Genomic DNA, 110861 nt, shown 5'->3' on the forward strand with positions numbered 1-110861 from the left:
AACACCGGGGCATCCTCGACGCCACCCTCGCCCGCGACGCCGGCCGCGCCTGCGACCTGCTCGCCAGCCACATCCGGCTCACCTACGACGCCGTCGCCAGGCTGCCGCCCGAGCTGTTCAAGCCTTCCGCCTGAAGCGCCCGCGAGTTGAAAAAAACCCACACCGCGCGTGCACCCGTTGATCCCGCTACACCATTTCTATAGAATCTTCAATTCGGGCCTTTGCCCATTCCTTTTCCCCATTCAATACACCACTGGGAGGCGAAAGATGATGTATCCGCAAACCGCCGTCCCGCGCGTGTCTCCGCGACGCCATTAAGTCGTCGCCCGCGCGGACCCATCGCTGGATGCCTATCTAGCGACTGGTCCTCCGCGCCCGCTCCAAATCCGTAAACGCAATGCCTGCGCAACTCGCGCGGGCCGTCCCTTCCTCTTTCCACACAAGGACTCCCGGCGTCCTGGTGACGCCGGGCCATTGCAATGGCTAGAAAAAAAATCGATCTTCGAGGACAGGCCTTCAAGGATGTCCTGGGCTTTACCTTCCGTTATTGGCGCGCGCAGCCCTGGCGCACGGCGCTGATCATCGTGCTGGCGCTGCTGTCGTCGGCGGCCGACGTGCTGACGCCGCTATATGCCGGCCGGCTGGTCGACGCCGTGGCGTCCGGCGCCGCGGGCGACGAACTGGTCTGGAGCGCCGCCCTCACGTCGTTCTGGCTGCTGATCGCACTGGGCATCGGCAGCACGCTGCTGCGCCAGGGCGTATTCCAGAACATCATCACCTTCACGCTGAAGATGATGAATGAAATCGTGTCCAACGCCTTCTACCGCGTGCAGCGCTTCTCCACCGACTGGCATGCCAACAGCTTCGCCGGTTCGACGGTGCGCAAGGTGACGCGCGGCATGTGGGCCGTGGACATCCTGAACGACACGCTGCTCGTCGCGCTGCTGCCTTCGATCGTCATGCTGGTCGGCGCCACCGCCCTGCTGGGCGCGCACTGGCCCATGATGGGTCTGGTGGTCGGCGCGGGCTCGGTGCTGTACATCGCCGTCACCGCCGCGCTGTCGCTCGGCTACGTGGCGCCGGCCGCGCGCCTGGGCAACGCCTGGGACACCCGCATGGGCGGCGCCCTGGCCGACGCCGTGAGCTGCAACGCCGTGGTCAAGGCCTTCGGCGCCGAGGAACGCGAAGAAGCCAGGCTGGAGCACGTCGTCGACAAATGGCGCCGGCGCACCCGCCGCACCTGGATCCGCGGCACGCTGAACGGCGGCATCCAGGGCGCGATGCTGGTGGCGATGCAGGCGGGCATCCTGGGCGTGTCGCTGCTGCTGTGGTCGCGCAACGAAGCCACCGTGGGCGACATCACCTTTGCCTTGACGATGTTCTTCATGCTGCAGGGCCACCTGCGCGACGTGGGCATGCACATCCGCAACCTGCAGCGCTCGGTCAACGACATGGAAGAACTGGTCGCGCTGGAAAAACAGCCCTTGGGCGTGGACGACCGTCCCGGCGCGGGCGAAATCCGCGTTACGGCCGGCGAGATCCGCTTCGAGGACGTGACCTTCCGCTACGGCACGCACGGCACGGCCCTGTACGACAAGTTCTCGGTGCGCATCGCGCCGGGCGAGCGCGTCGGGCTGGTCGGGCATTCGGGATCGGGCAAGACCACGTTCATCAAGCTGATCCAGCGCCTGTATGACGTGAGCGACGGCCGCATCACCATCGACGGGCAGGACATCGCCCAGGCGAAACAGGCCTCGCTGCGCAGCCAGATCGCGATCGTCCAGCAGGAACCGGTGCTGTTCCACCGCACGCTGGCGGAGAACATCGCCTATGCGCGCCCCGGCGCCATGCAGGCCCAGATCGAGCAGGCCGCGCGCCTGGCCAGCGCCCATGATTTCATCATGGCGCTGCCCAAGGGCTATGACACGCTGGTGGGCGAACGCGGCGTGAAGCTCTCCGGCGGCGAGCGCCAGCGCGTGGCGATCGCCCGGGCCTTCCTGGCCGATGCGCCCATCCTGATCCTGGACGAAGCCACATCCAGCCTGGACAGCGAAAGCGAAGTGCTGATCCAGCGTGCGATGGACCGCCTGATGGAAGGCCGCACGACGCTGGTGGTGGCCCACCGCCTGTCCACCGTACGCGCGCTTGACCGCCTGCTGGTGATGGACCATGGCCGCGTCATCGAGGAAGGCAGCCACGAAGCGCTGATCCGCCTGAAGAACGGCCTGTACCGGCGCCTGTTCGAACGCCAGGCCCTGGAGCTGACCAAGGGCCTCAGGCCGGAGGAACTGCTGGACGACGGCGCGGCGCCACCCGCGGCCGCGCCTGCGGACCCGGTCGAAGAGCCGGACGAATCGTCGTACGCCTTCGCCAAGTAAGGCCCTCGCGGCGCTCCCGGGATACCCGTCCCGGGAGCGCCGCGCTTCTTTATGCGGGACGCTGCGCGATCGTCAGGCGCAGGCCAAAGCCGATCAGGGCCACGCCGAAGATCCGGCTCTGGATCTTCTGGGCCCGCGGACTGGCCGACATCCAGCGCCCCACCGCCCCGCCCGCCAGCGCGCACATCACGTCGAACGCCAGCCCCAGGCCGACCAGGATCACGCCCAGCACGGCGAACTGCTGGCCGATCGGCCCGTGGGCCGGCGACACGAACTGCGGCAGCAGCACCGAGCAGAACAGCAACGCCTTGGGATTGAGCACGTTGGTCAGCACCCCGCTCAGGAGCGCCCCGCTCCAGCCCGCTTGGCGCGGCGCCGCCTGGCCGACGGCATCGTAGGACACCGGCCCGGCGCGCAACAGGCGCACGCCCAGCCAGACCAGGTAGCACCCGCCCACCGTGCGCGCGGCATCGAACGCCCACGGATGGGTCTTGAACAGAGCCGCCAGCCCCAGCGCGGCCAGGGTCACGTGGGCGGCCCGCGCGATCGCCAGCCCCACCGCCACCGCCAACGCCTGCCCGCGTCCGCGCAGCACGCCGGTTTCCAGCAGCAGGATCATGTCGGGCCCCGGCACCACATAGACGATCAGCAGCGCCCCCAGAAACATCGCCATATCCACCATCGCCCGCTCCTGCCTATCTTGTCGAAGAGGAGATCATTCTAGGAAAATCGGGCTGGCATGTGCTTGCTATTCCTGCCACCATATCGATCATGATTAGCACACTTCACCAACATCCACTCAAACAATCCATAATTCATGCCAAAACGCGAACTGGACGGCTATGATCGCCGCATCCTCGAGGCTCTGCAGCAGAACGGCCGGCTGACGAATGTCGAGCTGGCCGAACAGATCGGGCTGTCCCCGTCGCCCTGCCTGCGCCGCGTGCGCCTGCTGGAGGAAGCCGGGGTCATCCAGGGATACGAGGCCCGGCTGGCGCCGGACGAGGTCGGCCTGGGGCTGACCGTCTTCGTCGGCATCAAGGTCGAGCGGCACCACGAACGCGACGCCGCCGAATTCCGCAAGGAAGTCAGCGCCCTGCCGGAGGTTATCGCCGCGCACCTGGTCTCGGGCGAATCCGATTTCCTGCTGCAGGTGGTGGTGCCGGACCTGCGCGGGTACGAGCGCTTTCTGCTCGACACCCTGCTGAAGCTGCCGGGGGTGAAGGACATCCGCAGCAACTTCGCCATCCAGACCATCAAGCCCCAAAGTCCGCTGCCGCTAGACCACCTGGCCAAGTAACCCCCTTTTCAGGACGGCATCGCCGCCGCGGCGCGGTCCACCGCCTGCGAGCGGCGTTCGAAGCGGTCCTGCGACATCGCCAGATACCGTTCCACGACGGCCGGCTCGGACGTCTTGGGCGTGCCGCCGGGGAACGGCGGCTTGGGGTCGTACTCGATCTGCAGCTGGATCAGCTTGGCGACGTCCTCGCCGCACAGTTCCGCCACCACCTTCAACCCCATGTCGATGCCCGACGTGACGCCGCCCGCGGTGAACACCCGGCCGTCCACGCACATGCGCTCGTCGCTGGGTATGGCGCCGAAGCGCGACAGCAATTCGCGCGCGCGCCAGTGGCTGGATGCGCGCTTGCCGCGCAGCAGCCCCGCGGCGCCCAGCAGCAACGATCCCGTGCAGATGCCGAATACGTATTGCGCCTCGAGCCCCTGCTTGTGCGTAAACGCAACCCAATCGGGATCGACAATGGCATCATCCGTGCCCGGCCCGCCCGGCACCACAAGCAGATCGCAGGGCGGCGCGGACGCGATGGTCTGCGTGGGCACGAAGCACAACCCGCGATCCGACCGTACCGGATCGCGCGTTTTTGCGACAAAATCCACGGTGAAGCCCGGCGCGCCCGCCAACACCTCGTACGGCCCGGTCATATCCAGCTGGGTCAGTCCCTCGAACAAGAGAAAATTCACATGCATGACGATGCTCCCTTAGAAACGCCAGCCTCCAGGATAGGCGGACGCGCCCGGCCCGACGCGCCAATTGCGGCCCCGAATGCGCCATTGCGCATCCTGTTCGTCCTGTACGACGGATTCCAGCCGCTGGACCTGGCCGGGCCCTGGCAGGCTTTCAGCTCGGCGAACGAAGAGGCCGGGCGCAAGCTCTACCAACTGCAAACCATCGCCGCCACGCCCGTGGTCGCCACCTGGGAACAGGGCCTGCGCATGCAGATGGACGGCACCTTCGCGGATGACGCCGACGTGCCGATCGACACAATGCTGGTGCCTGGCGGGCCCGGCGCGGATCTGGCCAGCGTCCACGGCGAAACGCAGGCCTGGCTGCGCCGCCGCGACCCGGACACCCGGCGCACCTGTAGCGTGTGTACCGGCGCCTTCGTGCTGGCCGCCACCGGCCTGCTCGACGGCCGGGCCGTCACCACGCACTGGCGTTCGGCCACCCGCCTGCAAGCGCACTACCCGGCCCTGCGCGTGCAGGACGACCGCATCTTCATCGAAAGCGGCAAGTACTGGACCTCCGCCGGCGTCACCGCCGGCATCGACCTGGCGCTGGCGCTGATCGAGCGCGATTTCGGGCCCGACCTGTCGCAACAGGTCGCCCGCCGGCTGGTCGTCTTCATGCGGCGCAACGGCGATCAGCGCCAGTACAGCCAGACCCTGCGCCTGCAGGACCGCGTGGCCGCGCCCTTCCGCGAACTAGTCGAAAAAATGGAAGCGCAGTTGTCGGCCCGCTGGTCGGTGGACGACATGGCCGACGCCTGCCACATGTCGCGCCGGACCTTCCAGCGCAGATTCGCCGCGCATTTCGGCGTTGCCCCCACCGAAGTGCTGCGCCGCTTGCGCGAAGAGCGCGCGGCGGCGCTTGCCGCGAGCGGCAAGGTCTCCAGAAAGGAAATGGCGCGGCAGTACGCGGTCCGGCCGGCGGCCGGGCGGCCGCCGGCCGAATGACGCGCCCGTACCCCGTCTAGCCCGCCAGGCCCACCGATACACCGCCGCACACGTACAGCAGCTGCCCGGTCGTGAAGCCCGCGCGCGGATCCAGGAACATGGCAACCGCGTGGGCCACCTCTTCCGGCCGGCCCACGCGGCCCGCCGGGATCGAGGCTTCCAGGGCCACGGTCTTCGGCGCGCCGGGCGGATTGGACTGGTTGAAGAGCTCGGTGGCCACCGGCCCCGGCGCCACGGTGTTCACCGTGATGCCGTCGCCGGCCAGCTCCAGCGCCCAAGTGCGCGTCATGCCCGCCAGCCCCGCTTTGGAGGCCCCGTAGACGGTCCGGCCTCCTTTGCCCAGGCCCGCGCGGCTGCCGATGTTCACCACGCGTCCGTAGCGCGCCGCCCGCATGCCAGGCAGCAGCGCCTGCAACAGCAGCAGCGGCGCGGTGAGGTTCAGCGCCAACGTGCGGGCCATCTGCTCCTGCGTCACGTCTTCGAGGTTGGCGACCTGGATCATCCCCGCGTTGTTGACCAGATGCAGCACGGAACGCTCGGCCGCCAGTTCCCGCGCGGCGGCGATGGTCGCCGCCGCGTCGCCCAGGTCCACCGAACGGAAGGTTTCGCCGGGCAGCAGCGCCTCCGGCGCCCCGCGGCTGAAATTGACGACCTGGTAGCCGTCTTCGATCAGGCGCGCGACGATGGCGCGGCCGATGCCCCGGCTGCCGCCGGTGACCAGTGCGATGGGTGTTTTCATTGCGCGGTGATTCCCTTGTCCTTGATGAGTCCGCCCCATTTTTTGCGTTCCTGGCTTTCGAACGCCGCCAGGTCCGCGCCGAAGAGCGTGCCGGGCTTGGCGCCCATGCCGGCGAAGTTCTTCGCGATGGCCTGGCCTTGCAGGCCGCTGCGCGCGGCTTCGATCAACTGCTTGACCACGGACTCCGGCGTGTTGCGCGGGGCGTATAGCGCGAACCAGGCCGTGACGTCGAAGCCCGGCAGGCCCGACTCTGCGACGGTCGGAAGATCGGGCACCGACGGGTCGCGCGTGGACGAGGTCACGGCCACGCCGCGCACCAGGTTCCCGTCCTTGATCTGCGCAAGCGACCCGGGCAGGTTGTCGAACAGCAGGTCGACCTGGCCGCCGGCCACCGCCGGCAGCGAAGCGGAAGTGCCTTTGAACGGCACGTGCAGCATCGTCACGCCCGCCATAGCCTCGAAGTATGCGCCGGTCAGGTGCACCGAAGAACCGACGCCGGGCGAGGCGTAGGTCAGTTTCTTGTCCCTGGATTGCTTGGCCGCCTTGATCACGTCGGCCACTGTTTTGTAGGGCGACTTGGCGCTCACGGCGATGACGTTCGGCGTGGTCGACACCAGCGCGATGGGCACCAGATCGCGCTCGGGATCGAACGCCATGTTGTTGTACAGGAACTGGTTGATGGTCTGGGTGCCGATGGTGCCCAGGCCCAGCGTATAGCCGTCCGCCTTGGCGCGGGCCACGTAGGCCATGCCGATGTTGCCGCCCGCGCCGGGCTTGTTCTCGACCAGCACGGTCTGCTTCAGGCCCGGCTCCAGCGCGTGCGCGATGGCGCGGCCGAAGATGTCCGCCCCGCCCCCGGGCGGATACGGCACGACGACGGTGACGGGATGGTCGGGATAGCCGGCGGCGTGGGCCGCGGGCAGCGCCAGCACGGCCAGCGCGGCGACCGCGAAGCTGCGCCATGCGGCGCGCGGATACACGGATTGCGTCATGGTTTTGTCTCCGATCGAATCCGCTGATTGCGGATTTCTTTTGGGTTTCTTTTTAAAGTACGTAAATACGTACTATATTAATAAAAACATAGAAAACCGATAGGAGACAAGCAGATGAAACGCTGGACCCGACGCCCCGAAGGATCGACCTGGGGCGACTTCGGCGCGGACGACGAGCTCGGCCGCCTGAACCTGCTGACCGAAGAAAAAGTGCTGCAGGCCGTGCGCGAAGTCCGCGCGGGCAAGGTGTTCTGCCTGTCGCTGCCGCTGGACCTGCCCGGCGGCAACGTGCTGAACCCGCGCCGCCACGCGCCCACGCTCAAGCCCACGTTCCGCGAAGGCACGCCCTACCTGAACTTCGAGATGTCGCAGGTGCAGCCCGAGGCGGTGGACGTGCTGTCCGACGACCAGGTCACCCTGTCCATGCAGTACTCCACGCAATGGGACGGCCTGTGCCACGTGGGCGCGATGTTCGACATCCAGGGCGACGGCGAGGCCCGCCGCGTCTACTACAACGGCTATGCGGCCGGCGTGGACGTCTTCGGCGGCGCGGACGCCGACGCCTCGGCCGAGGCCTGCTGCCCGCCGGGCGGCTCGTATGCGCGCAAGCTCAGCGTCAGCCGCTATGCCGAAAAAGGCATGCAGGGCCGGGGCGTGCTGGTGGACCTGGAACGGGCATTCGGGCCCGGCCGCACGATCGTGGGGCACGCCCAGCTGCAAGCGGCCATGCAGGCGCAGAACGTATCGGTCGAGGCCGGCGACATGCTGGTGCTGCGCACTGGTTTCGCCGAGGCGGTCGTGGCCATGAACGGCCAGCCCGATCCGCACAAGCTGGAGCAGACCGGCGCCGTGCTGGACGGTTCCGATCCGGCGCTGCTGGACTGGATCACGCGTTCCGGCATCGCCGCCCTCTGCGCCGACAACTACGCGGTCGAGGCCTATCCGGCGCGCACCTCGGGGCCCGGCCATTCCATCCTGCCGTTGCATCACCACTGCCTCTTCAAGCTGGGTGTCCCGCTGGCCGAGCTCTGGTACCTGAAAGACCTGGCCGACTGGCTGCGCGGGCAGGCCCGCAACCGCTTCCTCCTGACCGCCCCGCCCCTGCGCATGCCCGGCGCGGTGGGCTCGCCCGTGACGCCGATCGCTACCGTGTAAGCCATGCAGCTCCCGTACTCGACCTTCTCCGAACACCTGGACGCGCTTGCCGCGCGCCAGCCGGACGCCCCTCTTCTCATCGACCAGGATCAACCCATCAGCGCCGCGGCGCTGCGGGCGCAAAGCCGCGCGCTGGCCGCCGGGCTCACGCGCATCGGCGTGCGGCCCGGGCAGCGCGTCGCGGTCTGGCTGCCCAATTGCGCGGCATGGGTGGAGTCCTTCCTTGCCTGCGCGTACCTCGGCGCGCTGGTGCTGGCGGTCAATACGCGCTTTCGCGCGCTGGAAGTCGCCGACATCCTGGGGCGCGGCCAGGCCGATTGGCTGGTGTTCTGGCCGGGGTTCAAGGGCATCGACTTCCAGGGCATTCTCGACGGCGTCGCGCCCGAGCACGTGGCGCGGTTGCAAGGCGTGATCGCACTGGCCGAGGCCCGCGAGTCCCCCGTGGTCCACGGCAAGCCGGCGCACCGCTACGCGGACCTGCTGGCCACGGAGGAGCCCGCGCCGCCGGCGCAGGGCAACGCCGGCGTGCTGTGCTTCACCACGTCGGGAACCACGTCCAAGCCCAAATTCGTGCTGCACGACCAGCGCACCCTGCTGCGCCACGGCGCGGCGGTGGCCGGGGCCTATGGCTACGACGCCCACAGCTGCGTACTGGCCAGCGCGCCCTTCTGCGGCGCCTTCGGCTTCGCCACGCTCGTGGGCGGCCTGGCCCAAGGCGCACCCGTCGTCTGCGCGCCCGTCTTCAACGCCGCGCAATCCGCCGCCGCCGCGCGCCGCTACGCGGTAACGCACACCTATGCCAACAATGAAGCGCTGGTCGGCATGATGCAGGCGGCCGCGCCGGGCGACTTCGCCTCCGCCCGGCTCTTCGGCTTCGCCAGCTTCACGCCGGCGCTGGATCACCTGCTCGACCTCGCCCAGGAGGCGGGCGTGCCACTTACCGGCCTGTACGGCTCCAGCGAACTGATTGCCCTGGCTGCCGGGCAGCCCCGCGACCCCGCCGAAGGCGAAGTCTCCGCCCGCCATCAGCCCGGCGGCGCCTTGATCTATCCCGACGCCCGCGTGCGGGCGCGCGACCCGGCCACGGGCGACATCCTGCCGCATGGCCAATCCGGCGAACTCGAAATCCTGTCGCCCAGCCTGATGCAGGGCTACCTGGACAACCCCGAGGCCACCCGCGGCGCCGTCACCGCCGACGGCTATTTCAAAACGGGCGACCTGGGCTACACGCTGACCCCGCGCCAGTTCGTGTTCCAGACTCGCATGGGCGATTCGCTGCGCCTGTCCGGCTTCCTGGTCAATCCCGTGGAAATCGAACAGGTCGTCGAGACCCTGCCCGGCGTAAGCGCCTGCCAGGTCGTGGGCGCTACCCAGGCCGGCAAGATCGTGCCCTATGCCTTCGTGCTGCTGGACGAAGGCGCCCAGGCCGATCCCGCCGGCTGGGCCGCCGCCTGCAAGGCGGCGATGGCCGGCTTCAAGGTGCCGGCAGGCTTCGCCGTTCTGGACGCCTTTCCCTCGGTGGAGAGCGCCAATTCGGTCAAGATCCAGAAACACCGGCTGCGCGAAATGGCGGACGCCCTGCTCGCGTCGGCCGCCACGCCGCCTTCGCCCTGACCATGTCCGCCCGCAAGCTCTTCTCGCACAGCCCCCAGCCGCTCTACCTGCAGGCGGCCGCGCTGTTTCGCAGCCACATCCAGAACCGCACGTGGCGGCCCGGCCAGCAGATTCCGCCGCTGGAATCCCTGATGGCAACCTACGGCATCTCGCGGGCCACGATCCGCCAGGCGTTCGGCCTGCTGGAGGAAGACGGGCTGATTCGGCGCGCGCGCGGCTCCGGCACCTTCGTCAACGCCGAACTGCCCGAAACGCCCACCCTGCTGATCCCCAAGACCTGGGCCGAGACCGTGGAGCTGAGCAATCAGCTGGGCACGGTTTCACTAGTGGAGTCCAGCGCCGACTCGCCGCTGCCCGACATGCTGGGCATGCCTTGCGGGGCCGACCGCGGCGGCAGTTTCCAATACCTGCGCCGGGTGCACACCACCGATGCCGGCCCGTTCTGCTACAGCGAGGTTTTCCTCGACAGCGGACTCTTCCGCAAGCATCGCGCCCGCATCCAGAAGAGCACCGTCGCGCCGGTGCTGGACCAGTTCTACGGCGCGCGCATCAGCGAGGCCCGCCAGGTGCTCAACGTGATCGAGGCCGGCCAGGAATCCGCCGAATCCCTGCAGATTCCCGTTTCTTCCCCCGTCGCCGAGCTGCGCCGCTATGCCTGCATCGACGGCCGCGTGGTGTATTTCGCGCGGCTGGAATTCCCCTTCCGCAAGGTCCGGATGGAATTCGACCTGCTGACCGGCCGCTGAGGCGTCCGGCCGCCCCGAGGAGTCCGTCCCGCCACGCCCCATTGCCCCACCTTCCCGCAGCATCCGAAAAGATCCGGCACAAAGGAGACCCCCATGACATGCCCCGGAACACCACGGATTTACTTGCAGTTGCGCAGCACCCTCACCTTGTTGGCCGCCACGGCCGCTTTCGCGGCGGGCGCCGCCCAGGCGCAGCCCGCGGCGGTCTCCGATGACGTGGTCCGCCTGGGGCTGATCCTGGATATGAGCGGCGTCTACGCCGACGTGACCGGCAAGGGCAGCGCCACCGCGGCAGAGATGGCCATCGCCGATTTCGGCGGCACGGTGCTGGGCAAGAAAATCGACCTGATGGTGGTGGACCACCAGAACAAGGCCGACATCGCCGCGGCCAAGGCGCGCGAGTGGTACGACGTCCAGAAAGTCGACGCCATCATGGACGTGGCCGGATCCGCGCCCGCGCTCGCCGTACTGGAAGTGGCCCGCGAAAAGAAAAAGATCGTGGTCTTCAGCGGGCCGGGCACCGAGCGCATCACCAACGACCTGTGCTCGCCCTATTCCGTGCACTACACCTACGACACCTGGTCGCTCGCGAACACCACGGCGCGCGCCACCGTCGAACAAGGCGGCAAGAGCTGGTATTTCCTAACGGCCGACTATGCCTTCGGCCATACGCTGCAGGCGTCCGCGACCGATGTCGTGAAAGCCAACGGCGGCACGGTGCTGGGCGCATCGCGCCACCCGCTGGGCTCCAGCGACTTCGCCTCCTACCTGCTGCAGGCCCAGGCCAGCCGCGCGCAAATCGTGGGCCTGGCCAACGCCGGCGGCGACACGGTCAACGCCATCAAGGCCGCCAGCGAATTCGGCCTGACCAAGGGCGGCCAGAAAATGGCCGGCCTGCTCCTGTACATCAACGACATCCACGCCATCGGCCTGGAAGCCGCCGCCGGCCTGACCCTGACCGAGGCGTTCTACTGGGACATGAACGACCAGACCCGCGCCTGGTCGCAACGCTATTACGACAAGCTCAAGAAAATGCCCAACATGAGCCAGGCGGGCACCTATTCGTCGGTGATGCACTACCTGAAAGCCGTACAGGCCGCGGGCACGGACGAACCCACCGCCGTGATGAAGCAAATGAAGGCCAGGCCGATCAACGACTTCTTCGCCTCCAACGGCCGCATCCGCGAGGACGGCCGCATGGTGCACGACATGTACCTGTTCGAGGTCAAGCAGCCGTCCGAGTCCAAGCGACCCTGGGACTACTACAAGTTGGTGGCCACCCTGCCCGGCGACCAGGCCTTCATGCCCTTGTCCAAGTCCACCTGCCCGCTGGTGAAGAAGCAGGAGCGCTAGCCGCGCAGCGCGCGGTCGAGCTCCATCACCGTTTGGTAGAGGACGCGCGAGCCGTCCAGCAGTTGCGCCGGTTCGATCCATTCCTCGGGGCAGTGGCTGCGCCCGTTCAGGCAGGGAATGAAGATCATGCCGATGGGTCCGGTGGGCGCCATGTAAACGGCGTCGTGGCCGGCGCCGCTGGGCAGGCGCATCGAGGCGTAGCCCAGCTGGCCGGCCGCAGCCTCGACCGCATCCATCACCAGCGGTGAGCAGTCCGTGGGCAGGGCGCGGCTGACCGGCGCCACGCTGGCGTTCAGCCGCAGCGCCTTCAGGCCTTCGGCCACGCCTTCCATCAGTGTTTCCGGAAAGCCGTCCAGCACGGCGTTGCTGTCGCTGCGCACTTCCAGCACCATCTCGACGCGGCCCGGCACGGCATTGGCCGCGTTGGGCGTGAGCGTCAAGCGGCCCACGGTGGCCACCACGTAGTGCGGATTGCCGCTGAGCGCGCTGGCTTGGCGGTTGGCCACATCGATAATACGGGCGGCGCCCACCAGCGCGTCGCGGCGGATGTCCATGGGCGTGGTGCCGGCGTGGTCGGGTTGCCCTTCCACAGTGATCTGCACGCGGCGGATGCCGACGATATTGGTCACCACGCCGACCGGCAGCTGGCGGCTTTCCAGCACGGGGCCTTGTTCGATATGCAGTTCGACGAAGGCGGCGGTCTCGCCGGCGCCGCGCAACGGCGCATTCAGCGCCGCCGGGTCGCCGCCGATGCGGGCAATGCCCTCGGCCAGGGTTTCGCCCTGCGGGTTGCGCGCCGCCAGCATGGAGGCGTCCAGCTTGCCGCTGAACGCGCGGCTGCCGACGCACGAAGGACCATAGTCGCTGGGCTCTTCGGACAGAAAGTCGATCACCTCGAATGGATGTTCAAGCTGAATGCCGTGTTCGCGCAGGCTGTGAGCGACTTCAATACCGGCCAGCACGCCGATGATGCCGTCAAAGCGGCCGCCGCTCATGACCGTATCGCAATGCGAGCCGGTGCTGATGGGCTTGCGGGCCGGGTCCCGCCCGGCCAGCGTGCCGATCAAGTTGCCGCCGGCGTCCAGGCGCGTGGCGAGGCCCGCGGCCTCGAACTCCTGGCGCAGCCAGGCACGGGCCTGGGCGAACTCGGGCGAAAAGGCGCGGCGTGTCCAGGGAACATCCGGCAGGGTAAAGCCGGCCAACGTTTCAACGCGCGCCCACAGGCGTTCCGCGTTCAAGGGCGGGAATTCAACGGCCATGGATCCGCTCCTCAAGCCTGGCGCGGGCGCAGGAAGCGGCCGTCGCCCTTTTGGTTGACGATGCGCTGGCCGTCGAACACCAACTGACCGCGGCACCACGTCGCCGCGACGCGCACGGTGAACTCGCGGCCCTCGAACGAGCTCCACTGCACGGCCGACAGGCTGTCCGAGGGGTCGAAAGCGTAGCGTTCCGGCTTGAGGATGACGATGTCCGCGTCCTTGCCCACGTCCAGCGTGCCCTTGCGGTCGTCCAGCAGGAAGTGCTGGGCGGGGTTGCGACTGAGCTGCCTCGCCACCATCGACGGCGCGATGCCGTGCTCTTCGCAGCCGGTCCAGAACGCCGGCAACAGTGTTTCCAGGCCAGGACCGCCAGACGCGTTCTTGAACACATTGGGGTTCTGTTTGCGCTCCAGGCCCCAGCTCACGTGGTCCGACGACACGAAGGTGCATTCGTCGTTGGCGATGTGGGTCCACAGCAGGTCCACTTCGGCTTTCGGCCGGATCGGCGGATAGTGCTTGGTCTTGGCGCCGAAGCGGCGCGTGTGCTCTTCGTGGTCCAGCATCAGGTACTGCACGCAGGTCTCGATGCTGGAACGATGGCCGTTGCGGCGGTACATGTTGCAGATCTCGAAGCCGCGCGAGGTCGACACATGCACCGCATGCGCGCGGGCGCCGGTTTCAGCGCCGATCTCGTAGATCAGCGCGGTGGCCAGGTTCTCGATCAGCGGCGTGTGGGCGCGCATGAACGCATCCCAGCCCGTGTCTTCGGCCGCGACCAGGCGCGCGATGTTCTTGCGCGTCATGTCCTGCATCTGGTTGTGCACGCCGCAGGCCAGTCCCGATGGCGCGATCAGCCGGAACGCCTCGTACAGATCGTCTTCCTCGATGCGCGGGAAACGGCCCGGCGTGGCTTCGAAGGTCGAGAATTTGAACGCGCAGACGCCGCCCTCGATCAGGCCGGCGGCGGCCCCCAGGCCGTGCTGGGTATTCAAGGTGCCGAACAGCGCCACGTCCACATGGCAGTCGCGCTCCACTTCGGCGATCTTGGCATCCAACTGCGGGCGCGAGGCCACGGGCTCCGGATCGTCGTAGGGCATGTCCACCATCACGGTGACGCCGCCCGCCGCCGCGGCGCGCGAGGCCCAGCCCAGCCCTTCCTGGTTCAACTGGCTGCCCGAGTGCACCTGGCCGTCGACCACGCCGGGCACGATCCACTGGCCGCGCGCGTCCACGCTTTCCCGCGCAGCGGGCGGCGCGCCGACGCCACGCGCCGCGATCTTGCCGTCTCTCACCGCCAGCCAGCCGTCCGTCGCCACGGTGTCCGGATCGACGATATTGCCCCGCACCACCCAATCGAAATCGCTCATGACCGCTTCCATCCTTTAAATGAGTGGATGCAGTGTAGTTAGCGCCCTACCAAAACGTCTTATGCTTATATGTATGTAGGAATTAACATCAGGTTAATCATATGAAATTGAATCTGCGGCAGATCGAGGTCTTCCGGGCCATCATGCTCAGCGGCTCCATCAGCGGCGCGTCCAAGCTGCTATTCGTGTCCCAACCTGCGGTTAGCCGGCTGATCGCCTATACCGAGCAGCGCCTGGGCCTGATGCTGTTCCAGCGCATCAAGGGCCGGCTCTATCCCACCCCGGAAGCCCGCCGGCTGTTCGTGGAAGTCACGGCGCTCTACCAGAACGTGCAGCGCGTGAACGAAGTGGCCGACAACCTTGCCGAGAACCGCGAAGGCCAGTTGCGCCTGTCGTGCAGCCCCAGCCTGGGGCAATCCCTGTTGCCGCGCGCCATTGCGCAGTTCCGGCGGCAATTCCCGGAAGTCCGCATCGTGCTGCAGACGCTGATCCCCGCGGTGATGCTGCAGTCGCTGCTGACGCAGCAGGTGGAGCTTGGCGTCGCCTACATGCCCGTGGACCATCCCAGCCTGGCGTGGCAACCCCTGTATGAAAACAAGATTGTGGCGGTGTTGCCCGCAGGCCATCCCTTGGCGGCGCGCGGCCAGGTCACGGTACGCGACCTGGTCAACGAACCCTTGATCGGCTACAGCGCCGACATCCCCTTCGGCATGCTGATCAACAAGCTCTTCGGCGGGGAGGACGCGCAACCCGAGCCGCGCATCGAGGTACAGCAGGCCCATGTAGCCTGCGCTCTCGTGCAGGCGGGCGCGGGGGTCGCGCTGGTGGACGAGATCACGGTGGCCGGCCCTATTTGGTCCGAGGTCGTGACCGTACCCATCAGCGGCACGGTGAATGCGCCGGTGAACGTGTTCCATCTACAGTTGCAGCCACTGTCCCGGCTCGCGCTGGCTTTCATCAACGTGCTGCACAACCTCGATTAGCGCGGCCGCGCCGCGCAACGCTCTTGGGGATATCCCTTAGGCCGGTTTGGGGGCCGCGCCGCCTTCACTGGGGTGGCGGCCGGTTATTAACATGATGTTATGCATAAGACATAAAAGGTAATACGACATTATCAAAATTGGTTCCTATGATGCCCTCGTCTGTCCTGCGCTTGCACCGCGGGAATCGTTCAAACAGCAATCGGGAAGGAAGGCACCATGGGTAGGATTTTGACTATGCGCGACGTCGAGGCGGCGGTCCGGGGCGGCTCGGTGTTCGCCTGCGGCGGCGGCGGCTGGGCGGAGCACGGCCGGGAACTCGGTTCGATGGCCGTCACGATCGGACGGCCTGAACTGGTTTCCATGGACGAAGTGCCGGACGACGCCTGGATCGCCACGGCGGCCGCCATCGGCGCGCCGGGCGGGCTGACCGACTGGCAAATGCTTGGCATCGACTACGTCAAGGCCGCCCAGCGGCTGCAGGACGCGCTGGGCGCGCCGGTGTATGGCCTGATCATCGGCCAGAACGGCATGTCCAGCACCCTGAACGGCTGGCTGCCTTCGGCAGTGCTTGGCACCAAGGTGGTGGACGCCGTGGGCGATATCCGCGCCCATCCCACCGGCGACATGGGATCTCTCGGCCTGGCCGGCAGCCCCGAGCCGATGATCCAATGCGCCGTCGGCGGCAACCGCGCCAGCAACTCCTATATGGAGCTGACCATCCATGGCGCCACCGGCAAGGTGTCGCCCGTGCTTCGCAAGGCCGCGGACATGGCCGGCGGCTTCATCGCCAGCTGCCGCAACCCGATACGCGCCGCTTATGTGCGCCGGCACGCGGCGCTCGGCGGCATCAGCAAGGCCCTGGCGCTGGGCGAGGCCATCATCGCGGCGCAAGCGCGCGGCGGCAGTGCCGTGATCGACGCGATCTGCAAGGCCACGCAGGGGGAGATCATCGGCTCCGGCAAGGTCGTGCGCAACACGCTCCAGTACACCGAAGAAGCCTTCGACATCGGCACGGTGGAAATCGGCGAAGGCGCCGGCAAGCGCGTGATCCACGTGATGAACGAACACATGGCCGTGACCGATGCCCAGGGCGCGCGGATCGCCTGCTATCCCGACGTCATCACCACGCTGGACGCCGACGGCAACCCCGTGAGCGCCGGCAAGCTGCGCGAGGGGCTGCAGGTAAGCATCCTGCACGTGAGCAAACAGCACATCCCGCTGTCCTCCAGCGTCACCGATCCATCGGTTTACCCCATCGTGGAAAAGGCGCTGGGCATGAACTTCACCGACTACGCACTGGCATCCTGAGGTCAACCCACGTGAAACGCGAATTCAATATCCCCGGCGGCAACGTGCTGCGCTGCAAGGGCTGGCGCCAGGAGGCCTTGCTGCGCCTGCTGGAAAACGTGCTCGCCGTGGGCGAAGACCCCGCCAACCTGGTGGTCTACGCGGCGCTGGGCCGCGCCGCGCGCGATTGGCCGTCGCATGACGCCATCGTCAAGGCCCTGCTCGAACTGGAAGAAGACCAGACCCTGATCGTGCAGTCGGGCAAGCCCATCGGCGTGCTGCGCACGCATCCGCAGGCGCCCATCGTGATCATGGCCAACTGCAATATGGTCGGCCAATGGGCCAAGGCGGAAAACTTCTACCAATGGGAGCGGGACAACCTGATCTGCTGGGGCGGGCTGACCGCGGGCGATTGGCAGTACATCGGCTCGCAGGGCGTCATCCAGGGCACCTATGAGATCTTCTCCCGCATTGCCGAACGCCATTTCGGCAATGACCTCCGGGGACGCTTCATCCTGACCGCGGGCATGGGCGGCATGGGCGGCGCGCAGCCGCTGGCCGGCCGCATGGCGAACGCCGCCATCCTGACCGTGGAGATCAATCCCGAGCGCATCGAGAAGCGCATCAAGGCCGGCTTCCTGGAGCGGCGCGCGGACTCTCTGGACGAAGCCCTGGCGCTGATCCGCCAGGCGCAGGAGCGCCGCGAACCGATCTCGGTGGGCCTGCTTGGCAACGCGGCCGACGTCTACCCGGAGATCCTGGCCCGCGGCATCGTGCCGGACATCGTGACCGACCAGACCTCGGCGCACGACCTGGTCTATGGCTACATCCCGGCCGGCCATACGCTCGAACAGGTGGCGGCATTGCGCCGCACAGACATTCCCCGGCTGATGGACGCCAGCCGCGCGTCGATCGTGCGCCACGTCACCGCGATGCTGGGCTTCAAAGACCGCGGCGCCGTCGTATTCGACAACGGCAACCTCATCCGCACCCACGCCAAGCAAGGCGGCGTGGAACGCGCCTTCGAGATCCCGGTCTTCACCGAAGCCTTCCTGCGGCCGCTGTTCGCCCGCGCCATCGGTCCGTTCCGCTGGATCGCGCTGTCGAACGATCCGGACGACATCCGCAAGATCGACGATTTCCTGCTGCGGCGCTTTCCCGACAACTTCATCGTGTCCAACTGGATCCGGCTGGCGCGCGAGGAAGTGCCGTTCGAAGGGCTGCCCGCGCGCATCGCCTGGCTCGGCCACGGCGAGCGTACCGAACTTGCGCTGGAAGTCAACCGCATGGTCCGCGAGGGCACGCTCAGCGCGCCGGTCGCCTTTACCCGCGACCACCTGGACGCCGGTGCAATGGCCCATCCCAACATCATGACCGAGAACATGCGCGACGGCTCCGACGCCATCGCCGACTGGCCGCTGCTCAACGCGATGATCAATTGTTCATCCAGCGCCGACCTGGTGGCGATCCATTCCGGAGGCGGCGGGTACAGCGGCTACATGACCAGCGCGGGCGTGACCGTCGTGGCCGATGGCTCCAGCGCGGCTGAGGAACGCCTGCGCCTGTCGCTGACCAACGACACGGCCAGCGGCGTGCTGCGCTATGCGGACGCCGGCTACGAAGAGGCCCTGGACGAGGTGCGCCGGAAAGGCATCGCGCGCATCGACACCGCTACGAGCGGCGGCTGACCCCGGACGCTCTCCAGGCACACACGATTTCAATGGGGAAAAAATGAAAGACATCACGATCAATCCGGGAGTCGGGGCCCCGCCGGGCCGCGGCGCCTCCCAAACGGCTAAAGCCCACAGCGGGCGCAAGGCGGTCATCGCCGCTTCCGCCGGCAATGCGCTCGAATGGTACGACTTCACCGTCTACGCTCTGTTCGCGGTGTACATCGGGCAGAACTTCTTCCATAACGCCGATCCCACCGTCCAGTTGATGGCATCCTTCCTGGCCTTCGGCCTGGGCTTCGTCGTACGGCCGCTCGGCGCGCTGATACTGGGATCCTACGGAGACCGCGCCGGACGCAAGGCGGCGCTGACGCTGACCATCATGCTGATGGCCCTGGGCACGCTCCTGATCGCGGCCGCCCCGCCCTACGCCGCGATCGGCGTGGGCGCCCCGCTGCTCATCGTGTGCGGCCGCGTGCTGCAGGGGTTCTCCGCCGGCGGCGAAGTGGGCGGCGCCACCGCCTTCCTGGTCGAGCATGCGCCGGAAGGCAAGCGCGGCCAGTACGCCTCGTGGCTACAGGCCAGCATGGGCATCTCCAACCTTCTGGGCGCGCTGGTCGCGACCCTGGTCACCACGCTGCTGACCGAACAGCAGGTCGGGGAATGGGGATGGCGCGTGCCGTTCATCATCGGCCTGGCGATCGCGCCGGTCGGCTTGTGGATGCGCCGCGCGCTGGACGAAACGCCCCACTTCCGCGAAGAGCAGGCGCGCCAGGCGCTCCAGGGCGACCGCGTCAAGGAGCCCCTGCTGTCGGTCCTCCGGGACTATCCCAGGGAGCTGCTGACCGGCCTGTGCATCTCCGTGCTCTGGGCCGTCGGCCCCTATGCGCTGATCATCTTCATGCCCATCTATGTGCAGAAGTCGATGGGCTTCTCCAGTTCGCAGGCTTTCCTGGCCGCCCTGGTGGGCAATCTGTTCCTGATCGGCGGCTGCGTCTTCTCCGGCACGCTGTCCGACCGCTACGGCCGACGCAACGTGCTGCGTGCAGCGGCGCTGTTGCTGCTGCTTGCGTCCTATCCGCTCATGATGTGGCTGAAGGCTTCGCACACGCAGGGCGCGCTCATCGTGGTGCAGTCGCTGTTCTGCCTGATGGTGGCCATGTACGTGGGCGTGGCCCCGGCCGCGCTGTCCGAAGTGTTTCCCACCTCCGTGCGCTCCTCCGGCATGTCCTTGTCGTACAACACGGCGGTCACGGTCCTGGGAGGCTTCGCGCCGGCCATTCTTACCTGGATCACCTACACCACGGGGGTGGCGTTCGCGCCCGCGCTGTATGTGATGGGCGCCTGCGTGGTCGCGCTGGTGGCGCTGACGCTACTTCCGCAGGGCCGCCATGTTTAACGCACATAAAACACTGATCGCAGCCGCGACGCTCACGCTCGCCGGCTTTTGCGCGACGCCGCTCGCGGCCGAATCGCCCGCCGCGGCCGAGCTCGTGCTGCTGGGCGTCGCGGGCGGACCGACCTGGTACGGCGATGCCTCGCCCCACGGAATTTCGTCCGCCGTGCTGGTGAACGGACGGGCCTACATCGTAGACCTGGGTTCGGGCGCATACCGGCAACTGCGCCGCGCCGGCGTCAAACCCGGCACGGAGCAGGCGGTGTTCCTCACTCACCTGCACACCGACCACATCATCGACCTGGCGAATCTCCTGATGTACGACCCGAGCGCGCGGCGCCGCGCCAAGGCCTCCATGCAGATATACGGCCCCGGGCGGCGCGGCGTGCTGCCGCCGCTCGCGCCGGGCATGAAGGACGACGTGGTGGTCCATGCCGAGAACCCTTCCGCCGGAACCCGCGACCTGGTCGAATCCGTCGTCGCCGGCATGTCGGCCGACCTCAACATACGCGTGCGCAGCGAAGGCGTGCCGGACATCCGGCAGTTCTTCAAGGCACACGATATTGCGGTGCCTGCCGGCGTGGTCAAGGATCCGAACACCGATCCCGCGCCGCCGATGGAACCGTTCCCCGTCTGGCAGGACGAACGCGTCAAGGTCAGCGCCATCTTGGTACCGCACGGGCTGGTCTACCCCAATTTCGCGTATCGCTTCGACACCGCGGCAGGCTCGGTCGTGTTCTCGGGCGATACCGCGGTCAGCGAAAACCTGATCAAGCTGGCGCGTGGCGCGGACGTTCTGGTGCATGAGGCGATCGACCCGGCCTGGGTCGACCACATTGTTGGCGCCAAGCCTTGGGATGCCCGCCAACAGGCGCTGGCCCATCAGCTGCTGGAGGCGCACACCACGCCCCAGGAGGTGGGCGAGGTGGCCACGCGCGCCGGAGTCGGGACGCTCGTGCTGTCGCACTTGGTGCCGGGGGACGCTCCCGCGGAGCATTGGCTGCAGGCGCGCCGCACCTTCCAGGGGCCGGTCGTGCTGGGCCAGGATCTGCTCCGCCTGCCGCTCCGCGGCCAGCCCAAACCCTAAGCCTCCGCTGTTCCACCGCGACGTTGCGGGCCGCTGCGCGGCCCGCTGCGCAGCCGCACCCTCTTCCCCCTTACGCCAGGAGTCGCAATGCCTATGCAGAGCCCGCTGTTCGCGTCCGGCCGCTCCCTCCGGACCGCAACCCCGATCATCCGCCGGTCCCGTTCCATCGCCGCGCTGCTGGCGGCGTTCCTCGCCCCCGCAGCCCTCGCTTCGGCCGCCTGCGCCCCCGTCGCGCTGGACGGCCGCTCCCTGACCCTGGCGCAGGTGGACTCCGTCGCCAGGCAGGGCTGCGCGATTACGGTGACCGGCGAGGCCATGCAGCGCGCGGAACGCGCCTACGACCTGCTGCTGGCGTATGCCCGCCTGGACCGCCCCGTGTACGGACTGAACCGGGGCGTAGGGCTGAACAAGGACCAGACCATTTTCAAGGGCGGCGAAATTTCGCCCGAAGTCCGCAAGCTGTCGGAGCAATTCAATCGCAATCTTTTGCGCTCGCACAGTGCCGCCTACGGCGCGGAGGCGCCCCGGGAAGTGACGCGGGCGGCAATGCTCATCCGGCTGAATACCGCCCTGTTCGGCGGCTCGGGCCTGCAGCCCGCCGTGCTGCGCCAGTATGCCGAATTCCTCAACCGCGGCATCACCCCCGTGATGTTCGGGGAAGGCTCCGTAGGCGAGGCCGACATCACCATTCTTCCGCAAATCGGGCTGGCGATGATGGGCGAAGGCGAGGCCTATTACCGCGGCCAACGCCTGCCCGCGGCACAGGCCTTGCGCCAGGCCGGCCTAGAACCGGTGCAGCCCTTCGGCAAGGATGCCCTGGCCATCGTCAGCTCGAATGCCTATGGCGCCGCTGTCGCCTCGCTGGCGGCGCTGGACGCGGCCAGGCTGCTCTCGCAGGCCGATGCGATCGCCTCGCTCTCGCTCGAAGGGCTGGGCGGAAACCTGGCTCCGATCCTGTCGGCGGCGCAGGCCCAACGGCCCTACGGCGGGCAGCTACGCACGGCCGAACACATGACGGCATTGCTGCAGGGCAGTTCCCTGTGGAAACAGGACGCCCGGCGGGCCCTGCAGGATCCGTTGAGTTTCCGCACCGTGAGCCAGGCCCACGGCGCGGCACGCGACATGCTGGAACTGCTGCAACGACAGTTGCAGCTGCAGATCAACAGCTCCGACGATAACCCCACCGTGGCGCTGGATGCCCGCCCCCCGGACGACGCCCAATCCTACGAGCTGCAGTTCTACGTCACGGACGGCCCGGTCCGCGGCGCCGTGCTGCCCAGCGCCGGCTTCGATCCCAGCGCCTGGGTGCTGCCGCTCCAGAGCATGGGCGTGGCCTTGTCCCAGGTGGCGCAATTGTCGGCCCAGCGCACGCTCAGGCTGACCGATACCGGATTCACCGGCCTTGCGCGGTTTCTCAGCCCGGGAAATGGCGCGATCGGCTACGGGCCGATCCAGAAGACGGTGTCGTCACTTGCCTCGGAGATCAGGATGCTGTCATTGCCGGTATCGACCGATGTCCAGCCCCAGGCCGGGAACATCGAAGACGTCGGGACCAATGCACCGGCGGCGGGCCGCAGGCTGGCTTCCCAGGTCGACCGCTTGACGATGCTGCTGGCGGTAGAACTGATGCACGCCGCGCAGGCGGTGGACCTGCACGCCGCCCAACACCCCGATTTCCGGGCCGGGACGGGCACCGGCGCGCTGTGGCGCGCATTCCGCAATCAGGTTCCCTACATGGCCGAAGACCGCCGCAACGACACCGACATCGTCCTGGCCGCCGGATTCCTGACGCAGGGCCGGCATCGGCCCGAATGGGCCGGCCTGGCCCCCTGAACGGAAGCGGCCGGCCCCGCGCGCCTACGCCGCGACCGCCTCCTCCAGCATGTCCAGCCGGTCCTGGCCCCAGAACACTTCCCCCCGATAGACATAGGCGGGCGAGCCGAATACGCCCGCCTTGACCGCCTCGGCCGTGTTCCGCCGATAGCGGGCCTCGACACCGGGTTCGGCCGCGGCGGCCAGCAGCGCCGGGGCGTCCAGCCCCTGGCGCTGCAAAATGGCGCGCAGCGTGGCCTCGTCGGAGATGTCCTGCTCGTCGCACCACTCCGCTTTCAGGATGGCCTTGTACAGCGCCGCCACCGGCAGGCCGGCGAGATCGGCCGCGATGACGAGGCGCGATGCAAGGCCGGCGTCCGGGCACATATGCGCCGGCTGCGGATTGACGTGGATGCCCAGCTTGCGGCACCAGCGCGCCAGTTCCGCCACCCGGTAGGCCTGGCGCTCGGGCGAACGCCGGCCCAGCAGAATCCCTCCAGTGCGGGCGTAGACGTCTGGCAGGTCCACCGGCAGATAACGGATCGCCGCGCCCTGGCGCTCGGCCAGCGCTTCCAGGCGGTCGGCGCCCAGGTACGCCCAATCAGAGTTCATCCAAAAGTAATAGTCGATGGTCTTCATGGCGTCCTCAGGCCGGAGGCCGACGGCACGCGTATCGCGGGCGAGGCCGCTTCCTCGCTACGCATGCGCCAGGCGCTGTACAAAGCCACGACGCCCAGGATGCTCAGGTACCAGACTACGTACTTCGGATCGCCGCCGCCCTTGGCCAGGAGCCAGGTCGCGACGATGGGCGCCAGCCCGCCGCCGATGGCGCCGGAGACCTGCACCGCCAGCGAAATGCCCGTGTACCGCACGTGCGCCGGGAACTGGCTGGAGAACAGCGTGCCTTCCGGTCCGTACAGGCAGGCGTAGACCAGGCCGACCGCAAGGCAGACCGCCGCGATGATCCAGGTTTTGTCGCCCGTGCCCAGCCACTGGAAAAAGAGCGGCGCGCACGCCAGGATGCCCACCGCGCCGGCCATGAATACCCACTTGTGGCCGATCCGGTCGCCCAGCATGCCGAACAACGGCATGGTGAAGAGCGCGAGCGCGGCGCCCCAGATCGTGGCGTCCAGCATGACCGAACGTGGGATGCCCAGCGTGCCCGTCGCATAGGCCAGCGAAAAGGTCACCACGGTATAGAACCACGTCACCTCCGCCAGCCGCGCGCCCACCACGACCAGCAGGGCGCGCCGGTGCTTCTTCAGCACCTCGGCCACCGGCACCTCGACCTTGGCGCCCTTCTCCCGCATCTGCTCGAAGTCCGGCGATTCGGCCACTTTCACGCGGATGAACCAGCCCACCAGGAGCAACACCACGCTGGCCAGGAACGGCAGGCGCCAGCCCCAGGCCAGCATGTCGGCTTCCGGCAAGGAGGCGACGGCGCCCATCGCCAGGGACGACAGGATCAGGCCCGGCGCCACGCCGGCCTGCGGCAGGCTGCCGAAGAAGCCCTTCTTGCCGTCCGGCGCGTGCTCCACCGCCATCAGCACCGCTCCGCCCCATTCGCCGCCGACCGCGATGCCTTGCAGGAAACGCATCAGCACCAGCAGCACCGCCGCCCAGTAGCCGATCTGCTCGTAGGAAGGAATCAGCCCGATCAGGATGGTGGGCACGCCCATCAGCAGCAGCGTGATCAGCAGCATGGATTTGCGGCCGATCTTGTCGCCGTAGTGGCCGAATATCACGCCGCCCAGCGGCCGCGCGAAAAAGCCCACCGAATAGGTCGCGAACGCTGCCAGCGTGCCCGTCAACGGATCGAAGGATGGAAAGAAGATCTTGTTGAAGATCAGCGCGGCGGCGGTGCCGTAAAGGAAAAAGTCATACCACTCGATCGTGGTGCCCATCATGCTGGCCAGTCCAGCCGTCACGTATTCGCGGCGCGAGCGCGCAGCCGCAGGCTTGGTCGTCATCATCATGACTCCCCAAAAAAAAAGTCTGGAGGAAGGCCGCGGCGCGGCGTCAGGCGGCAGGCAGCGGCAAGGGCGCAACGCCATGCGTCTGCCGGGCCCAGTAGTTGAACGTCGCGTTGACGATCGAGGGCTTGAGCAGATAGTCGTGCGCCTCGCGCGCCAGCGCGTCGTCCACGGGCGTCAGCGGCCCGAACGCCTGCGCGCGGATCTGCATGCGCGCCGCGCGTTCCAGGTACACCGATAGGTAGGTCGCCTCTTCGCAGGACCTGCCCGCCGTCAGGTAGCCGTGATGGGCCAGGATGATGGCGCGCTTGCCGCCGAGCGCCTCGGAAATGATCAGGCCTTCCTGGTCCGCGATCGGCACGCCCGGCCATTCGCCCAGGAAGGCGCAGTCGTCATGCAGCGGCGTCATGTCCATCTGGGAGATCACCAGCGGCTGGCGGGCCGCGGCCAGCGCGGACGCCCATGGCGAATGGGTGTGGATGATGGCGTGCACGTCCGGCCGCGCCTCATAGACCCACAGGTGAAAGCGCGTGGCCGGATTGGCCATGCCCTCTCCCGTCAGCGTATGCAGGTCGCGGTCCACTTCGATGAAGTCCGCCGGCGTGGCCTCGTCGAAGCCCAGGCCGAACCGCAGCGTCCAGTAGGCGCCTGGCCGCTGCGAACGCATGCTGATCTGTCCGGCCAGGCCGGCCTCCTGCTCGGTCATGGCCAGAATGCGGCAGGCGTAGGCCATGGTGTCCTGGATGCTGCGCGGCACGGCGTGCAGATGGCGCGCCATTTCCTGCGTGGCGCGTGTATCGAAGTAGGATTTCTCTCGTAATGCGGTGCTCATATCTTCCCCTGTTTATCCCTTCGCCATCGACGCCGGCGGGCGCCGCGCGAAGTTCGGACAGTATGGAAAGCGCGGCGCGATCAAGCCATGCAGCCAGGCTCATAGCTGCTATTCAGCAGGCGGCGCCAAGGGGGAAGTAAGGGTTATTGCCGAGCGATGCGGTGCGCGCTGGCCAGCAATTCGCCCACCAGCGGCAAGGGCTGGCGGTGGGCCAGAGTAATCGCGACCACGCGCCGCCGCAGGATCGGGCTGTGGACGCGGATCTTGCGCAGGCCGTAGTCGTTGAGCAGCTTGTCGGGAATGCGGGACGGCAGGATACAGGCCCCCACCCCCGAGGACACCAGCTTCAGCATGGCGTCGATGGTTTCGGCCTCGGCCACGAATTCCGGCTCCAGGCCCGCGCTGTGGATCATCTTGCGCAGCGCGTAGTGCGGCGGAAAACCCACCAGCCGCAGGTTCATGCCGGCCAGGTCCACGTTGTCCATCAGCGGCTGGCCTGCCAACACGATGAGGCACATATCGTCGTCGAACAGCGTGGTCGACGCGAGGTTGTCGGAGGCGACCGCCGAATCGTAGACGAAGCCCACGTCCGCCTTGCCGCTTTCCACCAGCGCCACCACTTCCGGCGAGCTGCGGCCCATGACCGACAGGTTCACGTGTTCGTGGCTGCTGACGAAACTGGCCACCACCTCCGCCATGAAGTAGTAGCTAAGCGTGTGCACGGTGGCCAGCCTGACGGTTCCCTGCGTCACGCCTTCGCGCTGGCGCACGGACTCCAGCACGCGGTCGATGTTGCCATAGGCCGGCTGGATGCCGTCCAGCAGGCGCGCGCCGGCCTCGGTCAGCTCCACGCCCCGGCCCGTGCGGATGAAGAGCGGCTTGCCCACATAGGTTTCCAGCGCCGCCAACTGCCGGCTCAGCCCGGATTGCGTCTGGTCCAGGTCCTCGGCCGCCCGCGACAGCGATTTCAGTTCCGCGATGCGCAGGAAATAGCGCAACTGCCGGTCCGGTGTGTCCATACTGCCCCCGCCCCTTTTTATCTGATGCGCGCGTGTCGGCGCGGCTGACAGTGTGCACCAGGGACGGGGCCGGACACTACGGGGATTTGCGCTAAGGCGGGCATGGCGTACGCTAGGGCTTGCCCCACCCGGAGACACGCATGACCGCCCCCTCGCCCCAGCGCCCCATCCCCGCCACGATTGCCGCCGTGGTCCGCGACGGCCATGTGCTGCTGGTGCGCCGCGCCAATCCACCGGATGCGGGCTGCTGGGCGTTTCCCGGCGGCAAGATCGACGCGGGCGAGCGCCTTGAAACCGCCGTGGCGCGCGAACTGCTGGAAGAAACCGGCGTGCGCGCCGAACCGCTGCAGGTGTTCGACGCCGTGGACGTCTTCGACCGCGACGAGGCGGGCGCCCTGCGCCGCCATTTCATCCTGGTCGCGGTGCTGTGCCGCTGGCAGTCCGGCGAACCCGTCGCGGGCGACGACGCCAGCGATGCGCGCTGGGTGCCGCTGGCGGACCTGGGCAACCACGCGCTGGCGACGAGCTTCGGCGTGGCGGAATTGGCGCACAAGGCGGCGGCGCTGTCCGCCGCGCCTTAACCTCCGGCGCCCGCGCCGGACGCGCTCAACCAGTCCCGGAATGCGCGCGCCTTTTCCGGCATCGCGGCCCTGCCGGGCCATACGAGGTAGTACGCGAACTCCTCCAGCCTGGCGTCGTCCGCCAGGCGCACGAGCCGGCCTGCCGCCAGCTCGTCGGCGACCATGGCGGCAGGCAACAGGCCCGCGCCCTGCCCCGCGGCAACCGCCTTCAACAGCAGGCCGCCATCGTCGAACGCCGGCCCTCTCGGCAGACCCGCGTCTTCGATGCCCTGCGCCGCGAACCAGAGCTGCCAGCCATTGCGCGTTTCGTCGTGCACGCGCGGCCAGTCCAGCAAGTCCCGGGCGCTCCGCGGCGCGCCCATCCGGGCCGCGAGCTCAGCCGAAGCGACCGGCACGACTTCCACCGTCAACAGATGTTCGCTCCGCAATCCTGGATACCGGCCCAGCCCATGGCGAATCGCGATGTCCGCGCCGTCGCGGCCGAACGCCGTCAGGGCATTGCTGGTGACGATCTGCAGGTCGATCCCGGGATGGCGGGCGTGGAAATCGGCCAGCCGGGGGATCAGCCAGGCCGATGCGAAGAACGCGGTCGTGCTGACGACGAGCACCCGGCTTTCCGGGGGCTGGGCCACGCGCGCGGAGGCGGCAAGGATCTGCCGGAACGCGTTGCGCACGGGCGGCAGATAGCCGTGGCCCGCATCCGTCAGCTGAATGCCGCGGTTCACGCGCAGGAAGAGCGCCACGCCCAAGTGCTGTTCCAGCGTCTTGATCATCTGGCTGACCGCGCCAGGCGTCACGCACAGTTCCTGCGCGGCGGCCTTCACCGACAAGTGGCGGGCCGCGGCTTCGAAAGCGCGCAAGGCATTGAGCGGCGGTAGTCTGGGCGCAGGCATTCAGATTAGTTTTTCTAACGTAAATTGCATAGAAACAATGGCTTGTCCAGGCCATTTCGGCGATTTAACTTGTATTCCTTCCAGCCGATACAAGATCGATAAAGAATAGATTAACTACATGGAAAACATCAAGCAGAACCCCGCAGCGACCGCCCCATTCCATCACCTGGACCTGACCGCGCTGGCCGCCTTGATCCGGGCCGGCGACGTCTCGCCCGTCGAGATCGCGCAAGCCCAGTTGCAGCGGATCGACGAACTGGATGGCGCCTTGCGCAGCTATGCCTGCGTGACGGCGGCGTCGGCGCTGCGCGAGGCCGAAACCGCCGCGGCCGAGATCCGCGGCGGCCGCTACCGGGGCCCGCTGCATGGCGTGCCCCTCGCACTGAAAGACCTGTTCCGGCGCAAGGGCGTGCCGACGGCGGCGGGCACCGCCCTCCACCGCGGCGTGCCGGCAGACCATGACGCCACCGTCGTCCGCCGCCTGCGCAAGGCGGGCGCCGTGTTGCTGGGGCAATTGCAGATGAGCGAGGGCGCCTATTCGGATCACCACCCCGATATCGACGCGCCGCGCAACCCCTGGAACGCCGGCTACTGGACCGGCATTTCATCCAGCGGATCAGCGGTAGCCACCGCGGCGGGCCTCTGCTTCGGCGCAACGGCCTCGGACACCGGCGGCTCCATCCGGTGGCCCTGCGCCGCGACCGGGCTGACCGGCATCAAGCCGACCTGGGGCCGCGTCAGCCGCCACGGCACGTTCGAACTGGCCGCCTCGCTGGACCACATGGGCGTCATTGCCCGCAGCGCGCGGGATGCCGCCATCCTGCTCGAAGCGATCGCCGGCCCAGATCCTCTGGACCCCACCGCGCTGCAGGCGCCGGTGCCGGACTACACGCGGCTGGCCGCCGCGCCGGTAGCGGGGCTGCGGATCGGCGTGGACGCGGACTGGAACGGCGACGGCGCCGATCCCTGCACGCAAGCGATGCTCGCCGCCGCGGCGCACGTGTTCCAGGATCTGGGCGCAACGCTGGTGCCGCTGCGGTTTCCGGCGGCGGATGGCGAGCAGGCCGTCCGCGACTGGGCGCCGCACTGCGCGGTGGAGGCGGCCGTGGCGCACGCCGGCACCTACCCCTCGCGCGGCAACGCGTACGGCCCGGTCCTTGCGGCAGTACTCGAATCGGGACGCGCGCTATCCGGCCCGGACTATCAGCGCATCCTGTTGCGCCGCATGGCCTTGCGCGGCAAGGTGGACGCCCTCTTCACCGGGATCGATGCCCTGCTCACGCCGGTGCAGCCGATGGCCCCGCTCACGCTGCACGCCATCAGCACCCTGGGCACGCAACCCGGGCTGGTCGCCGCGCTGCAACGCTACACCTGCCTGTTCGACATGACGGGCCACCCCTGCCTGACGCTGCCCGCCGGCCAATGCGGCGCAGGCATGCCGATGGGCATTCAGCTGGTGGCCGCCAGGCTGGACGAGGCGACGCTATTGCAGCTTGGCGCCGCCTTCCAGACGGCGACGCAATGGCACCTGCGCCGCCCCCTTCCTTGAGGAGCACGGCATGACGATACCCTCCCACCCCCTCCGTGCCGGCGTCTGCGCAGACGGCATCTTCCATGGATGGCTGGTCGTGGCCGCCGCCTTCCTCATTACCTTGCTGGGGTTCGGCAGCGCGTACGCCTTCAGCACCTTCGTCGAAGCCCTGCAGCGCGACTTCTCCGCCACGCGCGGCGCGGTATCGCTGGTGTTCTCGCTGGCAGGGTTTCTCTACTTCGGTTTCGGCGCGGTCAGCGGACCCTTGGCGGACCGCTACGGGTCCCGCCGGCTGGCGTTGACGGGGATGCTGCTGCTGACGTCCGGCCTGGCGCTGGCGAGCGCAGCGCAGAACATGACGCAGATCTATCTGGCGTACGGCCTGGGTGTGGGGCTGGGCATCGGATGCTCCTATGTGCCGGTGGTCGGCGCGGTGCAGCGCTGGTTCGACCGCCGGCGCGCAATGGCTTCCGGGCTGGCGGTCAGCGGCATCGGGGTGGGCACGCTGCTCGTGCCTCCGCTGGCGTCCGCGCTCATCGACGCCTGGGGATGGCGCGCCGCCTATCTGATCCTGGCCGCCGGCGTGGCCGTCATCGGCAGCGCGGCGGCGCGGTGGGTAGAAAACGCGCCCCAGGATCGCGGCCTGCTTCCCGATGGCGCGCGCGGGGCAGCGCCCGCCTCGGCCGAGTCCCGCCCCCAACCGGCGGACCTGCCTGCGTCCGCGGCGATCCGCAGCAGGGCTTTTGCGCTGCTGTACCTGGGCTGCCTGGCCAGCGCATTCGGCGTCTTCGTGCCCTTCGTGCACCTGGTCCCTTATGCCCTGGACCATGGCATCAGGCCCGGACTGGCCGCGCTGCTCCTTGGCGCGATCGGCGTAGGCAGCACGGCGGGCCGCTATCTGGTCGGCGCGCTGGCCGACCGCCTGGGCCGGCGCGCATCCCTGGCCGCCATGTACGTTGGCATGGCGGCGGCGCTGGCGCTGTGGGGCGCCTGCGGCCAGTTCTGGACGCTTGCGTTATTCGCCCTCGCGTTTGGCGTCTGTTACGGCGGCTGGGTCGCGCTGCTGCCCGCCGTCGTCATGGACCGCTTCGGCGGCCGCCATATCAGCAGCATCATCGGCGTGCTCTACACCAGCGTGGCGTTCGGCACCCTGATCGGCCCGGTCGCGGCCGGCTACGCCTATGACTTGCGCGGCACCTATGCGCTGCCCATTGCCGCCAGCGCCGCGGCCAACCTGCTGGCGGCGGCAATCACCGGCCTGCTACCGCGCCAGCGCAACCGCTAGCGCTCCGCCCTCGCGCATTGGCCCTACTATAGACATCCCTTCCGGACTCCAACCAATGCCATGTTCGACGCCTATCTCTCCCGCTGGGAACTCGTGCCCGACGGCGCGCCCATCGTCACGCACGCGGCGCGGCTGCTGCCGGTACGCCACGCGGGCCTGCCCGCCATGCTCAAGGTTTCGCACGAAGAAGACGAAAGGCAAGGCGGCGTGCTGATGCGCTGGTGGGGCGGCCACGGCGCCGCGCGGGTGCTGGCCCACGACAGCGACGCCATCCTGCTGGAACGGGCCACCGGCACGCGGTCGCTGGCCGGATACGCCCGCAACGGCCGCGACGACGAAGCCACCCGCATCCTCTGCGGCGTGCTGAAGGATCTGCACGCCCCGCGCGCCAAGCCTTTGCCCGAGCTGCGCCCGCTGGAAAGCTGGTTTACGGATTTGTGGCCCGCCGTCCAGACCCACGGCGGCATCCTGGCGCACAGCGCCCGCCATGCCCGCGCCTTGCTCGACAACCAGCAGGACCAGGTGGTGCTGCATGGTGACATGCACCACGACAATGTCCTGGACTTCGGCGAGCGCGGCTGGCTGGTCATCGATCCCAAGCGCCTCTACGGCGAACGCGCCTTCGACTACGCCAACCTCTTCTGCAACCCCGACCTGTCGGATCCCGTTCCGCCCGTATCCATCGTGCCCGGGCGCTTCGAAAGGCGGCTGGACATCGTCGTCGCGCAATCGGGCCTGGACCGCCGCCGGCTGCTGCAATGGGTGGTCGCCTGGTGCGGACTGTCGGCCGCATGGTTCCTGGACGACGGCGACGACGCTTCGATCGACCTGAACATCGCCGCCCAGGCCCAGGCGCTGCTCGACCATTGACGCGCTCCGGCACCCGGCCTCGCGCGACGAAGGCGCCGGCTTGATGCGGTAAGGTGGAGCCCCTCACCCCTTATCGCTTCATTCCCGGAGTACCGAATGACCGGATTGTTCATCGTGGTGGCGGCGCTGGCGTTTCTGATGCTGGCGGCGTATCGAGGCTATAGCGTGATTCTGTGCGCGCCCATCGCGGCCATGGGCGCGGTGTTATTGACGGACCCATCGGCGCTGGCGCCCGTGTTCTCGGGCATCTTCATGGAACGCATGGCGGGTTTCGCCAAGCTCTACTTCCCCGTCTTCCTGCTGGGCGCGGTGTTCGGCAAGCTCATCGAGCTGTCGGGTTTTTCGCGCGCCATCGTGCAGGCGGTGCTGCGCCTGATCGGCGCCGAACGCGCCATCATGGCCATCGTGCTGGTCTGCGCGGTGCTGACCTACGGCGGCGTATCGCTCTTCGTCGTCGTGTTCGCGGTCTATCCCTTCGCCGCCGAGATGTTCCGCCAGGGCGGCATTCCGAAGCGGTTGATGCCCGGCGCGATCGCCCTGGGCGCGTTCACCTTCACGATGACGGCCTTGCCCGGCACCCCGCAGATCCAGAACATCATCCCCACCACATTCTTCGAGACCACCACCTGGGCCGCGCCATGGCTGGGCCTGATCGGCGCCGCGTTCACGCTGACGGCCGGCGTCTCTTACCTCGAATGGCGGCGCAAGCGGGCGGCGGCTGGCGAGACCTATGGCACCGACCTGCGCAACGAACCCGCGACGCCGCCGGGCGAACGCAACCATCACCCGCTGATCGCGCTGCTGCCGCTGGTCGTGGTGGGCGTGGCCAACTACCTGCTGACGCGCTGGATTCCGGGCTGGTATCCGGCCGGTTCCGAAGTGGCGCTGCCCGGCCTGCCCAAGCCCATGCCCGTCAACGCCGAGGACCAGGTGGCCTTGTGGGCGGTCATGGGCGCGCTGATCGCAGGCATCGTCACCATCCTGCTGTTCTCCTTCCGGGCCATCAAGGCGCACTTCGCCGAAGGCAGCAAGAGCGCGGTGTCGGGCGCCCTGCTGGCCTCCATGAACACCGCCGCCGAGTATGGCTTCGGCGGCGTGATCGCCGCGCTGCCGGGCTTCCTGCTGGTGGCCGATGCGCTCAAGGCCATTCCCGACCCGCTGGTGGGCGAGGCGGTGGCCGTGACCTCGCTGGCCGGCATCACCGGTTCGGCCTCGGGCGGCATGAGCATTGCGCTGGCCGCCATGGCGCAGACCTTCATCGACAGCGCCAACGCGGCGGGCATCCCGATGGAAGTGCTGCACCGGATCGCCGCCATGGCCAGCGGCGGCATGGACACGCTGCCCCACAACGGCGCGGTGATCACCTTGCTGGCGGTGACCGGCCTTACGCACCGCCAGTCCTACGGCGATATCTTCGCCATCACCATGATCTCCACCTTGTCGGTCTTCCTGGCGATCGCCGTGTACTACCTCACGGGGATCGTTTGAGCGAAGGCGGGGGCAATCACCTCCGCCAGCCACTGCGTGAAGACCCGCACCCTGGCGGACACCTGGCGGTTCTGCGGGTACAGCACCGACACGGGCATGGGCGCGGGCGGCGTGGCGGGCAGCACGATCTTGAGTTCGCCTGCCGCCAGTTCGCGTTCGATGCGGTAGCGCGGCACCTGGACCAGCCCCAACCCCGCCAGCGCCGCGCCCGTATAGAGTTCGGCCCCCGTGACGCTGACCACGGCTCGCGGCCGGACCTGCACATTGCGCCCCTCCACCATGAAATCCAGGGGCAGGCTGCGCCCCGTCGCGCTGGACAGGTAGTCCACCGCGCAATGTTCCTCCAGGTCTTCCAGGCGCCTGGGCTCGCCACGGCGCGCCAGGTAGGCCGGGCTTGCGACAGTCACCTGCGGCATCAGCGCGATCTGCCGCCCCACCAGCGATGAGTCCTGCAGAGACCCCGTGCGCAGCACGCAATCCACGCCTTCGCGCACCAGGTCCACCAGGCGGTCGTCCTCGCCCAGGTGCAGCACGATGTCGGGATAGCGCTCGAGGAAACCGGGCAGGCCCGGCATCACGAAGAACCTGGCCAGGGTGCCCTGCGCATTGACGCGCAACAACCCCTTGGGCGCCGTGTCCAGGAATGCGCCGTCGGCCTCTTCCAGGTCCGCCAGCAGCCGGACGCAACGGCGATAGTGGGCCTCGCCGTCATGCGTCAGCCGCACCTGGCGAGTGGTGCGCTCGAGCAGCCTGGCGCCCAGCCGCGCCTCCATCCGCTTGATCAGGTTGGTCACCGTGGGACGGGGAATCTGCAGATCCTCGGCGGCCTTGGAAAAGCTGCCCCGCTCGGCGATGCGCACGAACACCCGCATTTCCTGGAAACGGTCCATGGTGTGTCGTCCATTATTAATTCAAATGAAATTATGTTAGCGAATATAGAGTAATTATCTTCTGTCTGGAATAGTTCATGATGCGGCTCATCCCCTCACACACTGGAGAAACGCCATGAGCACCCAAGCCCAGCAACGTATTGCCCTGGTCACCGGCGGATCGCGCGGCATCGGCGCCGCCATCGCGCGCCGGCTGGCCCGCGACGGTTTCGCCGTCGCCATCAACTATGCCTCCAGCGCGGCGGAAGCCGACGCGCTGGTGCGCGACATCCAACAGGCAGGCGGCCGCGCGGCCGCGGTGCGCGCCGACGTGTCGCGGGCCGAGGACGTGCGCGCCATGTTCGGCCAGGTGGAATCGGAGCTGGGCCGCATCGACGTGCTGGTCAATAGCGCCGGCATTCTCGAAATCAAGCCGCTGGCTGAGACCAGCGACGAACTGTTCGAGCGGACATTCGCCATCAACACGCGCGGCACTTTCAACACGCTGCGCGAGGCGGCCGCCCGCCTGGCCGACGGCGGCGCCATCGTCAACGTGTCCAGCACCACGGTGGTGCTCAACCTGCCCGGCTATTCCGTCTACATCGCCAGCAAGGCCGCGGTGGAAAGCCTGACCCAGGTGTTCGCCAAGGAATTGCGCGGGCGCCGAATCACCGTCAACGCGGTGGCTCCCGGCCCCGTCGCCACGGAACTGTTCATGAAGGGCAAAAGCGCCGAGCTGATCGAGCACTACGCCAAGATGCCACCCCTGGAGCGCCTGGGCCAGCCCGACGATATCTCAGGCGTGGTGTCGTTCCTGGCGGGCCCCGACGCCGGCTGGGTCAACGGCCAGGTTCTGCGCGCCAACGGCGGCATCGCCTGAGCGCGCTCTCTCCTCCCTACGCATGAGTCCGTCCGCTTCGGCGGACGCGCGGCGCATCGCCCGGATAGCCGCGAATTTGCTTGTCCACTCATCCGTTCTACCCATGCGCGCCTCGGCTGATGGGTTGAGCGGATTCTGGCGCTGGGCGTTTTTCTCCAACGATCACTCGGGCCTTTGACTTACGGACAAGTCTGGCCAGTCGCATGAGGTTTGCATGAGACGGAGGGCGGAAAGTCTGTATTAGGCTGACTTCCGCAGTACTCCGACTCACCTTGATCGATTGGACGAAAGCAAATGAATCAACTCATTCATCCGGACTGCCACCCCTTCACCGCAGCGGGCAATCTGAAGCAGATTTCCGCGTTTTACGAGGAGGGACGTCGAGTCATGTGGATGATGCTCCGGGCGCAGCCTCGCCCATGCTTTAACCATGAACTGATAGACGAAATCATGAACCTGGCGCGCGCCGCCAAGGACTCCGGCCTGCCCATCGACTTCTGGGTCACGGGCTCGCTGGTTCCGCAGATCTACAACGTCGGCGGCGATCTCAACTTCTTCGCCGAAGCCATCCGCACCGGCAAGCGCGAGGCCTTGCGGGCCTATGCGAGGGCCTGCGTGGATTGCGTGCATGCCGCCACGCGCGGTTTCGACACCGGCGCGATCTCGCTCGCGATGATCGAAGGCTCGGCGCTGGGCGGCGGCTTCGAAGCCGCGCTGGCCCATCACTTCGTGCTGGCTCAGAACACTGCCCGCATGGGCTTCCCGGAAATTGCGTTCAACCTGTTCCCGGGCATGGGCGGCTATTCGCTGGTGGCCCGGCGTTCGGGCATGAAGCTGGCGGAAGAACTGATCGGCACGGGCGAATCCCATACCGCCGAATGGTTCCACGCCAGGGGCCTAGTGGACGTGCTGTTCGAACCGGGCGAGGCCTACAAGGCCACGCGCACCTTCATCGACGTGATGCGGCCCAAGCTCAACGGCATGCGCGCCATGCTGCGCGCCCGCCAGCGCGTGCTGACTCTGCCGCGCTCCGAGCTGATGGACATCACCGAGGATTGGGTGGAGGCCGCGTTCTCGATCGACCCCAAGGACCGCGCCTACATGGAGCGCCTGGTGCTCGCGCAGAACCGCCGTAGCGCCGTCACGGCCGACGCCGCGCTGGACGCCACCATGCACTGATCCCCCGGTGCGATGCCGGCTGCTTCAGGCGATCAGATGCAGCCGGCGGCGCTGGGTCAGCCAGGCGGTGAACTCCGCCGCCGGCATGGGCTTGGCGTAGAGGTAACCCTGCTTGGCGTCCACGCCCAGCGTATCCACGAACACGGCTTCTTCCGTCGTTTCCACGCCTTCGGCGATCACCTTCAGTTCCAGCGTGCGCGCCACCGCGACGATGGCGCGCGCCAGCGCCTGCGACACCGGGTTTTCATTCACGCCGCGCACGAAGCTGGCGTCCAGCTTGATCGCGTCCAACGGAATGCGCGCAAGCTGCGATAGCGAGGAATACCCCGTGCCGAAGTCGTCCAGGTGCACGCGCGCGCCCAGCTGCCGGAACTGCTTGATCAGTTCGATGGCCGCGCCTTCGTCGTCGATCAGGCAGCTTTCGGTAAGTTCGATGTCCAGCAGGCAGGGATCCAGGTTGGCGTCGCTGATCGCGCGCATGAATTCGCTGACCACGCCCTTGTCGTTCAACTGGCGGGCCGACATATTGATGGCGATCCGGATGTTCAGGCCGTCCCGCTTCCAGGCGGCCGCCTGCCGGGCGGCTTCGCGCATGACCCATATGCCCAGCGGCGAGATCAGGCCCGATTCCTCGGCATACGGGATGAAGGCGTCCGGGCCGACCATGCCGCGCTCGGGCGAGCGCCAGCGCACCAGCGCTTCCACGCCGTCCACCTCGCCGGTGCGGCCGGCCAGCTTGGGCTGGTAATACAGCATCAGGTGGTCTTCGGCCAGGGCCTTGCGCAGATTGGTGTCCAGCCAGACGTAGTCCGCGTTGCGCCGGTCCATCTCGGGCTGGAAGACGCGATACGTGTGCCGCCCGGCTTCCTTGGCCACGTACATGGCAATATCGGCGCTGCGCACCACGCTGTCCAGGTCCGCGCCGTGGTCGGGGTACATGGCGATGCCGATGGAGCAGCTGGTGTAGACCTCGATCAGCCCCTGGCGGAAAGGTTCGCGCAGGCGCTCGATGATGCGCTGGGCGGTGGCTTCGAGCTCCCAGGGCTGCGCCGACTCCTGCAGGACGATGAATTCGTCGCCGCCCAGCCGCGCCAGCGTCTGGCCTTCGGACAGGCAGGCGGATATGGCCACCGCCACCGCCTTGAGCAGGTGGTCGCCGAAACCGTGGCCGTAGTGGTCGTTGATGCGCTTGAAATTGTCCAGGTCCAGGAACAGCACGCCGCCCCGCCCGTCCTGGCCCGCCGCCAGCGCCGCCTTCAGCCGCGTCGTAATCGCGTGGCGGTTGGGCAGATTGGTGAGCATGTCGGTATTGGCCAGCACGCGCAGGCGTTCCTGCGCCTGGCGTTCTTCCGTGATGTCGGTGCCCGAGCAGATCAGGTAGACGCGTTTTTCACCGCTGCCGCTGGTGACGAACTTGTTGCGGAACAGGAACAGCCGGGGGCCCTTGACCGTATTGATCACCCGCTCGGCCTCGTAGGACTGGCCGCGCTTGTAGAACTCGGCGATATTGCGGCGCGACGCGACGGCCTCTTCGCGCGTCATGAACATCTCGAAGACGCTGCGCCCGACGATGTCCTGTTCGCGCTTGCCGGTGTATTCCTCGCTTAGCTTGTTGAAGCGCTGTACGCGGCCGTTCTGGTCGACGATGACGATGACCGAGTTGGCCTCGGACACCACCGTCTCGGCGAAGGACAGGCCCTCGACCAGATCCTTGGCCACGGATTCGGTATCGGAATGCGCGGATGCGGTGCCCGCCCACTCGTTGGGATTGATCTTGCGGCCCACCAGGTGGAGGCGCAACAGGTCGCCGTACAGCGTGATGTCGATGCGCACGCTGGAAGTAATGCCCGTCAGCGCGCGTATCGCCCCGGCCTGTTCCGGCCGCAGCGCCGTCGCGATGTTGGCGGCGCCTTTTACGGCAGCCAATTCGAATGCATCGCTATCGGCGGCCAGACGCCAATACGGGCTATTCGTACCGAAATGCGCGTACAGGATCGATCTTTCGTCCTGGTTCTCTGTCATTGTGGTATCCCCCTGCCGTCCTAGGATGGCCCGCAAAATACATTACGGCCTACTTAATTCGGGGTCAACCTCCCTGTATGGGGCCGCCATGCGTTTATTGCGGAATATTGCACCTGCCTGGCGGAGCGGCGCAGCAAACCCTCGGGGCCGTGATCGATTTGATGCGCACTCCCGGACTTTCACGCAAGCCTTGTTGCGCGCGCGCCTCGGCCGCCCTTAAGCGACATCGCCGGAAATTCCTGGCGGAACTTCCGGCGAATGACGCAACGGCGCAACCTTGAAGCGGGCGGACGATCAATCGCCCTTGACGCCGGCCTCGTCGATCACCTTGGTCCAGCGGGCCACCTCGGCCGACACGCGGGCGCCGGCATCGGCGGGCGTGGTCCAGGTGGCGATCGCGCCCTGGTTCAGCAACGACGCCTTGACTTCCGGCTTGGCCAGGATCTTCTTCAGTTCGCCGTTCAGGCGGTCCACGACCGGAGCGGGCGTATTGGCCGGCGCCACGATGCCGAACATCGAACTCACCTCGAAGTCCTTCAGCCCGGCCTCGGCGGCGGTGGGCACGTCCGGCAGCGCGTCCACGCGCTGCGGCGAGGTCACCGCCAGCGCCCGCAGCTTGCCCGCCTTGATGTTGGCCTGGGCCGCCGGCACGGTTTCGATCATGCTGAGCACCTGGCCGCCCATCAGGTCGGTCATGGCGGGGCCGCTGCCCTTGTAAGGCACGTGCAGCACATCCACGCCCGCCGTGCGCTTGAACATTTCACCGGCCAGATGCTGGGGCGAACCGTTGCCGGCCGACGCCATGGTGATGAAGCCGGGCTTGGACTTGGCCAGCGCGATGAACTCCGGCAGCGTCTTCGCCTGCACCGACGGGTTCACCACGAACACCAGCGGCACCGTGCCCACGATGGACACCGGCGCGAAGCTCTTCTCCACGTCATAGGTGACGCGGCCCCGGTACAGCGCGGCGTTGATGGAATGGCTGGTCAGCGCGCCCATCAACAGCGTATAGCCGTCGGCCGGCGCCTTCGCGACCTGGTCCGCGCCGATATTGCCGGCGGCGCCCGCGCGGTTCTCCACGACCACCGACTGGCCCAGCGCGCCCGTCAACTCCTGCGCCAGCACGCGGCCGATCACGTCGGTCGCGCCGCCCGGCGGATAGGGAACGATCAGGCGGATGGGCTTGTCGGGGTAGGCATCGGCGGCCAGCGCCGGGGCGGAAACGCCGGCGCACAGCGCCAGCAGGGAAAACAGCACAGCGCGGCGCGGCCGCAGACGCAGGTCTGACATGTAGGTCTCCTGCCGGGATGAGTATAGGAATGCGGGGACGCCCGGCTCGTCAACGGCGCCAGTGTAGGATCACTCACTTGATTGAAGAAGCAGAATTTTTCTATCGACTGATCGATAATAAAGATCAATAAATAGTCGAATATAAAGCGCTTGCCGCCGCTTTCAAAGGGTGGCTATGATGCTGCCATCAAATTATCAATAATATTATCGAGAGCGAAAATGACGGACGAGACCAAGCACGGCAAGCCGGCCCCGGGGCCTTTCGACAGCGCGGGCACGGCCTCGCGCGGCGTGGCCCGCGGGCTCACCAACTACGGCGACACCGGCTTTTCGCTCTTCCTGCGCAAGGCGTTCATCAAGGGCGCGGGCTACACCGACGACGCGCTGTCCCGCCCCATCATCGGCATCGTCAACACGGGCAGCAGCTACAACCCCTGCCACGGCAATGCTCCCCAGTTGATCGAGGCCGTCAAGCGCGGCGTGATGCTGGCCGGCGGCCTGCCGATGGACTTCCCCACCATCTCGGTGCATGAGAGTTTCTCGCAGCCCACCAGCATGTACCTGCGCAACCTCATGTCCATGGACACCGAGGAAATGATCCGCGCGCAGCCCATGGATGCCGTGGTGCTCATCGGCGGCTGCGACAAGACCGTGCCCGCCCAGTTAATGGGCGCCGCGTCTGCCGGCGTGCCCGCCATCCAGCTCGTCACGGGTTCCATGCTCACCGGTTCGCACCGCGGCGAGCGCGTGGGCGCCTGCACCGACTGCCGCCGCTACTGGGGCCGCTACCGCGCCGAAGAGATCGACGCGCAAGAGATCGCGGACGTCAACAACCAGCTGGTGGCCAGCGTCGGCACCTGTTCCGTGATGGGCACCGCCAGCACCATGGCCTGCATCACCGAAGCCCTCGGCATGATGGTGGCGGGCGGCGCCTCCGCGCCCGCCGTCACCGCCGACCGGGTGCGCGTCGCCGAAAAGACCGGCGCCACGGCGGTGGCCATGGCCGCCTCGCGGCTGACGCCGGACCGTATCCTGACCGGCAAGTCCATCGAGAACGCGCTGCGCGTGCTGCTTGCCATCGGCGGGTCGACCAACGGCATCGTCCACCTGACCGCCATCGCCGGCCGCCTGGGCATCGACATCGACCTGGCCGGCCTGGACCGCATCAGCCGCGAGACCCCGGTGCTGGTGGACCTCAAGCCCTCCGGCCAGCACTATATGGAAGACTTCCACGACGCGGGTGGCATGCCGGCGCTGCTGCGCGAACTGCGCCCCTACCTGCACCTGGACGTGCTGACGGTATCCGGACGCACGCTCGGCGAAGAACTCGACGGCGCGCCTCCCGCCTTCCCGCAGGAGGTCATCCGCAAGCCGGCGTCGCCCATATACCCCGTGGGCGGCCTGGCCGTGCTGCGCGGCAACCTGGCGCCCGGCGGCGCCATCATCAAGCAGTCCGCCGCCAACGCCGCGCTGATGGAACACGAAGGCCGCGCCGTGGTCTTCGAAGACGCCGAGGACATGGCGCGCCGCATCGACGACGACGCGCTCGACGTCGCCGCCGACGACATCCTGGTGCTCAAGCGCATCGGCCCGACCGGCGCCCCCGGCATGCCCGAGGCCGGCTACATGCCGATTCCCAAGAAGCTGGCGCGCGCCGGCGTGAAGGACATGGTGCGCATCTCCGACGGCCGCATGAGCGGCACCGCGGCCGGCACCATCGTGCTGCACGTCACGCCCGAAGCCGCCATCGGCGGCCCGCTGGCCTACGTGCAAAATGGCGACCGGATCCGCCTGTCGGTGGCCGGCCGCGAAATCTCGCTGCTGGTGGACGAGGCCGAACTGGCCCGTCGCGCCGCGGCCCAGCCCGTCAGCCGCCCGGCCGCCGACCGCGGCTACCGCAAGCTGTTCCTGCAATCGGTGACCCAGGCCGACCAGGGCGTCGATTTCGACTTCCTGCGCGCCGGCGTCACGCGCGACACCGTCCCGAAGAAATAGGCCTGCGCCCCATGAACGCCATCACGTCCGACGCCCTGCAGGCCCAGGCTCCCGACGCCGTGCAAGCCGCGGTGGCGGCCCTGGAGGAAGACATCGTCTTCGGCCGGCTGCATCCGCGCGAACGGCTGACCGAAGACGACCTGATGGCGCGCTTCTCCATGAAGCGCCACGTCGTGCGGCAGGTCCTGGCCGACCTGGAACTGCTGGGCGCGGTCGAGAAAAAGCGCAACGTGGGCGCCGTCGTGCGCGCCTTCTCGGCGCGCGAGGTGATGGAGCTGTATGCCCTGCGCGAGGTGCTGGAAGTCCACGCTGCCAGCCTGATTCCCCTGCCCGTGCCGCAGGCGCGGCTGACGGCGCTGGTAGCCGTGCAGCGCGAACACGACGCGGCGGTGGCCGACGGCGACGCCCGCCGCGTATTCCGCAGCAACCAGCGCTTCCACCACGAGTTCTTCAGCCTGCTGGATAACGCGGTGCTGGGCCAGGCCATCGAGGAATACGCGCGCCGCACGCACCCCATCCGCTTCGGATCGCTGACCTCCGCCGCCTACCGCGAGCGGTCCCGGCAGGAGCACTGGGCCCTGATCCACGCGCTGCGCGACGGCGACCGCGACGCGCTGATGGCCGTCTGCCGCAACCACCTGGTGCCCTCGCGCGACGCCTACCTGGCGTCCGAACGGGCCCGGCCGGGCATATGACGGCCGGCGACCTGGGCGGCAGCCTGGCGACAGGCTTATCGCCAGGCCGCTAGGCTGACGCCAGCAACGACAGCGCTTCGTCCAGCGACAACACCGTCGTGCGCGATTCGAACGCCGTCGCGAAGAGGCGTTCATGCACCACCTCGTCCGGGTCGTAGCAGCAATCCTTCACCGTAAACAAGCGGAAATCCGCATCGCTGGCATAAGCGATCGACGACAACATCACCCCCGTCGACGCAATCCCCACCATCAACAGCGTATCCACCCCCGCTGCCGACAAGCGCAGCTCCAGCTCCGTTCCGAAGAACACGCTGGCCCGCCGCGCCAGGATCAAAGGCTCGTCCTTCCGTCGCCCCAACTCCGGCGCGACCCTGTCGCCCACAAACAAACCCAGCTGCTTGATCCCCTGCCCGTTCTTGTTCAACGGACTTACCTCCGGATACCCCGCGCTGAACCCGATCTGCGCGAAGTAAACCCCCACGCCCTTGTCCCGCGCCGCATCGCAGAGCTTGCGGGTGTTCGCAAGCAGTGTTGGAGCGACGGAAGGAAACAGCTCCATGATGTCCGTCTGGTAATGCATCACCAGCAGCGCGGTCTTGGAGGGAGTGAGCGTCGTGAGAGACATGGAAGGGATCCGTTGTTGAGTGGATATAGAGCGCTATGCCCCCTGCTGCGCCCGATAAAACGCCACAAGCGCATTGGCATGGCCGTGGCCAAACTCGTGCTGCTCCTTCAAGAACGCGACTTGCTCCATATGCTTCTTGTCCTTTACGGAGTCCAGGACTTGAAGCCAATCATTTGGAATCCAGATGCGAGGAAGCCACGCCAACGAGCCCGCGTGGTTGTCGCAGCATACTGCAACGAAAATCATAGTTGGTGATTGGGGAAAACCGCCGTGCACAGCCCAGGCAGCGCAAGGCGATTACTCGGCCACTTTCAACGGAGAGTGGCGATGCGTTTCGTTCTGCTGCTGGTGGCAGCGCCATTTATGGCAACGGCCCATGCCACGAACTATCCCTGTTCCGGCAAGAAAGGCGGCGTGGAACGTTTTGCTATGCCGAAAATGGGAAGAAGTCTTGTCTTAGAAAATGAATGATGCCGATGGCATGCCTTAAGGCGGATTCGAGCCATCGCCCTTCGTCTCACCACATTTTCCAAAACATCGAACACCTATCTTTATCTTCACTTGCTGGCTCATAGTTTAAGAAGCGATCCCATTCTGACTTAGAAATGCAGGCGCCTCAAAGTTGTGAGGCAATTAGGTACTTCGGAATCCCGGACGGTTCAGACTGACGCGCGCAAGATCTAGCCTCGTTTCATTTTCCTTTCGCGATGCGTCTCAAGAATCAACCGCGTCAAACAGCTGGGGAAAATATCGTAATATACGTAACTTTATGTGATATTTATTACCAAGTGCTGAATTTCATGTCGACGGGAACGCGCAAGCGAGTCCTGGCATGCTCAAACACACGCGGCTGAAGCTGATGCTGGTGCATCCCTTCAATCGTTCGCCGGAGCGCCGCCCGACATCAAAGGAACAAATGTCTAGGACCACTTTTTCCGATCCAGCGAAGCTGGTTGAGCTTGAGACGCTGCTGACCGAGGCTGCTTTTCCCAATCTGGTGCGTCAGCCAATGCCTCTGGCCTCCCGCACAGCCAAACAACAGGCACAGAAAGACGAACGCCTCCAGGCGTTGATGGACAGTTGCCGCACAGAGGTGATCCAGCAAATCATCGGGCCATTCGGGCTTACGCCGGCCATGTTCGACGATATCGACGGCGGAAATGTCACCACTCAGCACAATGCTGACCAGGACATCTACGCGAAGAAGTCGGAGGAGTATGCGCGCACGGATTACGACTACGCCACGGCCAAAAGTAAGAAACTTAAAAGTGCAGTCGAAAGTGGAGAAATGAACTCGCAAGAGTTCACTGATGCCTATACCGGACAAAAGGCTCCCACCAAGCGCACCACCGCAAACGGCAAAATGGTAATGAATGCCGAGTTGGACCACAGCATTCCGCTGAAACAGGCTCATAAGGAAGGCGGGTGGATGCTCGATAAAGAGCATCGCAAGGCTTTGGCTTCCGAGAAGGACAACCTCAACTACACCACCTTCGAGAACAATCGTGCCAAGAGTGACATTGCGGCAGAAGAGGCGCTCTCAGAGCAGAATGGCTACGACAAAGCCCGCACCCAGCCGATCATCGACAAGGCACGCGAAGCGGTGGACAACCACCTGCCCAACACGGGCGATCGCATCGTGTATCACGGACGTGAGTTGGGCGCCACGGGCGCGCGCGAGTTTGGCAAGGCGGGTTTGCGCCGTGCATTTGGCGTGTTGCTGCACGAGTTCGTCAACGGAAGCTTCCAGGAAACGCAGTTAGCCTTCAACCAGCGCCACAGCGAAGAAACCTTACTCAATCGCTTTTTGGCCGCCATCGAACGCGTCCTCAAGCGCGTACAGGGCAAGTTCAAGCAAGCTCTGGACGAGTTTTTCAAGGGAGGCCTACAGGGCTTCATCAGCAATCTGCTCACCTTCTTGATCAATAACCTGGTCACGACCTCGGCCAAGGTGGTTACCATCATCCGCGAAGGCATGCACAAACTGTGGGACGCGCTGAAGATGCTGCTGTGGCCTCCCCAAGACTTACCTGCCTCGGAAATGATGCGCGCAGTCACGAAGAGCATCGCCGGCTTGTTCACGCTGGGCGCTGGCATGCTCTGGGAGCAGTCGATCAACGCTTTTTTGCTTAGTATTCCAGTGCTGGCTCCAGTGGCCGGGTTGATTGCCCCGGTGCTGACCGGCCTGTTGACCGGTCTTGGCACGGCGCTGTTGATGTACGGCATCGACTCGATCATCGATTGGATGCTGGACAAAGGCACTGCCATGCTCGACGCCCAGATCGACACTCTGCAGGCCCAGAGCGAGCTGATTGCCAGCCTTGCCGCGCAAATGGATGTCCAGTGCCAACTCAATGCCGGCTATCGTCAGCTAATTGGCAACCATCAGCAAGTGGCCTCCCACTTTCACACTGCCGAGCGGCACGTCGTTGCTGCTCAATTGCATGCCGAGAGCGCCGTTACCGATCAGCGGGACACGGTCGCCACTCTTAATCGTGCCATCGATGCACGCCTGCGTCTCAACCAACGCCTTAACACTTTGCTCAAGCGGTAACAGGATCTTCTACATGACCAACGTCATTGCTCAACTCGCCAGCGTAAAGCTGCCGACTGGCCTGCTCGACCAAGTGGATATCAACGAAGTATACGAGCGGTTCCGCACCACATTCAACCGCCTCGACGACTTGAAGAAGGCGCGCGATCGCCATGAACAACGCGGGTTCCTGGGACGGCTGTTCAACGGCAGTGAGTTGAAAAGCGCACAACTGGACGCCCAGGAAGTACAAGCGGAATTCTCAAAAACGCTTGCACAGCTAATGATGATCACGACGCTACAGTCCCAGCAGTTGGTGGACCAACAGCAACTGCTTCACCGTCAGCAGGAGGATCTCAAGAGCAAGGCTCGCTCTCTAGCTGAACACAATGCGCGTTTGGAGCAGCACCAGGCAGAAATCAAGGAACAATCCACCGAAGTGAAGCGCCTGGTTGAAGGATTGCTCACCGTCAATGGCCTTACTGAAGAGCATGCGGAACAGCTCATCCAAGTAGCGGAAGACGTTTTCAACACCAAGCAGTCAATGCTCGAGCAAGTCGACCAACAACGGAGTGAGATCGAGAACGCTCTGGCGCAGACAAACGAACGGCTTTCCGCAAATCTACAAGCCTTGCGTGCCGAAGGACAGGCGCGCCATGGCGAACTACAAACCCGCCTCGACACGCACCAACAACTATCCGACAGAAAACAGCAACAGATACAGCAGGAATGGGCTGAACGCCATCAGGCGATGCAACATGCCGCTAGTACCCTACGCACAAGCGTCGACCAGCGTCTTGCCCAGGCAGAGACTCACACCACACAACGTTTAGACAAGGAAACTGGCCATCGTACCGAGGGTGCCGCTGCCCTGAATGCCGCACTGAACAGCCTCCAGGCACAACATGTGGAAAGCGAAATCCGACATCGCCACCAACTACGTCGTTTGAAGTTGGCACTCGGTGTAATCACTCTGTGCGCCGCAGGCCTGTTTACCTATGGCCATCAACGCCTAAATGCCATGAATGCAGCCCAGCCTATGTCCACAACGCCGAGTCACCAGCCAAGTCACTCTCAAACACCCGCTCCCTTTGAGGGTAGCCGCCCCTAGCCCGCCGCCACGATCACGTGCGCCTGGATCTTGCCCGCCACCGGGTCGGCACCATGACGGGCGGTGATGGCCTGGGCCGCGCGCTCGATGGCGAGCGGCAGCAGGCTGGCGTCGCGCGCCTCGATGTCGTTGCGCAGCGGTGTCCCGTGGCAATAGGCCAGCGCCGCCAGGCGGGCAGTAGGCGCCCGGCTTGATTTTTCCTGCGTCTGGATCTGGATGTCGGTGAACCCCGCCCGGCCCAGGTCCGCGCGAATCCTCGCAACATCGTGGTAGCCGTGAGGCGTGCGGGCGAGGAACCGCGGCGGGTCCTGCGGGAAGAGCTCGGCCACCGCATTCGTGATCTCGTCGGCGAAGGCGTTCTCCTCGATCCTGTCCCAGACGCTCAGCACATAGCGCCCGCCGGGCCGTAGCACTCGGCGTGCCTCGGCATAGCCGGCGGGGCGGTCGGGAAAGAACATGGCGCCGAACTGGCACAGCACCAGATCGAAGGACGCATCTTCGAAAGGCAGGGCCAGCGCGTCTGCCTCACGCCATTCGATGCGCTCGTCCGGCTCCTGCCGCATGGCGGCGTAGTCGAGCATGGACGGGTTGAGGTCAGTCACGACGTAGCGGGCGTCGGCGGCCAGCCTGGGCGCCAGCGCCCGGGTGACGGCGCCGCTGCCGGCGGCGGTTTCCAGCACTGAAGCGGGCGCATAGGCCGCGGCCAGCGTCGCCGTGTCGGCGGCATAGGCCTCGAAGATCAGCGGGACCATCAGCTTGTCGTAGCACTCCGGGATCGAACCCGAAAAGATCTTGTCGCCTGCGTCCATGATGGCGCCTCCACCGATCCGCCGCCCGGCGCGGCGCCGGCGGCGATGGAATATCGTCGCGCCGCCCGCGGACCTCGTCAAGGCAATGTCACACCTGCAACACAAACCCGCGCTAGAGTGTGTGTTTTGACTGGTTTTCCTGCCCTATGCGCCTGCGCCCCGCCATCCTGGAAGACAGCCCCGCCCTTGCCGACCTGCTCGCCCAGCTCGGCTACCCTGGCACGGAATCCTTTCTGCTCGAGAGAATGGCGCAGCTGCTGACGCATCCCGATGTCTGGCTGCGCGTGGCCGTGGACGACGAGGGACGGCTGCTGGGATTCATCGGCCTGCATTTCATGGCGCAGCTCGCGTTGCCGGGCGATTTCTGCCGCATCACGTATTTCTGCGTCGGCGACGCGGCGCGCAGCGCCGGCGTCGGACGGGAGCTGGAGGCGGCGGCCGAGGCCGAAGCGCGGGCCCGCGGCTGCGACCGCATCGAGGTGCATTGCCACGAGCGCCGCGCGGACGCCCATCGCTTCTATTACCGGCAAGGCTACGAGGAATCGCCGAAATATCTGATGAAGCGGCTGTAGCTTTCGGGGCCGCGCCCCTGGGCCGCTCAATGCACGACCTGCTCCAGGAACCGCCGCGTGCGTTCGTGCATCGGCGCGTCGAAGACCTGCGCGGGGCAGCCATGCTCGATCACCTGGCCCTGATCCATGAACACCACCCGGTCGGCCACCTGCCGGGCAAAACCCATTTCGTGGGTGACGCAGATCATGGTCATGCCATCGGCCGCCAGGGCCAGCATGGTGTCCAGAACCTCCTTGACCATTTCAGGGTCCAACGCCGAGGTCGGCTCGTCGAACAGCATGACCTGAGGCTGCATGCACAGCGCCCGCGCGATGGCGACGCGCTGCTGCTGGCCGCCGGATAGCTGGCCCGGATACTTGCCGGCCTGATCGGCAATATGCACGCGGTGCAGATAGTGCGAGGCGCGCTCGCGCGCTTCGGCCCGCGGCACGCCCTGGCAATGGACCGGCGCCAACATGCAATTCTCCAGCACGGTCAGGTGGGGAAACAGATTAAAGCTCTGGAACACCATCCCCACCTCCTGCCGCGCGCGCGACAGCGCCGCGCCGTCGTGGGCCAAGGCATGGCCCAACACCAGGACCTCTCCATCGGTGTAACTTTCCAGTCCGTTGACGCAGCGAATCATGGTGGACTTACCCGACCCCGAGGGTCCGCAGACGATGACGCGCTCGCCCTGCGCCACCTCCAGGTCGATGTCTTTGAGGACATGGAATTCGCCATAGTGCTTGTTCAGCCGGCGCAACTGGACGGCGGGCGTAGAAGTCGTCTGGGTCATGGTCGTTCTCCATTGGGAGCCGGGGCGCTCAAGCATGGACGGCCGGCGCATTACGTTTGCGAAGATAGGCGACGGCCTGCGAGGCCACCACGCAAATCAATAGATAGGTCGCCGCGATGGTCAGATACATTTCGACCAGGCTGGCGTCGCGCTGCGCGATCTTCGAGGCGGCGCCCAGCATGTCGGTAATCGAGAGCACGTAGACCAGCGACGTATCCTGGAACAGGATGATGGTCTGCGTCAGCAGGATGGGGCTGACCGAACGCAGCACCTGCGGCAGGATCACCAGCCAATACGTCTTGGCCGTGGACATGGAAAGCGCCCGGCAGGCCTCGTACTGTCCCTTGGGGACGGCATTCAGGCCCGCTCGGATGATCTCGGCATAGTAAGCGGCCTCGAACATCGCGAAAGTGATGAAGGCGGTGTACACAGGCCCCACCGGCACCGGCCGCGGCGCGCCGGTGGCCCACATGAGCAGCATGGGCACCAGGAAGAAAAACCAGAAGAGCACCATGATGAGCGGGATGGCGCGCATCAGCGTGATGTAGGCGGTGGCCAGCGGAGCCAGCAGCGGCACGCGCAGGTGGCGTGCCAAGGCCAACGCCACACCCAGCACCAGCCCGCCGGCAAAGCTGCTGACGGTCAGTTGCAGCGAAAATCCCAGTCCGTCCAGCAGGTAAGGCGCCGCGCGCTCGATGGCGCCGAAATCGAAACTGTTCATGGCGTTCATACCTCCTTGAGCGATTTGCGCCAGCGCAAGCGGCTGCGGGCATGGCCCTGCGGGGCGGGATCGGCCTGCTCGCCGGGAATGCGCAACCGGCGTTCGATCAGGCGCATGCAGATGTACACCAGGCAGGCAAGCAGCAGATAAAGCAGCGTCGCCGCGCCGAAGGCCTGGAACGTCTGGAACGTGAACTCATTGATCTGACGCGCCTGAGCCGTCAGTTCCAGCACGCCGATGGTCAGCGCCACCGAACTGTTCTTGAATATGCCCATGACCTCGCTGGTCAGGGTGGGCATGATGATGCGCAACGCCTGCGGCAGCAACACCAGTCGGTACACCTGCAGGTTGCGCATGCCCAGCGCCTCGGCAGCCTTGCGCTGCCCCGGCGGCAGCGCTTCGATCCCGGCCTTGACCTGCTCGGCGACGCGGGCGGCCGTATACAACGCCAGCCCCAGCAACGCGGGGATGACGCTGCCCCAGGGCGGCGGGATGGCCTTGATCGCGTCGCCCCAGGCGCGAGGCAGCATCTCCGGCATGACGAAGTACCAGATGAACATCTGCACGATCACCGGAATGTTGCGGAACACCTCGACATATAGCCGCGCCAACGCTGCAACGAGCGGCTTGCGCGCGGTGCGCGCGCAACCCACCGCCACGCCCAGCGCAAAGGCGATAGCCCATCCCGCCAAGGCCAGGAACAACGTCCAGCCCAGCCCGGTCATCAGCCAATCCAGATAGCGTTCGCCGCCTTCCGGAACTTCCTCGAGTAGCACGCTGAACATGGCCGCCCCGCCGTTCTCAAAAATCGACTTTGTCGCTGGGAGAGGCGATGCGTTCGCGCAGCCGCTCCGGCACCGGAAAGTTCAGGTTGACGTTGCGCGGCGGAATGGGCGACTCGAACCACTTGCGGTACGCCTGCTCGAACGAGCCGTCTTTCATCATCCCCATCAGCACGCCGTCCACCAGGGCCTTGAACGGCGCATCGTCCTTCTTGAACATCAGGCCGTAGTAGCCGGGATCGTACCCGCCCTCGAGAAAGGCAAAGGCCGCCGGATCGCGGGAATTCGCGCGTTCACCGGCCAGCAGGATGTCGTCCTCCAGGAAGGCGACCGCCCGGCCATTGCTCAGGGTCAGCATGGATTCGCCGTGATCCTTGGCCTGGATGACGTTCATGCCCAACTTTTCCTTGTCATTGGCGGCCCGCACGAAGCCCACGGCATTGGATCCCTGCGTCACCACCACGGTCTTGCCCTTGAGATCGGCCGGCTGCTTCAGGCCCGAATCGACGCGTACCAGCCAGCGCGGCTGGCTTGCGAACGTGGCGACCGAGAACGACACCTGTTTCTGCCGTGCCAGATTGTTGGCCGTTCCGCCACACTCGATGTCCACGGTGCCGTTGACGACCAGCGGAATGCGGTTGGAGGAGTTCACCGCCACCTGCTTGACCGCCAGGTCGGGCAGACTCAGCTGCTGCTTGATGCGGTTGACGATGACGGCGCACAGATCCAGCGAAAAACCCACCGGCTTCTGCTGGCCGTCCAGGAAGGAGAACGGCACGGAGGACTCGCGATAACCCAGCGTCACCGAACCGGTTTCCTTGATTTTCTGCAAGGTCGGCCCCTGGTCCTGGGCCCAGGCGGAGGACAAGGCCAACGCCAGCGTACCGGCAGCGGCGTAGCGGGAGAACGTGCTTGTTTTCATGTCATACCCCTTGATTCAAACCCGGCATCGAGGCCAGGCGATTAACGCCGCAGGCTGCGCGTCTGCCTCACGCCGATACCGGCGCCTGCAATCCAGCGGCAATGATCCCGGCGACGCGGTCGACATCGTCCGGGGTATTGAACAAACCGAAAGACACTCGCACGCCATCACGCTCAGGCGAGACGCGCACGCCCTGCTGCGCCAGAAAGCCGATCCAGGTCTCGACCGGCAGGTCCAGCACATAGATATGGGCGCGCCGGGCACGTTCACGGGGACCCACCAGGCCCACGCCCAGCGCGTCCATGCGTTCAATCAACCGATCCCCCAGCGCCAGCACGTGGCGCTCGATATTGGCGATCCCCACGCTGACGATGAGATCCAGCGCGGCGTCCAGCGCGTGGATGTCCGCCAGGTTGTAGTTGCCAATTTCAAAACGGCCCGCATCCTCGCGCAACGCCATATCGTTGGGATTGGCGATCAGGTCGGCCGGCGGCCGCGCCAGCCCCGCCGTGGCCAGATAAACGGGCTGCAGTTCCGTCAACGCTGCGTCGACGTACAGCAGGCCCAGGCCTTGCGGCACCAGCAGGCCCTTGTGGCAGCCGGCGGCAAGTATGGAAACGCCCATGGCCTTGACATCGACCGGCAACACGCCGACCGATTGCATGGCGTCCACCACCAGATAGATTCCCCGCTCCCGGCACAGCCGGCCCACGCTGGCGACGTCATGGCGATGACCGGCGTGGAAGGTTACGTGCGACAGCGAGATGGCACGCGTGCGCGCGTCCATATGCGGCGCGAACAGGGAAGCATCGGCGACTCCCTGCCCCAGCTTGACGAAGCGCACCTCGACGCCGCGCCGTCTCAGGTTCAGCCAGGCGTAGGCATTGTTGGGATGGTCGCCTTCGATCAGCAGCACGTTGTCGCCCGGTGCGAAATCGATGGCGTTGGCTGCGATGTTCAGGCCCTCCGAGGTGTTCTTCGTGAAGGCGAGCTCGCCGGCTGCCGCGCCCAGGAAGGCCGCGGCGCGCGCGCGCACCCGCTCGACGCGTTCGAGCCAGACCGGCTTGGGGCCGCCGAAGGCATTGGCCTCCTGATAGAAGGACTCCAGCGCCTGGCGCACACTGGTGGCCAGGGGCGATTGATGGGCAGTGTCGAGGTACAGCATCCGGGCGCTGGCGGGAAAATTCTGACGTACGGCGGTGGAAGCATGAAAATCAGACATGGCAGGTCTACCAAGAAGAGAGGCGCCTCAGACCAGGCGGAAGGCCGCGATCTTCTGGCCCGGCCCGTGTTCGACGAACGCGGCCAGGACGGGCTGGCCAATCAGGGACGCGCCTTCGGTCGGCGCGCCTGGCACCTGGCCGTAAAGGCAGGGCCCTTCCTCCAGCTCGATAGCCGCGAATACATAGGGCGCCTCCGCGTTGAACCCGTCATGATGGGTGCGGCGCACGGTGGTATGCGACAGCACTTTCCCGCGCCCGCTGGCGGCCACCCACTGCAGGCCGTCCTCGCGGCAAAAGGGGCAACACACGCGGGGATAGAAAACATGGCGCCGGCAGGCGCCGCAATACTGGATCATCAGCCGGCCCTCGTTGCACCCCTGCCAGAAGGGCAGGTTCAAGGCATTGATCCGTGGTTGGGGCTTGAGCATTTCGATTCCTCAATGGACGCGTTCGAGAATGGCGGCACTGGAGCACAGGCCACGGCCATAGGCCACCATGCCGTAGCCGGATACCAGGCCCAGGTGGCAATCCAGCTGCCGGCCCGGGGCGCGGCCCAGCAACTGAGCGGCGGCCTCGTAGACGCCGATCATTCCGCCGCTGGCTCCAGCCTGGCCGGCCGACAGCTGGCCGCCGCCGGTATTGATGGGCAGCGCGCCGCGCCAGCTCACATCGTTGTGGCGCACATACTCATGAGCGCGGCCTGGCTCGCACAGCCCCAGCCCCTCCATCTGCACAAAGGCCATCACCGGATAATCGTCGTATAGCTGGGCGAACTGCATCTGCGCCGGTTCGACGCCCGCACGCTGATAGAGGCGGCCCGCCACGCCCGCCCAGCCGCCCGGCACCGCATAGGGGTCGTTGGCCGGATAGTTGTGGATTTCCTCGGCCGCCCGGATTCGCAGCGACGGCCCTTGCAGCCCGGCGGCCACGCGCTCCGAGGCCAGGACGATGGCGTCGCCCCCGACGCACGGCATCACGCAGTCGTACAGGCGCAAGGGGTCGGCGATAGGCTTGGCGTTGAGATAGTCGTCCAGCGTCAGCGGCGTCTTGAACAGAGCATTGGGATTGCGCAACGCGTTCTCGCGCAGCCCGACGCAAAACCGGCCGAAGTCCTCGCGCGTCGCGCCGTGCCGTTCCATATAAAGACGCGTGTGCAGCGCGAACATGCCGTTGGCCCCGCCGAACCCCTGCGGCGACATATATTCTTTGATGGAACCGTTGAAATGGTCCAGGGTTTCGTTGTGCGCCGCCACGTCGAACGCGTCGGCGGCAAGCACCAGGGCCACATCGCAGGCGCCGTCGCGGATGGCGCGCGCGGCATGGGCCATACCAATGATGCCCGAGGCGCCGCCGTACAGCCCCTGAAACAGAAAGCGCGCCTCGATGCCCAGATGCTCGGCCACCGTCGGCGCATTGTCGGGCGGCAGCAGGAAGCAGGTTACCGCCAGCCCGTCCACGGCGCTCCACGGCAGCCCGGCGTCAGCCAACGCGGCGGCCCCCGCCTCATACATCAGGCGCTGCACGCTGCGGTCCGACCGCTTGGCGTAAGGCGCCTGCCCCGCGCCCACGATCCGTACCCCCTCGAACATTCCGGCCATCAGATCACTCCCTGCGCGGTCAGCGCGTCGAACTCCTGCGGCGACATACCCAGCAGGCCCTGGTAGATTTCGCGGTTGTCGGCGCCCAGCGCGCGGCCGGCGTGACGCACCTCTCCCGGGGTGTCCAGGAAACGCGGCACCACCCCCTGCATGCGGACCTCGCCGAAATCGTCATCACTCACCGACACGATGTTCTCGCGGGCCTGGTAGTGCGGATCGCGCACGATGTCGCTGATATCCAGCACCGGCCCGGCGACTACCTCGGCCTCTTCGAACAGCGCCATGACGGCTGCGCAGTCGCGCTCGCGGAACCAGCCGGCGATGATCTCGTCCAGCGCCGTGTCGTGGTCGCAACGTGACGCGTTATCGACGAATCGCGGGTCCGTGATAAGCTCAGGCATGCCGAGCGCCTGGGCCAGGCGCTCGAACGTGCGCTGTGAACTGGCCGAGATGCCCACCCAGCGCCCGTCGCGCGTTTGATAGGTATTGCGCGGCGAATCTTCCGCCAGGCGATTGCCCAAGCGCTGCTTGACGATGCCCAACTGGTCGAAACCGATCACCTGGGACTCGACCAAGCGGAACAACGGCTCATACAGGCTGACGTCGATCTCCTGGCCGCTTCCATTGCCGTGATCGCGGTTATAGACGGCGAACATTGCAGACATCGCCGCGAAGGTCGATGCTACCGAATCGGCCATGGGAAAACCCGGCAGCGTGGGCGGCCGGTCCGGCGCACCGGTGAACGACGGGATGCCCGAGAATGCCTCCGCTATCGTGCCGTAGCCGCCTCGCTTGGCGTAGGGGCCCGTCTGGCCGAACCCCGAGACGCGCACCATGACTAGACGCGGATTGATGCGGGCGAGCGCTTCATAGCCGAGCCCCCAGCGTTCGAACGTGCCGGGACGGTAATTCTCGATCAGCACATCGGCCTCGCGGATCAGCTCCCGAAACAGCTCCTGGCCGCGCGGATTGGACAAGGTCAGCGTGATCAGCCGCTTGTTGCGGGCGATGACCTTCCACCACAGCGACAACCCCTCCTTCATCGGCGTCCAGTGGCGCATCGAATCGCCGGAACCCGGCAGCTCCAGCTTGATGACGTCGGCGCCGAAGTCGGCCATCTGGGTGGCCGCAAGCGGCCCGGCGATCATGTTGCCGGCATCGATCACGCGCAGCCCCGCAAGCGGGCCCTTGCGAGTTGTTTCCGCCACGGGTTCGGCGCTACTACTTACGGTCTCGGGGAAAGTGGACATCATGGTAGGTTCCGATCTCACTTGGAAAGACAATCCGCCTTGTGATAAACTTCCGAATATTGGAAGTTTTTCTTTCACTAATTGGATTAATTATGATCAGCGGCTCACAGGCTGTCCCTAGGGATCAACCCCTAGACCGGTTGCTGCACGTCCTCGACGTGGTGGCGCATGCCGACCGTCCCATCACCATGACGGACGTGGCCGCCGCTTGCGGCTTGCCGGTACCTACCGTTCACCGGCTCGTCGCGCAACTGGAAGAAAGGCGCCTGCTCAAGCGCGTGCTGGGCAGCAAGAAGCTCGCGGTCGGTGCCGCGCTGGTCAACCTGGGCATGGCTGCGGTCTCGGCCGCCATGCGCGGCGACCAGAGCCACCAGATCCTGGTCGCGCTGTCCAACCGCATCGGCGAGCATTGCCAGCTCGGCCAGCGGGTGGACGACGAAGTGTTCTACGTGGATTCGGCGAGCGCCACGCGCTCGCAGGGCCTGTACTTCGATCACGGACACCGTTCGCCGCTGTACTGCACGTCGATGGGCAAGCTGTTCTTATCCGAAATGCCCGTGGAGCAATTCGAATGGTGGCTCGACCACGCCGTGCTCGAGCCGCTCGCACCCAACACCATTGTTTCCACTGACACTCTGCGCAACGTGGTGCGCAAGGTTCGCAAGGACCAATGGGCGGCAAGCAACGAAGAGGTGATCGCCGGCGTGGTCGGTTGCGCCGTGCCCATCCGGGATGCGCAAGGCAAACTCATCGCCGGCCTGGGAATCTCCGTGCCCAGCGCGCGCGTGGCTTTCGATGCGCTGGCCGAGTTCCGCCAGCCGATGGAAGCGGCGGCAGCCGAAATCGCCGCAGCCATCGCCGCGGCGGACTGAGCCCGCCGCCCTAGCCTTCCCCCAGTCCGGCCTCCACGCACTCGAGATACGCGTCCACCGCGCTGCCCACCGTGGGATGGAAGCGGTCGTCGCGGAATATCTCGGTGAGTTCAAAGCGCTTGAGCTTGTCGCGGACCGGGTCCTTCATTTCGGCGAAATGGAGCGCGACGCCCTCCTTGGCCAGTCCGCGGCTCAGTTCACGCAGCATGTCCGCCGACGTCACGTCGACGCTGGTGACGGGCTCCGCCGCCACCACTACCCGCCGCACGGGCGTGGGCGATGCCTCCACGGCTTCCATCAGCCGCTGCTGGAACAACTCGGCGTTGGCGAAGAACAGGGGCGCGTCCCAGCGGAACAGCACCAGCCCGTCGATCAGCGCCGCGTGCGGGTAGCGCTTCAGGTCGTGGTAGCCGCGCAGGTTCGGCACGCGGCCAAGCACCGCGAAGTGCGGCCGCCAGCCGTCCCACAGGAACTCGATCACGGCGATGACCACGGCCAGGCAGATGCCGGGAATCGCGCCGAACACCGCCACCCCGGCGAAGCACGCCATCGACAGCCAGAACTCCCATTGCTGGATGCGGAAGATGCGCCGCAGGTCCTTGAACTCGAACAGGCCGATGGCCGCGGCAATCACCACAGCGGCCAGCGCGCTGTTCGGCAGATAGCGCAGCAGGCTCGGCGCCACCATCAGCAAGGCCGCCACGGCGATCGCGCCCACGACGCCCGTGAGCTGCGTGCGCGAGCCGGCCGCCTCGGCCACCGGCGTGCGCGACGCGCTGCTGCTGACCGGGAACCCCTGGAAGAAGCCGGCAGCGAGGTTCGCCACGCCCAACCCCACCATTTCCTGGTTCGGATCGACCCGCGTATGCGTGCGCGCGGCATAGGTGCGCGACAGGACGCTGGTATCGGCGAACGCGATCATCGCCACGGCGACGCCGCCAAGCAGGATCTTCACCAGGTCCGCGTTGCTGAGCCAGGGCAGCGCAAACGTCGGCAGCCCTTGCGGAATCTCGCCCAGCACGTTCACGCCCAGGGCATCCAGATGGAACACACTGACCGCCAGCGTCGCCAGAATCACGGCAATCAGGATGCCGGGCACGCGGTCAAAGCGCTTGAGCAGCAGGATCACCGCCAACGTCGCCGCCCCCACCGAAAAGCTGTACCAGTTGGTCTTGCCGCCGGACACGGCCTGCCCCAGTTGCCATAGTTCGCGCAGCGGACCGGCATCGTCGATCGGGATCGCGAACATCTTCGGCAATTGACTCACCAGCACCGTCAGCGCGATGCCGTTCATGTAGCCGTAGCGGATCGGCTTGGACAGCAACTCGGTAATGAAGCCCAGCCGCAGCAGGCCAAACACGATGCAGAAGAGCCCTGAGACGAGCGCCATCAGGCTGGCCGCGGCGACCGCGCGCATGGGATCGCCGCCGGAAACGCTGAGCACCACCGCGAGGATCGGCGCCGCAAGCGCCGAATCCGGACCCAGCACCAGGATCCGGCTCGGGCCGAACAGCGCATAGGCCAGCAGCGGGATGATCGTGGCATAAAGACCGTAGACGCCCGGCACACCCGACGCTTCGGCATACGCAATGCCGACCGGCACCAGCATCGTCGTCAGCACCAGGCCGGCGGCCAGGTCTCTCGGCAGCCAGGCGGCTTGATAGGACTTCAGCAACGCCAGTCCGGGCAGCCAGCGCAGCCAGTTGCGGGCGGGCGTATCGACGGACGCGGGCGCATTGGAAGCCATGGAATCTCTTGTGAGAAGGGAACGCCGTGCGGTGATTCTACTGGACGCCGGAACAGGCGGCGCTGGCTGCCGAGGCCGCGCGCGGCGCAGCTAGCCCAACGCCACCGCAACGCTTCCCGGCCGCGGTCCTGTTGTTCTAAATCAACCGCAGCGCATCTGCGCACGCCTTCGGACTGGCAAGAAACGCAATTCGCGGATTAGAATTATTAGATATCATTCTCATTTGCGTTTGTTTTCCGGAGTGAACTTTGTCTAACGAACGGCGTCATTTCCCTGATTCGCGCGCGCGGCGGCTCGCGCCCGGCCTCGCATTGAGCGTGCTTTTGCCGCTGCCGAATGCCTGGGCGCAAACTACGCCGCCGCCCGCCACGCTGCAGCCGGTCACCGTCACCGCAGGTGCGTTGAGCGACGAGGAACTGCCCCCGCCCTATGCGGGCGGCCAGGTTGCCGAAGGCGCGCGGCTGGGCCTGATGGGCAACCAGAGCGTGATGGATACGCCCTTCAACGTGACGAGCTATACGTCCGAACTCATCCAGAACCAGCAGGCGCGCACGCTAGCCGACGTGATGGCGAACGACCCGTCCGTCCGGTTCACCACGTCCAGCGGGCACGCGTACGAAAACTTCCGCATCCGCGGTTTCGACGTCAACCAGAACGACGTGGCCATCAACGGCATGTTCGGCCTGGCGCCGATGGGCCGCACCCCGCTTGAGTTCGTCGAGCGGGTGGAGGTGCTCAAGGGTCCGAATGCCTTGTTCAGCGGCATGGCGCCCAGCGGCGCGGTGGGAGGCACCGTCAACCTGGTGCCCAAGCGCGCGGGCGATACGCCGAACGCCACCTATGGGGTGAACTGGCAATCCGACGGACAGCTGGGCACCACCATCGACGCCGGCCGGCGCTTTGGCGCGGGCAACGAATGGGGCGCGCGCGTCAACGGCTCGTTCAGCGACGGCGCCACCACGCTGGACGGCCAATCCAGGAAGCGCGAGTTCTTCTCCGCGGGCCTGGATTACCGCAGCAGCGCGCTGACGGCATCGATAGACGCTTACCACAGCCAGGAATCGTTCAGCGGCGGCACGCCGGCGATGTTCTGGTTCGGCGGATCGGTCGTGCCCGACGCCCCCGATCCCCGCATCAATCAGTTCAGCACCGGTTACGGCAACATCCAGAGCAACGCCGTGGTCGGCCGGGCCGAGTACCGCTTCAATGACCACGTGTCGGCCTTCGCGGGCGTGGGCAAGCGCGACAGCCACCAATCGGGGCTGATCAACGGCACCCACGCGCGGCAGATCGACGCCAACGGCAATTTCACCGGATCCATGGTCGGCCAGCGGGCCTACACCGATGCCACGTCGGCCGAGGCGGGCCTGCGCTCGCGCTTCAAGACGGGCAGCATCGGGCACGAACTGGTGCTGCAGGCCTCCCTGCTGGACACGGAAGACGGGTCGGCCACCGGCACGCCGTCGACCTTCAAGTCCAACATCTACGATCCGATCACGCCGATCATGCCGTCGGTGCCGGACAGCGCGCCGAAGACGGCGAAGAACAAGTTGTCCAGCCTCGCGCTGGTCGACACGATGTCCTTCTTCGATGAAAAGCTGCTCGTGACCGCCGGCTTACGCAACCAGCGCGTGAAGACCACGAATTTCGACAAGACGGGAAAAACCACATCCCGCTACGACGAGGACGCCGTGACGCCCGCGGTCGCCGTCGTCATCAAGCCCTGGGGGCCGGACGTCTCGCTCTATGCCAACTATGTGCAGGGCCTCAGCAAGGGCGATAGCGTCACCGACACCACCGCCAGCAACTATGGGCAGGTTTTCGCGCCCTACAAAACCGAACAGAAGGAGCTGGGCGTCAAATGGAACGCGGGCACCTTCACCAATACGCTTGCCCTCTTCCAGATCGACAAGCCCATGCTGGTCACCGAGGGGCCGACGGCCAGCCCGACGTATGCCGATGGCGGCGAAAAGCGCGTCCGCGGCGTGGAGTGGAATACGTTTGGCGAGCTGGCCCCGGGCTTGCGCGTGCTGGGCGGCGTGACCTACACCCAAGGCACGCAGGTCAAGACCTCGTTTGGCCGCTACGACGGCAATACCGCGGTCGGCGCGCCGCGCTGGCAGGCCAATACCGGGCTGGAATGGGACACGCCCTGGGTGCCCGGCCTGACCTTGAGCGGCCGCGTGCAGGCAACGTCGAGCCAATACGCGGACGCCGCCAACAAGCTGCGGATCCCGGGCTGGGGCCAACTGGATCTGGGCGCGCGCTATGCCACACAGATCAATGGCCGAGACGTGGTGCTGCGCCTGAACGTCAACAATGTGTTCGACAAGCACTACTACGCCGGCAGCTTCAGCGACACGACCCCGATCGCAACGCTGGGCCCGGCGCGCACCGTCACCGCCTCCGCCAGCATCAGCTTCTGACCGCCCGCGGATCGTGCCGCCGCTTCCGGCCCTGAATCGCCCCAGGGCCGGAAGCGCGGGCGCATCGATCCCGCGTCCACCACACTTGGATGACTATGCAAGCCGTAATCCCCGCCAGCCTGATCGCCATGTTCCTGGGCTGCTTCTGCATTTACCGCGCCTCGCCGAACCAGCGCTGGCGGCCCGCACCCTGGCCCGCGCGGCCCGCGCGCACCGCCGGTGCCGCCCTGCTGGCGCTCGGGGCGTGGGGCTGCCTGCACGCCTTCTCGGCCGTCGCCGCGGTATTCGTGTTCTGTACAGCCCTGATGCTGTTCTTCAGCCTCATCCCATACCTGGGCGCGCTTGCCGGAACGCGCGGGAGCGATACGCATGAAAGCCGCTAAGCCCGCCCCGATCCGGCGCGACTGGATATCCAAGAGCCTGGCGGGCGCGTTGCTGGGCTTCGCGCTCGCCATGGGAGCCAGCGCCGTGCTTGCCGCCCTGACCGCCGACATCCCGCTGGTGACGCGCTCGCAGCTTGTCATGTGGCTGGTGCCGCCCGTCTGGCTGGGGGTCTTGAGCACCGTCTATTTTTTCGCCAGCGGCATGCGCGCCTGGCTCTGGCTGGGCGGCGCCTGCCTGCTGCTCTACGGCGCCTTGTTCCTATCCGGCGCGCTTTGAAGGAGAGACAGCCAACATGAGGGCCGACTTCATCCGCATCTACAAATCCGTCCACACCTGGACGGGCATTCTGACGGGCATGGCGCTCTTCATCGCCTTCTACGCGGGCGCGCTGACGATTTTCAAGGAGCCGATCGTCCGCTGGGCCACGCCGCAGTCGACGATCCCGTACGTGCCGCTGGAGGAAACGCCGGACCTGATCGCCAGAACCCTGGCCGCGCGGCCGGATGCGGCCAAGGGTTTCAACATCCATTTGCGGGATGCCGAGCACGTGCCGGCCCGCCTGGGCTGGGAGGTCCGCGACGGGCCGGCCGACGATCATGACGAATCATCGTTGCGCCATTACGTCGCTCACCTGGAGGCCGGCGGCGGCCTGCAAGTGGAGCAGTCCTCGCCCAGCGGGCTGGCGGCGTTCATCGACGTGCTGCATCGCGTGGTGGGCCTGCCTGTCGACAGCGATCCCAACCGGTGGGTCATGGGCGTCGTCGCTTCGCTCTACGCCATCGCGCTGGTCTCCGGGGTCATTGTGCTGTTGCCGTCGCTGGTGAAGGATTTCTTCGCCTTGCGGACCGGCAAGAACCTGAAGCGCATGTGGCTGGATGCCCATAACGTGGTGGGGATCGTTTCCCTGCCCTTCCATATCGTCATGGCGCTCAGCTCGGTCGTGTTCGCGTTTCACGATGGCATCTATGATCTGCAGGACAAACTGATGTACGAGGGAAAACTGGCATCGGTTTTCCAGCGCTCGGGCGCAAACGAAGCCCTCGCAAGCGCCCGGGATCCTGCGGCCCTGCTGACGCCCCGGCAACTGGTGGCGCAGGTGCGCAGCCTGGCGCCCGGCTTCGAGCCCGACACGCTGCAATACCAGCAGGTCACCAGCTCCCGCGCCATCGTGCGCGTGTGGGGCAAGGACGCCAGCGCGGTGTCGCCCCGGGCGCGGGGCGGCTTCGTGGCGATCGACCCATATTCGGGGAAGGTGCTCAATACCGACTACCTGCCGGGCGGGCAGAACGCCCCCAATCTCTGGATCAGCAGCTTCTTCGCCCTGCACATGGCGTCCTTTGGCGGAGTCGCGGTGCAATGGCTGTACTTCCTCCTCGGGCTGGCGGGCGCCTGGCTGTTCTATAGCGGCAACCTGCTCTGGATCGAAACCCGCCGCAAGCGCGCCGACCGGCGGACCGGTGCGATTCCGGCGCAACGGCTGGACACGCGCTTGATGGCCTCGGCCACCGTCGGCGTCTGCCTGGGGTGCATCTGCGGCATTTCACTGATGATGGTTGCGTCCAAATGGCTGAACGGCCGCGTCGGCGACTTGAATACCTGGCTTCAAGGGCTGTATTACGTGGCCTTCTTCGCATCCATCGCGTGGGCCTTCCTGCGCGGCGGCGCGGCGGCGGGCGTGCATCTGCTGTGGACCGCCGCCGCGTTGACCCTGGCGATTCCGGCGACATCCCTGCTGGGCGGCCTGTTTCCCGCCTCGGGCCTTTGGGCGCACTCCTCTGCCGCGACCCTCGCCGTGGATGCCACGGCGCTGGTGTCAGCCCTGGGATTTGCCTGGATGGCGAAAGCGAGCGCCCGCCGGATCGCGCGGGGCGATCTCGACAGCGCGTGGGCGCCGACACCGCTGGCGCCTCGCACCGAATAGCCGGCCCGGCAACCGGGATCTCTTTTTCTTGAACACAGCGGGTAATGAAACGGATGACTATGCATAAACAGAAAGGCCTGGCGTGGCGGGCACGTATTTCGGCGGCGGCCTTGGCCGTCGCGTTGGCCGGCATGGCGCCAGCCATGGCGGCGGCGCAATCCAGGCAGGGCACGGTCACGCCGCAGGCTCATTCCGACGAACGGCTCGCTTTGCAAAAGGGCGAATTCCTGGCGGGAACCTGGGCCGCCGATAGCGGCGTAACGCTGGATCTGCTGGATGCCGCCGGCCGCCACGTGCGGCGGCTGAGCGATCGCGAGAAACCGGCCGGCGCGCTGATGCTGGTGGCGCCGGCGGACGGTATCTTCACGCTGCGGGCCCAGGGACAGGGCGCGTACCAGTGGGCGGTAACCGAACGCGTGCCGCTGTCGGCGCAGCACGCGCCCGCCACGGCGATCGACAGCCCTCGCCTGGCCGCCCTGGCGGCAACGCTGGCGCAAGGCGGCACCACGGCGTCCTTCTGGGACGAGGTGGCCCGGGAAGGCGCCCCGCTGATCGAGCCGGTGGACGCCGCGCGCGACCGCGTCACGTTCCTGTGGCGCGGCGCCGAACGCAATGTGCGCCTGTTTGGCGGGCCGTCCTCGGACCATGCGCAACTGGCGCGGCTGGGCGGCTCCGACGTCTGGTATGCCAGCTTCGTCGTGCCCCGGTCCGCGCGGCTGTCGTACCGCCTGGCGCCCGATGTGCCGGAACTGCCCGGATCCGGCATGGCGCGTCGCCGCGCGATCCTGGCCACGGCGCAAGCCGACCCCTACAACGCCAAGGCCTACCCCGAGCGGGGCATCGACGCGTTCCAGACCTATTCCGTGCTGGAGCTGGCGGAGGCCCCGGCGCAACCCTGGGTGCAAGCGCGCGCGGAGGTGCCGGCGGGAACGGTGGAAGCGCGCGAATTGCGCAGCGATCTCCTGGGCAACACGCGCAAGATTCACCTGTACCGTCCGGCGGGCTGGCGTCCTGGCGCCGCGGACAACCACGTGCTGGTGCTGTTCGACGCCGGCGCCTACCTGGGCCGGGTGCCAACGCCGGCCATCCTCGACAACATGATCGCCGCGGGCGTCATTCCCCCGACCGCAGCCTTGCTCATCGACAATCCCACAGCGGACTCCCGCAGCCAGGAATTGCCGCCCAATCCGGTGTTTGCCGACTTCCTGGCGCGGGAACTCATGCCGTGGGCGCGCAAGCAAGGCATCGCGGCGCCGGCGGCGCGCACCGTAATCGGGGGCTCCAGCTACGGCGGCCTGGCGTCGGCCTACGCTGCCCTGCGCCATCCGGACGTATTCGGCAACGTGCTCAGCCAATCGGGCTCATATTGGTGGGCGCCCGCCGGCGAAGAAGACCAGTGGCTGACGCGGCAGTTCGTGGCCGTGCGCAAACTGCCCGTGCGCTTCTTCCTCGGGGCCGGCCTGTTCGAATCGGGGCGCGGCGGCCAACCGGGCATTCTTGAAACCAACCGCCATCTCCGGGATGTGCTGCGCGCCAAGGGCTACTGGGTCACGCACCGCGAAGTTGCGGGCGGCCACGACTACCTGGTCTGGCGCGGCACCTTGTCCGATGGGCTGCTGGCGCTGATCGGGACGGGCAAACAGGCCGGAAAGTCGCCTTCCCTGCCAGCCGCCGGCCGGTGAGCGAATCGCCCCCGCATCCCGCGGGCGCTTCCTAGCTGCGCACCGCATTGGGGGACGACAAGGACGGGCCGGATGCGTCGTCCCCCGAAGTGACCAGCGCATAGTTGTACCCCTGCCCTGACCAATAGCGGGCCAGCAGATCGCCATCGCGCCGGCTGCCCTGCGCCAGGAACTGATTGCCCGGTCCGGGCGGGCGGATGTAGAACGTGGCGCGCTGCCCGGCATTTTCGTAGATCACGATGGCGGCCGGCCCCTGGTCGGTGGCCAGCAGGCGCCCGGCAACGGGCTGGAAGCCGCTGGCGCTCAAGTCGGGCAGGCGCTGGGCGCTGGAGAAATAGTCGTCCAGCCAGCCTTGCAGGTCGCCGGCATCGGCGCGCACATCCGGCCGCGGCGCGTCCGCCGAAGCGAACATGCGGTAGGCCTGCATCGCATCCTGCATGGGCAGAACCCGGTTGGCCGCGGCCATATCGCGTGCACTCCAGCCCGTAACGCCCCCAATCGCGACCGCCACGGCCAGGCTGGCAGCCATCGCCAGGCGGCGCCGCGCGCGGCTGCGCAACCGCGCACGCACCACAACGGGATCCAGTTCGGGATTGGGCGGCAGGCTGTCCTGGCCGGCCATCGCGCGCAGCCGCTGCGCATCGCGCTGCCAGGCGGACAGCTCCTTTGCCTGCTCCGGATGCGCATGCAGGTACGCCTGCATCGCTTGCTGCTGCACCGGGTCGAGCTGCCCGTCCACAAACGCGTTGCGGGCCAGATCGTCGATAGATGGCTTGTTCATTTCAGTATCCTCAGATGGGCCTCGCCGGCCTGGCCCTCATGCAGTTCGCGCAAGGCGCTGCGCGCGCGCGACAGGCGCGACATCACGGTGCCCAGCGGAACCTCGAACAGATCGGCCACGGCCTTGTAGCTCAGGCCTTCCACGCAAACCAGCCACAGCAAGGTGCGCTGGGCCTCGGGCAGGCGTTCGAAAACATCCAGCGAAGACCGCGCGATCGCCTCGCGCTCGGCCGAGGGCGCGGCCGCGTCGGCCCCGGTGAACCAGTCGAGCAATCGCGCGTAACGCCGCGTCCGGCGTTGGGAATCGAGAAACTGCCGGTACAGGATCGTGAAGAGCCAGGCCCGCACATCGCCCTGCGGGCGGCGGCTGGACCAGCGCGTCAAAGCTCTTTCCAGAGTGGATTGCACCAGATCGTCGGCGGAAACCGGATCGCGCGTCAGGCGCAGCGCAAACCGCCGCAGGCGCGGCAATAGCTGACGCAGCAAGGCGTCGGACAACTCGTCCGCCGGTATGGCGTCATCGTCGATGGATACCGGGCCGTGTGTAGGCAAGCGTACCGGTCGAATCATGTCGGGGTTCCTGTCCAGGCCAGCGCCCGTGGCGCCACAAGCTTACAGGCCAATACGGTAAGACGCCGCCCGGGCGGGTTTATTCCCTGGCGGAATAAATTCTTTTGCCCTCCGTCTTACAGGGGTATTCAGCGCCCTATGGGCAAGGAGTCTCATGCAACAAGGACCTAAACGCGAAGCCCGGCCGCTAGACGCCCGGCAAACCTGCCTGCGGCTGGGCGCGATCGGCGCCATCGTGCTGTTCTCGGGCGCCGCCTTTGCGTACGTGGGCGGCTGGCTGGACCCGCAGCGCCTGACCCCGGCCCGGGTGGTGGACGCCCTGGAAGCCAACAGCGGCGTCCATGCGGGCTTTCGCCGCAACCACGCCAAAGGCGTCTGTGTCGTCGGCCATTTCGAAAGCAACGGCGCGGCGCATGCCCTGTCCACGGCAGCTGTTTTCGCGGCCGGCAATACACCGGTGGTGGGCCGGCTGGCCTTGCCCGGCGGCAATCCTTTTGCGCCGGACTCCAGCGTTCCCATCCGCAGTTTTGCATTGCAGTTCACGTCCCCCAATGGCGAACAGTGGCGCACCGGCATGAACAGCATGCCGGTGTTCCCGCTGAACACGCCGCGGGCGTTCTACGACCAGCAACTTGCCGGCCGCCCCGATCCCAAGACGGGCAAGCCCGATCCGCAGCGCATGCAGGCCTTTTTCGCGGCGCACCCCGAAACGGCGGCATTCCGGGCATGGGCCAAGACCGCCAAGCCATCGGCCAGCTACGCCACCGAAAGCTATTACGGCCTGAACGCCTTTTATTTTGTCGATGCGCAAGGCAAGCAGCAGCCCGTGCGCTGGCGCCTGGCGCCGTTGGACGTCCCGGCCGCCCCCGCGGCCCAGCCGCAGCATGATGCCGACTATTTACAGGCCGACCTGCAGCAGCGCCTGGCGCAAGGCCCCTTGCGCTGGCGCCTGCTGGTAACGCTGGGGGAGGCAGGCGACGCGACCAACGATGCGACCAGGCAATGGCCGGCGGACCGCCCCACCGTCGACGCGGGCACCGTCGTGATCACGCGCAGCGTCTCGCAAGACGAAGGCCCCTGCCGCGACGTGAATTACGACCCGACCGTATTGCCCGGCGGCATTGCCATTTCCGACGATCCGCTATTGCCGGCTCGTTCGGCCGCCTATGCCACGTCTTATGAACGCCGCACCGGCGAAGGGCCTCCCCAGGGGGCCAAGGTTTCCTCCCATTCGACCCAACCGGAGCGCGCGCAATGAGTTTGCCGACCTATCCAATTTATCCGTCTCCGGCCAAATTCAACCTGCTGGCACGCTTGCTGCACTGGATGATGGCGATCGGCATTATCGCGATGCTGTTTATCGGCGTGGGCATGGTCGCCTCGGTTTCCGAGCGGCATCAATGGCTGCTGCAGATCCATAAACCGTTGGGCGCCGCGCTGCTGGTGCTGGTCTGCATACGCCTGGGCACGCGGCTGTATAAGGGAACTCCCGCCTTGCCCGCCGACATGCCGGCCTGGCAGCGCAGCGCAGCGCTGGCCTCGCACATCTTGTTGTATGCGCTGATGTTCGCGATGCCGCTGATCGGCTGGGCCATGGTATCCGCCGGCGGTTATCCGGTTACGGTGGGCAGCTGGCAATTGCCGCCCATTGCGCCCGCCAATGCCGCCTTGTTCGCCTGGCTGCGCGCGGCGCACCGCTATCTGGCTTTTCTGCTGTTTGCCACGGTACTGCTGCACCTTGCCGCGGCGTTGTTCCATGGATGGATACGGCGCGACGGCGTGCTGGAATCGATGACGCGCGGCCGCTGAGGGGATCCTCCGCGATCGAAACCGAGTCCGGCAGGCTTTTGGCCTGCCGGTTTTCTTCGCTCCGGAGGAAATGGAGCGACCGACTGCGGGGCGGAAACCGATTATTGCGATTTGCGGTAATTATTGGCTTCGCGTTCGCCCGCCCATTTACGCAGCGCGGCGATGAATTCAGGGCATACGTTGCCGTCTACCGCGCTGTCGATAATGATGCTGTTCTGCATCCGCATGATCACGCTGCATTCATACACCTTCACGCGGTTACCGTAATAGCCATGATTGGTTTGCTGGAACACGGGCGTGGCGGCGCTGGTCGAGGTGGCCGGAATCATGCCCACCACCTGCTGCGAGGAGCCGGTCGAAACCCATTCGGTATAGGGCGCGGTCTGATAATCAGACCATACCAGCTCCATCGTATTGCCCACCCCGCGCTTCTTCGAAGGCTCGCCCAGCGCCGTAATCGCATCGGCCACCGAACGGCCCTTCATGTTCTTGGCGACGTTCACGCTGGGCGACAACGACAGCCCCGACGAGAAAATATTGCTGAACGACGGCAGCGTCGAACTGCCGCCCGTGGGCATCGGCGCGCAGCCCGTCAGGGCGGCCGCCGTCAGCAACACCGGCAAGGCTTGCGTTAACCGCCAGGCCGAACGACGTCGCGATGTCTTCATGATGCGCTACCTGCTCCCTCAAATGTCTGATATCTGGTGCGCGGAAAATAATCCGGCAACCGCAAGATTTATTATTATTCAGTTTCTTTTAGTGACGAACCACTATATTGACTGAGCAATGACAAGCCGATGCCCGTATAACGCCTGGCCGCACGGGCAGGCGCCTGGGGTGCGCCATGTTACCGGAAAAAAAAGTGGCGTATTGCTTTCCGATGCCTGCGGAATTCGTTACTTAATACTCAAAAACGCGATGGCGGACGGGGATAGAACACAAACTGTAACGTGCTAACATCCGCGCGGCCCAAGCCCCCCGCAATGCAACGATGAGGTCTTGCGAGGCCGGCTTCGATTATCAGAACGCTGCGACATACCCACTGGATACTGCACAACCATGATGCCTGCGCGACTGCTTGATTTGTTCCGTACCACTGGCGCCGCACTCGCCGCCGCAGGTGCGCTCGCCCTTGGCCTGCTGGCCTCACCGGCCGTTCACGCCGACACGCTATACGGCGCGGTGGCCACCGACGAAGCCCACAAACAGCTTTATTGGGTTATGCCCGAAACCTCGACCAAGGAAGCGCAGCAGGCGGCACTGGCAAAATGCAAAAAAGCCGGCGGCAAGGGATGCAAGGACGTCACCGCATTCTCCGACAGCTGCGTGGCATTCTCGCGCAACTCCCGCGATGACTTGTTCTGGGGCGCCAGCGTATCGTCCGAGGTCGCGGCCAAGAAAGCCATCCGCACCTGCACCAACGACAGCGCCGATGGCAAATGCAGGCTTGCCGCCATGCCGCTATGCGTCGGCCCCGGCTATAGCGAAGCGGACCTGAAAGCGCCCGACACCGCTACGCCCGCCCAGCTCGAAGCGCTGTCCGCCAAACTGGATTCGCGCGGCTACTGGGGCTCCATTGCCGAGAAGGAGTCGGGCGACCTTACCTACGCCGACGGTTATCCGACAGAGAAGGAAGCCGTCGACGCGTTGCTCGGATGGGAAGATTGCAAGGGCTGCCGCACGGTCCTCACCTATACCGATAGCTGCGCAGGCATGGCCTGGGCCAAAGGCAGCAAGGGCCGCGGCACCGGCTTCACGGCGCTCAACCCCGATCCCGTGACCGCGCGCAACGAAGCGCGCGCCACCTGCGACGCCAAGAGCGGCGGCCAGACCTGCGTGGCCATGGTGCGTTGCTCGGGCCGCGCCTATATCAGCGGCTACAAGGGCGAAGACGAAAAACCCAACTGAACGCCTTTTACCGGCGCTCTGCGGCGCGCGGATTGAACAGGGCGCCAGCCTGCCGTTTTCGTGCAGTGTCGTTTCCAAGCGGCGCCCGGCTGCGCTTTTCGGCTAGCGGCCGACGCAGGGACTAGAGACGGTCGAGTTTCAGCCGCGTCGCCAGATAATCGACGAAAGCGCGCACCTTGGCGGGCGGCAGCCGATTCTCCTGCCAGAGTACGTGAATGGGCACCGGCTCGGACTCGAAATCCTCGAGTATGGTTTCCACCTGCCCGGCATCCAGGAGGTGCCTGATCTGCCACAGCGGCGAATAACCGATACCGAGCCCGGCGCTGACGGCGCAATAGATCGCCGCCATCGTATTGGTTCGGAACGTGCCGCGAACCCCCACCATGCGCCGCTTTCCGGCAATCTGAAAGGCCCATTGCCCCGGACGCTGATCGACGGTCCTGACGATGCAGGCGTGCTGGCGCAACGCCGAAGGGTGCGCGGGACGGCCATGCCGCTCGAAATAGGAGCGCGCGCCGAAAACGACCCTGCGCAGCGTTCCCAGCCGTTTCCCCTGCAAACCGGAATCCGGCAGGTCGCCGATGCGCACCACCAGATCGAGGCCGTCGCCGGACAGGTCGGCAAAGGAATCCGACAGTTGCAGATCGACCTCGACCTGCGGATACGCGCTCATATATTCCGCGATGATCGGCACCAGGAAGTCGGGGCCGAACAGTATCGGGGCGCCCACGCGCAAGGTGCCCGACGGCGCCGTCCGGCGATCGGCGACCTCCAGCCGGGCCTCGCCGATTTCCGCCACCGCCGGCTTCACCCGCCGAAAGAAGGTTTCGCCCGCTTCGCTGAGCGCGGAATGCCGCGTCGTGCGGTGGACAAGCTGCACGCCCACATCCTCTTCCAGCGCCGCAAGCGAACGGCTGACGGCCTGCAGCGAACGATTGAGCCGCCGGGCCGCCTTCGTCAGGCTCCCCTCCTCGGCAATATGAATGAAGGCTTCAAGGTCTTCGAGGCGGCTCATTTTTATCTCGAATATCGTGATTTAGTTTCAATTCTGGCGAATATTGTTCCATCAATCGTGAGAATTTACACTGCCTTCATTCCCACATCTCAACCAAGGAGCAGCCAGTGAGCGGCACTCAATCCATCGTTCTGGTCGTCGGGGCCACCGGCAAATTCGCCGGCCTGGTGGTTCCTGAACTACGGCGACGCAAGGTTGCGGTGCGGGCGCTGGTGCGTGACGAGGCACGCGCTGCCGCCGCCCGCGCGCTGGGCGCGGCAGAGGCCACCATCGGGGACCTCCGCGATATCGACAGCCTTGCCGCGGCGACGCGGGGCGTGGACGGCGTCTTTCATATCGGCCCCGCGTTCGCTGCCGACGAAGCGGCAATGGGCGTCGCGCTCGTCGACGCGGCACAGCGCAGCGGCGTCAGGAAATTCGTCTTCTCGTCGGTCATCCAGCCGACGAACGTACGCCTGGCGAATCACGCCAGCAAAATTCCGGTAGAGGACGCCCTGTACTCGTCCCGGCTGGAATACACGATCCTGCACCCTGCCAACTTCATGCAGAACATCGGTCTGGCCTGGCCGTCGATCCGCGACCATTCCTGCTTCGGCGAACCCTTCCCGAAGCACACCAGGGTCGCTCGCGTGGACTACCGGGATGTTGCCGAGACCGCCGCCATCGCATTAACGCAAGACAAGCTGGCCTTCGCCACCCTGGAATTGTGCGCCGGCATGTTCAGCCGCATGGACATCGTGGCGGCCTTGTCGGAGGAACTGGGATCGCCGATCGCGGCCCGCGAGCCTGGTTTCGGGGAATGGGCAGCGACTGCGCGCCTTCCCTATGGCGACGACCAGCTGCGACTGCTGTCCAAAGTCCTCGACCACTATCGGGCGTACGGGCTTGGCGGCAACAGTCTTGCGCTAAGGGCCGCGCTCGGCCGGGAACCGCGCTCGCTCCGCGACTACATCAAAGACCTGATCGCCGAAAAGTCGGCGCCCAACCGCAGGGAACATCGAAATGCCTGAAAACCCGCCAAAACCGATCTTGAGGAAACTTCCGCAGGGCTATACCCGCTTCCTGATGCCGCTGGTGCTTTCGATTTTCATGTCGGCCATCGTTTCGGCGGTCGCGACGGCCACGAGCGTCGGCCTGGGCCCCGATTTCGTCATCAGCTGGCCGAACGCCTGGGGCGCTTCCTGGATCGTCGCGTTTCCCAGCCTCTTGCTCCTGCTGCCCGTCGTGCGCCGGATCGTCGCCTGGATGGTCGTCCAGCCCTAGGCCGTCAACCCGCCGGCCAAGCAAGCATTGCGGCATCGATGATCATGTTGAGCTTTGCCGCTGAGGCGCCGTCTCGGGCCTGGATGGAGAGCCCCTCGAGAACGGTGGTGTAGAAGGCGGCAAGCTGGTCGACGTCTGCGAAAGCCGGAAGGTCGCCTTCTGCGATACCTTGTGCAAGGCGGTTCCTCAGCGTCGTTTCGCCGTCCGACCGGTTGTCGGCGAGAAACGCGCGCACGCTCTCATTTTCGGGCGCGCCGAGCAAGGACGACAACACGATCATGCAACCGCGCGGCCCCTCGTCGACGACATAGGCGCGCGCATTGGACCGCAGCATGGTTTCGACGGCCTCGCGGGCCGTGCTGGCTACGCCGAGGCTCTGTGACGTCGCTCGCCCCTCGACGCGGTCATAAAGGTCGACCGCCTCCCGAAAAATCTCCTCTTTGCAACCGAAGGTCGCATAGAGGCTTGGCTTGTTGACGCCCATGGCGTCGACAAGATCCTGGATCGACGTGCCCTCATAGCCCTGCGCCCAGAAGGTGCGCATGGCCGCCAGCAACGCCGTGTCTCTATCGAATTCCCGAGGGCGCCCGATTTTCGCAACAGGGCCCGGCTTTGGTTTGCTACCAGCACTCACGATTCAATCATCCGCAGACCCGCTACCCCGACCCCGATCAGCCCCAGGAACACCAGCTTGGCTGGCGACATGTGCTCGCCCAGCACCAGCGTTCCAAAAACCGCCACGCCGAAGGCGCCGATACCCACCCAGATTGCATAAGCCGTGCCCACCGGCAGATGCTTCAGGGCCAAGGCGAGCAGAACAAGGCTCAGCATGGCAACACTGACGCCGATCAGGCTCGGCCAGAATTTCGTCAAGCCGTCTGCCTGCTTGAGCGCCAATGCCCAGACGATTTCAAGCGCGCCGGCCAGCACCAATAATACCCAAGCCATCCGCATCCTCACTGGTTCCGGATTGAGATTGCACCGATTCCGCCCGGCGGCGCCGGCTTGCTCGATGCCTCGCTACGCCGTGAAGCCGCCATCGATCGCGAGCGATGCGCCGGTGATGAATCCGCTCTCGGCCCCCGCGAGATAACCGACGGCGGCTGCGATCTCCTCCGGCTGGGCATAGCGCTTGACCGCCATGAGCTCCAATTCGGCGGCAACCGCCGGGCCGTCGGCAGGATTCATATCGGTGTCGGTCGATCCCGGATCGACGATATTGACCGTGATGCCGCGCGCGCCCACCTCGCGCGCGAGCCCCTTGGTGAACCCGATAAGCGCGGATTTGCTCATCGCATAGAGCGTCACGCCGCCGTAAGGCACCCGTTGGGCGAAGCAGGAGCCGATGGAGATGATGCGCCCGCCGGAACCCATATGGGCAAGCGCGGCTTGCGAGGCCACGAAGACCGCCCCTGCGTGGATCGCCAGCGTGTCGTTGATCTCTTCGAGCGTGGCGCCCTCGATCGGCCCCGCGGGGAATACCCCGGCACTGTTGACGAGTATGTCCAGCCTGCCCAACTCCTTGGCCGTCCGCGCCACCGCCGCCCGGACGGCGGCCAGATCGCGGCTATCCGCCTTGATGGCCAGGACCCTGACCCCGGTTGCGCCAAGCTCATCGGCAAGGTCTTTTGCCCTCTGATCCGACCTGGCGTAGGTAAAGGCGACGTCGGCCCCTCGTTGCGCAAGCCGCCGGACGATGGCGGCGCCGATGCCACGCGTACCCCCTGTGACGAGGGCGACCCTGCCTTGGAATTCCATGTCGATAGCTCCTTTTATACCGATCGGTTCAAAAAGACTACGCGAACGAGGATGGCGCGTCAAGGCGCGTTAATCGAATGGGTTGGAGCGGCTCTCCCCTATCGATCGGGCGTCGGCGCCTGGAGCCCGTGCAGCTGCCGTCAGACGATGCCGTGCTGCTTCAGGACTGCCTGCTCATCGCCTGAGATCCAGCCGAAGACCTTCGCCTCGTCGCCCAGCTGCTGGACCAGATAGTGGACATCGAAATCGATAGTTGTGTCCGGTTGGCCCTTGCGAACGTAGGTCGCTGTCCAGGCAACATGGGCCACACAATGGAACGCGTCTATCGGAGAGATGCGAACGTCGCGGATCCGCATCTGCTTGGTCCCTATCGTCCGGTAGTACGCGTAGCCTTGCGCCATGACCTGCTTGAGCCGTTCGTCGTTCTGCCCGACCATCACGCCCGCGGGAGAGGCCGCGATGAAATCCGAGGCATACAGCGACGCGATCTCGGCCAGATCCGACTCTCCATGGAGGGATCGGTTGAAAAAGCGCTCGTATCGCGTGAATAGCTTTCTGACGGCGGTCTCCATCCATTCACCCCTTTGATCGAACGTGGCCCACAGTCAGTTTAGCGGCACAAGAATATTCATTGATTCCCGTTTTCCTTATACCGGGCAGCCCGCTTTCCCGAGCCGCTTATCACAACCGACGCCCCAACAGCTGGCCTGGGCACGCCACACGGGAATCCTGTACCTGCTTGGCCTATTGTTGAAGGGTCCGGTCCTTCAGCCGCGAGAGCGGCATCGCGGCAAGGTTGCAGTCTGACATCTCTATTGCAGCGCCGCCTGCGCGAGCAGCCATTGCGCCACGGCTTCGACGGACGCCGAGGCTGGCCGGCCGGCATACATAGCCAGGTGATATGTGTGCCCGTCGATCGCCGGCCCGAAGGGCTGCACGAGGTGGCCGGCTTCGAGTTCGTCGGCAATCAACGCCAGGCTGACCAGGGCCACGCCATGGCCGGCGACGGCCGCCTGTATCGCATGCCCTTCATCGGAGAAGCGCAGTTGGCTCGCCTGGCGCGGCTGGGACCGCTGCGCGAGGGTGAACCAGCGTTCCCAGGTCGGGTTCTCGGGCTGCGCCCGCTTCCAGTCGAAACGGATCAATGGCACATGCGCCAGATCGTCCGGCGTTTTTACGCCGAGCCGCGGATTGGCCACGGGCGCGAACCGGTCGGTGAACAGGGGCTGGGTGATCAGGCCGGGATACGGCCCGCGGCCATACCGAATCGCGATATCGACCGCTGTCGATCGCAGGTCGACGAGGTCGTCGCTGGCCTGCAACTGCAGGTCGATGCCGGGATGCCGGCTCCGGAAATCGGCCATGCGCGGCACCAGCCACTTCACAGTGAATGCATTGGTGGCCGAGATGGTCACTTGAATCCGCGTCCGCTGATGCGTCAACCGCGCCAGCGTCGCCTCGAACGCATCGAACCCATCGCGCAATACCGGATAGAGCTGCGCGCCGCCATCGGTGAGCGACACCTTGCGCACGTGGCGATCGAACAGCACCAGCCCTGTCTGCGCCTCCAGCGCGCGAATCTGGTGACTGACGGCGGTCGGTGTGACGGCCAGTTCCTTGGCCGCGGCCTTGAAGCTGCCCAGGCGCGCGGCGGCTTCGAATGCGCGCAGCGCGGAGAGAGGAAGGAATCGGCGTTGCATGATCGGCATTTGCCTATAGATGAATTTATCTCTTCTTATAGCTGACAAATGAACCTTTGTCACAAGGGCCGTGCATCCCTACATTAGAGGCACGGATCAGCGTCTATCCCGCAGGTCCTCCGACCAACCATAAGTGAAGGAATTCGCACCATGCTGCAACGTGTCATCACCCAGCCCGACAACTACGCCCCCTTTCTGCTCTCGCAGGGCATCCGGTTCGGCGATTTGCTGTTCATCTCCGGCCAGGCCGGCGCCGGCGACGACGGAAAGATCGTCGCCGGCGGCTTCCGCGCCCAAGGCGAGCAGGCTTTCCTGAATTTGCAGCGCGCGCTGGAAGCCGGCGGTTCCAGCCTGAAGGACGTGATCAAGGTCACCATCTTCGTCACCGATATGGGGCATTTCGAGGACGTGGTGGCGCTGCGTCGGCGCTTCTTTTCGGCCCCCTACCCGGCCGACACGATCGCGGAGATCAAGGCGCTTTACGACCCCGCCGCCATGATCGAGATCGAGGCGATCGCGGCCGTGCGCCAGGAAGAGGATCGCTGACATGGGCACGCTCATCGATCGTCCCGCAAGCGATGCGCACACCGCGCACGCCAGGCTGTTCGCGCCGCTACGGCTGGGAAGCAGGCTGAACCTGCCCAACCGCCTTGCCGTGGCGCCGATGACCCGGGTCAGCGCCACGGCGGAGGGCCTTGCCACACCGCAGATGGCCGGCTACTACGAAGCCTTCGCGGCAGGCGGCTTCGGCCTGGTGATCACCGAAGGCATCTATACGGACAAGGCCCATGCGCAGGGCTACCTCTTCCAGCCGGGCCTGGCCGATGACGCACAGCGCGACGCCTGGCGCAGCGTAGTGGATCGTGTGCATGCGCACGGCGGCCGCATTGTGGCGCAACTCATGCATGCGGGCGCGCTGTCGCAGGGGAACCCCCATCGCATCCCCTCGAAAGGCCCCTCGGCCGTATTGCCAAAGGGGCAGCAAATGACGTTCTATCGGGGCGACGGGCCGTACCGGATGCCCGAGGCGATGTCGGACGAGGACATCGCCGAAGCGATCGACGGCTTCGCGCAAGCGGCACGCAGGGCCCAGCAGGCCGGGTTCGACGGCGTCGAAGTGCACGGCGCCAACGGATACCTGCTGGATCAGTTCCTCACGACCCATACCAACCTGCGCGAGGACCGCTACGGCGGCAGCCTGGACAATCGCCTGCGCTTGACCGTGGACGTCATTCAAGCCGTCCGCCGCTCCACCACAGCGGGCTTCACTGTCGGTGTGCGCAGTTCGCAAGGCAAGGTCAATGACTTCACGCACAAATGGGCGGGCGGCGAGGCGGATGCGGCGCAGATCTTCCGCACGCTGGGCGCGCTGCCCATCGATTACCTTCACACGACCGAGTTCGAGGCGTGGCGCCCCGCCTTTGGCGAACAGGGCCCCAGCCTTGCGGCGCTGGCGCGGAGGCACGTGCCGGTTCCGGTGTTGGCCAACGGCTCGCTGCATGATGCGATGCAAGCCGACGGCGTGTTGGCAAGAGACGAGGCGGACTTCGTTTCGCTCGGCCGCGGCGCGCTCACGCATCCCGACTGGCCCGCAAGACTGCGTGCGGGCGAGCTGCTCGAGACATTCGATCGAGGGTTGCTGGCGCCGATCGCGGACCTTGCCAATGCGGCGCGCCATCGCGAGGAACGGCGTGGGCAGCGGCCGGGCGGCCTGTCTTGAGGCTGCTGCCGACGCGTTTGAAGCGTGGCGTATCGCCGAATCCAGGACCAGGTCAGTTGCTGTTGACCCAGTCCTGGGTATCCCGGATGAACCAGGGCAGATTCAGTCTTTCCCCCTCGCCGGACTGTATGGTCAAACGCCGATCCGAAGCACCCGGGGTGCTTGCCCCCTGCGTCGAGGACGATGGCCGGCTCCGATAGTCCATATCGGTTTGCCGGGGCGGACTGTCCGCGCAGGCGGCAATCGACGCGCACGCAGCCGCGACAAGAACTGGCCGCAGTGCTGAACGAAGGGTCTTCATGATGTTCTGGTTCCTGCTGGCGGCACGGGCCGAAGTGCCGGGCAATCAAGGCCTCTACCCCGTACCTTACTCGCAATGCGGGGCCGCCGTCGGCCCCGCCCCCGACGCAACGCATTACGCAGCGGCATCTCGCGGGTTGCGGGCGCGGGCGCGGGCGGCGGGATCGGAGCCGAATGCGTCGTCGGTGGCGCCGCGCGGCGTCGCGGCCGGCGCAACGGGGCTCACCACGGCGTGCGCGGCGCCTGCCGCGGGGGCCGCGTGCTGCGGCAGGATCAGCGCAATCCCCACTGCAAAGCGATAGGTTTGCAAGGGCAGCAGGCCTTGGATCGTGCCCAGGTCATTGGCCGCTTCGGCGCGAGCCTGCAGCGCGGCCAGTTCGTCCTGCTGGGCCCGATCGGCCGCCGCGGCAAGCGCGTCGAGCCTGGCTTGCTGGTCGTGGAAGGCCTGGATGGCGTTCTTCAGGCAATGCGCCGCGTACTGATCGCGCAGCGGGTTGACGGAATCGCCAGGCCCGTTCTGCCTGGCACGGACCGCCCTTGCAGTCGGCGCCGCCGTTGCCGCGGGCGGCTGGTGCGCAGCCGCCGGAATCAGCGCGAACGGCGGCACCTGCGGGCGCGCCACACGATCGGCGCGCGTCTGTGCGCGTACGGGCTCGGCGCGGTAGCAGTCTCGGATATCGTCGATCTGGCCGACCTCAATGGAAGACATGGCAGCTCCTTGGCTGGGCGTTAGCAATCACGCGGCATCTCGGCTGTGGCTGGCAGGATGGCTGCAATCAGCCGACCGGGCCTTTCAGGCTGCGCCGCCGTGAACGGAGCCAGAGCAGCTGCGCCATGGAGCCCACCACGAAAAACGCAAACCACGCCGCCAGCGCGCCGCGCACCAAGGGGGATTGCGGACCGTCGGCCAGCGGATGGGTGACGGGCAGCCGCGTCAGCGTTTCCGCGATCCCGGGCACCCACATCAGGAAAAAACTGAACGAGAACCCAAGCTGGGACAGATAGGGCCGCGCCCGCGATAGCCACGGCAGCCGCGCGGCGAGCAGCGCGCCCGATACCGAGAGCAACGCCAGAATGCCCAGCACATGCCCGGCATTGATGCCCCCGGAGCTGGATAGGCCGAACGAGGTAAGCACGGCCAGCAGCAGCCCGCCCAGATAGATCTTGCCGGCGCGCGTTGCGCTGTCGATCCCGCGATACCGTGCAAAGCTGTACAGGCCCACGGTGGCGGGCACGAGGCTGATGAGGGTGTGCGCTGCCCCCAAGGTAGAAATAGGATGCGGCATGGACGATGGCTCCTTGAAAGCGTCTGCGCGGGTCACGGGACTGGACGCGGCGCGGGTTGATCGGGCAGGTACGGCGGATAAGCCCGGAGTCTGCTCTATAACAAACCAACTAGTTGGTCGATTTGTGGTGAAAAAAAAGAGCGCACCGCTTGGCGCGCTTCTCGTCGTGCTTAGCCCGGAACCGCCAACTGGCCGATAGCCGCGCGCGAAATCGATGCGAATACGTTGGGATCGCCGAGCGCCCGCGCGGTCAGCATCGCGCCATGGATGGTCGACATGAAAGCCTGCGCTTCCACCTGGACGCTATCGCGCAGATGGAATTGCCCCTTGGCGGCCCCGCTTTCGAGTACCGATGCGATCCAGGCCGTCAGTTCGCCGAAATAGGCACGCACCTCGTCCGCGATCGCCGGGGGAATCATGGGCAATTCCGCCGCCAGCATCGCGCAAATACACATGGGCATCGTGCCCTCGCGTATGCACTTGGCCCAGTAATCCGCGTAGGCCGTCAACCGCCCCTGCGGGTCCTGGACGTGCTGATCGAGCGCCGCCAACCCCTCCCGGGCCTGCTGGCGATGCTGCGCGACCACAGTAAGGACCAGGTCCGCCTTGGTCGGGAAATGATGATGGATGCTGGGCTTGCCGATATGGACCCGTTCGGACACATCGGCATAGCTGAACCCGTGATAGCCCCCGGCGGCAAGCAGTTGCCGGGTCTGCTCGACGATCTCGATTGCCCTGGGGGAAAGCTCCAAACTCATAGGAATCCACTCTCGTTCACGGAAAAGGCGAGGCGCACGGCCAACGCAAGCGGCAGGAAGTTTCTTCAGTGCGGTCGCCAGAAGCCAATCTACTAGTTGGTCGGTACAATGTCAAGGCGCGGCCGCCCGTCGCCGGCGCTCAGGCCAGCGTCAACGGCAGCCGCGAAGATCAAAGCTTGCAGCGGCCTCAGTGCGAGGACACATAGGTTGCGCCCGGAAATGGCGCGGGAATGGCGAAGCTCTCTCGCATGCGTTTCGTCTCCGCCGCCGGCGTCAGGCCGAAAAGCCGCTTGAACTCCCGGTTGAATTGCGAGGCGCTCGTGTACCCCGCGGCGTGGCTGGCCGCCTCGGCCGTCATGTCCTGGCGCACCATCAGCAGCCTCGCCTGATGCAGCCGCGTCGATTTCACGTACTGCATCGGCGACGCGTGGGTAATTGCCTTGAAATGACTGTGAAAGCTCGGGACGCTCATCCCTGCCACCTCGGCAAGCCGCGCCACGTCGAGCGGCTCGGCATACGCGGCATGAATATGCCGCAGCGACCTGCCAATCCGACCGAACTGCCCCCTCATTGCCAGCGCCTCCCGCATGGCTCCGCCTTGCGCCCCGGTAAGCACGCGGAAATACAGTTCGCGCAACAGTCCCTGCCCAAGCACGGCTGCCTCCAGCGGCCGGGACATCGCTTCCAGAAAGCGCAGCACCGAGGTTTGCATCCCCGCGTCCATAGGCGTGGACATCATGCTCTGAGGGGCATCCGCGCGGTCGGCCATGCCTTCGCCGTCGATCTGCGCGGCCAGCTCGGCCGCCATTGAAAAATCAAGGTGCAGATAAAGCGCAAGCAGCGGCCGTTCCCGCGTCGCGTCGGTTTCCATGCTGAAGGGCACCGGCACCGAAACGGCAAGATAGTGACCTTCGTCGTATTGATACAGCCGCCCGCCGAAATATCCCCGTTTGCAGCCCTGGCAGACGATGACGATGCCGGGGTCATACAACACGGGCGTGCGAGACATTGCCCGGTCGGAGCGCAGGATACGCACGCTTGGCAGCGCCGTCAGGTTGTAGCCCTCCATGGGCGCCAGTGCGCACAACAGCCCGATCGTGTGCGCCCGCGCGTCGGCGGACGAGGGGGCAGCTGGATATTGCTTAAGAATAGTCTTGGCGTTCATAGCTTTAGGCAATAAATACAGCGATATACAGCTTATACGCCTTGTTTTGTCAGACTAACCTGCATTCTCCACACAACGTTTTGGAGAAGCAAGCATGGCTTCCAGCAAGATTCTGCTCATCACGGGCGTCAGCAGCGGGTTCGGCCGGGCGCTGGCCGAGGAAGCGCTAGCCGCGGGCCACAAGGTGGCGGGAACGGTAAGAAGCGCACAGGCCAAGCGAGATTTCGAGTCCCTTTCGGCATCGTCCGCTTTTGGACGCATACTGGACGTTACCGACTTCGACCGCATTGACGGCGTGGTCGCGGAGATCGAGGCGAACATCGGCCCCATCGACGTCCTGGTCAACAATGCGGGCTACGGGCACGAAGGCGTGCTGGAGGAATCGCCGCTATCCGAGATGCGCCGGCAGTTCGATGTGAATGTGTTTGGTGCCGTCGCCATGATAAAGGCCGCCCTGCCCTTCATGCGCACGCGTCGGCGCGGCCGCATCCTCAATATCACGTCGATGGGTGGGCTCATCACGATGCCCGGGATTGCCTATTACTGCGGTAGCAAATTCGCGCTGGAAGGGATTTCGGAGAGCCTGGGCAAGGAAGTCGCCCCCTTCGGCATCTCCGTAACCGCCGTGGCGCCGGGCTCTTTCCGCACGGACTGGGCGGGACGCTCGATGACGCGGACTCCTCGCTCGATCCCGGACTACAACGCCACCTTCGACCCCGTCCGGCGGGCGCGGGAAGAAAAGAGCGGCAAGCAACTCGGCGATCCCGTGAAGGCGGCGCGCGCGATGCTTGCCCTGATCGCGGCGGATCGCGCGCCGGCGCATCTATTGCTCGGCAGCGATGCATTGGCTCTTGTACGCGCCAACCAGGCCGCATTGGAAGACGAGCGCCACGCTTGGGAGACGCTCACCGTATCGACGGACGGCTGAGTTCCTTGGCGCAGTTGCCGGCGAACCGAGGCCCGCCCGGTACAATTTCATCGTTCCCGTTCTCGACACCGGAGTCGCCCATGGCGCTGAAACATGCGAGTCCCTTGGAAGTCATCGACCTGTTTCATCGACAGCCACAGCCGTCCTTGGAACCGGAACCGCCCGTCAGCATCAGCCTGCTGCGCACAACCGAGTTGCAGCTGATCCGGCTGGTCTTGCCCGCCGGGCACCGAATGCCCTCGCATCACGTGCCGGGCGTGCTCACGCTCCAGTGCCTCGCCGGACGTGTCGATGTCGAAACCCCGGAACGCCAATGCACCCTCGCCGAAGGGCAGCTCGTCATGCTGCAGGGCGAAGAACCCCACAGCCTTCATGCACATGTGCCGGCCGTCGTGCTCCTGACCCTGGTGCACAATCCTCCGGGCGCCTGGCGCCCCAGGGACGCCGGCGACGAGGGCGCCTCCTGCGGCTAGATCATCCGCCGCGCCATCATCGCGCGGATCCTGCCGATGGCCCCGGACGGGTCCAGCCCTTTCGGGCAGATATCGGTGCAGTTCATGATCGTGTGGCAGCGGTAAAGACGATACGGGTCGTTCAGATTGTCCAGGCGTTCCGAGGTGGCCTGATCACGGGAATCGACGAGGAAGCGGTAGGCCTGCAACAGGCCCGCCGGCCCCACGTATTTGTCCGGATTCCACCAGAACGAAGGACAGGCAGTGGAACAGCACGCGCACAGAATGCATTCGTACAAGCCATTGAGCTCCTCGCGCTGCTCGGGGGACTGCAAGCGCTCGCGCTCGGGCGGCGGATCGCTATTGATGAGATAGGGCTTGATGGACTGGTACTGCGTGAAGAACTCCGACATATCGACGATCAGGTCGCGGATGACGGGCAGGCCGGGAAGAGGCCTCAAGACAATCCGCCCGGGCAGCTCGTTCAGATTCGTAACGCACGCCAGCCCGTTCCTGCCGTTGATGTTCATCGCATCCGAGCCGCAGACTCCCTCGCGGCAGGAACGGCGAAAACCGATGGAGTCATCGATGCCCTTGAGGTGCACGAGCAGATCGAGCAGCATCTTGTCGCCCGGGGCGACGTCGACCTCGAATGCCTGCATGTATGGAGCGGCGTCCTTGTCGGGGTCGTACCGGTAGATTTCGATTTTTCGGCGACTGGTCACGAAGCACTCCTTTGTTGGGAGCCCTGGCAGCCGAATCATCGTAGCAGAGAGGTCTGCAGACAAGCGCCTACCGTGGCAGCACGTCGCTCATAGTTTGCACGAATCGGTCGACGATATGGCCGATGTCCGCCTCGCTCGCAATGAACGGCGGCGCTATCAGGACGTGATCGCCCCGCACGCCATCGACGGTCCCGCCCATCGGGTACACCAACAGGCCGTTGTCCTTTGCCTGCGCCTTGAACTTCGCATGCGTTTTTCGCGCAGGATCCAGCGTCTCCTTGGTGGCGCGTTCCGCGACCAGCTCCACGCCAACGAACAGGCCTCGTCCGCGTATATCGCCAACGTTGGGATGATCCCGTAGAGCCGCATGCAATTCATTGCGCAGCTGCTCTCCTCGAGCGCGCACGTTTTCCAGCAGGCCGTCTTCGACGATCGTGCGCTGTACAGCCAAGGCCGCGGCGCAAGCCGTTGCGTGGCCGATATAGGTATGCCCATGTTGAAAGAAGCCGCTGCCGCCCACAATCGCGTCATAAATACGGTCGGTGCACAATGTGGCGCCTATGGGCTGGTAGCCTCCGCCCAGCCCCTTGGCGATCGTGACGAGGTCAGGCACTACACCATCTTCCTCGCAAGCGAACAAATAGCCGGTGCGTCCCATTCCCGACATCACCTCGTCCAGAATCAGCAGGACGCCATACTTGTCGCAAACGGCTCGGATCCTCTTGAAGTAATCCGCGACCGGCGGGACCGCGCCTGCGGTTGCCCCCACCACGGTCTCCGCGACGAAGGCCGCAACGGTGTCCGGCCCCAGTTCCACGACCTTTGCTTCCAACTCGTCCGCGAGACGCTGAGCGTAGGCCGCGTCCGTTTCTCCATCCAGGCGCTCGCGATACGCAAAACACGGCGACACATGATGTGCCGGCACCAGCAACGGCAGGAAAGGTTCCCGGCGCCAGGCGTTGCCGCCGATCGCCAATGCGCCCAGCGTATTGCCGTGGTAGCTCTGCCGACGCGCAATCATATGCCTGCGCTGGGGCTGTCCAATTTCGACAAAGTACTGCCGCGCCAGCTTCAGTGCAGCCTCGACCGCCTCGGAGCCGCCCGAGACGAAATACACATGATTCAGGTCGCCAGGCGCAGCGGCGGCAAGCAAGCTCGCCAGATCCTCCGACGTCTGCGTCGTAAAAAAAGAAGTGTGCGCGTAGGCCAGCTGCCCTACCTGTTCCTGGATCGCCCTGATCACCCGGGGGTGCCCATGCCCCAGGCTCGAAACCGCGGCGCCGCCGGAAGCATCAATGTAGCGCTTGCCGTTGCTGTCTATCAGTTCCATGCCTTGACCGGCCACCGCGGTGGGCAGGTCAATTTTTGGATTGCGATGAAAAACATGTGACATCTGGGGCTCCTGGACCGGCAACGGGTGGGGCCGGATAGGCCTAAATGAGCGGCGGCCGCGGCGCCTTTGTACGCTCGCGGCGCTACCGCACGAATGAAACGAGTATAGGCACGCTGGCACCCCAACGCAACAAATGAATCATTAAATTCTCACAAGAAACATTCGAATCTTTTTAAATCGAAATCCGGCGGGCATACGGGCGCACGCACACCCATATCCCTGCCAGGATCGTCTCGCTCTTTGTCGAATCTGCCTTCCGTGCCGACGCAGTCATGCCGGCGGCCATCGCCCGAATCAGGCTTCGGAACTCCCATGCCGTTGCGGCGGGATATAGGCGCCTGTCTGATGCAACTGGTCTTCACTCTGCTCAAGGGCCTTGATGGCGCCCTTGCCCTTCTTTGCCAGCAGCTGTTCTACCAATGCCTCGGAAAGCGCGACGGCAGCCGTGATGGAAGGAAAGAACGATGGGCTGTCCACGGGGAAAAGAAGCGTGCAATCGGCACGCAGTGCAATAGGCGCCACCGTGCTGTCGGTCAGAGCCACCACCCGGCAACCCGCCTCATGGGCGGCATCCGCCACGCGCAGGATCTCCATCGAGTACGGCGCAAAGCTCACCACGACGACCGCATCTTTTTTCGTCAATGAGCGCAAGTCCATCTCGAGAGTGCCAGCCTCTCCCCGTATCAGATGCACCGTTGGACGGAACAGGCGATACACATAATGGAACGAGAAGGCGACGGGAAAGCACGACCGGAAGCCCGCGACGTAAACATTGGCCGCCGAGCTGATCAAATCAACCGCGACGGAGATGGAATCCCCATTATTTCCGCCTGTTACGTCCAGATTGCGATGCTGCACTTCAAGCATCTCGGAAAGCATCTTTCGCGAACCGCTGACGCGTATGAGCGCCTTGGCGCGCTTTGTGTAGGGCTGCGGGCCGCCACGCACCGATTCGACGAAGAGCTCGCGCAGGCTCTGCCATCCGTCGAAACCGAGGAACTGGGCCAGGCGCACCAGGGTGGCAGGCTTGACCCCGGCCCCTGCCGCAATCTTGCGCATGGACAAGAGCGGGATCTCGCGCGGATGGTCGAGGAGATACCGGACCCCGGCCTGAAACTGCGAACTGTAACTGGCAAAGTTCTTTCGCAGATGGGTCAGCAGTTCGTCGAGGCTTTCAGGTGGCGTGGCGGATTCCGTCGTCTGCATGGTTTTGGCTGGTAGCACGGTAATGGTTGTTGGACAGCGAGGAAATTGTTGCACACCCTGACGTCAGCCAACCGCCGCCTGTTTCCGCATGGCCCTGCCCGCGAACATTCGCTCGTCAGCCTGCCGAACCACTCTCGGGCGGCGCGTTGAACGGATAAGTTGTATCGAGCGGCACCCGCCGATAGGGCAACAGCGTCAGGTCGGCCGGCCCCCAATCCGGGGTGTCTACGATGAGGATGTCCGCCGACACCGGCTCAAAATATGCGCGAAAATGGGTCTTCGAGCGTAAGACAACATAATCGAACTCGTTCAAGGACCGGCCAAACTGCGTCAGGCAATCATCGTCCACCGCAGTGCTAGGCAAGGACGTGAGGGACACCATTGCTTTGCCCGTGTCGATAACCACCGTATTTCCCAGTTCGACGACCCGCCCCGTGGAATATGGCCCAGTCGCCCGATACGTGACCCTCCCTGCTTGCACGACTTTCCCAGACAGGGTGACCGGGCCTCCTGCGCGCTCGTTGCTGTGGCTGCCCACCTGCAATTTCACATCCGCCCCCACCCCCGCCTTCATGGCTTCGGCCACTGCGGCTGGATCCCAGAGATATGGCACTGCCACCTTCGGCAATTCTTGGTCCAGCACGGCGCGCAGGACATACGTGGAGTCGTGCATCCGATCGGCGTGTTCGAGCAGGACGACAGGACGACGTCCCGAAGCGACCAGCTCTCTGGCCCTGTTGATGCCATTCTCGATGGAATAAACCAATTCGCGATGACTGAGCGCCTCGCGGTTTTTCAGAATCTGCGCCGAGAAATCCTCCGCAATAGCCAAAGCCCGGGCTTCATCGCGGTCGGTCACCACCACGACGGAAAAGCCACAGTTTGGTACGTCGGCATAGGAGAAGCCCGCGAAGACCGAGATATCCAGGTAGCTGTCGGAATTCTCCGCCTGGCGAATCGACTCCAGCACGATGGATTTAAGCGGCTCCAGCCCGGTAGCGCTGAAGATGCTTGGAACCATGACACCGGGCTTGATCAGAACCATCACCGGATCGATCTCGCCGCGCAATGTCCGGAACAAGCACTCGGCCGCGCGTTTGCCGGTCTGCCCCATATCGGTATGGGGGGAAAAATGGTATCCGAATACCGCCGAAGCCTGGGCAATCGTATCGGCATCCAGATTGGCGTGGTAATCGAGCGCGACCATGACGGGCACGTCAGGCCCGACGACCGCCCGAACGCGTTCAAGCGTTTCGCAATCCGCATCCAGCCGCGTCGGCGTGACCATTGCGCCGTGAAGGTCCAGAAGCACGCCATCGAGCGGCCCAGCCTGTTTCAGGCCCTCGATCAGGCTGTCGACGTAATGATCATAGACCTCGTCGCTTATCGGACCTGCGGCGCCGCCGTTAACCGCGAAAAAGGGCACGATTTCTGCATTCTCACGCTCGCAAACGTCGATGATCCCGCCTAGGCCGGTATTGGCTCCCCGCAGCGTCTCGACCAGCCCTGAAGCCGCGATCTCTACGGCCTTGCATTGCGCGAGCGTGGTGAGTTCGTCGATGAAGGTAACCGACTCCTGTAAAAACCCGGCAATGGCGATACGGTATTGCTTGGCTGCATTATGCGTGTTCATGCCTTGGATTCCTTAATCCTGGGATATAAATCGATCACGAATTGCCACCGCTGCCGATCAACGGCTCGCGGTGAGATAGCGCGCGTAGAGCTCGGGATCCCGGTCCGTCCATATTCCAGTGAACGCCCGGTATCGCGCGACCTCCTGCAGGTCGATATCCACGCGAAGCACGTCTTCCCTGTCGTGCTCCAGCGCGCCGATTACCCGCCCATTGGGCGCGACGGCGCAAGAACGGCCGAAAAAGCGATGTCCAGCCTGCACTCCCGCGCGATTGCAACTGAGGAAGAACACGCCGTTTTCAGTGGCCCGCGTGTAGGCTCGGTGTATGAACAGGCCTTCGTCGGCTACCGGTACGCCGCCCACCCCGGACGACGCCCATATGTTGGTAACGACATCTGCCCCTTGCAGCGCGAGGATTCGGGTTATCTCCGGAAAGCGGATGTCATAGCAGATTTGCATCCCCAATCGGCATCCGGGGCCCGGCCAGGTTCCGATCTGGTCGCCCTTCTTGAAGTACAGCTTCTCGTTGTGCCATTGATGGACCTTGACGTAAGCCCCCTCGATGCCTTGCGGCCCGATCAGCACGGACGCATTGCGCATCACGCCCCGCATCTGCGGATCGCGCAGCCCGAGCCCCAACACCAGGTAAGCACGATGCTTCGCGGCGAGTTCCGACAGGTTTCGTATTTCCTCGCCACCCAGTTCGGCGCACGCTTCCCACAACGCGAGGCCGAAATCGGGGACTTTGGCCTCGATGGCGCCCCCCGCCGCGACGGGCTCAACGTATCCCGTATTCGAAAGTTCGGGAAAGACAATCAAATCGGCGTCTTTCCCTTCCGCGTCGATCGCATCCGCCATGCGCTGGAAATTCCTGGCTGGATCCAGCGCCCGGGGTTCAAACTGCACCAGCGCAGCCCTGATCATGATGACTCCTCCACGAACCGCTGGCCGCGCTGGAAATCCCAATCGCGTCCTGGCGCGGCATTGATCAAGTCACGCGTGTACTGTTCGCGGGGCGTACGAAAAATATCCGAAGCAGCTCCGTATTCCACGACCTGGCCTCGCTGCATGACCATTATTTCGTCGCATATCTGCGCGGCGACCCTCAGATCGTGAGTAATGAACAATAGGGCCAGGTTTCTCCGGCTTTGGATGTCGGCCAGCAATTCGAGAACCTGAGCCTGAATGGACACATCCAGCGCCGACACGGCCTCGTCGGCCACAATCACATCGGGGTTCATCATCAAGGCCCGGGCAATTGCGATGCGCTGCCGCTGTCCGCCGGAGAACTGGTGAGGGAACCGGTCCAGGCTGTTTCGTGGCAGCCCGACCGTCTCCAGCAGTTCGCCCGCTCGCGCAACGGCGCTTTCACGGGCTTCTCCAGTGTTCAGAGGCCCTTCGATCATGCTCTCGACGATGCGCAGGCGCGGATTGAGCGAGCGGTTCGGATCCTGAAACACCATTTGCACCGACATACGCGCCTTGGCCAATTCCCGGTTGTGGCGCAGGCGTGCAATGTCTTGGCCATTGACCACGATATGACCATCGGAAGGATCCTCCAGGCGCAGTACGCAGCGTGCCACGGTGGATTTTCCGGAACCGCTTTCTCCGACGATGCCCAGCGTGCGCCCGCGCAAGAGCTCGAACTGGACATCGCGCACGGCATGCACGTTGTGTCCTGGCCGGCCCAGCAGCTTCGACAACGCCGAACGCATTTCGAAGCGCTTGTGCAGGCCTTTGACCTCCAGCACGGGCTTGCGGTCTCCCGCGCGCCGCGCCGCCCTGGGAGATAGCGAGGGAACGGCATGCAGCAGGTCTTTCGTGTAGTCCTTCTGTGGCCGGGACAGGACATCCAGCACGGGACCGGATTCTTCGAGGCTACCTCGACGCATGACGCAGACCCGATCCGCAATGTCCACCACCACGCCCATATCGTGCGTAATGAAGAGCACGGCCGTGCCTTGCTCAGCCTGCAGCTTCCGGATCAAGCTCAGGATCTGCTTCTGAGTCGTGACATCCAGCGCAGTAGTCGGTTCGTCTGCGATCAGCAGCTTCGGCCGGAGCGCCAAGGCCATGGCGATCATGACTCGCTGGCGCTGCCCTCCGGACAATTGGTGGGGATAGCTTGCATAAAGTCGTTCGGGATCCGGCAATTGAACGGACGCGAATGCCGCCAGCGCCGCGGCCTTGCGCTCGGCCGGCCTCATTTTTGTATGCGCGCAATACACCTCGTCCATTTGCAGGCCGATCGGCAGCACCGGATTGAGCGCAGTCATCGGCTCCTGGAATATCATCGCCATTGTCGAGGCGCGCAGCGCACGGGTGCGCTTGCCCGAGGCGGTGAGTATGTTTTCGCCGTTGAGCAACACGCTTCCGCCCGTTACTTCCAACTCATCCTTGGGCAGAAGGTCCATGGTGACAAGCGAAGTCACCGATTTTCCCGAACCGCTTTCACCAACCAGGCACACCGTCTCGCCCGGGTAGATATCGAACGAGATTCCCTTGAGGATTTCCGTCGGCTTCCTGCCGCAGGTCTGTACTCGCAGATCGCGCACGGACAGAACAGGAGATACATCAGTGTTCGTCGCCATCACGCGCGGCCCTTCATCTTCGGATCCAGGCGATCGCGCAAGGCGTCACCCAGAAGATTAATCGAGAGAATGCACAACGAGAGCACCACCGCGGGCCAATAGACCAGCCAGGGCTTCATTGAGAAATAGACCCGGCCTTCCGCCATGATGTTGCCCCACGTCGGAATTTCCGAACTGATCCCGACGCCCAGGAAGGACAGTGCCGCCTCGGTCAGAATTGCCGACGCATAGATATAGGTGCCCTGCACGACCAGCGGCGCAATGGTGGAAGGCAGCAGGTGGCGGCGTATCAGTTTGAGGTTGGGCGTCCCGAGCAGGATGGCTGCATCGACATAGGTTTCCGCGCGAGCGGCGAGCACGCGCGACCGGACAAGCCGGACCACCTGGGGAATCTCGGGCAGCATGATCGCCACGATCACCGTCACGATCCCGCCCTTGATCAAGGCAACCACGGCGATCGCCAGCAGAATCCCGGGGATGGCCATCAAGCCGTCCATCATCCGCATCAATATCGTGTCTACCGAACGGAACCAACCGGCCAATAGCCCCAGCGGAAGCGCCACGGCTATCGAGCCGACGGTCACCCCCGCGCCCACGAGCAACGACACCTGGGCGCCGTAGACCACACGCGAGTACAGGTCTCTTCCGAACGCATCCGTACCCAGCCACCAGATATCCGACGCCGGCTTCAATCGTTGAGCCGGGTTGATCTTGGTCGGCTCGAAATTAGCCAGCCAGGGCGCGGAGAACGCCATGATCACAATCAGCGCCAGGACAATCAGCGCCAGCACGGTGGTCCAATGGGGCGGGTTTTCCAGCAATCTGTGCCTGATTCCCCCTCGCGAGGGGGCCGTAGTAGCAAGCGCGCTCATTGGTATCGAATCCTTGGATCGGTGATCGCGTAAGACAGGTCGACCAACAGATTGATGACGACATACGTCCCGGCAGTCAAAAGAATGATCGCCTGGATCAGCGGGTAGTCGCGCGCCAGCACGGCATCGACGACCAGTCTTCCCAAACCAGGCACATTGAATACGGTCTCGGTCACCACCACGCCGGAAACCATCATGGCAAATCCGGTTCCGATCACGGTCAGGATCGGAATCGCCGCATTGCGCAATGCGTGACGAAACAAGACGGTGTATTCGGCGAGGCCTTTTGCGCGCGCGGTCCGCACGTAGTCCTCGCGCAGTACTTCGAGCATCGAGGCGCGGGTCATGCGGGCCACCAGAGCGATATAGATCGACGCCAATGCCAGCGCGGGCAGGATGACACGGTGCGCAAATTGCCCGAAGCCCGCCGAAATCGGACGATAGCCCTGCACGGGAAACCAGTTCATCCGGACGGCAAAGGTACCAATCAAGATGTAGCCGATCACAAAGATCGGCACCGAAAAGCACACGACAGAGAACACCATGACCGCCCGATCCACGAGCTTTCCGTGTTGCCATGCGGCCAGCACGCCGAGAGGGACGGAAATCAGCACGGTCAATGCAATCGCCACCAGCGCCAACGCGAGCGTCGGCTCCAGCCGTTGGCCGATCATTTCGATGACAGGCCGGTCCGAGATCAGCGAAGTGCCAAAGTCGCCGCTGAGGACGCTGGAAATCCAATGAATGAATTGCCGAGACAATGTGTCGTTCAGCCCGAGATGCTCCCTGATCGCGGCGATCTGTTCCGGCGTTGCCTGATCGCCCAGGATCATTTGCGCAGGATCCCCGGGCGCCAGGCGCAAGAGCAGAAATACGAATACGGCCACAAAGAGCATAACTGGCAAGGATGCCAGCACGCGCCGTAGAAAATAGGAAATCATGATTTACTCCATCGGCTCATCCGCAGAGGCGCCGCGATGCGCGGCGCCTCCGGCCGGGATTACTTGCGGATGTTCCAGAACAGGCTCAGCGGCCCTTCATTGGTGCCCTGTATGTTGCTGCGCCAGGCGCTGACCGAACGGTATTCGCCGCCGTTGAAGTAGAACCCTTCATCCCAGGCGATTTGCTGGATCTCCTTGGCAATCTGCTTCTGGCTTTCCAGGTCCAGCGCCACAAGGTACTTTGCTCGCAGCGCCTCGACCTGCGGACTGGTGCGCCAGCCCGCCCACACCTTGTCCTTGCCGGAACCGTCGATCAACGGATTGACCAGGGGATTCCAGATACCGGAGACGCCCCACGCCGTGAAGAACATGTTCCAGCCGCCCTCCGCCACGGGGGCCCAGGAGTCCTTGCGCGCCTGCAGCGCGCCCCAATCCATCGGCACCACATTGACCTTGAAGCCGGCCTCGCGCAGCCGCTCGGCCGCCACGATCGGCTGCGTGCTCAGAATGGCGTAGTCGCTGGGCTGCATGATCATGACGGGCGTGCCGTCATAGCCGGACTCCTTCAAAGCAGCCTTCGCCTTGGCCATGCGTTCTTCCGGAGTGCCCGCCAAATACTCGGCTCCCGCCTCGGAGGCCATCGGAACCGAGCACCCGTAAACGGACGGGCACGTCTGGTAGTAGTTGGCGTCGCCGATGGCGGTCTGCAGGAACTGCTTCTGATCGAGCGCCAGTACGGCCGCGCGTCTGACTTTGGGATTGTTGAACGGAGGCAGGCGGTGATTGAATTGCCCCGTGATCTGCGAGCCCAGCGTTACCAGGGTTCCGATCTTTATGTCCGGGTTGCCTTCAAGCAGAGGCAGCAGGTCAATGGTCACCTGTTCCACGAAGTCGACGTCCCCGGCCTGCAGGGCGTTGAGCGTGGTCTGCATATCGGGCATGCTCTTCATGACCACCTTATCGACATTGACCACCTTGCCGCCAGCCGTCCAGCTCGACGGCTCCGCGCGTGGCACGTAAGCCGTGTTCTTGGCATATACGGCCTGGTCGCCGGCGCGGAACTGTTTGGGCAGGAACTTGAAGGGCCCCGACCCGATCATTTCGGGTATCTGCTGCCCGGCAGGCGTTTCCGCCAGGCGCTTAGGCATCATGAATGCCGGAACCGGGGACGGCTTCGCCAGCAATTCCAGCACGTGCCCGAACGGCTTCGACAAGGTGATGACCAGTTCCTTGTCGGAAGTCGCCTTGATGGAGGCAACGTGTTCCATCATCACCCGGCCGGCGCCGTCGTTGGCTCCCCAGCGCTTCAACGATGCCACGCAGTCCTCGGCGGTGACTGGGGTGCCATCATGCCACAGCAAGCCATCCCGCAGCTTCAGCGTATAGACCATCCGATCGTCGGAGACGGCGTAGTCCGCCATTTGAGGCTGGGGATGAAACTTGGCATCCATGCCAAGCAATGTGTCGAACACCATGAAACCGTGCGTGCGCACGATTTGCGCTGTGCTGAGGATCGGATCGAGCACGCGCAGGGGAGCGGGGGGAACAACGGTCAACACTGTCTCGGCCGCCGACGCGGTGACGAACAGCGATCCGGCAAGCATTGCCAATGCAGCTAAACGGCCAATACTAAGAGGCTTCACCAATCTCTCCTGTCATGCTCAAAAATTGCTGCCCCGGGACGGCCGGGAAGCCGTCGAGTGGTTTCGCGAAATGTCCGCAGCCCTATGGACCTGCAAGGCCCACGCAACCAAACAAACGTTTCTTAAATACGAGAATAAAATACAGTTGTATCACCGAGGGGCACACTAAAACACGGCGGCACGGCGCGGCGCCATACAGACAAACCCTTGGGGCGCGCGCAGCCCTTCAGTAGCGGCCGAATCCGGAACCGCCCCTGTTCACAACATGTTTGATAGCGCGCGCCTGCAGGCCTAGCGCGGCTGAGCGGCCAGGTAGTCCTTCAAGGCCTGCACCAGCGCCGCGGCGGCGGGCGACAGGCTGCGGTTGCGGGCCGTGACCAGTCCGATGGAACGTTCAGCCACGGGGCCGATGAGCGGGCGCTGCACGATGCCGTTCTGCGCCACGGCGCCCGCGGCGATTTCCGGCAGCGCGGCGACGCCGAATCCGCATTCGACCATGGCGACGATGGTGGTCAGGTGTTCGGCTTCGAATGCGGGCGCGAAGCGGATGCGGTTCTGCAGGAAGGCCCATTCGGTGTATTGCCGCACGCTGCTGGGCTGCACCATGGACACGTGCGCGGCGTCGGCCGTGTCGGCCCAGCGCAGCGGTCCGCGGGCGCGGGCCAGCGGATGGGCCTCGGGGATCAGCAACAGGAAGCTGTCGGACATCAGCGGCACATAGTGCAGGTCGGCGTGCTGGGGGTCGGCGGCCGTGAGCGCGAAGTCCACCTCGCCCGCGCGCACCAAATCGAAGGCCGGCCCCGACAGGGTATCGCGCACCTTCAGGGCCACCAGGGGATGGGCCTGCCGGTACGCCATGAGCACGCGCGGCAGCAACCGCGCGGCCACCGAAGGCAAGGCGGCCACCGAGACCTGCCCCTGCTCCGCGTTGACGATGCCGCTGACGGCCGCCACGGCATCGCGGAACGCCACCTGCAGATTGGCGGCCTGCTGCATGAAGACTTCTCCTGCCGCGGTGAGCCGGACGGTGCGCGTGGTGCGGTCGAAGAGGCGCACGCCCAGGGCGTCTTCGATGCGCTGTACCTGCGTGGACAGGGCCGATTGCGACAAGTGCAGCTGCGCGGCCGCCTGGCGGAAGTTGAGCGTGCGGCCCAGGACCAGCGTCGTGTCGATATCGCGCATCGAAAGGTTGATCTGCATGGGGCTCGCCATCTTCATTGATCCGATTTAACGATCATTCTATCCAAAAAATCTGATTCATCAATCAAACGGGCTTCTCTACACTCGGCCCCAGCGTAGTTTCAGACAAGGAGCAAACCATGCAGACGGACGCGAAAGCGCTGCCCAATCCGGGCGCGGCGCACGCGGTGGTGGTGGGCGGCGGCACGATGGGCGCCGACGTCGCCGTGGTCTTGACCCGCGCGTCCTGCCGGACGACGGTGATCGAGTCGAACGCCCAGCGCGCGGCGGGCCTGCCCGCCCGCGTCGCGGAAAACCTGGACACCATCGGCCGCAAGGAGAACGCCGCCCTGCTCGCCACGGCGCCGGACCTGGACGACGTGGACTGGTCCACCGTGGACCTGGTCATCGAGTGCATCCCGGAGCGCCTGGACATCAAGCAGGCCTTGTTCGCCGACCTGGAACGGCGCGCCCGGCCGGACGCCATCCTGGCCAGCAACAGTTCCAGCTTTCCGATCAGCGCGATCAGCCAGGGCCTGGCCACCCGCGGCCGCATGCTGGGCCTGCATTTCTTCATGCCCGCGCACCTGGTGCCGCTGGTCGAGGTGGTGCTGGGCGAGGCCAGCGACTCCGCCTGCGCGGACACGCTCATCGCCTTCATGCGGCGCTGCGGCAGCGTGCCGGTAAGGGTGGGCCAGGACCTGCCCGGCTTTCTGGCCAACCGGCTGCAGCATGCGCTGTCGCGCGAGGCCTTCGACCTGATCGACCGCGGCATCGCGTCGCCGGAGGACGTGGACGCGGCCGTTCGCTTCGGTTTCGGCTTCCGCTTCCTGGCGGCCGGCCCCGTCATGCAGCGCGACCACGCGGGCATCGACGTGCACGCCGCCGCCGGCGCGACCATGTATCCCACCTTCTGCAACGCCGACCATCCAGCCCGCTGCCTGACCGAGCGCGCGCAGGACGGCCGCCACGGGATGAAGGCCGGCGAAGGCTTCTATGCCTGGACGCCCGAGACCATCGCGGCCGAGCGCGCGCGCTATGACCGGCTGCTGCGCGCCGGCCTGGACCTGATCGCTCCCGAATTGCCGGAGATCCAGCCATGAGCCCGCAATACCGGAGCGCAAAGCACGCAGACAGTCCGGTGGGCGCCGCTCCCCTCGCCCGCGCCGCGCTGGCCGATTCGCCCGTCATCGTCACGGTGGCGCCCAACGGCGCCTACAAGAAGGCCGCCGATCATCCGGCCGTGCCGCTGACCGCCGACGCCCTGGCGCGCGAGGCCCGGGCCTGCCTGGACTCGGGCGCCGCCATGATGCACATGCACGTGCGCAAGCCCGACGGCAGCCATCTGCTGGACGCGCAGGCCTACCGCGACGCCCTGGCCGCCGTGCAGCGTGCCGTGGGCGACGAATTGCTGGTGCAGGTGACGAGCGAAGCCGCCGGCGTCTACAAGGCGGCCGAGCAGATCGCCCTGGTGCGCGAGCTGCGGCCCGAGGCAGTTTCCATCGGGCTGCGCGAGATCGCGGTTCCGGATATTCCGGAGACGGAGCTGGCGGCCTTCCTGGCCTGGATCGCCGAGCGCCGGATCATGACGCAGATCATCCTGTACGACGAAGCCGACGTGCAGCGCTGGCTGTCGCTGCGGCAGCGCGGGCTGGTGCCGCCCGGCGCCTGGTCGGTGCTGTTCGTGCTGGGCCGTTACAGCGCGGGCCAGACCTCGTCCGCCTACGACCTGCTGCCCTTCCTGGCCGCGTACGACCAGTCGCTGCCCTGGGCCGTCTGCGCCTTCGGCCCGGAGGAGAACGCCTGCGTCACCACCGCGGCGGCGTTCGGCGGCCACATGCGCGTCGGCTTCGAGAACAACCTGAAGCTGCGCGACGGCAGCCTCGCGCCCGGCAACTCGGCGCTGGTGCTGCAGGCGGCGCAAGGCGCACAGGCCCTGGGCCGGCCGCTGGCCACGGCGGCCGACGCCCGCCGGATCTACGGGGCGGTCCGTTAGGATCCCCCGCGCGCGATCCTTGCAGCGGCCGGCGGATCTTCGGAATCCGCCGGCCTTTTTTTGCCGCCGTTTCGTGCCGTTGCGCATCGCGCAGCGCCTGGCGCGGTTTGCCGTGCCGCAACATTGACGCCGCTCAAGGCCATCTGCTAAAAATCTCGACATCCGCACGTTAAACGCAATGCCCCAACGTCGTAGCGAGGTGGTGTGTGCAAAACGAGTCTGATGGCTATACAAAGCCGCAGGAACTCCGGAGTTTCCTGTTCCTGACGGCAGTCATGGCACCCGTCCTGTCGGTCATCATCGTGGCGGGCTACGGTTTCCTCGTCTGGTTCTATCAGATGCTCGCCGGCCCCCCCGGCAGCTGACGCGACGCAGCGGAACCCCTCCCATGCCAGCCCTTCCCCATTCCGCGCCGCCTGCGGCGCCGCCGGAGCTGCACATCGCCAGCCTGGTGGTGCACGCTGCGCCGCGCCGCCTGTCCGGCGTCCGCGAGGCGATCCTCGCCATCGCCGGCGCCGAAATCCATGGCGCTTCCGACACCGGGAAACTGGTGGTCACCCTGGAAGCATCCTCCACCGACGACATGATGGCCCGGATCTCGGAGATCCAGCGCCTGGATGGCGTGCTGGCGTCGGCGCTGGTCTACCAGCACGCCGACACGCTGGACGCGATGAACGAGGAGATTGACGATGGCAATGGCTCGTAGAGACTTCATCAAGCAATCCGCCGCGGCCGCGGCCGCCACCGTGGCCGGCATTCCCATCGTCGGCTATACGCAGAACATCGTCACCGAATCCGAGGCCGCCAAGCTCAAGTGGTCCAAGGCGCCCTGTAGGTTCTGCGGGACCGGCTGCGGCGTGAACGTCGCGGTGAAGGACAACCAGGTCGTGGCGACGCACGGCGATTTCAACGCCGAAGTGAACAAGGGGCTGAACTGCGTCAAGGGCTACTTCCTGTCCAAGATCATGTACGGCAACGACCGGCTGACCACGCCGCTGCTGCGCATGAAGGACGGCAAGTACGCCAAGGACGGCGAGTTCGCGCCGGTGTCCTGGGACCAGGCCTTCGACGTCATGGCCGAGCAGTTCAAACGGGTGCTCAAGGACAAGGGCCCCGAAGCCGTGGGCATGTTCGGCTCCGGGCAATGGACGGTCTGGGAAGGCTACGCCGCGCTCAAGCTGATGAAGGCAGGCTTCCGGTCCAACAACCTGGACCCGAACGCGCGCCACTGCATGGCTTCGGCCGCAGTGGGCTTCATGCGCACCTTCGGCGCCGACGAACCCATGGGCTGCTACGACGACATCGAAAACGCCGATGCCTTCGTGCTGTGGGGCTCCAACATGGCGGAGATGCACCCGATCCTGTGGACCCGCGTCACCGACCGCCGCCTGTCGGCGCCCAAGACCAAGGTGGCCGTGCTTTCCACGTTCGAGCACCGTTCGTACGAACTGGCCGACCTGACCCTGACCTTCACCCCGCAGACCGACCTGGCGATCCTGAACTACATCGCCAACTACATCATCGAGACCAAGCGGGTAAACCGGGATTTCGTGGACAAGCACACGGTGTTCCACGAAGGCAACGCGGACATCGGCTACGGGCTGCGCCCCGACCATCCCCTGCAAAAGGCCGCCAAGAACGCCGACAAGGCCGGCGGATCCCGCCCCATTACCTACGACGAATTCGCCAAGTTCGTCTCCAAGTACGACCTGGATTACACGTCCAAGTTGAGCGGCGTGCCCAAGAAGCAGCTGCAGGATCTGGCCGAGCTCTATGCCGACCCGAAGGTGCGCGTCACCTCGTTCTGGACCATGGGCTTCAACCAGCACACGCGCGGGGTGTGGGCCAACAATATGGTCTACAACATCCACCTGCTGACGGGCAAGATCTCCACGCCGGGCAACAGCCCGTTCTCGCTGACGGGCCAGCCGTCCGCCTGTGGCACCGCGCGCGAAGTGGGTACGTTCTCGCACCGGCTGCCGGCGGACCTGGTGGTGACGAACCCCAAGCACCGCGCCCACGCCGAAGAACTGTGGCAGCTGCCCGACGGCACCATCCCCAGCAAGGTGGGGGCGCATGCCGTGCTGCAGAACCGCATGCTCAAGGACGGCAAGATCAACGCCTACTGGGTGATGGTCAATAACAATATGCAGGCGGCCGCCAACCTGATGAACGAAGGGCTGCCGGGGTATCGCAACCCGGAGAATTTCATCGTGGTGTCGGATGCCTATCCGACGGTCACGACCATCTCCGCCGACCTGATCCTGCCCGCAGCCATGTGGGTCGAGAAGGAAGGCGCCTACGGCAACGCGGAACGCCGCACGCAGTTCTGGCACCAGTTGGTCAACGCGCCCGGCCAGGCCCGCTCCGACCTGTGGCAGCTCATGGAATTTTCCAAGCGCTTCAAGGTCGAGGAGGTCTGGCCCGCCGACCTGCTGGCCAAGAAACCCGAATACCGCGACAAAACCCTGTTCGACGTGCTGTTCGCCAACGGCAAGGTCAACCGGTATCCGAACACCGAGCGCGCCAAGGACTACGCCAACCAGGAATCGGAGGCCTTCGGCTTCTACGTGCAGAAGGGCCTGTTCGAGGAATACGCCGAATTCGGCCGCGGCCATGGCCACGACCTGGCACCTTTCGACACCTACCACGAGGTGCGCGGCCTGCGCTGGCCCGTGGTCAAGGGCAAGGAAACCCTGTGGCGCTACCGTGAAGGCAGCGATCCCTACGTGAAGCCGGGCGCCGGCTTCGAGTTCTACGGCAACCCCGACGGCCGCGCCGTGATCTACGCCCTGCCCTACGAGCCGCCGGCGGAATCGCCGGACAAGGAATATCCGTTCTGGCTGTCGACCGGGCGCGTGCTGGAGCACTGGCATTCCGGCTCCATGACGCGGCGCGTGCCGGAGCTGTACAAGGCGTTTCCCAACGCGGTCTGTTTCATGCATCCGGACGACGCGCAGGAAATGGGCCTGCGGCGCGGCGTCGAGGTGGAAGTCGTGTCGCGGCGCGGCAAGATGCGCACGCGCGTGGAAACGCGCGGACGCGACAAGCCGCCGCGCGGCCTGGTCTTCGTGCCCTGGTTCGACGCCGGCCAGTTGATCAACAAGGTCACGCTGGACGCCACCGACCCCATTTCGTTCCAGACCGATTTCAAGAAGTGCGCGGTCAAGATCGTCAAGGTCTGAAAGGCGAACCGGAGACAGCCATGAACCTACGCGCCCTCACCCTCAGCTTGTGCGCCGTCCTCGGCTCCGCCGCCTGGGCGGCGCCCCCGCTGGAAGTGGAAGACCCGATGCGCGGCCCCACCCCGGTCGCGCAGGAAACCGATCCTCCGCTGATCAGCCCGATCGAAAACAAGGACATCAAGCGGATGCGCACGTATTCCATGCAGCCGCCCACCATCCCGCACAAGATCGACGGCTACCAGATCGACAAGAACTTCAACCGCTGCCTGTCCTGCCACGCCCGGGTCAACACCGAGGAAACCCAGGCGCCGCCCCTGAGCGTGACCCACTATATGGACCGCGACAGCAACGTGCTGGCCGAGGTGTCGCCGCGCCGCTACTTCTGTGTGCAGTGCCACGTGCCGCAGTCTGAGGCCAAGCCGCTGGTGACCAACACCTACCAGGACATCGACGTGATCCTCAAGCGCCTGACCGCTCCGGCGTCCGACAAGAAGTAAGGGACGGGAGGCTGCCATGGTCAAACTCATCAAGCGCTACTGGAACATCGTCCGCCGGCCCAGCGTGCATTTCAGCCTGGGCTTCCTGACGGTGGGCGGGTTCATCGGCGGCATCCTGTTCTGGGGCGCCTTCAACACCGCCATGGAGCTCACCAATACCGAGAAGTTCTGCACGGGCTGCCACGAGATGCGCGACAACGTGTACGCCGAACTCAAGGGCACGATCCACTTCACCAACCGCTCTGGGGTGCGGGCGCTGTGTTCGGATTGCCACGTTCCGCACAACTGGACGGACAAGATCGCGCGCAAGATGCAGGCGTCCAAGGAAGTGTGGGGCAAGATCTTCGGCACGATCGACACCCGCGAGAAGTTCGTGGACAAGCGCCTGGAACTGGCCCAGCACGAATGGGCGCGTTTCAAGGCCAACGATTCGCTGGAATGCCGCAACTGCCATAACTACGACTACATGGACTTCACCCGCCAGAGCGTGCGCGCGCAGAACATGCACTCCACCTACCTGGCCGACAAGAGCAAGACCTGCATCGACTGCCACAAGGGCATTGCCCACAAGCTGCCGAACATGCCGCCCGGCCAGACCTCGCTGGCGCCCGAGCCGGCGGGGACCGGCAAAGAAGTCGCGCATGCGGCCCGCTGACGCGCCGCCGCCGGTCCTCGGCGCGCGCGGGCTGGTCAGCCGCCGCGGCGGTCCTCGGGGCCTCGCCCCGGTGGACTTCGAACTGCATGCCGGCCAGCTGCTGCACGTGCGCGGCGCCAACGGCAGCGGCAAGACCAGCCTGCTGCGCATGCTGGCCGGCCTGTTGCGGCCGCTGGCGGGCAGCGTGCTCTGGCACGGCGGCGACGTGCGCCGCGCGCCCTCGGCCTATTTCGCCAGCATGGCGTTCCTGGCGCACGGCAACGGCCTGTGCGGCGAACTGAGCGCCGCCGAGAACCTGCGTTATGCCTTGCACGTCGCAGGCACGCCGCAGCCGGAGCCGCGCATCGCCGAGACGCTGCGCGACTGGCGCCTGGACGGCTGCGCCGGCCTCCCCGCCCTGCGCCTGTCGCAGGGGCAGAGCCGGCGGCTGGCGCTCGCGGCGATCGTGCTGGGCGGCAAGGCCCTGTGGCTGCTCGACGAACCCGACGCAGGCCTGGACGCGGCCAGCCTGGAGCAGCTGCGCGCGGCGCTGGATGCCCATCTGGCCGCCGGCGGGGCCGCCGTGGTCGCTTCGCACCGCGAACCCGGCACCGCCGCGGCCCACACCCAAACCCTGGACATGGATGACTACGCGGATGCTGGCTACGCTGTCGCAGTTGGCGTTACGTGAGATCCGGCTGGCTTGGAGACGGCCGGCGGATACGCTGGGCGCCACGCTGTTTTTTGTCGTGGCGGGCGCGATGTTCCCGCTTGCGGTCGGGCCCGACCCCGCGCTGCTGCTCGCGATCGGGCCGGGCGTGCTGTGGGTCTGCGCGCTGCTGGGCATCCTGCTGACCCTGAACCGCCCATTCGCGCAGGATTACGACAACGGCGCGCTGGAGCAATTGCTGGTGTCGCCGCATCCCTTGCCGCTGCTGGTGGGCGCCAAGCTGGCGGCGCACTGGTTCAGCAGCTGCCTGCCGCTGATCCTGGCGAGCCCGGTGCTGGCCCTGCAATTCGGCCTGCCGCCGCACGCCATCGGCATCCTGGTCCTGTCCCTGCTGCTGGGCACCCCCACGCTGGCGCTGGTGGGCGGGCTGGGCGCGGCGCTGACGCTGGGCCTGCGCGGCGGCGCCCTGCTGCCGCTGCTGGTCCTGCCGCTGTACGTGCCGGTGCTGATCTTCGGCGCGGGCGCGGTATCGGCCACGCACGCCGGCCTGGGCGCCGGGCCGCAGCTATCGCTGCTGGGCGCATGCCTGTGCCTGGCCATCCTGCTGTGTCCGTGGAGCGCCTCGGCGGCGCTGCGCGTGGCGCTGGACTAGGGCACGGAAAACGCCATGCACAAGCACCCCGCCCTGGACGCCTGCCCTTCCCCCGCCGCCGCGGGCGCGGGCTGGCTGCGCTATGCCTCGCCCGCGCTGTTCTATCCCCTGGCCGGCCGGCTGATCCCGTGGCTGGCGCTGGCTGCCGCGCTGCTGGCCTGCGCGGGCCTGTACGTGGGGCTGGCCGTGGCCCCCGCCGACAGCCAGCAGGGCGAGGTCTACCGCATCCTTTTCATCCACGTGGCGGCGGCCTGGATGTCGATGTTCCTGTATCTGGTCATGGCGGCTTACGCCGCGCTGGGCCTGGTCTTCCACACCCGCCTCTCGTTCATGATGATGCGGGCGCTGGCGCCCACCGGCGCGTTGTTCACGTTCCTGACGCTATGGACCGGCGCGCTGTGGGGCAAGCCGACCTGGGGCGCGTGGTGGGTATGGGACGCCCGGCTGACCTCCGAGCTGATCCTGCTCTTCCTGTACCTCGGCTTCATGGCCTTGCAGGCGGCCGCCTCCGACGACGCGCAGCGGGCGGACCGCGGCGGCGCGATCCTGCTGCTGGCGGGCGTGGTCAACGTGCCCATCATCTATTTCTCGGTGCGCTGGTGGAACACGCTGCACCAGGGCGCCTCCATCAGTCTCACCACGGCGCCTTCCATGGCGAACATCATGCTGACGGCAATGCTGCTCATGGTGGCGGCGTTCTGGCTCTACAGCGCGGCGGCGGCGCTGGCGCGCGTGCGCGGCATCATCGCCGAACGCGAGCCGGGCGCGGTCCGGCCCCGGCGGGAGGCGCGATGAGCTGGGAAGCGCTGTTCTCGCTGCAGGGCCACAGCCCCTATCTGCTCGGCGCCTACGGAATGGCGCTGGCGCTGGTCGGGCTGGAGGCCTTCGTGCTGTGGCGGCGCGCCCGTGCCCGGCGGGCGGCCGAGGAGCGGCACCCCGGCCGCCCGGACGGAGCCCGGCCATGAGCCCGCGCAAGCGCCGCGCCCTGGCCATCGCCGGCGGCCTGGGCCTGCTGGCCCTGGCCGCGGCCCTCGTGCTCAACGCGCTGCAATCCAACCTGGTGTTCTTCTTCAGCCCCACCCAGGTCATGGCAAAGGAAGCGCCCAGCAGCGGCAGCTTCCGCGTCGGCGGCCTGGTGGAGCAAGGGTCGCTGCGCCGCGAAGCCGACGGGCTGACGCTGCGCTTCGTGGTGACGGACACCGCCCACACCGTGCCGGTGAGCTACCAGGGCCTGCTGCCCGACCTGTTCCGCGAGGGCAAGGGCGTGGTGGTGGCCGGCAAGCTGGGCCCGGACGGCGTGTTCCGCGCGACCGAAGTGCTGGCCAAGCATGACGAAAACTATATGCCGCCCGAGGCCGCCGACGCGCTCAAGCGCGCGGGCGGCGCGGCAAGTCCGGGCGCCGCGCCCGCCAATGCCATGCGGGCGCAGGCGCGATGATCCCCGAAATCGGCCTGTTCAGCCTGATCCTGGCGCTGCTGGTGGCGCTGGCGCAGGGCATCCTGCCGCTGGTCGGCGCGGCCACCGGCTGGCAGGCGGGCTTGCGGGTGGCCCGCCCCGCCGCCATCGGACAGTTCGGCCTGACCACCGTGGCCTTCTTCTGCCTGGCCTGGTCGTTCGTGGACAACGATTTCTCGGTGCTCTACGTGGCGGCCAACTCGCACGCCGACCTGCCCGCCGGCTACCGCTTCGCCGCGGTCTGGGGCGGGCACGAGGGATCGCTGCTGCTGTGGCTGTACCTGCTGACCGCCTGGAGCCTGGCCGTGGCGCTGTGCAGCCGGCGGCTGCCGCTGCCCTTCGTCGGGCGGGTGCTGGCGGTAATGGGCTGGATCAGCGTGGGCTTCCTGCTGTTCCTGCTGTTCCTGTCCAATCCCTTCGAACGCCTGATGCCGCCGGCCATGGCCGGACGGGACCTGAACCCGCTGCTCCAGGATCCCGGCATGATCGTGCATCCGCCGATGCTGTACATGGGCTACGTGGGCTTCTCCGTGGCGTTCGCGTTCGCCATCGCGGCGCTGCTGTCCGGCGAACTGGACGCCATGTGGGCCCGCTGGGTGCGGCCTTGGACCCTGGCCGCCTGGACCTTCCTGACCATCGGCATCCTGCTGGGCAGCGCCTGGGCCTATTACGTGCTGGGCTGGGGCGGCTGGTGGTTCTGGGATCCGGTGGAGAATGCGTCCTTCATGCCCTGGCTGGCGGGCACGGCGCTGATTCACTCGCTCATCGTGACCGAGCGGCGCGGCGCGTTCCGCAGCTGGACGGTGCTGCTGGCCATCTGCGCGTTCTCGCTCAGCATCCTGGGAACCTTCCTGGTGCGCTCGGGCGTGCTGACCTCCGTCCACGCCTTTGCGGTGGACCCCGGGCGCGGGCTGTACATCCTGGCTTTCATGACCGCGATCGTGGGCGGCTCGCTGGCGCTGTATGCCTGGCGCGCGCCCGCGGTGGGCCTGGGCGGCAGCTTCTCGCTGCTGTCGCGCGAATCGCTGCTGCTGTCGAACAACGTGGTGCTCACCGTGGCCGCGGGCTCGGTGCTGCTGGGCACACTGTACCCGGTGGTGCTGGACGTGCTGGAATGGGGCAAGATCTCCATCGGCCCGCCCTACTTCGAAGCCGTGTTCGTGCCGCTGATGACGCCCGCCATCTTCCTGATGGGCGTGGGGCCGGTCGCCCGCTGGAAGCAGGCGGAGCTGCCGGACCTGGGCCGCCGCCTGCGCGTTGCCTTCGCCGTCAGCGTAGCCACGGCCGTGCTGCTGCCGCTGGCCATGTCCGGCCCGGCGCGGCAGGGGTCTCCCATGGTCATCCTGGGGCTGTGGCTGGCGGCGTGGTCGGTGGCAAGCGCCGCGGCCCATGCCTGGCAGCGCCTGACCGACGGCGACGGCGGCTGGCTGCGCCGGCTCGGCCGGCAGCCGCGCTCCTGGTACGGCATGCTGCTGGCGCACGCGGGCGTGGGCATTTTCATCGCGGGCGTCACGCTGGCCAACGGCTATGAGGTCAAGCAGGAATTGCGGATGGAAATCGGCGAAACGCGCGATGCCGGCGGCTACCGATTCACGTTCGCCAGCGTGGGGCCGGCCGCCGGCCCCAACTACAGCGCACAGCGCGCCGTCTTCCCCGTCACACGAGACGGCAAGCCGGTGATCACCCTGTATCCGGAAAAGCGCCTCTATGCCGTGCAGGACATGGCGCTGAGCCAGGCCGACATCGACAGCGGCTTCACCCGCGACCTGTTCGTGGCGCTGGGCGAACCGGTGGGCGGCAACGCCTGGACGGTGCGCCTGCAGGTCAAGCCCTTCATGACCTGGATCTGGTCGGGCTGCATCCTGATGGCGCTGGGCGGGCTGCTGGCCGCCAGCGACAAGCGCTATCGCCGCGCCCAGGAAGCGCAGACGCGCGCGCGGGAGGCCGTGGCGGCGCCGGCCGCCCGGCCGACGCGGGAGGGCGCCTGATGCTGCGCTACCTGCTGCCGCTGGCCGCCTTTCTGGCGATGGCCGCATTCCTGGCGATGGGATTGTCGCGCGACCCGCGGGCGGTGCCTTCCGTCCTGATCGACAAGCCGGCCCCCGCCATCGGCCTGCCCGTCCTGCTGGCCCCCGGCCAGAAACTGGATGTGCAGGCGCTGCGCGGCCAGGTCTGGCTGCTGAACGTCTGGGCATCCTGGTGCGGCCCCTGCCGCGACGAACTGCCCGTGCTGCGCGAAGCCTCCCAGCGCCACGGCATTGCGCTGTATGGCCTGAACTACAAGGACAAGCCGGAAGACGCCACGGCCTGGCTGGCCCGCAACGGCAATCCTTATATCGCCTCGGCCAGCGACACGGATGGCCGCGTCGGCATCGAGTATGGCGTCTATGGCGTGCCGGAGACCTTCGTGATCGACAAGGACGGCCGCATCCGCTACAGGCAGCTGGGCCTGATCACGCCGGAAATCTGGAGCAGCCGCATGCTGCCCGCGATCGAGGCGCTGAAATGACGCGGCGGCCCGCCCTGCTTGCCGCCCTGGCCCTCGCACTGGCGCTCCTGGGCCCGGCGCCCGCCCCGGCCCAGGCGCCTCCCGCCCCGGCGCTGTCCGCGGACCAGGAACAGCGCGCCGACAAGCTGGCGCACCGCCTGCGCTGCCTGGTTTGCCAGAACCAGACCCTGGCCGAATCCAACGCGCCGCTGGCGCACGACATGCGCAACCTGATCCGCGGCCAGCTGGCCGAAGGCAGGACCGATGCCCAGATCATGCGCTTCTTCGAAGACCGGTACGGCGACTTCGTGCGCTACGACCCGCCCTTCAAGCCCATCACCTGGCTGCTGTGGCTGGGGCCGTTTGCGCTGCTGGCGCTGGGCTTCGCCGTGCTGCTGCGCACGCTCAAGCGGCGCGCCGGCGCGCGCGCGCCGCTGACGGCGGACGAACGCGAGCGCGCCGCCCGCTTCCTGGATACCGGCTCATGACCGCGCTCTGGCTCATCGTGGTGATCCTGCTGCTGGCGACCCTGCTCTGCCTGATCCCCCCGCTGCTGCGCCGCGCGCCCCCGGCGCAGCCGGCCGCCGACGCCAATGTGCGCGCGTTCTACCTGGCGCAGCGCGAACAGCTGCGGCGCGACCTGAAGAACGGCAGCCTCACGGCCTGCGCGCAGGCGCGCGCCGAAGAAGAGATGCAGCGCGACCTGCTGCAGGACCTGGAACTGCGCCGCCCGCGCGCCGCGCCGTGGGCCGGACAGCGCGCGGGCGTGGCCGCCGCCTGCCTGCTCAGCGTGCTGATCCCCGTCGCCGCCGTGCTGCTGTACGGCCAGCTGGGCAACCCGCGCGCGGCGGCCGGCGCCGCGGCCGTGCCCGCCGAACCGCATGCCGGCGCCTCCGGCGCATCGAGCGACGACATGGCGCTGGCGATCAACGCGCTGGCCCAGCGCCTGCGGGCCGCGCCCGACGACCCCGATGGCTGGTACATGCTGGCGCGCTCCTATGAAACCCTGGGCCGCTACGCCGACGCCGTCGCCGCCTACCAGCAGGTGCTGCGCCTGGTGCCCGGCCAGGCCGCCGTGCTGGCCGACCTGGCCGACGCGTTGCTGTCCGCCAACCAGGGCACGCCCGATGCGGCGTCCATCGCGGCGGTCGCGCAGGCGCTGGCCGCGCAGCCCGATCAGCCGAAGGCCCTGGCGCTGGCGGGCATGATGGCCCTGCGGCGGGGCGATGCCGCCGAAGCGCTGGCGCACTGGGAACGCCTGCAGACCCGGCTGCCGCCGGGCTCGGAAGCGGCGCGCCAGATCCAGTCCAATATCGCCCAGGCACGCGCGATGGCCGCGGGCTCGCCGCCCGCCCCTGCCGCGCCCGCCGCCGCGCGGATCAGCGGACGCGCCCGCATCGCCGACGCGCTGCGCGATCAGGTCCAGCCTACCGATACCGTGTTCATCCTGGCGCGGCCGGAGGATGGGCCGCGCATGCCGTTGGCCATCCTGCAGATGCAGGTCGCCGACCTGCCCCGGGATTTCGTGCTGGACGACAGCAGCGCGATATCGCCCGACGCGACCCTGTCGCGCGCCAGCAAGGTGCGGGTGGAGATCCGCGTCAGTCGCTCGGGCACGGCGGCCGCCCGGCCCGGAGATCTGGGCGGCGCGCTGCCAGGCGTCGGCGTGCCGGCCGGCGGGCTGGAGCTGGTGGCCGATACCGTCGTGCGCTAGCGCCTGCCGGCGCCAGACGCGCCTGCCGGCGTCAGACGCGCTCGATCCGGGCCGGCAGGCCTTGGCGCACCGCCGCGCCGGATACCCAATCGATCCAGACGTTGGCGTGCTCGCCGCGCGTGGCGTCGCTAAAACCCAGGTCGTTCAGGTTCACGCCCGCGCGCAGCGCGGGATCGTGCGGCATGGGCTTGCCGTCCACGACGTGGGCGCGCGCGCCCAGCTCGGTGTGGCCGTAGCCGTGCTCGATGCCGACCGCGCCCGGCTGGATGCCGTCGCGCAGCAGCGCGAGCCCCGTCACCGCGCCGCCCGGCGTCACGATGCGCACCGCATCGCCGTTGCGGATGCCCAGGCGCTCGCCGTCCTGCCGGTTGATCGATACCGGATTGTGCGGATGCACCTGGCGCAGGCGGTTGACGCCGATGGACATGGAGCTCATCAGGTTGGACTTGAATGAGCTGAGCAGGAACGGCCAGTCCTGCTTGCCGTATTCCGCCCGCATGTCGCGGCCGTCCGCCAGGCGCGTCGGATACCAGGTCGGGCAGCCGCTGTAGCGCTCGCCGGTCATCGAGTGGCGAAAGCCCGCCAGCTCTTCGCTCCAGATATGCAGCGGCTTGGCGTAGGCAAGGCGCGTCCGCCGCGCGGGGCCTTCGCCCACCCAGGCGTCTTCCAGCTTGTCGAAGCGGCCGCCGCGGCTCATCAGCATGGCGACCTGGCGCCATTCGCCGGGCTTGAGCTTTTGTTGCAGCAAGGCGCCGTAGCGGTCCACGCCGGTCAGCGCCATATCGTCGTCGCTGGCCTCGGGCACCGGGCGGCCGGCCGCGAACGCAATATTGGCCATCCCGCGCAGGAAGAAGTCCTCCGGCGTGTCCAATGCGTACTTGGCGCCGTCCTTGTCCGACATGGCATTCGCGCCGAAGCCCGGCATGCCCAGCCGCTTGGCGCAGGCGATCAGGAAGGTTTCCAGGCACACCGGCTCGCCGGCCGCATTGCGCGCCACGCGCGGCTGCACGGCGGGCCAGCGCACGGTGGACGCCTTGGCCACCACGTCCGCCCAGGGAGCCGACACGCCCCAGCTTTCGTACGTTACGGTGTCCGGCACGATGTAATCGGCCAGCGCATTAGTTTCATTGATGAAGGGGTTGATCGACACCGACAGCGGCAGCACGCGCGGATCTTTCAGCTTGTCGAACGCGACGTTCTTGAAGCCGGCAATGCCGTAGACCGGGTTGCTCATGTGGTTGAACCAGACCTTGGCGCGGTACGGATAGCCTGCCAGCGCGGAGGCCAGCATTTCGGAGCTGAGCCCGCCGGTGGCCGGGTACCAGGGCGCGTCCGCCGGATAGGCGGACTGGCCGGCGGCCCTCTTGCGTTTGAACTCGCTGGACTTCTCGTAAGGGAAGCGGTTGCGCGACAGGGACACGCCCTTGGGCGCGGCGCGGTTGGCGAAGCCGGCGATGTTGTAGCGCGGCCCCGGGCCATAGGGCGGGAACGGGCCGGCGTCCAGCAGCAGGCCGCCTTCTACATTGAGATTGCCCACCAGCGTGTTCAACATGGCAATGGCGTAGGTGGTATAGAAGCCCGCGCCGCTCATCGTGCCGCCATGCGCGTCGGCCACGGCAAGCTTGCCGTAACTGGTGAAGCGTTCGGCCAGCGACGCGATCTTGGCGGCGGGCACGCCGCACAGCTCGGCGTATTCGTCCAGGGTCTTGCGGCGGGCTTCTTCGCGCAGCAGCGACAGCGAAGAGCGCACGCGCATCGGCGGCGGCGCGCCCTCCATGCCCGGCACGGCCACGGCCTCGTCGACGAACAGCGTGGCGGGGCCCGCGACGGTGTGCGGCGCCAGCGTGCCGTCCTCCAGGCGCACGACGTATACGTCTTCCCATTTCTCGCCCGCGTCCGCCGGGCGCGGCCAGCCCAGGTCCGCGCCCCGCAGGAAACTGCCGCGGCGCGGGTGGCCGTCTTCGGCGACGACGAGATGGGTGGCGTTGGTCCAGGCCGTCTCGCCCGCCGCCTGCATGGCGGCCGGGCCGGGTTGCGACAGCATGCGGGCATTGAAGCGTTCGTTGTCCAGGATCCAGCGGATCAGGCCCATGGCAAGCGACAGATCGCTGGCGGGGTTGACCGGCAGCCACTCATTGCCCGATCCGGCCGACAGGCTGGAGGACGCGGGCAGCATGGGCGACACGACCACATAAGTGAAGCCGGTTTCCTCCGGACGCACCCGGGCTTCGGCCAATTGGCGGGCCTGGCGCTGGAAGGGGTTGCCGGATTGCGCCGGCGATGTGCCGATGAACAGGCCGAAGCGCGCATTGTCCCAGTCGGGCTTGCCGTGCGGCATGCCCTTCAGGTCGCCGAAAGCGGCGCCCGTGCCCACGCGGAAGCTCTGGCCGCAATAGGACCCATGGTTGCTGACGTTGACCGTGCCGAACGATTGCGCGGCAAAACGCTGAATCAACGGCGTGCGGCCTTCGTTGGCCGATTCGGTGAAGAGGAACTGGTTGACCTTGGCGCCGTATTCCGGATTCTTCGGATCCAGCGGCGTTTCGCGGTCGAAGAGCGCGCGCAGCCCTTCCACATGGCCCTCGCCGAACAGGTCGCCGCCCTCGCAGACTTCCTGCACCAGTTGCTCGAACGAGATGGTCTGCCACTTGCCCTCGCCGCGCCCGCCCACCCGCTTTAGCGGCTGCAGTACGCGGAACGGGCTGTTCATCTGTTCCAGCATGGCCGAACCGCGGGCGCACGAGGTCGCGCGCCCTTCCAGGCCGTTGTCGCCGCCCAGCTGCGCGTACACCTCGCGCACCGACGTTTCCATCGCGGCGGGCCGGGTGGTGGCCAGCGGATGATAAGGGTTGCCCGCCACGCGCAGGATGCGGTTTTCCTTGGTGTCCACGCGCAGCCGCACGCCGCACTGGGTCCAGCAGCCCAGACAGCTCGAGGGGCTGACGGTCTGGCCCGGCTGGGCGCTCAGCACGCCGGTCAAGGGATCGATGCGGAATTCAGGAGTCAGCGAATTGCCCCGCACGGCGTGAGCCGTGGGCACGCCGGCCGTGCCCTGCGCCAGGCCCTTGACCGCACGGGTCACGGTTTCGCCATAACCGGCCGCGAAAGCCGCCATGCCGCCGGCGACCAGGCCGCCGCGCACCATCAGCTTGCGCCGCGCCTCGTCGCGCGGGTGGTCCGGCACGTCGGCCGCCGCTGCGCCGGGCTTGTCGTCTTTATGTTGCTTGTCCATTGCTTTCTTTTCCATGTTCTTTCTTCTTGCGTCAGGCCGCCATGCCCCGCTGGCGCGCGGGGAACAACTCCAGGGCGTAGGTCACGGCGGCGACCAGCGCCACGCACAGGCCCAGCACGCCCACCATGCCGAGCAGGCCATCGCTGCCCCAGGGCATGTCGTACAGATAGAGGCCGGCGCCGTACTTCGGCACGCCCTGCACGCTCATGAACACGACCCAGCGGAAGATCCAGGCGGCGGCCAGCATGGTCAGCGCCAGCGCGGCCGAAGGCAGGGGCTCGGCCAGCGTCCGGGCCGGACGCTGCAACAGCGCGATCATGCAAAAGGCCGTGATCACCGCGCCGGCCAGGCTGACGCGCCAGATCGGGAAGTCCGCGAACAGGCGCAGGGCCGCGTCGAAGGACGGGTCCATGCCCAGCATGCCCAGCAGCGCCCAGGCGCCGGCGCCCAGCGCCATCATCACGACGGCGGTCAGGCTCAGGCGGCGCAGCATATCCACCGGCAGGGCCCGCATGCCGCCGGGCAGCCAGCGGCCCATCAGGAACATGGCGCCCAGCGCGCCCAGCCAGGCGGTC

At 66.2% G+C, this 110861-nt stretch carries 109 protein-coding genes (1 of these 109 running past the window's edge); 57 read left to right on the forward strand and 52 right to left on the reverse strand.

The window, feature by feature from the left end; genetic code table 11:
• The first annotated feature begins 479 nt into the window (after positions 1–479).
• The gene (locus AGI3411_RS22145) at positions 480–2378 is read left to right on the forward strand and encodes an ABC transporter ATP-binding protein (protein WP_129529484.1); all 1899 of its coding nucleotides are present in this window, start codon (positions 480–482) and stop codon (positions 2376–2378) included.
• A gap of 49 nt (positions 2379–2427) precedes the next feature.
• Here AGI3411_RS22145 and AGI3411_RS22150 read toward each other — a convergent pair whose 3' ends face one another.
• A complete protein-coding gene (locus AGI3411_RS22150) occupies positions 2428–3051 on the reverse strand; it encodes a LysE family translocator (protein ID WP_244240423.1) in 624 nt (207 codons plus the stop codon).
• A gap of 144 nt (positions 3052–3195) precedes the next feature.
• On the opposite strand from AGI3411_RS22150, the gene AGI3411_RS22155 reads away from it, so the two are divergent.
• Positions 3196–3678 carry an Lrp/AsnC family transcriptional regulator gene (locus AGI3411_RS22155; RefSeq protein WP_129529486.1) on the forward strand — a complete coding sequence of 161 codons (483 nt, stop codon included), beginning with the start codon at positions 3196–3198 and terminating at the stop codon, positions 3676–3678.
• 8 nt (positions 3679–3686) lie between these two features.
• Here AGI3411_RS22155 and AGI3411_RS22160 read toward each other — a convergent pair whose 3' ends face one another.
• Positions 3687–4364 carry a DJ-1/PfpI family protein gene (locus tag AGI3411_RS22160; protein WP_129529487.1) on the reverse strand — a complete coding sequence of 226 codons (678 nt, stop codon included), beginning with the start codon at positions 4362–4364 and terminating at the stop codon, positions 3687–3689.
• 90 nt (positions 4365–4454) lie between these two features.
• Between AGI3411_RS22160 and AGI3411_RS22165 the strand changes: the two genes are divergently transcribed.
• A complete protein-coding gene (locus AGI3411_RS22165; RefSeq protein WP_244240430.1) occupies positions 4455–5351 on the forward strand; it encodes a GlxA family transcriptional regulator in 897 nt (298 codons plus the stop codon).
• 16 nt (positions 5352–5367) lie between these two features.
• Here the strand turns inward: AGI3411_RS22165 and AGI3411_RS22170 are convergent, their stop codons facing one another.
• Entirely contained in the window at positions 5368–6090 is a 723-nt protein-coding gene (locus AGI3411_RS22170; protein WP_129529489.1) for an SDR family oxidoreductase, read from the reverse strand.
• The gene (locus AGI3411_RS22175) at positions 6087–7082 is read right to left on the reverse strand and encodes a Bug family tripartite tricarboxylate transporter substrate binding protein (protein WP_129529490.1); all 996 of its coding nucleotides are present in this window, start codon (positions 7080–7082) and stop codon (positions 6087–6089) included. The genes AGI3411_RS22170 and AGI3411_RS22175 overlap by 4 nt, the downstream gene beginning before the upstream one ends.
• A gap of 114 nt (positions 7083–7196) precedes the next feature.
• On the opposite strand from AGI3411_RS22175, the gene AGI3411_RS22180 reads away from it, so the two are divergent.
• The 4 genes from AGI3411_RS22180 (at position 7197) to AGI3411_RS22195 (ending at position 11950) form a co-directional block, all read left to right on the forward strand.
• The gene (locus AGI3411_RS22180) at positions 7197–8237 is read left to right on the forward strand and encodes a cyclase family protein (RefSeq protein WP_129529491.1); all 1041 of its coding nucleotides are present in this window, start codon (positions 7197–7199) and stop codon (positions 8235–8237) included.
• Positions 8238–8240: 3 nt separating this feature from the next.
• Positions 8241–9851 carry an AMP-binding protein gene (locus AGI3411_RS22185; RefSeq protein WP_129529492.1) on the forward strand — a complete coding sequence of 537 codons (1611 nt, stop codon included), beginning with the start codon at positions 8241–8243 and terminating at the stop codon, positions 9849–9851.
• Between the two features lie 2 nt (positions 9852–9853).
• Entirely contained in the window at positions 9854–10597 is a 744-nt protein-coding gene (locus AGI3411_RS22190; RefSeq protein ID WP_129529493.1) for a GntR family transcriptional regulator, read from the forward strand.
• 93 nt (positions 10598–10690) lie between these two features.
• Complete coding sequence (locus AGI3411_RS22195; protein ID WP_129529494.1) at positions 10691–11950, forward strand: ABC transporter substrate-binding protein; 1260 nt, start codon at positions 10691–10693, stop codon at positions 11948–11950.
• On the opposite strand, the gene AGI3411_RS22200 is transcribed toward AGI3411_RS22195, so the two are convergent.
• Both AGI3411_RS22200 and AGI3411_RS22205 read right to left on the reverse strand, forming a co-directional pair.
• Entirely contained in the window at positions 11947–13209 is a 1263-nt protein-coding gene (locus AGI3411_RS22200) for a Zn-dependent hydrolase (RefSeq protein ID WP_129529495.1), read from the reverse strand. The two genes, AGI3411_RS22195 and AGI3411_RS22200, sit on opposite strands and share 4 nt — an antisense overlap.
• A gap of 11 nt (positions 13210–13220) precedes the next feature.
• Positions 13221–14576 (reverse strand): dihydroorotase, encoded by a 1356-nt coding sequence (locus AGI3411_RS22205; RefSeq protein WP_129529496.1) that lies wholly within the window; start codon positions 14574–14576, stop codon positions 13221–13223.
• A gap of 101 nt (positions 14577–14677) precedes the next feature.
• Here AGI3411_RS22205 and AGI3411_RS22210 point away from each other — a divergent pair, with 101 nt between their 5' ends.
• From AGI3411_RS22210 to AGI3411_RS22235, 6 genes are all read left to right on the forward strand, one after another.
• Entirely contained in the window at positions 14678–15559 is an 882-nt protein-coding gene (locus AGI3411_RS22210; protein WP_129529497.1) for a LysR family transcriptional regulator, read from the forward strand.
• 216 nt (positions 15560–15775) lie between these two features.
• Positions 15776–16867 (forward strand): DUF917 domain-containing protein, encoded by a 1092-nt coding sequence (locus AGI3411_RS22215; RefSeq protein WP_129529498.1) that lies wholly within the window; start codon positions 15776–15778, stop codon positions 16865–16867.
• A gap of 11 nt (positions 16868–16878) precedes the next feature.
• Positions 16879–18534, forward strand: a complete 1656-nt coding sequence (locus AGI3411_RS22220) for a urocanate hydratase (protein WP_129529499.1) — start codon at positions 16879–16881, stop codon at positions 18532–18534.
• 43 nt (positions 18535–18577) lie between these two features.
• On the forward strand, positions 18578–19915 hold the full coding sequence (locus AGI3411_RS22225; RefSeq protein WP_129529500.1) for an MFS transporter: 1338 nt from the start codon (positions 18578–18580) through the stop codon (positions 19913–19915).
• Positions 19908–20999, forward strand: coding sequence for an MBL fold metallo-hydrolase (locus AGI3411_RS22230; protein ID WP_129529501.1), 1092 nt, complete (start codon positions 19908–19910; stop codon positions 20997–20999). Before AGI3411_RS22225 ends, AGI3411_RS22230 begins: the two co-directional genes overlap by 8 nt.
• 87 nt (positions 21000–21086) lie before the next feature.
• Positions 21087–22832 (forward strand): HAL/PAL/TAL family ammonia-lyase, encoded by a 1746-nt coding sequence (locus tag AGI3411_RS22235; RefSeq protein ID WP_244240424.1) that lies wholly within the window; start codon positions 21087–21089, stop codon positions 22830–22832.
• 24 nt (positions 22833–22856) lie between these two features.
• On the opposite strand, the gene AGI3411_RS22240 is transcribed toward AGI3411_RS22235, so the two are convergent.
• From AGI3411_RS22240 to AGI3411_RS22255, 4 genes are all read right to left on the reverse strand, one after another.
• Complete coding sequence (locus tag AGI3411_RS22240; RefSeq protein ID WP_129529502.1) at positions 22857–23450, reverse strand: 2-hydroxychromene-2-carboxylate isomerase; 594 nt, start codon at positions 23448–23450, stop codon at positions 22857–22859.
• Complete coding sequence (locus AGI3411_RS22245; protein WP_129529591.1) at positions 23447–24784, reverse strand: MFS transporter; 1338 nt, start codon at positions 24782–24784, stop codon at positions 23447–23449. Before AGI3411_RS22245 ends, AGI3411_RS22240 begins: the two co-directional genes overlap by 4 nt.
• Positions 24785–24830: 46 nt before the next feature.
• Entirely contained in the window at positions 24831–25616 is a 786-nt protein-coding gene (locus AGI3411_RS22250) for an aldolase (RefSeq protein WP_129529503.1), read from the reverse strand.
• Positions 25617–25759: 143 nt separating this feature from the next.
• The gene (locus AGI3411_RS22255) at positions 25760–26635 is read right to left on the reverse strand and encodes a LysR family transcriptional regulator (protein WP_129529504.1); all 876 of its coding nucleotides are present in this window, start codon (positions 26633–26635) and stop codon (positions 25760–25762) included.
• Between the two features lie 140 nt (positions 26636–26775).
• Here AGI3411_RS22255 and AGI3411_RS22260 point away from each other — a divergent pair, with 140 nt between their 5' ends.
• Entirely contained in the window at positions 26776–27216 is a 441-nt protein-coding gene (locus AGI3411_RS22260; protein ID WP_129529505.1) for an NUDIX hydrolase, read from the forward strand.
• On the opposite strand, the gene gcvA is transcribed toward AGI3411_RS22260, so the two are convergent.
• Positions 27213–28109 (reverse strand): transcriptional regulator GcvA, encoded by an 897-nt coding sequence (gene gcvA / locus AGI3411_RS22265; protein ID WP_129529506.1) that lies wholly within the window; start codon positions 28107–28109, stop codon positions 27213–27215. The two genes, AGI3411_RS22260 and gcvA, sit on opposite strands and share 4 nt — an antisense overlap.
• Positions 28110–28227: 118 nt before the next feature.
• Between gcvA and AGI3411_RS22270 the strand changes: the two genes are divergently transcribed.
• The 4 genes from AGI3411_RS22270 (at position 28228) to AGI3411_RS22285 (ending at position 33283) form a co-directional block, all read left to right on the forward strand.
• Complete coding sequence (locus AGI3411_RS22270; RefSeq protein WP_129529507.1) at positions 28228–29658, forward strand: amidase; 1431 nt, start codon at positions 28228–28230, stop codon at positions 29656–29658.
• Positions 29659–29668: 10 nt separating this feature from the next.
• The gene (locus tag AGI3411_RS22275; protein ID WP_129529508.1) at positions 29669–30925 is read left to right on the forward strand and encodes an MCT family MFS transporter; all 1257 of its coding nucleotides are present in this window, start codon (positions 29669–29671) and stop codon (positions 30923–30925) included.
• Between the two features lie 60 nt (positions 30926–30985).
• Positions 30986–31795 (forward strand): aminoglycoside phosphotransferase family protein, encoded by an 810-nt coding sequence (locus AGI3411_RS22280; RefSeq protein WP_129529509.1) that lies wholly within the window; start codon positions 30986–30988, stop codon positions 31793–31795.
• A 96-nt stretch (positions 31796–31891) separates the two neighbouring features.
• Positions 31892–33283 carry a GntP family permease gene (locus AGI3411_RS22285; RefSeq protein ID WP_129529510.1) on the forward strand — a complete coding sequence of 464 codons (1392 nt, stop codon included), beginning with the start codon at positions 31892–31894 and terminating at the stop codon, positions 33281–33283.
• Here AGI3411_RS22285 and AGI3411_RS22290 read toward each other — a convergent pair.
• Complete coding sequence (locus AGI3411_RS22290; protein ID WP_129529511.1) at positions 33262–34173, reverse strand: LysR family transcriptional regulator; 912 nt, start codon at positions 34171–34173, stop codon at positions 33262–33264. The two genes, AGI3411_RS22285 and AGI3411_RS22290, sit on opposite strands and share 22 nt — an antisense overlap.
• A gap of 115 nt (positions 34174–34288) precedes the next feature.
• On the opposite strand from AGI3411_RS22290, the gene AGI3411_RS22295 reads away from it, so the two are divergent.
• Positions 34289–35032, forward strand: a complete 744-nt coding sequence (locus AGI3411_RS22295) for an SDR family oxidoreductase (RefSeq protein WP_129529512.1) — start codon at positions 34289–34291, stop codon at positions 35030–35032.
• A gap of 294 nt (positions 35033–35326) precedes the next feature.
• Entirely contained in the window at positions 35327–36211 is an 885-nt protein-coding gene (locus AGI3411_RS22300; protein ID WP_129529513.1) for a crotonase/enoyl-CoA hydratase family protein, read from the forward strand.
• Between the two features lie 24 nt (positions 36212–36235).
• On the opposite strand, the gene pdeR is transcribed toward AGI3411_RS22300, so the two are convergent.
• Positions 36236–38233: a cyclic di-GMP phosphodiesterase gene (pdeR, locus tag AGI3411_RS22305; protein ID WP_129529514.1), complete on the reverse strand. Its 1998-nt coding sequence runs from the start codon at positions 38231–38233 to the stop codon at positions 36236–36238.
• 294 nt (positions 38234–38527) lie between these two features.
• Complete coding sequence (locus AGI3411_RS22310) at positions 38528–39523, reverse strand: Bug family tripartite tricarboxylate transporter substrate binding protein (RefSeq protein WP_129529515.1); 996 nt, start codon at positions 39521–39523, stop codon at positions 38528–38530.
• 219 nt (positions 39524–39742) lie between these two features.
• Between AGI3411_RS22310 and AGI3411_RS22315 the strand changes: the two genes are divergently transcribed.
• Together AGI3411_RS22315 and AGI3411_RS22320 are read left to right on the forward strand one after the other, a co-directional pair.
• Positions 39743–41518, forward strand: coding sequence for an IlvD/Edd family dehydratase (locus AGI3411_RS22315; protein ID WP_129529516.1), 1776 nt, complete (start codon positions 39743–39745; stop codon positions 41516–41518).
• Positions 41519–41529: 11 nt separating this feature from the next.
• Positions 41530–42213, forward strand: a complete 684-nt coding sequence (locus AGI3411_RS22320) for a GntR family transcriptional regulator (protein WP_129529517.1) — start codon at positions 41530–41532, stop codon at positions 42211–42213.
• Between the two features lie 49 nt (positions 42214–42262).
• Here AGI3411_RS22320 and AGI3411_RS22325 read toward each other — a convergent pair whose 3' ends face one another.
• Both AGI3411_RS22325 and AGI3411_RS30635 read right to left on the reverse strand, forming a co-directional pair.
• Entirely contained in the window at positions 42263–42838 is a 576-nt protein-coding gene (locus tag AGI3411_RS22325; protein WP_129529518.1) for a cysteine hydrolase family protein, read from the reverse strand.
• A gap of 33 nt (positions 42839–42871) precedes the next feature.
• The gene (locus AGI3411_RS30635; protein ID WP_129529519.1) at positions 42872–43084 is read right to left on the reverse strand and encodes a DUF4287 domain-containing protein; all 213 of its coding nucleotides are present in this window, start codon (positions 43082–43084) and stop codon (positions 42872–42874) included.
• A gap of 81 nt (positions 43085–43165) precedes the next feature.
• Between AGI3411_RS30635 and AGI3411_RS30180 the strand changes: the two genes are divergently transcribed.
• The 3 genes from AGI3411_RS30180 (at position 43166) to AGI3411_RS22340 (ending at position 46482) form a co-directional block, all read left to right on the forward strand.
• Positions 43166–43309, forward strand: coding sequence for a YdcA family protein (locus tag AGI3411_RS30180; protein WP_165359241.1), 144 nt, complete (start codon positions 43166–43168; stop codon positions 43307–43309).
• 361 nt (positions 43310–43670) lie between these two features.
• Positions 43671–45392 (forward strand): hypothetical protein, encoded by a 1722-nt coding sequence (locus AGI3411_RS22335; protein ID WP_129529520.1) that lies wholly within the window; start codon positions 43671–43673, stop codon positions 45390–45392.
• 13 nt (positions 45393–45405) lie between these two features.
• Positions 45406–46482, forward strand: coding sequence for a coiled-coil domain-containing protein (locus AGI3411_RS22340; protein WP_129529521.1), 1077 nt, complete (start codon positions 45406–45408; stop codon positions 46480–46482).
• Here the strand turns inward: AGI3411_RS22340 and AGI3411_RS22345 are convergent.
• The gene (locus AGI3411_RS22345; RefSeq protein ID WP_129529522.1) at positions 46479–47291 is read right to left on the reverse strand and encodes a class I SAM-dependent methyltransferase; all 813 of its coding nucleotides are present in this window, start codon (positions 47289–47291) and stop codon (positions 46479–46481) included. The two genes, AGI3411_RS22340 and AGI3411_RS22345, sit on opposite strands and share 4 nt — an antisense overlap.
• Before the next feature lie 146 nt (positions 47292–47437).
• Between AGI3411_RS22345 and AGI3411_RS22350 the strand changes: the two genes are divergently transcribed.
• Complete coding sequence (locus tag AGI3411_RS22350) at positions 47438–47863, forward strand: GNAT family N-acetyltransferase (protein WP_129529523.1); 426 nt, start codon at positions 47438–47440, stop codon at positions 47861–47863.
• A gap of 26 nt (positions 47864–47889) precedes the next feature.
• On the opposite strand, the gene AGI3411_RS22355 is transcribed toward AGI3411_RS22350, so the two are convergent.
• The 8 genes from AGI3411_RS22355 to AGI3411_RS22390 all read right to left on the reverse strand — a co-directional run bounded on the left by AGI3411_RS22355 (position 47890) and on the right by AGI3411_RS22390 (position 55138).
• A complete protein-coding gene (locus AGI3411_RS22355; RefSeq protein ID WP_129529524.1) occupies positions 47890–48639 on the reverse strand; it encodes an amino acid ABC transporter ATP-binding protein in 750 nt (249 codons plus the stop codon).
• A 28-nt stretch (positions 48640–48667) separates the two neighbouring features.
• Positions 48668–49360 carry an amino acid ABC transporter permease gene (locus tag AGI3411_RS22360; protein WP_129529525.1) on the reverse strand — a complete coding sequence of 231 codons (693 nt, stop codon included), beginning with the start codon at positions 49358–49360 and terminating at the stop codon, positions 48668–48670.
• 5 nt (positions 49361–49365) lie between these two features.
• Positions 49366–50145, reverse strand: a complete 780-nt coding sequence (locus AGI3411_RS22365) for an amino acid ABC transporter permease (protein WP_129529526.1) — start codon at positions 50143–50145, stop codon at positions 49366–49368.
• A gap of 16 nt (positions 50146–50161) precedes the next feature.
• The gene (locus AGI3411_RS22370) at positions 50162–51064 is read right to left on the reverse strand and encodes a transporter substrate-binding domain-containing protein (protein WP_129529527.1); all 903 of its coding nucleotides are present in this window, start codon (positions 51062–51064) and stop codon (positions 50162–50164) included.
• A 67-nt stretch (positions 51065–51131) separates the two neighbouring features.
• The gene (locus AGI3411_RS22375) at positions 51132–52286 is read right to left on the reverse strand and encodes an aminotransferase class V-fold PLP-dependent enzyme (RefSeq protein ID WP_129529528.1); all 1155 of its coding nucleotides are present in this window, start codon (positions 52284–52286) and stop codon (positions 51132–51134) included.
• A gap of 27 nt (positions 52287–52313) precedes the next feature.
• Positions 52314–52715, reverse strand: coding sequence for a Zn-ribbon domain-containing OB-fold protein (locus AGI3411_RS22380; RefSeq protein WP_129529529.1), 402 nt, complete (start codon positions 52713–52715; stop codon positions 52314–52316).
• A 9-nt stretch (positions 52716–52724) separates the two neighbouring features.
• Positions 52725–53885 (reverse strand): thiolase family protein, encoded by a 1161-nt coding sequence (locus tag AGI3411_RS22385; protein ID WP_129529530.1) that lies wholly within the window; start codon positions 53883–53885, stop codon positions 52725–52727.
• Positions 53885–55138, reverse strand: coding sequence for a CaiB/BaiF CoA transferase family protein (locus AGI3411_RS22390; protein ID WP_208748156.1), 1254 nt, complete (start codon positions 55136–55138; stop codon positions 53885–53887). The genes AGI3411_RS22385 and AGI3411_RS22390 overlap by 1 nt, the downstream gene beginning before the upstream one ends.
• Before the next feature lie 137 nt (positions 55139–55275).
• On the opposite strand from AGI3411_RS22390, the gene AGI3411_RS22395 reads away from it, so the two are divergent.
• A complete protein-coding gene (locus AGI3411_RS22395) occupies positions 55276–56007 on the forward strand; it encodes an IclR family transcriptional regulator (RefSeq protein ID WP_165359242.1) in 732 nt (243 codons plus the stop codon).
• 10 nt (positions 56008–56017) lie between these two features.
• On the opposite strand, the gene AGI3411_RS22400 is transcribed toward AGI3411_RS22395, so the two are convergent.
• Positions 56018–57754 (reverse strand): SulP family inorganic anion transporter, encoded by a 1737-nt coding sequence (locus tag AGI3411_RS22400; RefSeq protein WP_129529532.1) that lies wholly within the window; start codon positions 57752–57754, stop codon positions 56018–56020.
• A 317-nt stretch (positions 57755–58071) separates the two neighbouring features.
• Between AGI3411_RS22400 and AGI3411_RS22405 the strand changes: the two genes are divergently transcribed.
• From AGI3411_RS22405 to fes, 5 genes are all read left to right on the forward strand, one after another.
• Positions 58072–60180, forward strand: a complete 2109-nt coding sequence (locus tag AGI3411_RS22405; protein ID WP_129529533.1) for a TonB-dependent receptor — start codon at positions 58072–58074, stop codon at positions 60178–60180.
• Positions 60181–60275: 95 nt separating this feature from the next.
• Positions 60276–60563 (forward strand): hypothetical protein, encoded by a 288-nt coding sequence (locus AGI3411_RS22410; protein WP_129529534.1) that lies wholly within the window; start codon positions 60276–60278, stop codon positions 60561–60563.
• Positions 60550–60840 (forward strand): hypothetical protein, encoded by a 291-nt coding sequence (locus tag AGI3411_RS22415; RefSeq protein ID WP_129529535.1) that lies wholly within the window; start codon positions 60550–60552, stop codon positions 60838–60840. Before AGI3411_RS22410 ends, AGI3411_RS22415 begins: the two co-directional genes overlap by 14 nt.
• A gap of 16 nt (positions 60841–60856) precedes the next feature.
• Positions 60857–62485, forward strand: coding sequence for a PepSY-associated TM helix domain-containing protein (locus tag AGI3411_RS22420; RefSeq protein WP_129529536.1), 1629 nt, complete (start codon positions 60857–60859; stop codon positions 62483–62485).
• A 59-nt stretch (positions 62486–62544) separates the two neighbouring features.
• A complete protein-coding gene (gene fes / locus AGI3411_RS22425; protein ID WP_244240425.1) occupies positions 62545–64167 on the forward strand; it encodes an enterochelin esterase in 1623 nt (540 codons plus the stop codon).
• 31 nt (positions 64168–64198) lie between these two features.
• Here the strand turns inward: fes and AGI3411_RS22430 are convergent, their stop codons facing one another.
• Together AGI3411_RS22430 and AGI3411_RS22435 are read right to left on the reverse strand one after the other, a co-directional pair.
• Complete coding sequence (locus AGI3411_RS22430; RefSeq protein WP_129529537.1) at positions 64199–64948, reverse strand: anti-sigma factor family protein; 750 nt, start codon at positions 64946–64948, stop codon at positions 64199–64201.
• A complete protein-coding gene (locus tag AGI3411_RS22435) occupies positions 64945–65460 on the reverse strand; it encodes a sigma-70 family RNA polymerase sigma factor (RefSeq protein WP_208748161.1) in 516 nt (171 codons plus the stop codon). Before AGI3411_RS22435 ends, AGI3411_RS22430 begins: the two co-directional genes overlap by 4 nt.
• Positions 65461–65671: 211 nt before the next feature.
• Between AGI3411_RS22435 and AGI3411_RS22440 the strand changes: the two genes are divergently transcribed.
• Together AGI3411_RS22440 and AGI3411_RS22445 are read left to right on the forward strand one after the other, a co-directional pair.
• Positions 65672–66775, forward strand: coding sequence for a catalase family peroxidase (locus tag AGI3411_RS22440; RefSeq protein ID WP_129529539.1), 1104 nt, complete (start codon positions 65672–65674; stop codon positions 66773–66775).
• Positions 66772–67326 carry a cytochrome b gene (locus AGI3411_RS22445; protein WP_129529540.1) on the forward strand — a complete coding sequence of 185 codons (555 nt, stop codon included), beginning with the start codon at positions 66772–66774 and terminating at the stop codon, positions 67324–67326. The genes AGI3411_RS22440 and AGI3411_RS22445 overlap by 4 nt, the downstream gene beginning before the upstream one ends.
• Positions 67327–67427: 101 nt before the next feature.
• Here the strand turns inward: AGI3411_RS22445 and AGI3411_RS22450 are convergent, their stop codons facing one another.
• Entirely contained in the window at positions 67428–67994 is a 567-nt protein-coding gene (locus tag AGI3411_RS22450) for a hypothetical protein (RefSeq protein ID WP_129529541.1), read from the reverse strand.
• 394 nt (positions 67995–68388) lie between these two features.
• Here AGI3411_RS22450 and AGI3411_RS22455 point away from each other — a divergent pair, with 394 nt between their 5' ends.
• Complete coding sequence (locus AGI3411_RS22455) at positions 68389–69234, forward strand: DUF4189 domain-containing protein (protein ID WP_244240426.1); 846 nt, start codon at positions 68389–68391, stop codon at positions 69232–69234.
• A gap of 121 nt (positions 69235–69355) precedes the next feature.
• Here the strand turns inward: AGI3411_RS22455 and AGI3411_RS22460 are convergent, their stop codons facing one another.
• Positions 69356–70249 carry a LysR family transcriptional regulator gene (locus AGI3411_RS22460; RefSeq protein ID WP_129529543.1) on the reverse strand — a complete coding sequence of 298 codons (894 nt, stop codon included), beginning with the start codon at positions 70247–70249 and terminating at the stop codon, positions 69356–69358.
• Positions 70250–70356: 107 nt separating this feature from the next.
• Between AGI3411_RS22460 and AGI3411_RS22465 the strand changes: the two genes are divergently transcribed.
• On the forward strand, positions 70357–71259 hold the full coding sequence (locus tag AGI3411_RS22465; RefSeq protein WP_129529544.1) for an NmrA/HSCARG family protein: 903 nt from the start codon (positions 70357–70359) through the stop codon (positions 71257–71259).
• Positions 71260–71278: 19 nt separating this feature from the next.
• On the forward strand, positions 71279–71512 hold the full coding sequence (locus AGI3411_RS22470) for a DUF2798 domain-containing protein (protein ID WP_341867920.1): 234 nt from the start codon (positions 71279–71281) through the stop codon (positions 71510–71512).
• A gap of 4 nt (positions 71513–71516) precedes the next feature.
• Here AGI3411_RS22470 and AGI3411_RS22475 read toward each other — a convergent pair whose 3' ends face one another.
• The 5 genes from AGI3411_RS22475 to AGI3411_RS22495 all read right to left on the reverse strand — a co-directional run bounded on the left by AGI3411_RS22475 (position 71517) and on the right by AGI3411_RS22495 (position 74970).
• Positions 71517–72056 (reverse strand): TetR/AcrR family transcriptional regulator, encoded by a 540-nt coding sequence (locus AGI3411_RS22475; protein WP_165359243.1) that lies wholly within the window; start codon positions 72054–72056, stop codon positions 71517–71519.
• A gap of 86 nt (positions 72057–72142) precedes the next feature.
• Positions 72143–72460: a DMT family transporter gene (locus AGI3411_RS22480; RefSeq protein WP_165359244.1), complete on the reverse strand. Its 318-nt coding sequence runs from the start codon at positions 72458–72460 to the stop codon at positions 72143–72145.
• Between the two features lie 72 nt (positions 72461–72532).
• Positions 72533–73270, reverse strand: a complete 738-nt coding sequence (locus tag AGI3411_RS22485; protein ID WP_129529548.1) for an SDR family oxidoreductase — start codon at positions 73268–73270, stop codon at positions 72533–72535.
• 140 nt (positions 73271–73410) lie between these two features.
• Positions 73411–73842, reverse strand: a complete 432-nt coding sequence (locus tag AGI3411_RS22490) for a DUF4440 domain-containing protein (RefSeq protein WP_129529549.1) — start codon at positions 73840–73842, stop codon at positions 73411–73413.
• A 240-nt stretch (positions 73843–74082) separates the two neighbouring features.
• Positions 74083–74970, reverse strand: a complete 888-nt coding sequence (locus AGI3411_RS22495) for a LysR substrate-binding domain-containing protein (RefSeq protein ID WP_129529550.1) — start codon at positions 74968–74970, stop codon at positions 74083–74085.
• Positions 74971–75120: 150 nt separating this feature from the next.
• Between AGI3411_RS22495 and AGI3411_RS22500 the strand changes: the two genes are divergently transcribed.
• The gene (locus AGI3411_RS22500; protein ID WP_129529551.1) at positions 75121–75516 is read left to right on the forward strand and encodes a RidA family protein; all 396 of its coding nucleotides are present in this window, start codon (positions 75121–75123) and stop codon (positions 75514–75516) included.
• A 1-nt stretch (position 75517) separates the two neighbouring features.
• A complete protein-coding gene (locus AGI3411_RS22505; protein ID WP_129529552.1) occupies positions 75518–76690 on the forward strand; it encodes an NADH:flavin oxidoreductase in 1173 nt (390 codons plus the stop codon).
• A gap of 52 nt (positions 76691–76742) precedes the next feature.
• On the opposite strand, the gene AGI3411_RS30445 is transcribed toward AGI3411_RS22505, so the two are convergent.
• From AGI3411_RS30445 to AGI3411_RS22530, 5 genes are all read right to left on the reverse strand, one after another.
• Entirely contained in the window at positions 76743–76991 is a 249-nt protein-coding gene (locus AGI3411_RS30445; protein ID WP_129529553.1) for a hypothetical protein, read from the reverse strand.
• 114 nt (positions 76992–77105) lie between these two features.
• Positions 77106–77699, reverse strand: a complete 594-nt coding sequence (locus AGI3411_RS22515) for a hypothetical protein (RefSeq protein WP_129529554.1) — start codon at positions 77697–77699, stop codon at positions 77106–77108.
• Positions 77700–77766: 67 nt separating this feature from the next.
• Positions 77767–78276, reverse strand: a complete 510-nt coding sequence (locus AGI3411_RS22520) for a hypothetical protein (RefSeq protein ID WP_129529555.1) — start codon at positions 78274–78276, stop codon at positions 77767–77769.
• A gap of 170 nt (positions 78277–78446) precedes the next feature.
• Positions 78447–79034, reverse strand: coding sequence for a TetR/AcrR family transcriptional regulator (locus tag AGI3411_RS22525; RefSeq protein WP_129529556.1), 588 nt, complete (start codon positions 79032–79034; stop codon positions 78447–78449).
• Between the two features lie 187 nt (positions 79035–79221).
• A complete protein-coding gene (locus tag AGI3411_RS22530; RefSeq protein WP_244240431.1) occupies positions 79222–80103 on the reverse strand; it encodes an AraC family transcriptional regulator in 882 nt (293 codons plus the stop codon).
• A gap of 190 nt (positions 80104–80293) precedes the next feature.
• Between AGI3411_RS22530 and AGI3411_RS22535 the strand changes: the two genes are divergently transcribed.
• Both AGI3411_RS22535 and AGI3411_RS22540 read left to right on the forward strand, forming a co-directional pair.
• Positions 80294–81127, forward strand: a complete 834-nt coding sequence (locus AGI3411_RS22535; RefSeq protein WP_129529558.1) for an oxidoreductase — start codon at positions 80294–80296, stop codon at positions 81125–81127.
• Between the two features lie 80 nt (positions 81128–81207).
• Positions 81208–81600, forward strand: a complete 393-nt coding sequence (locus AGI3411_RS22540; protein ID WP_129529559.1) for an AraC family ligand binding domain-containing protein — start codon at positions 81208–81210, stop codon at positions 81598–81600.
• Here AGI3411_RS22540 and AGI3411_RS22545 read toward each other — a convergent pair.
• The 10 genes from AGI3411_RS22545 to AGI3411_RS22590 form a co-directional block, all read right to left on the reverse strand.
• Entirely contained in the window at positions 81597–82304 is a 708-nt protein-coding gene (locus AGI3411_RS22545) for a succinate dehydrogenase iron-sulfur subunit (protein WP_244240427.1), read from the reverse strand. The genes AGI3411_RS22540 and AGI3411_RS22545 overlap by 4 nt on opposite strands.
• Positions 82305–82371: 67 nt before the next feature.
• Positions 82372–83697 carry an aspartate aminotransferase family protein gene (locus AGI3411_RS22550; RefSeq protein ID WP_129529560.1) on the reverse strand — a complete coding sequence of 442 codons (1326 nt, stop codon included), beginning with the start codon at positions 83695–83697 and terminating at the stop codon, positions 82372–82374.
• 294 nt (positions 83698–83991) lie between these two features.
• A complete protein-coding gene (locus AGI3411_RS22555) occupies positions 83992–84903 on the reverse strand; it encodes a MurR/RpiR family transcriptional regulator (RefSeq protein WP_129529561.1) in 912 nt (303 codons plus the stop codon).
• 115 nt (positions 84904–85018) lie between these two features.
• Positions 85019–86536, reverse strand: a complete 1518-nt coding sequence (locus AGI3411_RS22560) for a M81 family metallopeptidase (protein ID WP_129529562.1) — start codon at positions 86534–86536, stop codon at positions 85019–85021.
• A gap of 57 nt (positions 86537–86593) precedes the next feature.
• Positions 86594–87460, reverse strand: coding sequence for a carbon-nitrogen hydrolase family protein (locus AGI3411_RS22565; RefSeq protein ID WP_129529563.1), 867 nt, complete (start codon positions 87458–87460; stop codon positions 86594–86596).
• On the reverse strand, positions 87457–89127 hold the full coding sequence (locus AGI3411_RS22570) for a dipeptide ABC transporter ATP-binding protein (protein ID WP_129529564.1): 1671 nt from the start codon (positions 89125–89127) through the stop codon (positions 87457–87459). Before AGI3411_RS22570 ends, AGI3411_RS22565 begins: the two co-directional genes overlap by 4 nt.
• The gene (locus AGI3411_RS22575) at positions 89127–89918 is read right to left on the reverse strand and encodes an ABC transporter permease (protein ID WP_244240428.1); all 792 of its coding nucleotides are present in this window, start codon (positions 89916–89918) and stop codon (positions 89127–89129) included. The genes AGI3411_RS22570 and AGI3411_RS22575 overlap by 1 nt, the downstream gene beginning before the upstream one ends.
• A gap of 77 nt (positions 89919–89995) precedes the next feature.
• Positions 89996–90940 carry an ABC transporter permease gene (locus AGI3411_RS22580; RefSeq protein WP_129529566.1) on the reverse strand — a complete coding sequence of 315 codons (945 nt, stop codon included), beginning with the start codon at positions 90938–90940 and terminating at the stop codon, positions 89996–89998.
• Between the two features lie 59 nt (positions 90941–90999).
• Positions 91000–92583: an ABC transporter substrate-binding protein gene (locus AGI3411_RS22585; RefSeq protein ID WP_208748158.1), complete on the reverse strand. Its 1584-nt coding sequence runs from the start codon at positions 92581–92583 to the stop codon at positions 91000–91002.
• 291 nt (positions 92584–92874) lie between these two features.
• Entirely contained in the window at positions 92875–93783 is a 909-nt protein-coding gene (locus AGI3411_RS22590) for a LysR family transcriptional regulator (protein ID WP_129529567.1), read from the reverse strand.
• Between the two features lie 119 nt (positions 93784–93902).
• Between AGI3411_RS22590 and AGI3411_RS22595 the strand changes: the two genes are divergently transcribed.
• The 16 genes from AGI3411_RS22595 to ccmI all read left to right on the forward strand — a co-directional run bounded on the left by AGI3411_RS22595 (position 93903) and on the right by ccmI (position 107054).
• Complete coding sequence (locus AGI3411_RS22595) at positions 93903–94865, forward strand: 3-hydroxyacyl-CoA dehydrogenase family protein (RefSeq protein ID WP_129529568.1); 963 nt, start codon at positions 93903–93905, stop codon at positions 94863–94865.
• Positions 94862–95758 carry a beta-keto acid cleavage family enzyme gene (locus AGI3411_RS22600; protein ID WP_129529569.1) on the forward strand — a complete coding sequence of 299 codons (897 nt, stop codon included), beginning with the start codon at positions 94862–94864 and terminating at the stop codon, positions 95756–95758. Before AGI3411_RS22595 ends, AGI3411_RS22600 begins: the two co-directional genes overlap by 4 nt.
• A gap of 206 nt (positions 95759–95964) precedes the next feature.
• On the forward strand, positions 95965–96123 hold the full coding sequence (napE, locus tag AGI3411_RS22605) for a periplasmic nitrate reductase, NapE protein (protein WP_129529570.1): 159 nt from the start codon (positions 95965–95967) through the stop codon (positions 96121–96123).
• 23 nt (positions 96124–96146) lie between these two features.
• Entirely contained in the window at positions 96147–96464 is a 318-nt protein-coding gene (locus AGI3411_RS22610) for a chaperone NapD (protein WP_129529571.1), read from the forward strand.
• Complete coding sequence (napA, locus tag AGI3411_RS22615) at positions 96448–98943, forward strand: periplasmic nitrate reductase subunit alpha (protein WP_129529572.1); 2496 nt, start codon at positions 96448–96450, stop codon at positions 98941–98943. The genes AGI3411_RS22610 and napA overlap by 17 nt, the downstream gene beginning before the upstream one ends.
• A 20-nt stretch (positions 98944–98963) precedes the next feature.
• Complete coding sequence (locus AGI3411_RS22620; protein ID WP_129529573.1) at positions 98964–99440, forward strand: nitrate reductase cytochrome c-type subunit; 477 nt, start codon at positions 98964–98966, stop codon at positions 99438–99440.
• A 16-nt stretch (positions 99441–99456) separates the two neighbouring features.
• Positions 99457–100095 carry a cytochrome c3 family protein gene (locus AGI3411_RS22625; RefSeq protein ID WP_129529574.1) on the forward strand — a complete coding sequence of 213 codons (639 nt, stop codon included), beginning with the start codon at positions 99457–99459 and terminating at the stop codon, positions 100093–100095.
• On the forward strand, positions 100082–100765 hold the full coding sequence (gene ccmA / locus AGI3411_RS22630) for a heme ABC exporter ATP-binding protein CcmA (RefSeq protein WP_129529575.1): 684 nt from the start codon (positions 100082–100084) through the stop codon (positions 100763–100765). Before AGI3411_RS22625 ends, ccmA begins: the two co-directional genes overlap by 14 nt.
• Positions 100731–101396 carry a heme exporter protein CcmB gene (gene ccmB, locus AGI3411_RS22635; protein ID WP_129529596.1) on the forward strand — a complete coding sequence of 222 codons (666 nt, stop codon included), beginning with the start codon at positions 100731–100733 and terminating at the stop codon, positions 101394–101396. Before ccmA ends, ccmB begins: the two co-directional genes overlap by 35 nt.
• 15 nt (positions 101397–101411) lie before the next feature.
• Positions 101412–102191 carry a heme ABC transporter permease CcmC gene (gene ccmC, locus AGI3411_RS22640; RefSeq protein ID WP_129529576.1) on the forward strand — a complete coding sequence of 260 codons (780 nt, stop codon included), beginning with the start codon at positions 101412–101414 and terminating at the stop codon, positions 102189–102191.
• Positions 102188–102361, forward strand: coding sequence for a heme exporter protein CcmD (gene ccmD / locus AGI3411_RS22645; protein ID WP_129529577.1), 174 nt, complete (start codon positions 102188–102190; stop codon positions 102359–102361). Before ccmC ends, ccmD begins: the two co-directional genes overlap by 4 nt.
• On the forward strand, positions 102358–102834 hold the full coding sequence (gene ccmE, locus AGI3411_RS22650; protein WP_129529578.1) for a cytochrome c maturation protein CcmE: 477 nt from the start codon (positions 102358–102360) through the stop codon (positions 102832–102834). The genes ccmD and ccmE overlap by 4 nt, the downstream gene beginning before the upstream one ends.
• Positions 102831–104840, forward strand: coding sequence for a heme lyase CcmF/NrfE family subunit (locus AGI3411_RS22655; protein WP_129529579.1), 2010 nt, complete (start codon positions 102831–102833; stop codon positions 104838–104840). Before ccmE ends, AGI3411_RS22655 begins: the two co-directional genes overlap by 4 nt.
• Positions 104840–105361 carry a DsbE family thiol:disulfide interchange protein gene (locus tag AGI3411_RS22660; RefSeq protein ID WP_129529580.1) on the forward strand — a complete coding sequence of 174 codons (522 nt, stop codon included), beginning with the start codon at positions 104840–104842 and terminating at the stop codon, positions 105359–105361. Before AGI3411_RS22655 ends, AGI3411_RS22660 begins: the two co-directional genes overlap by 1 nt.
• Positions 105358–105828 (forward strand): cytochrome c-type biogenesis protein, encoded by a 471-nt coding sequence (locus AGI3411_RS22665; protein ID WP_244240429.1) that lies wholly within the window; start codon positions 105358–105360, stop codon positions 105826–105828. The genes AGI3411_RS22660 and AGI3411_RS22665 overlap by 4 nt, the downstream gene beginning before the upstream one ends.
• On the forward strand, positions 105825–107054 hold the full coding sequence (gene ccmI, locus AGI3411_RS22670; protein WP_129529581.1) for a c-type cytochrome biogenesis protein CcmI: 1230 nt from the start codon (positions 105825–105827) through the stop codon (positions 107052–107054). The genes AGI3411_RS22665 and ccmI overlap by 4 nt, the downstream gene beginning before the upstream one ends.
• A 31-nt stretch (positions 107055–107085) precedes the next feature.
• On the opposite strand, the gene AGI3411_RS22675 is transcribed toward ccmI, so the two are convergent.
• Both AGI3411_RS22675 and nrfD read right to left on the reverse strand, forming a co-directional pair.
• Complete coding sequence (locus tag AGI3411_RS22675; protein ID WP_425265369.1) at positions 107086–110286, reverse strand: tetrathionate reductase subunit A; 3201 nt, start codon at positions 110284–110286, stop codon at positions 107086–107088.
• Positions 110287–110317: 31 nt separating this feature from the next.
• Positions 110318–110861 carry the 3' portion of an NrfD/PsrC family molybdoenzyme membrane anchor subunit gene (gene nrfD, locus AGI3411_RS22680; RefSeq protein WP_129529582.1) on the reverse strand. The gene runs 491 nt beyond the window's last position, so the window shows 544 of its 1035 coding nt (coding positions 492–1035); its start codon lies off the right edge, out of view; its stop codon occupies positions 110318–110320.

The sequence above is a fragment of the Achromobacter agilis genome (genome assembly GCF_900496965.1).
GTDB lineage: Bacteria > Pseudomonadota > Gammaproteobacteria > Burkholderiales > Burkholderiaceae_B > Achromobacter > Achromobacter agilis.

What these genes read in the sequence shown, in the direction of transcription:
- AGI3411_RS22145 (WP_129529484.1), top strand. Translation starts at nt 480, where the DNA reads ATGGCTAGAAAAAAAATCGATCTTCGAGGACAGGCCTTCAAGGATGTC.
- AGI3411_RS22150 (WP_244240423.1), bottom strand. Translation starts at nt 3,051, where the DNA reads ATGGCGATGTTTCTGGGGGCGCTGCTGATCGTCTATGTGGTGCCGGGG.
- AGI3411_RS22155 (WP_129529486.1), top strand. Translation starts at nt 3,196, where the DNA reads ATGCCAAAACGCGAACTGGACGGCTATGATCGCCGCATCCTCGAGGCT.
- AGI3411_RS22160 (WP_129529487.1), bottom strand. Translation starts at nt 4,364, where the DNA reads ATGCATGTGAATTTTCTCTTGTTCGAGGGACTGACCCAGCTGGATATG.
- AGI3411_RS22170 (WP_129529489.1), bottom strand. Translation starts at nt 6,090, where the DNA reads ATGAAAACACCCATCGCACTGGTCACCGGCGGCAGCCGGGGCATCGGC.
- AGI3411_RS22175 (WP_129529490.1), bottom strand. Translation starts at nt 7,082, where the DNA reads ATGACGCAATCCGTGTATCCGCGCGCCGCATGGCGCAGCTTCGCGGTC.
- AGI3411_RS22180 (WP_129529491.1), top strand. Translation starts at nt 7,197, where the DNA reads ATGAAACGCTGGACCCGACGCCCCGAAGGATCGACCTGGGGCGACTTC.
- AGI3411_RS22185 (WP_129529492.1), top strand. Translation starts at nt 8,241, where the DNA reads ATGCAGCTCCCGTACTCGACCTTCTCCGAACACCTGGACGCGCTTGCC.
- AGI3411_RS22190 (WP_129529493.1), top strand. Translation starts at nt 9,854, where the DNA reads ATGTCCGCCCGCAAGCTCTTCTCGCACAGCCCCCAGCCGCTCTACCTG.
- AGI3411_RS22195 (WP_129529494.1), top strand. Translation starts at nt 10,691, where the DNA reads ATGACATGCCCCGGAACACCACGGATTTACTTGCAGTTGCGCAGCACC.
- AGI3411_RS22200 (WP_129529495.1), bottom strand. Translation starts at nt 13,209, where the DNA reads ATGGCCGTTGAATTCCCGCCCTTGAACGCGGAACGCCTGTGGGCGCGC.
- AGI3411_RS22205 (WP_129529496.1), bottom strand. Translation starts at nt 14,576, where the DNA reads ATGAGCGATTTCGATTGGGTGGTGCGGGGCAATATCGTCGATCCGGAC.
- AGI3411_RS22210 (WP_129529497.1), top strand. Translation starts at nt 14,678, where the DNA reads ATGAAATTGAATCTGCGGCAGATCGAGGTCTTCCGGGCCATCATGCTC.
- AGI3411_RS22215 (WP_129529498.1), top strand. Translation starts at nt 15,776, where the DNA reads ATGGGTAGGATTTTGACTATGCGCGACGTCGAGGCGGCGGTCCGGGGC.
- AGI3411_RS22225 (WP_129529500.1), top strand. Translation starts at nt 18,578, where the DNA reads ATGAAAGACATCACGATCAATCCGGGAGTCGGGGCCCCGCCGGGCCGC.
- AGI3411_RS22230 (WP_129529501.1), top strand. Translation starts at nt 19,908, where the DNA reads ATGTTTAACGCACATAAAACACTGATCGCAGCCGCGACGCTCACGCTC.
- AGI3411_RS22235 (WP_244240424.1), top strand. Translation starts at nt 21,087, where the DNA reads ATGCCTATGCAGAGCCCGCTGTTCGCGTCCGGCCGCTCCCTCCGGACC.
- AGI3411_RS22240 (WP_129529502.1), bottom strand. Translation starts at nt 23,450, where the DNA reads ATGAAGACCATCGACTATTACTTTTGGATGAACTCTGATTGGGCGTAC.
- AGI3411_RS22245 (WP_129529591.1), bottom strand. Translation starts at nt 24,784, where the DNA reads ATGATGACGACCAAGCCTGCGGCTGCGCGCTCGCGCCGCGAATACGTG.
- AGI3411_RS22250 (WP_129529503.1), bottom strand. Translation starts at nt 25,616, where the DNA reads ATGAGCACCGCATTACGAGAGAAATCCTACTTCGATACACGCGCCACG.
- AGI3411_RS22255 (WP_129529504.1), bottom strand. Translation starts at nt 26,635, where the DNA reads ATGGACACACCGGACCGGCAGTTGCGCTATTTCCTGCGCATCGCGGAA.
- AGI3411_RS22260 (WP_129529505.1), top strand. Translation starts at nt 26,776, where the DNA reads ATGACCGCCCCCTCGCCCCAGCGCCCCATCCCCGCCACGATTGCCGCC.
- gcvA (WP_129529506.1), bottom strand. Translation starts at nt 28,109, where the DNA reads ATGCCTGCGCCCAGACTACCGCCGCTCAATGCCTTGCGCGCTTTCGAA.
- AGI3411_RS22270 (WP_129529507.1), top strand. Translation starts at nt 28,228, where the DNA reads ATGGAAAACATCAAGCAGAACCCCGCAGCGACCGCCCCATTCCATCAC.
- AGI3411_RS22275 (WP_129529508.1), top strand. Translation starts at nt 29,669, where the DNA reads ATGACGATACCCTCCCACCCCCTCCGTGCCGGCGTCTGCGCAGACGGC.
- AGI3411_RS22280 (WP_129529509.1), top strand. Translation starts at nt 30,986, where the DNA reads ATGTTCGACGCCTATCTCTCCCGCTGGGAACTCGTGCCCGACGGCGCG.
- AGI3411_RS22285 (WP_129529510.1), top strand. Translation starts at nt 31,892, where the DNA reads ATGACCGGATTGTTCATCGTGGTGGCGGCGCTGGCGTTTCTGATGCTG.
- AGI3411_RS22290 (WP_129529511.1), bottom strand. Translation starts at nt 34,173, where the DNA reads ATGGACCGTTTCCAGGAAATGCGGGTGTTCGTGCGCATCGCCGAGCGG.
- AGI3411_RS22295 (WP_129529512.1), top strand. Translation starts at nt 34,289, where the DNA reads ATGAGCACCCAAGCCCAGCAACGTATTGCCCTGGTCACCGGCGGATCG.
- AGI3411_RS22300 (WP_129529513.1), top strand. Translation starts at nt 35,327, where the DNA reads ATGAATCAACTCATTCATCCGGACTGCCACCCCTTCACCGCAGCGGGC.
- pdeR (WP_129529514.1), bottom strand. Translation starts at nt 38,233, where the DNA reads ATGACAGAGAACCAGGACGAAAGATCGATCCTGTACGCGCATTTCGGT.
- AGI3411_RS22310 (WP_129529515.1), bottom strand. Translation starts at nt 39,523, where the DNA reads ATGTCAGACCTGCGTCTGCGGCCGCGCCGCGCTGTGCTGTTTTCCCTG.
- AGI3411_RS22315 (WP_129529516.1), top strand. Translation starts at nt 39,743, where the DNA reads ATGACGGACGAGACCAAGCACGGCAAGCCGGCCCCGGGGCCTTTCGAC.
- AGI3411_RS22320 (WP_129529517.1), top strand. Translation starts at nt 41,530, where the DNA reads ATGAACGCCATCACGTCCGACGCCCTGCAGGCCCAGGCTCCCGACGCC.
- AGI3411_RS22325 (WP_129529518.1), bottom strand. Translation starts at nt 42,838, where the DNA reads ATGTCTCTCACGACGCTCACTCCCTCCAAGACCGCGCTGCTGGTGATG.
- AGI3411_RS30635 (WP_129529519.1), bottom strand. Translation starts at nt 43,084, where the DNA reads ATGATTTTCGTTGCAGTATGCTGCGACAACCACGCGGGCTCGTTGGCG.
- AGI3411_RS30180 (WP_165359241.1), top strand. Translation starts at nt 43,166, where the DNA reads ATGCGTTTCGTTCTGCTGCTGGTGGCAGCGCCATTTATGGCAACGGCC.
- AGI3411_RS22335 (WP_129529520.1), top strand. Translation starts at nt 43,671, where the DNA reads ATGCTCAAACACACGCGGCTGAAGCTGATGCTGGTGCATCCCTTCAAT.
- AGI3411_RS22340 (WP_129529521.1), top strand. Translation starts at nt 45,406, where the DNA reads ATGACCAACGTCATTGCTCAACTCGCCAGCGTAAAGCTGCCGACTGGC.
- AGI3411_RS22345 (WP_129529522.1), bottom strand. Translation starts at nt 47,291, where the DNA reads ATGGACGCAGGCGACAAGATCTTTTCGGGTTCGATCCCGGAGTGCTAC.
- AGI3411_RS22350 (WP_129529523.1), top strand. Translation starts at nt 47,438, where the DNA reads ATGCGCCTGCGCCCCGCCATCCTGGAAGACAGCCCCGCCCTTGCCGAC.
- AGI3411_RS22355 (WP_129529524.1), bottom strand. Translation starts at nt 48,639, where the DNA reads ATGACCCAGACGACTTCTACGCCCGCCGTCCAGTTGCGCCGGCTGAAC.
- AGI3411_RS22360 (WP_129529525.1), bottom strand. Translation starts at nt 49,360, where the DNA reads ATGAACAGTTTCGATTTCGGCGCCATCGAGCGCGCGGCGCCTTACCTG.
- AGI3411_RS22365 (WP_129529526.1), bottom strand. Translation starts at nt 50,145, where the DNA reads ATGTTCAGCGTGCTACTCGAGGAAGTTCCGGAAGGCGGCGAACGCTAT.
- AGI3411_RS22370 (WP_129529527.1), bottom strand. Translation starts at nt 51,064, where the DNA reads ATGAAAACAAGCACGTTCTCCCGCTACGCCGCTGCCGGTACGCTGGCG.
- AGI3411_RS22375 (WP_129529528.1), bottom strand. Translation starts at nt 52,286, where the DNA reads ATGTCTGATTTTCATGCTTCCACCGCCGTACGTCAGAATTTTCCCGCC.
- AGI3411_RS22380 (WP_129529529.1), bottom strand. Translation starts at nt 52,715, where the DNA reads ATGCTCAAGCCCCAACCACGGATCAATGCCTTGAACCTGCCCTTCTGG.
- AGI3411_RS22385 (WP_129529530.1), bottom strand. Translation starts at nt 53,885, where the DNA reads ATGGCCGGAATGTTCGAGGGGGTACGGATCGTGGGCGCGGGGCAGGCG.
- AGI3411_RS22390 (WP_208748156.1), bottom strand. Translation starts at nt 55,138, where the DNA reads ATGATGTCCACTTTCCCCGAGACCGTAAGTAGTAGCGCCGAACCCGTG.
- AGI3411_RS22400 (WP_129529532.1), bottom strand. Translation starts at nt 57,754, where the DNA reads ATGGCTTCCAATGCGCCCGCGTCCGTCGATACGCCCGCCCGCAACTGG.
- AGI3411_RS22410 (WP_129529534.1), top strand. Translation starts at nt 60,276, where the DNA reads ATGCAAGCCGTAATCCCCGCCAGCCTGATCGCCATGTTCCTGGGCTGC.
- AGI3411_RS22415 (WP_129529535.1), top strand. Translation starts at nt 60,550, where the DNA reads ATGAAAGCCGCTAAGCCCGCCCCGATCCGGCGCGACTGGATATCCAAG.
- AGI3411_RS22420 (WP_129529536.1), top strand. Translation starts at nt 60,857, where the DNA reads ATGAGGGCCGACTTCATCCGCATCTACAAATCCGTCCACACCTGGACG.
- fes (WP_244240425.1), top strand. Translation starts at nt 62,545, where the DNA reads ATGCATAAACAGAAAGGCCTGGCGTGGCGGGCACGTATTTCGGCGGCG.
- AGI3411_RS22430 (WP_129529537.1), bottom strand. Translation starts at nt 64,948, where the DNA reads ATGAACAAGCCATCTATCGACGATCTGGCCCGCAACGCGTTTGTGGAC.
- AGI3411_RS22440 (WP_129529539.1), top strand. Translation starts at nt 65,672, where the DNA reads ATGCAACAAGGACCTAAACGCGAAGCCCGGCCGCTAGACGCCCGGCAA.
- AGI3411_RS22445 (WP_129529540.1), top strand. Translation starts at nt 66,772, where the DNA reads ATGAGTTTGCCGACCTATCCAATTTATCCGTCTCCGGCCAAATTCAAC.
- AGI3411_RS22450 (WP_129529541.1), bottom strand. Translation starts at nt 67,994, where the DNA reads ATGAAGACATCGCGACGTCGTTCGGCCTGGCGGTTAACGCAAGCCTTG.
- AGI3411_RS22455 (WP_244240426.1), top strand. Translation starts at nt 68,389, where the DNA reads ATGCCTGCGCGACTGCTTGATTTGTTCCGTACCACTGGCGCCGCACTC.
- AGI3411_RS22460 (WP_129529543.1), bottom strand. Translation starts at nt 70,249, where the DNA reads ATGAGCCGCCTCGAAGACCTTGAAGCCTTCATTCATATTGCCGAGGAG.
- AGI3411_RS22475 (WP_165359243.1), bottom strand. Translation starts at nt 72,056, where the DNA reads ATGCGCACCTTCTGGGCGCAGGGCTATGAGGGCACGTCGATCCAGGAT.
- AGI3411_RS22480 (WP_165359244.1), bottom strand. Translation starts at nt 72,460, where the DNA reads ATGGCTTGGGTATTATTGGTGCTGGCCGGCGCGCTTGAAATCGTCTGG.
- AGI3411_RS22485 (WP_129529548.1), bottom strand. Translation starts at nt 73,270, where the DNA reads ATGGAATTCCAAGGCAGGGTCGCCCTCGTCACAGGGGGTACGCGTGGC.
- AGI3411_RS22490 (WP_129529549.1), bottom strand. Translation starts at nt 73,842, where the DNA reads ATGGAGACCGCCGTCAGAAAGCTATTCACGCGATACGAGCGCTTTTTC.
- AGI3411_RS22495 (WP_129529550.1), bottom strand. Translation starts at nt 74,970, where the DNA reads ATGCAACGCCGATTCCTTCCTCTCTCCGCGCTGCGCGCATTCGAAGCC.
- AGI3411_RS22500 (WP_129529551.1), top strand. Translation starts at nt 75,121, where the DNA reads ATGCTGCAACGTGTCATCACCCAGCCCGACAACTACGCCCCCTTTCTG.
- AGI3411_RS22505 (WP_129529552.1), top strand. Translation starts at nt 75,518, where the DNA reads ATGGGCACGCTCATCGATCGTCCCGCAAGCGATGCGCACACCGCGCAC.
- AGI3411_RS30445 (WP_129529553.1), bottom strand. Translation starts at nt 76,991, where the DNA reads ATGAAGACCCTTCGTTCAGCACTGCGGCCAGTTCTTGTCGCGGCTGCG.
- AGI3411_RS22515 (WP_129529554.1), bottom strand. Translation starts at nt 77,699, where the DNA reads ATGTCTTCCATTGAGGTCGGCCAGATCGACGATATCCGAGACTGCTAC.
- AGI3411_RS22520 (WP_129529555.1), bottom strand. Translation starts at nt 78,276, where the DNA reads ATGCCGCATCCTATTTCTACCTTGGGGGCAGCGCACACCCTCATCAGC.
- AGI3411_RS22525 (WP_129529556.1), bottom strand. Translation starts at nt 79,034, where the DNA reads ATGAGTTTGGAGCTTTCCCCCAGGGCAATCGAGATCGTCGAGCAGACC.
- AGI3411_RS22530 (WP_244240431.1), bottom strand. Translation starts at nt 80,103, where the DNA reads ATGGAGGGCTACAACCTGACGGCGCTGCCAAGCGTGCGTATCCTGCGC.
- AGI3411_RS22535 (WP_129529558.1), top strand. Translation starts at nt 80,294, where the DNA reads ATGGCTTCCAGCAAGATTCTGCTCATCACGGGCGTCAGCAGCGGGTTC.
- AGI3411_RS22540 (WP_129529559.1), top strand. Translation starts at nt 81,208, where the DNA reads ATGGCGCTGAAACATGCGAGTCCCTTGGAAGTCATCGACCTGTTTCAT.
- AGI3411_RS22550 (WP_129529560.1), bottom strand. Translation starts at nt 83,697, where the DNA reads ATGTCACATGTTTTTCATCGCAATCCAAAAATTGACCTGCCCACCGCG.
- AGI3411_RS22555 (WP_129529561.1), bottom strand. Translation starts at nt 84,903, where the DNA reads ATGCAGACGACGGAATCCGCCACGCCACCTGAAAGCCTCGACGAACTG.
- AGI3411_RS22560 (WP_129529562.1), bottom strand. Translation starts at nt 86,536, where the DNA reads ATGAACACGCATAATGCAGCCAAGCAATACCGTATCGCCATTGCCGGG.
- AGI3411_RS22565 (WP_129529563.1), bottom strand. Translation starts at nt 87,460, where the DNA reads ATGATCAGGGCTGCGCTGGTGCAGTTTGAACCCCGGGCGCTGGATCCA.
- AGI3411_RS22570 (WP_129529564.1), bottom strand. Translation starts at nt 89,127, where the DNA reads ATGGCGACGAACACTGATGTATCTCCTGTTCTGTCCGTGCGCGATCTG.
- AGI3411_RS22580 (WP_129529566.1), bottom strand. Translation starts at nt 90,940, where the DNA reads ATGATTTCCTATTTTCTACGGCGCGTGCTGGCATCCTTGCCAGTTATG.
- AGI3411_RS22590 (WP_129529567.1), bottom strand. Translation starts at nt 93,783, where the DNA reads ATGCAGATCAACCTTTCGATGCGCGATATCGACACGACGCTGGTCCTG.
- AGI3411_RS22595 (WP_129529568.1), top strand. Translation starts at nt 93,903, where the DNA reads ATGCAGACGGACGCGAAAGCGCTGCCCAATCCGGGCGCGGCGCACGCG.
- AGI3411_RS22600 (WP_129529569.1), top strand. Translation starts at nt 94,862, where the DNA reads ATGAGCCCGCAATACCGGAGCGCAAAGCACGCAGACAGTCCGGTGGGC.
- AGI3411_RS22610 (WP_129529571.1), top strand. Translation starts at nt 96,147, where the DNA reads ATGCCAGCCCTTCCCCATTCCGCGCCGCCTGCGGCGCCGCCGGAGCTG.
- napA (WP_129529572.1), top strand. Translation starts at nt 96,448, where the DNA reads ATGGCAATGGCTCGTAGAGACTTCATCAAGCAATCCGCCGCGGCCGCG.
- AGI3411_RS22620 (WP_129529573.1), top strand. Translation starts at nt 98,964, where the DNA reads ATGAACCTACGCGCCCTCACCCTCAGCTTGTGCGCCGTCCTCGGCTCC.
- AGI3411_RS22625 (WP_129529574.1), top strand. Translation starts at nt 99,457, where the DNA reads ATGGTCAAACTCATCAAGCGCTACTGGAACATCGTCCGCCGGCCCAGC.
- ccmA (WP_129529575.1), top strand. Translation starts at nt 100,082, where the DNA reads ATGCGGCCCGCTGACGCGCCGCCGCCGGTCCTCGGCGCGCGCGGGCTG.
- ccmB (WP_129529596.1), top strand. Translation starts at nt 100,731, where the DNA reads ATGCTGGCTACGCTGTCGCAGTTGGCGTTACGTGAGATCCGGCTGGCT.
- ccmC (WP_129529576.1), top strand. Translation starts at nt 101,412, where the DNA reads ATGCACAAGCACCCCGCCCTGGACGCCTGCCCTTCCCCCGCCGCCGCG.
- ccmD (WP_129529577.1), top strand. Translation starts at nt 102,188, where the DNA reads ATGAGCTGGGAAGCGCTGTTCTCGCTGCAGGGCCACAGCCCCTATCTG.
- ccmE (WP_129529578.1), top strand. Translation starts at nt 102,358, where the DNA reads ATGAGCCCGCGCAAGCGCCGCGCCCTGGCCATCGCCGGCGGCCTGGGC.
- AGI3411_RS22655 (WP_129529579.1), top strand. Translation starts at nt 102,831, where the DNA reads ATGATCCCCGAAATCGGCCTGTTCAGCCTGATCCTGGCGCTGCTGGTG.
- AGI3411_RS22660 (WP_129529580.1), top strand. Translation starts at nt 104,840, where the DNA reads ATGCTGCGCTACCTGCTGCCGCTGGCCGCCTTTCTGGCGATGGCCGCA.
- AGI3411_RS22665 (WP_244240429.1), top strand. Translation starts at nt 105,358, where the DNA reads ATGACGCGGCGGCCCGCCCTGCTTGCCGCCCTGGCCCTCGCACTGGCG.
- ccmI (WP_129529581.1), top strand. Translation starts at nt 105,825, where the DNA reads ATGACCGCGCTCTGGCTCATCGTGGTGATCCTGCTGCTGGCGACCCTG.
- AGI3411_RS22675 (WP_425265369.1), bottom strand. Translation starts at nt 110,286, where the DNA reads ATGGACAAGCAACATAAAGACGACAAGCCCGGCGCAGCGGCGGCCGAC.